Origin of the sequence: Kitasatospora albolonga (assembly GCF_039535905.1) — a bacterium.
Lineage (GTDB): Bacteria > Actinomycetota > Actinomycetes > Streptomycetales > Streptomycetaceae > Kitasatospora > Kitasatospora albolonga.
Genome location: NZ_BAAAYB010000086.1, coordinates 1 through 87,879, shown reverse-complemented (window position 1 = coordinate 87,879; position 87,879 = coordinate 1). Strand labels below are relative to the sequence as shown.

The 87,879-nt window shown below is 73.6% G+C and carries 64 protein-coding genes and 5 pseudogenes; 38 read left to right on the top strand and 31 right to left on the bottom strand.

Annotated features, from left to right (window positions below; genetic code table 11):
- The 5 genes and pseudogenes from ABD946_RS21435 to ABD946_RS21415 form a co-directional block, all read left to right on the top strand.
- Positions 1-584: pseudogene (locus ABD946_RS21435) on the top strand (dTDP-glucose 4,6-dehydratase); the annotation flags it as partial.
- A gap of 492 nt (positions 585-1,076) precedes the next feature.
- Positions 1,077-1,386: pseudogene (rpsJ, locus tag ABD946_RS21430) on the top strand (30S ribosomal protein S10).
- Positions 1,387-1,400: 14 nt separating this feature from the next.
- Positions 1,401-1,536: pseudogene (rplC, locus tag ABD946_RS21425) on the top strand (50S ribosomal protein L3); the annotation flags it as partial.
- A 2-nt stretch (positions 1,537-1,538) separates the two neighbouring features.
- Positions 1,539-2,196: pseudogene (locus ABD946_RS21420) on the top strand (endonuclease/exonuclease/phosphatase family protein); the annotation flags it as partial.
- Positions 2,197-2,264: 68 nt separating this feature from the next.
- Positions 2,265-3,272, top strand: a complete 1,008-nt coding sequence (locus ABD946_RS21415) for an endonuclease/exonuclease/phosphatase family protein (RefSeq protein WP_345285944.1) — start codon at positions 2,265-2,267, stop codon at positions 3,270-3,272.
- Positions 3,273-3,371: 99 nt separating this feature from the next.
- On the opposite strand, the gene ABD946_RS21410 is transcribed toward ABD946_RS21415, so the two are convergent.
- Both ABD946_RS21410 and ABD946_RS21405 read right to left on the bottom strand, forming a co-directional pair.
- The gene (locus ABD946_RS21410; protein ID WP_345285942.1) at positions 3,372-5,534 is read right to left on the bottom strand and encodes a TerD family protein; all 2,163 of its coding nucleotides are present in this window, start codon (positions 5,532-5,534) and stop codon (positions 3,372-3,374) included.
- Positions 5,535-5,596: 62 nt separating this feature from the next.
- Positions 5,597-7,339 (bottom strand): NAD+ synthase, encoded by a 1,743-nt coding sequence (locus ABD946_RS21405; protein WP_345285940.1) that lies wholly within the window; start codon positions 7,337-7,339, stop codon positions 5,597-5,599.
- A gap of 87 nt (positions 7,340-7,426) precedes the next feature.
- Here ABD946_RS21405 and ABD946_RS21400 point away from each other — a divergent pair, with 87 nt between their 5' ends.
- Both ABD946_RS21400 and glnA read left to right on the top strand, forming a co-directional pair.
- Positions 7,427-7,609 carry a hypothetical protein gene (locus ABD946_RS21400; protein ID WP_345285938.1) on the top strand — a complete coding sequence of 61 codons (183 nt, stop codon included), beginning with the start codon at positions 7,427-7,429 and terminating at the stop codon, positions 7,607-7,609.
- Between the two features lie 139 nt (positions 7,610-7,748).
- The gene (gene glnA, locus ABD946_RS21395) at positions 7,749-9,110 is read left to right on the top strand and encodes a type I glutamate--ammonia ligase (RefSeq protein ID WP_345285936.1); all 1,362 of its coding nucleotides are present in this window, start codon (positions 7,749-7,751) and stop codon (positions 9,108-9,110) included.
- Between the two features lie 85 nt (positions 9,111-9,195).
- On the opposite strand, the gene ABD946_RS21390 is transcribed toward glnA, so the two are convergent.
- The 7 genes from ABD946_RS21390 to ABD946_RS21360 form a co-directional block, all read right to left on the bottom strand.
- The gene (locus ABD946_RS21390; protein WP_345285934.1) at positions 9,196-9,663 is read right to left on the bottom strand and encodes a hypothetical protein; all 468 of its coding nucleotides are present in this window, start codon (positions 9,661-9,663) and stop codon (positions 9,196-9,198) included.
- Between the two features lie 27 nt (positions 9,664-9,690).
- The gene (locus ABD946_RS21385) at positions 9,691-9,951 is read right to left on the bottom strand and encodes a hypothetical protein (protein WP_345285933.1); all 261 of its coding nucleotides are present in this window, start codon (positions 9,949-9,951) and stop codon (positions 9,691-9,693) included.
- Positions 9,952-9,978: 27 nt separating this feature from the next.
- Entirely contained in the window at positions 9,979-10,446 is a 468-nt protein-coding gene (locus ABD946_RS21380) for a hypothetical protein (RefSeq protein ID WP_345285931.1), read from the bottom strand.
- 158 nt (positions 10,447-10,604) lie between these two features.
- Positions 10,605-11,444: a hypothetical protein gene (locus ABD946_RS21375; RefSeq protein ID WP_345285929.1), complete on the bottom strand. Its 840-nt coding sequence runs from the start codon at positions 11,442-11,444 to the stop codon at positions 10,605-10,607.
- Entirely contained in the window at positions 11,441-12,382 is a 942-nt protein-coding gene (locus tag ABD946_RS21370; protein ID WP_345285927.1) for an ABC transporter ATP-binding protein, read from the bottom strand. Before ABD946_RS21370 ends, ABD946_RS21375 begins: the two co-directional genes overlap by 4 nt.
- 214 nt (positions 12,383-12,596) lie before the next feature.
- Entirely contained in the window at positions 12,597-14,030 is a 1,434-nt protein-coding gene (locus ABD946_RS21365; RefSeq protein WP_345285925.1) for a hypothetical protein, read from the bottom strand.
- A gap of 113 nt (positions 14,031-14,143) precedes the next feature.
- On the bottom strand, positions 14,144-14,911 hold the full coding sequence (locus ABD946_RS21360) for a hypothetical protein (protein ID WP_345285923.1): 768 nt from the start codon (positions 14,909-14,911) through the stop codon (positions 14,144-14,146).
- A gap of 240 nt (positions 14,912-15,151) precedes the next feature.
- Here ABD946_RS21360 and ABD946_RS21355 point away from each other — a divergent pair, with 240 nt between their 5' ends.
- Complete coding sequence (locus tag ABD946_RS21355) at positions 15,152-16,378, top strand: hypothetical protein (RefSeq protein WP_345285921.1); 1,227 nt, start codon at positions 15,152-15,154, stop codon at positions 16,376-16,378.
- A gap of 4 nt (positions 16,379-16,382) precedes the next feature.
- On the opposite strand, the gene ABD946_RS21350 is transcribed toward ABD946_RS21355, so the two are convergent.
- Positions 16,383-17,513, bottom strand: coding sequence for an acyltransferase family protein (locus ABD946_RS21350; protein ID WP_345285919.1), 1,131 nt, complete (start codon positions 17,511-17,513; stop codon positions 16,383-16,385).
- 146 nt (positions 17,514-17,659) lie between these two features.
- Between ABD946_RS21350 and ABD946_RS21345 the strand changes: the two genes are divergently transcribed.
- Positions 17,660-20,674, top strand: a complete 3,015-nt coding sequence (locus ABD946_RS21345) for a bifunctional [glutamine synthetase] adenylyltransferase/[glutamine synthetase]-adenylyl-L-tyrosine phosphorylase (protein ID WP_345285917.1) — start codon at positions 17,660-17,662, stop codon at positions 20,672-20,674.
- A gap of 33 nt (positions 20,675-20,707) precedes the next feature.
- On the opposite strand, the gene ABD946_RS21340 is transcribed toward ABD946_RS21345, so the two are convergent.
- Positions 20,708-21,661, bottom strand: a complete 954-nt coding sequence (locus tag ABD946_RS21340) for a phosphatase PAP2 family protein (RefSeq protein ID WP_345285915.1) — start codon at positions 21,659-21,661, stop codon at positions 20,708-20,710.
- Positions 21,662-21,954: 293 nt separating this feature from the next.
- Between ABD946_RS21340 and pulA the strand changes: the two genes are divergently transcribed.
- The 4 genes from pulA (at position 21,955) to ABD946_RS21320 (ending at position 32,289) form a co-directional block, all read left to right on the top strand.
- Complete coding sequence (gene pulA, locus ABD946_RS21335) at positions 21,955-27,486, top strand: pullulanase-type alpha-1,6-glucosidase (RefSeq protein WP_380150181.1); 5,532 nt, start codon at positions 21,955-21,957, stop codon at positions 27,484-27,486.
- A 609-nt stretch (positions 27,487-28,095) separates the two neighbouring features.
- Positions 28,096-30,423 carry a M4 family metallopeptidase gene (locus tag ABD946_RS21330; RefSeq protein ID WP_345285912.1) on the top strand — a complete coding sequence of 776 codons (2,328 nt, stop codon included), beginning with the start codon at positions 28,096-28,098 and terminating at the stop codon, positions 30,421-30,423.
- A 208-nt stretch (positions 30,424-30,631) separates the two neighbouring features.
- Positions 30,632-31,954 carry an ammonium transporter gene (locus ABD946_RS21325; RefSeq protein WP_345285910.1) on the top strand — a complete coding sequence of 441 codons (1,323 nt, stop codon included), beginning with the start codon at positions 30,632-30,634 and terminating at the stop codon, positions 31,952-31,954.
- Complete coding sequence (locus ABD946_RS21320; protein ID WP_345285908.1) at positions 31,951-32,289, top strand: P-II family nitrogen regulator; 339 nt, start codon at positions 31,951-31,953, stop codon at positions 32,287-32,289. The genes ABD946_RS21325 and ABD946_RS21320 overlap by 4 nt, the downstream gene beginning before the upstream one ends.
- Before the next feature lie 7 nt (positions 32,290-32,296).
- On the opposite strand, the gene ABD946_RS21315 is transcribed toward ABD946_RS21320, so the two are convergent.
- Entirely contained in the window at positions 32,297-33,130 is an 834-nt protein-coding gene (locus ABD946_RS21315) for a hypothetical protein (RefSeq protein WP_345285906.1), read from the bottom strand.
- 11 nt (positions 33,131-33,141) lie between these two features.
- The gene (locus tag ABD946_RS21310) at positions 33,142-33,639 is read right to left on the bottom strand and encodes a SigE family RNA polymerase sigma factor (RefSeq protein WP_345285904.1); all 498 of its coding nucleotides are present in this window, start codon (positions 33,637-33,639) and stop codon (positions 33,142-33,144) included.
- Between the two features lie 241 nt (positions 33,640-33,880).
- On the opposite strand from ABD946_RS21310, the gene ABD946_RS21305 reads away from it, so the two are divergent.
- Positions 33,881-35,641, top strand: a complete 1,761-nt coding sequence (locus ABD946_RS21305) for a carbohydrate-binding module family 20 domain-containing protein (RefSeq protein ID WP_380150182.1) — start codon at positions 33,881-33,883, stop codon at positions 35,639-35,641.
- A 77-nt stretch (positions 35,642-35,718) separates the two neighbouring features.
- Here ABD946_RS21305 and ABD946_RS21300 read toward each other — a convergent pair whose 3' ends face one another.
- Positions 35,719-36,462 carry an SDR family oxidoreductase gene (locus tag ABD946_RS21300; RefSeq protein ID WP_345285902.1) on the bottom strand — a complete coding sequence of 248 codons (744 nt, stop codon included), beginning with the start codon at positions 36,460-36,462 and terminating at the stop codon, positions 35,719-35,721.
- A 208-nt stretch (positions 36,463-36,670) separates the two neighbouring features.
- Between ABD946_RS21300 and ABD946_RS21295 the strand changes: the two genes are divergently transcribed.
- The 4 genes from ABD946_RS21295 to ABD946_RS21280 all read left to right on the top strand — a co-directional run bounded on the left by ABD946_RS21295 (position 36,671) and on the right by ABD946_RS21280 (position 41,273).
- Positions 36,671-37,963, top strand: a complete 1,293-nt coding sequence (locus ABD946_RS21295) for an ROK family transcriptional regulator (RefSeq protein WP_345285900.1) — start codon at positions 36,671-36,673, stop codon at positions 37,961-37,963.
- Between the two features lie 380 nt (positions 37,964-38,343).
- Entirely contained in the window at positions 38,344-39,369 is a 1,026-nt protein-coding gene (locus ABD946_RS21290) for an alpha/beta hydrolase (RefSeq protein ID WP_345285898.1), read from the top strand.
- A gap of 173 nt (positions 39,370-39,542) precedes the next feature.
- Positions 39,543-40,271, top strand: coding sequence for a hemerythrin domain-containing protein (locus ABD946_RS21285; RefSeq protein ID WP_345285896.1), 729 nt, complete (start codon positions 39,543-39,545; stop codon positions 40,269-40,271).
- A 45-nt stretch (positions 40,272-40,316) separates the two neighbouring features.
- The gene (locus ABD946_RS21280; protein ID WP_345285894.1) at positions 40,317-41,273 is read left to right on the top strand and encodes a DUF1152 domain-containing protein; all 957 of its coding nucleotides are present in this window, start codon (positions 40,317-40,319) and stop codon (positions 41,271-41,273) included.
- A 10-nt stretch (positions 41,274-41,283) separates the two neighbouring features.
- Here the strand turns inward: ABD946_RS21280 and ABD946_RS21275 are convergent, their stop codons facing one another.
- Complete coding sequence (locus ABD946_RS21275) at positions 41,284-41,988, bottom strand: SDR family oxidoreductase (RefSeq protein WP_345285892.1); 705 nt, start codon at positions 41,986-41,988, stop codon at positions 41,284-41,286.
- Between the two features lie 69 nt (positions 41,989-42,057).
- Here ABD946_RS21275 and ABD946_RS21270 point away from each other — a divergent pair, with 69 nt between their 5' ends.
- Complete coding sequence (locus tag ABD946_RS21270; protein ID WP_345285890.1) at positions 42,058-42,870, top strand: LysR family transcriptional regulator; 813 nt, start codon at positions 42,058-42,060, stop codon at positions 42,868-42,870.
- On the opposite strand, the gene ABD946_RS21265 is transcribed toward ABD946_RS21270, so the two are convergent.
- Complete coding sequence (locus tag ABD946_RS21265; protein WP_345285888.1) at positions 42,861-43,415, bottom strand: DUF1697 domain-containing protein; 555 nt, start codon at positions 43,413-43,415, stop codon at positions 42,861-42,863. The two genes, ABD946_RS21270 and ABD946_RS21265, sit on opposite strands and share 10 nt — an antisense overlap.
- Before the next feature lie 53 nt (positions 43,416-43,468).
- Here ABD946_RS21265 and ABD946_RS21260 point away from each other — a divergent pair, with 53 nt between their 5' ends.
- A complete protein-coding gene (locus tag ABD946_RS21260) occupies positions 43,469-43,939 on the top strand; it encodes a pyridoxamine 5'-phosphate oxidase family protein (protein WP_345285886.1) in 471 nt (156 codons plus the stop codon).
- 150 nt (positions 43,940-44,089) lie between these two features.
- Here the strand turns inward: ABD946_RS21260 and ABD946_RS21255 are convergent, their stop codons facing one another.
- A complete protein-coding gene (locus ABD946_RS21255; RefSeq protein ID WP_345285884.1) occupies positions 44,090-44,449 on the bottom strand; it encodes an arsenate reductase family protein in 360 nt (119 codons plus the stop codon).
- Between the two features lie 97 nt (positions 44,450-44,546).
- Between ABD946_RS21255 and ABD946_RS21250 the strand changes: the two genes are divergently transcribed.
- From ABD946_RS21250 to ABD946_RS21230, 5 genes are all read left to right on the top strand, one after another.
- Positions 44,547-45,764, top strand: coding sequence for a cytochrome P450 (locus ABD946_RS21250; RefSeq protein WP_345285882.1), 1,218 nt, complete (start codon positions 44,547-44,549; stop codon positions 45,762-45,764).
- A 79-nt stretch (positions 45,765-45,843) separates the two neighbouring features.
- Positions 45,844-46,752 carry a MurR/RpiR family transcriptional regulator gene (locus ABD946_RS21245; protein WP_380150183.1) on the top strand — a complete coding sequence of 303 codons (909 nt, stop codon included), beginning with the start codon at positions 45,844-45,846 and terminating at the stop codon, positions 46,750-46,752.
- Positions 46,752-47,714 (top strand): N-acetylmuramic acid 6-phosphate etherase, encoded by a 963-nt coding sequence (gene murQ, locus ABD946_RS21240; protein ID WP_345285880.1) that lies wholly within the window; start codon positions 46,752-46,754, stop codon positions 47,712-47,714. The genes ABD946_RS21245 and murQ overlap by 1 nt, the downstream gene beginning before the upstream one ends.
- A 44-nt stretch (positions 47,715-47,758) precedes the next feature.
- On the top strand, positions 47,759-49,267 hold the full coding sequence (locus tag ABD946_RS21235) for a PTS transporter subunit EIIC (RefSeq protein WP_345285878.1): 1,509 nt from the start codon (positions 47,759-47,761) through the stop codon (positions 49,265-49,267).
- A gap of 295 nt (positions 49,268-49,562) precedes the next feature.
- A complete protein-coding gene (locus tag ABD946_RS21230; protein WP_345285876.1) occupies positions 49,563-49,760 on the top strand; it encodes a DUF6011 domain-containing protein in 198 nt (65 codons plus the stop codon).
- Positions 49,761-49,775: 15 nt separating this feature from the next.
- On the opposite strand, the gene ABD946_RS21225 is transcribed toward ABD946_RS21230, so the two are convergent.
- Positions 49,776-50,426 (bottom strand): HAD family hydrolase, encoded by a 651-nt coding sequence (locus ABD946_RS21225; RefSeq protein WP_345285874.1) that lies wholly within the window; start codon positions 50,424-50,426, stop codon positions 49,776-49,778.
- 110 nt (positions 50,427-50,536) lie between these two features.
- On the opposite strand from ABD946_RS21225, the gene ABD946_RS21220 reads away from it, so the two are divergent.
- On the top strand, positions 50,537-50,812 hold the full coding sequence (locus tag ABD946_RS21220; protein ID WP_345285872.1) for a hypothetical protein: 276 nt from the start codon (positions 50,537-50,539) through the stop codon (positions 50,810-50,812).
- Between the two features lie 191 nt (positions 50,813-51,003).
- Here the strand turns inward: ABD946_RS21220 and ABD946_RS21215 are convergent, their stop codons facing one another.
- Positions 51,004-52,182: a low temperature requirement protein A gene (locus ABD946_RS21215; RefSeq protein ID WP_345285870.1), complete on the bottom strand. Its 1,179-nt coding sequence runs from the start codon at positions 52,180-52,182 to the stop codon at positions 51,004-51,006.
- A gap of 158 nt (positions 52,183-52,340) precedes the next feature.
- Here ABD946_RS21215 and ABD946_RS21210 point away from each other — a divergent pair, with 158 nt between their 5' ends.
- The 9 genes from ABD946_RS21210 (at position 52,341) to ABD946_RS21170 (ending at position 60,831) form a co-directional block, all read left to right on the top strand.
- Positions 52,341-52,847 carry a pyridoxamine 5'-phosphate oxidase family protein gene (locus tag ABD946_RS21210; protein ID WP_425558672.1) on the top strand — a complete coding sequence of 169 codons (507 nt, stop codon included), beginning with the start codon at positions 52,341-52,343 and terminating at the stop codon, positions 52,845-52,847.
- 271 nt (positions 52,848-53,118) lie between these two features.
- Complete coding sequence (locus ABD946_RS21205; RefSeq protein WP_345285866.1) at positions 53,119-53,913, top strand: hypothetical protein; 795 nt, start codon at positions 53,119-53,121, stop codon at positions 53,911-53,913.
- Between the two features lie 203 nt (positions 53,914-54,116).
- Positions 54,117-54,770: a sigma-70 family RNA polymerase sigma factor gene (locus ABD946_RS21200; RefSeq protein WP_380150184.1), complete on the top strand. Its 654-nt coding sequence runs from the start codon at positions 54,117-54,119 to the stop codon at positions 54,768-54,770.
- 133 nt (positions 54,771-54,903) lie between these two features.
- A complete protein-coding gene (locus ABD946_RS21195) occupies positions 54,904-55,134 on the top strand; it encodes a heavy-metal-associated domain-containing protein (protein WP_345285864.1) in 231 nt (76 codons plus the stop codon).
- A 105-nt stretch (positions 55,135-55,239) separates the two neighbouring features.
- Complete coding sequence (locus ABD946_RS21190) at positions 55,240-55,500, top strand: hypothetical protein (RefSeq protein ID WP_345285862.1); 261 nt, start codon at positions 55,240-55,242, stop codon at positions 55,498-55,500.
- Between the two features lie 89 nt (positions 55,501-55,589).
- Positions 55,590-57,854, top strand: a complete 2,265-nt coding sequence (locus ABD946_RS21185) for a heavy metal translocating P-type ATPase (protein ID WP_345285946.1) — start codon at positions 55,590-55,592, stop codon at positions 57,852-57,854.
- Positions 57,855-57,907: 53 nt separating this feature from the next.
- Positions 57,908-58,981, top strand: coding sequence for an ABC transporter substrate-binding protein (locus ABD946_RS21180; protein ID WP_345285860.1), 1,074 nt, complete (start codon positions 57,908-57,910; stop codon positions 58,979-58,981).
- On the top strand, positions 58,982-60,046 hold the full coding sequence (locus ABD946_RS21175; RefSeq protein WP_345285858.1) for a FecCD family ABC transporter permease: 1,065 nt from the start codon (positions 58,982-58,984) through the stop codon (positions 60,044-60,046).
- Complete coding sequence (locus ABD946_RS21170; RefSeq protein WP_345285856.1) at positions 60,043-60,831, top strand: ABC transporter ATP-binding protein; 789 nt, start codon at positions 60,043-60,045, stop codon at positions 60,829-60,831. Before ABD946_RS21175 ends, ABD946_RS21170 begins: the two co-directional genes overlap by 4 nt.
- Before the next feature lie 68 nt (positions 60,832-60,899).
- Here the strand turns inward: ABD946_RS21170 and ABD946_RS21165 are convergent, their stop codons facing one another.
- From ABD946_RS21165 to ABD946_RS21130, 8 genes are all read right to left on the bottom strand, one after another.
- Entirely contained in the window at positions 60,900-61,700 is an 801-nt protein-coding gene (locus tag ABD946_RS21165) for an L-tyrosine/L-tryptophan isonitrile synthase family protein (RefSeq protein WP_345285854.1), read from the bottom strand.
- Between the two features lie 137 nt (positions 61,701-61,837).
- Entirely contained in the window at positions 61,838-63,055 is a 1,218-nt protein-coding gene (locus tag ABD946_RS21160) for a cytochrome P450 family protein (RefSeq protein WP_345285852.1), read from the bottom strand.
- Between the two features lie 153 nt (positions 63,056-63,208).
- The gene (locus ABD946_RS21155; RefSeq protein WP_345285850.1) at positions 63,209-73,597 is read right to left on the bottom strand and encodes a WXG100-like domain-containing protein; all 10,389 of its coding nucleotides are present in this window, start codon (positions 73,595-73,597) and stop codon (positions 63,209-63,211) included.
- Between the two features lie 6 nt (positions 73,598-73,603).
- Positions 73,604-74,512 carry a hypothetical protein gene (locus tag ABD946_RS21150; protein WP_345285848.1) on the bottom strand — a complete coding sequence of 303 codons (909 nt, stop codon included), beginning with the start codon at positions 74,510-74,512 and terminating at the stop codon, positions 73,604-73,606.
- Between the two features lie 8 nt (positions 74,513-74,520).
- Complete coding sequence (locus tag ABD946_RS21145; protein ID WP_345285846.1) at positions 74,521-76,845, bottom strand: WXG100-like domain-containing protein; 2,325 nt, start codon at positions 76,843-76,845, stop codon at positions 74,521-74,523.
- 38 nt (positions 76,846-76,883) lie between these two features.
- Positions 76,884-77,429 (bottom strand): WXG100 family type VII secretion target, encoded by a 546-nt coding sequence (locus ABD946_RS21140; RefSeq protein ID WP_345285844.1) that lies wholly within the window; start codon positions 77,427-77,429, stop codon positions 76,884-76,886.
- Between the two features lie 90 nt (positions 77,430-77,519).
- Positions 77,520-79,679: a hypothetical protein gene (locus tag ABD946_RS21135; RefSeq protein ID WP_345285842.1), complete on the bottom strand. Its 2,160-nt coding sequence runs from the start codon at positions 79,677-79,679 to the stop codon at positions 77,520-77,522.
- 165 nt (positions 79,680-79,844) lie between these two features.
- On the bottom strand, positions 79,845-80,450 hold the full coding sequence (locus ABD946_RS21130; RefSeq protein WP_345285840.1) for a GNAT family N-acetyltransferase: 606 nt from the start codon (positions 80,448-80,450) through the stop codon (positions 79,845-79,847).
- Between the two features lie 332 nt (positions 80,451-80,782).
- Between ABD946_RS21130 and ABD946_RS21125 the strand changes: the two genes are divergently transcribed.
- Positions 80,783-81,601, top strand: a complete 819-nt coding sequence (locus tag ABD946_RS21125) for an isocitrate lyase/PEP mutase family protein (protein ID WP_345285838.1) — start codon at positions 80,783-80,785, stop codon at positions 81,599-81,601.
- Positions 81,602-81,691: 90 nt separating this feature from the next.
- On the opposite strand, the gene ABD946_RS21120 is transcribed toward ABD946_RS21125, so the two are convergent.
- The 3 genes from ABD946_RS21120 to ABD946_RS21110 form a co-directional block, all read right to left on the bottom strand.
- Positions 81,692-82,003, bottom strand: coding sequence for a hypothetical protein (locus ABD946_RS21120; protein WP_345285837.1), 312 nt, complete (start codon positions 82,001-82,003; stop codon positions 81,692-81,694).
- Between the two features lie 35 nt (positions 82,004-82,038).
- A complete protein-coding gene (locus tag ABD946_RS21115) occupies positions 82,039-82,353 on the bottom strand; it encodes a hypothetical protein (RefSeq protein ID WP_345285835.1) in 315 nt (104 codons plus the stop codon).
- Positions 82,354-82,516: 163 nt separating this feature from the next.
- A complete protein-coding gene (locus ABD946_RS21110) occupies positions 82,517-83,158 on the bottom strand; it encodes a TetR/AcrR family transcriptional regulator (RefSeq protein WP_345285833.1) in 642 nt (213 codons plus the stop codon).
- Between the two features lie 131 nt (positions 83,159-83,289).
- On the opposite strand from ABD946_RS21110, the gene ABD946_RS21105 reads away from it, so the two are divergent.
- Together ABD946_RS21105 and ABD946_RS21100 are read left to right on the top strand one after the other, a co-directional pair.
- Positions 83,290-84,039 (top strand): VOC family protein, encoded by a 750-nt coding sequence (locus ABD946_RS21105; RefSeq protein WP_345285832.1) that lies wholly within the window; start codon positions 83,290-83,292, stop codon positions 84,037-84,039.
- 60 nt (positions 84,040-84,099) lie between these two features.
- Positions 84,100-84,991: pseudogene (locus tag ABD946_RS21100) on the top strand (GNAT family N-acetyltransferase).
- Positions 84,992-84,998: 7 nt separating this feature from the next.
- Here ABD946_RS21100 and ABD946_RS21095 read toward each other — a convergent pair.
- Positions 84,999-86,267 (bottom strand): TolB-like translocation protein, encoded by a 1,269-nt coding sequence (locus ABD946_RS21095; protein ID WP_345284823.1) that lies wholly within the window; start codon positions 86,265-86,267, stop codon positions 84,999-85,001.
- Positions 86,268-87,879 lie beyond the last annotated feature (1,612 nt).

Genomic DNA, 87,879 nt, shown 5'->3' with positions numbered 1-87,879 from the left:
CGGCCGCTCGCAGCTCCGAACGTCCCGCGTCAGGGCCAGCCGGTCCAAGGCCGCCCGCGACCTGCTCGCCCTCTCCTACCACCGCACCCACGGCCTGGACGTGGTGGTCACCCGCTCCTCCAACACCTACGGGCCGTACCAGTTCCCGGAGAAGCTGATCCCGCTCTCGCCACCGAGCTGCTGGACGGCCGGACCGTCCCGCTCTACGGCGACGGCGGTCACGTCCGGGACTGGCTGCACGTGGACGACCACTGCCCGGGGGCATCGAACTGGCGCTGGCCCGCGGCCGGGCCGGCCGGGTCTACCACCTGGGCGGGGGAACCGAGTTGACCAACCGTGAGCTCACCGGCCTGCTGCTGGCCGCACCGGCCGCGGTTGGGAGGCGGTCCGCCGCGCCCCCGACCGCAAGGGCCACGACCGGCGGTACCTCGCTGGACGGCGCCCGGGCCCGCGCCGAGCTCGGCTACCAGCCGCGGGTGGAGTTCCGGGCCGGCCTGGCCGACACCGTCCGCTGGTACCGCGAGCACCGCGACTGGTGGCAGCCGCTGCGGGTCGGAGACCGAACTGTCGTACAGCGGGCCTGAGTTGGAGCCCGCGGGGGGCGCGTGGTGCGGATCACGCGCTGCTCCGATTGGCATCCGACCTGCCGATTGTGGCAGGATGTCCTAGTTGGCTCGGTTGAGTTGCCCGATGCTGCGCGCCTCCCGCCGGGAGGACTGGAAGCGAGTCCCAGGTACTCGTCGTTCCCGTGATGGCCGTTCATATTCCACGTGCTGTATGTGGGCGTAGTGGTGTGTAGTCGACACCGCGGCACGCTGCGGGGCGGACGTACGGGAATCTTCCGGGAAGCGTGGGCAGGGCCTCGACCCGGCGCCTGGCGGGTGCAAGACCTCGCCGACCCCGATGTACCGAGACCGAGAAGGCGTGACCTTCCCGGTTTCTTGCAAGCGAGAGGGCGACACGCCCGAGCGCGGGGGTCGGAGAAGGTAACCACCCGGGGGCGCCCACCGGACCAAGCCACCCGGCCGAATCCGGCTGCAGAAGCAACAGACGACACAAAGGACTACTGAGTAGCCATGGCGGGACAGAAGATCCGCATCCGGCTCAAGGCCTACGACCACGAGGTGATTGACTCCTCGGCGAAGAAGATCGTCGAGACCGTCATTCGCACTGGTGCGCAGGTCGCGGGCCCGGTGCCGCTGCCCACTGAGAAGAACGTTTACTGCGTCATCCGCTCGCCCGCACAAGTACAAGGACTCGCGCGAGCACTTCGAGATGCGCACTCACAAGCGTCTGATCGACATCCTCGACCCGACCCCGAAGACCGTTGACTCGCTGATGCGCCTCGACCTTCCGGCCGGCGTCGACATCGAGATCAAGCTCTGAGAGGCGCGACGAAGATGGCAAAGCAGATTAAGGGCATCCTGGGCGAGAAGCTCGGCATGACCCAGGTCTGGGACGAGAACAACCGGATCGTTCCGGTGACCGTCGTCAAGGCCGGGCCCCAATGTCGTGACCCAGGTCCACACCGCTGACGGGGCGACTTCACCGTGCTCACGCCACAACGTGGCCGCCGCCAACACCGACCCGGCCGGCACGGTGAAGCTGCTCAACGACTCGGGCGCCCAGATCGTCGCCCTGGAGGAGCTGGCCGCCGACGGCGTCCGCACCTACAGCAAGGGCCTGGCCGCGGCGTACCCGTACCACGTGGTGGAGGGCACCGTCGGACTCTGGTCCAAGTACCCGATCTCCGACACCCGGGTGGTGGACATCAAGATCGGCTGGACCAGGGCCTTCCGCTCCACCGTGACGACCCCTCAGGGCCCGCTCGCCGTCTACGTCGCCCACCTGCCCTCGGTCCGGCTGAAGTTCGACAGCGGCTTCACCGCCGGGCGGCGGGACGTCAGCGCACAGGCGCTCGGTGACGCGATCGAGGCCGAGCCGGTGAAGAAGGTGCTGCTGCTCGGCGACCTCAACGGCACCATGAACGACCGCTCGCTCGCCCCCGTCACCTCCCAGATGCGCTCCGCCCAGGGCGCGGCCGGGGACGGCTTCGGCTTCAGCTGGCCCTCCGGCTTCCCGATGGCGCGGATCGACCAGATCCTCAGCAAGGGCGGCCTCACCCCGACCGACTCCTGGGTGCTCCCGGCCGACGGCAGCGACCACCGGGCGATCGCGGCCGAGTACCGGTACTGAGGAACCCTTCCGCACCGCGGCGGCGTCTGATCCCTCATAACGCTGACATAACGTCACAAGGGGGATGAATGACTCAGGTGGACACCCGCGCACCCGTGCGGGCCAGGAAGGCCCCGCAGCCGTCGTCCCCGCCCGCGCGGCGGAAGAACCGCTGGCGGCGGGGGCGGATCCTGGCCGGGCTGGCGGTGCTGACGGCGCTGGTGACGGCCGGGCACTCGCTGTTGCCCGACGGCGGCAACCTCGGCGGCTTCGTCGAGACCTTCCTGCCGTGGAGCGGCCTGCTGGTGCTCGCGCTGCTGCTCGGCGCGCTGCTGCGCCGCTCGGCCACCGCGCTGGTGGCGACGGCGCTGCCCGGGGCGGTCTGGCTGGCGATGTACGGCGGGGCGCTGGCGGACGGCAGCAGCGGGAAGGGCGACCTGACGGTGGTGAGCCACAACGTGGCGGCCGCCAACGTGGACTACGCCGGCACGCTGAAGGTCCTGAAGGACTCGGGCGCCGACCTGATCGCCCTCCAGGAGATGGAGTCGGCCGCCCTCGGCGAGTACCGGCGGGGCCTGGCCTCCGCCTACCCCTACTACCTGGGCGGCTCGACCACCGACGGCCTGTGGTCCAAGTACCCGATCGTGCCGGGCGGGTTCGTCGAGAAGGACGGCATCCAGCACATCGGCACGGCGGCCCGTGCGGTGGTGGAGACGCCCAAGGGGCGGGTGGCGGTCTACTACGGCCACCTGGACTCCGTCCGGGTCACCCCGCGCAGCGGCTTCGGTGCCGACCCGCGGAACGAGAGCGTCAAGGCGCTGAGCGCCGCCCTGCGGAGCGAGCCGGAGGAGAGGGTGCTGCTGATGGGCGACCTGAACGGGAGTCTGACGGACCGTGCGTTCGACCCGCTCACCGAGCAGCTGACGTCGGCTCAGGAGACGGCCGGCCAGGGCTTCGGCTTCACCTTCCCGGCGGCCTTCCCGATGGTCCGGATCGACCACGTGCTCAGCGGGGGGAAGCTGACCGCCACCGACTCCTGGCTGCTGCCGAGGAGCGGCAGCGACCACCGGGCGGTGGCCGCCTCGTTCAAGCTGTGAGGGCCGTTCCGGTGGCGGCGAGGAGAGCGGACGGACTAGTTCATTGGAAGATGAGAAGGAAGCCCGTCCATGGCCTCGCCGCCGCGGCCACGCTAGCAGTCAGGCGGGGATCAGATCACGCAGGTTTTCCGGCGTGACGACGGTGGAGTCCGGGTGCAGGCCCTCGGGCCGCTCCAGCCCGACGAAGGTGACCGGCCCGTCCGGGACGGTGGCGCCGTCCCAGAGGGTGGTGGTCACCGCGTCCATCAGTCCGGTGAGGTGGCGCACCGTCAGGTACCGCCGCTCCACCGCGCCGCGCACCAGGGTGGCCACCGAGACCCGGTTGCCCTCGACCTGGTTGGCGTGCGGGCGGCCCTTGAGGTGCAGGTGCAGCCACTTCGCCCACCAGGTGCCGTCCGGATCGCGCAGGAAGACCAGCGGCAGGGCGACCCGGCCGGGGCCGCGCAGCTCGGACTTCATCCGGACGGTGCGCGCCTCGAAGGGCCGGCCCTGCTGCTCGGCCTCGCGCAGCATGTAGCCGAAGAACGACTCCTTGACCTGCTCGAAGCCCTCGCCGTCGTAGATGTTCACCTGCGGCACGATGTACGTGCCGCGCACCGCGCCGAGGCGGAGGTTGATGAACTCCGAGGCGCCGTCCCTGGCGTCCGTGACGTCGCCCGAGTGCTCGCCCTCCAGGCTCGTCAGCTCGGTGTACGAGAGCCAGCCCAGGGTGCCGTACTTCTCGTCCAGCAGCAGCGCCGACAGGTCGAAGTCGGTGCTGGTCCGGGCCTGGTGCCAGTACACGAAGAAGCGCAGCAACTCGCCCTCGACCCTGGAGACCGACCCCCGGGGCAGCACGCCGACCCCGCTGGAGGTCGCCTTGCCACCGAGCGGCACCGCGACGTCCAGCACGGCCGGGTCGAGCAGCAGGTGAGCGGGGTGCGGGAGCCGTCGGCGGGTCTCCCGGTCCAGCAGCGCCGCGAGCCGGTCCCCGGCCGTCTCCGGCAGCCCGGGGCGGTGGTCGTCGGCGACCCAGGCGCGGCCCAGGCGGTTGGTGAACACCCGCTTGGCCCGGTCGGGCCGGGTCCGGTTCAGCAGGTGCTCCCGGAGCGAGAGCAGGACCCGGCCGGAGACCTGCGGTGCGGCCCGCTCGGCGGCGGCCAGCACGGCCTCGCGCTCCTCCTCGTCGGGGCAGGCGGTCAGCAGGTGGTCCAGCGCCCGGAAGAGCCGGCCGGGTGCGGCCGTGGCCAGCAGGCGGGCCGCCCCGCCGGCGTCGCCGTCGGCGAGCAGCGCCTCGGTCCGGCCGTTCAGGGTCGGGGCCCGCTCCTCGCCGCGCGCGACCGCGAACACCCGGGCGGCGTGCGGCCACCGGGGGTACTCGTGCGGGTGGAGCCGCTCACCCAGGCGCTTGAACTGCTCACGGTGCGGGTGCACGTCCGCCAGCTTGGCGGGCTCGGCCGCCACCACCGCGTCCAGCCCGGCCAGCAGGGCGCGGCGCACCGGGCGGCGCAGCCCGCGCAGCCGGGTGGGTTCGGTGAGGGTCGGGTCTCCGTCGGAGAGCACGCAGGCCAGCCGGAGCACGTCGGTGACGGTGTCCAGCTCCAGGGCCGAACCCGCGTGCAGGCGGGCCCGGTTGACCACTGCCCGGTTCTCCCGGACCGGGATGGCGTCGGGCTGGGGCCCGTCGGTGCAGAGCGGGGCGAGCACGGCGAGGTCGCGCAGCCCGTCCGGGCCGAGCGGGGTGGTGCTGCCGGCCAGGGCCAGGTAGAGCGCCGTCCGTTCGTCGCGGAGCGGCCCGCCGAGGTGCAGGACGGTCACCCGGTCGGTGGCCCCCGCGATCAACTCGGCGTGCTTGGCGAGGAGTTCCTCGTAGCGGTGCCGGTACCTGCCGTAGTCCGGGAGGTCCAGCAGGTTGACCGACCCGACGCCGAGCCGCTGGAGCAGACGCCCGCCGTCCTCCTCCAGGGCCCGGGACAGGCAGAACGCCCAGAACTCCGCCGTGTCCGGCACGTTCGCCGGGAAGTCGACGAAGTAGCTGTTGTGCCGGACGTGGTCGCCGACCAGGCCGCGGACGGTGGCCAGGGTGCGGGCCCCGGTGCCGGCCACCGCCTCCGCGTCCAGCTGCGCCAGGTGCCCGAACAGCTCGGCCGACAGCTTGAAGCCGACCGAGAGCAGCGCCGCGTCCAACTGCCCCGTGACGGTGGCCCCTTGGCCCAGCGGGCCGGTGGGGACGGGGATGCGGTGGGTGTTCCGGAGGACCAGGGCTTCGAGCTGCTCGGACATCCGTGCATGCTCGCAGAGCCCCGGCCGCCCCCGCACCCCGGTTTCGCCCGTCGCTCCCGCTCTCAGCCCTGGCGCCAGCGGTTGGTGACGGGCAGCCGGCGGTCGCGGCCGAAGCCCTTGGGGGAGACCTTCGGGCCCGGCGGGTACTGGCGCCGCTTGTACTCGGCGGTGTCGACCAGCCGGACGATCCGGTCCACCACGGCCGGGTCGTACCCCCGCGCGACGATCGCGTCCCGCCCCTGGTCGCCCTCCACGTAGAGGTCGAGCACGGCGTCCAGCAGCTCGTAGTCGGGGAGCGAGTCGGTGTCCACCTGGTCCGGCCGCAGCTCGGCGGAGGGCGGCTTGGCGATGGTGTTCTCCGGGATCGGCGGCTGCTCGCCGCGTTCGAGCGCCGCCGCGTTGCGCCACTGGGCGAGGCGGAAGACCAGGGTCTTGTAGACGTCCTTGATCGGCCCGTACGCGCCGACCGAGTCGCCGTAGAGGGTCGAGTAGCCGACCGCCAGCTCGCTCTTGTTGCCCGGCGCGAGGACGAGGTGGCCCTCCTGGTTGGAGACCGCCATCAGCAGGGTGCCGCGCAGGCGGGACTGGAGGTTCTCCTCCGCCAGCCCGGTCAGCTCGGTGGCGGCGGTGTAGGCGTCGAACATCGGGGCGATCGAGATCGTGCGCAGGTGCAGCCCGGTGCGGCGGGCCAGCTCGGCGGCGTCGTCGCGGGAGTGCTGCGAGGAGTACCGGCTCGGCATCGAGACGCCGTGCACGTTCTCCCCGCCGAGCGCGTCGGTGGCGATCGCCGCCACCAGTGCGGAGTCGATCCCGCCGGAGACCCCGATCAGCACCGAGCGGAAGCCGTTCTTGCGGACGTACGCCCGGGTGCCCTCGACCAGCGCCTGGTACACCTCGGCCTCGTCGCCGAGCCGGGGTGCGGGCGTCTGACGCCCCGTCGGTTTCCGGTCCTCGGGGGTGCCGCCGAGGTCGGTGCGGGCCAGGCGCAGGCCGTCGTTCAGCAGCAGACCGTCGGTGGCGTCGGTGGCCGCCGGGAGCTCCAGGTCGGCGAGCAGCAGGTGCTCCTCGAACTGCGGTGCGCGGGACAGGACTTCGCCCTGCGCGTCGACGACGAGGGAGTCCCCGTCGAAGACCAGCTCGTCCTGGGCGCCGACCATGTTCACGTACGCCAGCGTGCAGCCGGCCTCCCGCGCGCGCTTGCGGACCAGGGCGAGGCGGGTGTCGTCCTTCTCCCGCTCGTACGGCGACCCGTTCAGGACGAGCAGCAGCCCCGCCCCGGCCTCCCGCGCCGCCTGGACGCGGCCGCCGTCCTGCCAGATGTCCTCGCAGATGGCGAGGGCCACGTCCACCCCGTGCAGGCGCAGGACCGGCAGCTGGTCGCCGGGGACGAAGTAGCGGTGCTCGTCGAAGACCCCGTAGTTGGGGAGGTGGTGCTTGGCGAAGCGGCCCTTCACCTCGCCGCGGTGCAGCACCGCCGCACAGTTCTGCGGCGACCCGGCGGGGCGCCCGCGCCACGCCTCGGTGGACCGCCCCAGGTATCCGACCACCACGGGCAGCTCCCCGAGCCCTTCCTCGGCCAGCGTCCCGGCCAGCCGGGCGAGCGCCTCCCGCGAAGCGTTGACGAACGACCCGCGCAACGCCAGGTCCTCCACCGGATACCCCGTCACCACCATCTCCGGGAACGCCACCAGCTGAGCCCCGCCCTCGGCGGCCCGCCTGGCCCAGCGCACCACCTCCTCGCAGTTGCGCTCGATGTCACCGACCCAGGGGTCGGTCTGGCAGAGGGCGATACGCAGATTCGGCATGACCCCACCTTATCGTCTAACTGACGCTATGTCTGCTGTGGTCCTCGCCACGGTGCAGGATGGGTGGGTCGGGCGGAGGAGGCTGGGATGGTTTCGCAGGAGCACCACGATCCGGAGAGCGGTCCACTCATGGGGGACGAGGTGTCCTTCGCCGAGTACCTGCTGCGAACGGGACCCGTGCTCGACGACGCCTTCGCAGACGAGATGGACAGGATCGTCGCCGAGCGCGGCCTCCCGCGGCCGGTGGACCTCGGGGAATCGCCGGAGTGACGGCGCGCCCCGGATCCGACGCATCCCGGGCTGGACTCCGGACGAAGATCCGACATGATGGGGGCATTCGTTGCCGGGCCGCTACGGGCGGACGACCGGGCGTAACACGGACGTAAAGAGCAGAGGTGAGACTGTCCCCATGGGCAAGCAGCAGGAGTTCGTGCTTCGTACGCTCGAAGAGCGTGACATCCGTTTCGTCCGGCTGTGGTTCACCGACGTGCTCGGGTTCCTCAAGTCGGTCGCCGTGGCGCCGGCCGAGCTGGAGCAGGCCTTCGAGGAGGGGATCGGCTTCGACGGCTCGGCGATCGAGGGCTTCGCCCGGGTCTACGAGTCCGACATGATCGCCAAGCCGGACCCGACCACGTTCCAGATCCTGCCGTGGCGCTCGGAGACTCCCGGCACCGCCCGGATGTTCTGCGACATCATGATGCCGGACGGCTCGCCCTCGTACGCCGACCCGCGGTACGTGCTGAAGCGCACCCTGGAGAAGGCCTCCAGCCTCGGCTTCACCTTCTACACCCACCCCGAGATCGAGTTCTTCCTCCTCAAGGACCTCCCCGGCGACGGCACCCCGCCGATCCCCGCCGACCAGTCCGGCTACTTCGACCACACCCCGCGCGGTGTCGGCCACGACTTCCGCCGACAGGCCATCACCATGCTGGAGTCGATGGGCATCTCGGTGGAGTTCTCCCACCACGAGGGCGCCCCCGGCCAGCAGGAGATCGACCTCCGGTACGCGGACGCGCTCTCCACGGCCGACAACATCATGACCTTCCGCCTGGTCATGAAGGAGGTCGCGCTGGAGCAGGGCGTGCACGCCAGCTTCATGCCGAAGCCGTTCTCGCAGCACCCCGGCTCCGGGATGCACACGCACGTCTCCCTCTTCGAGGGCGACCGGAACGCCTTCCACGAGTCCGGCGCGGAGTACCAACTCTCCAAGGTGGGGCGCTCGTTCATCGCGGGCCTGCTGAAGCACGCGGCGGAGACCGCCGCCGTCACCAACCAGTGGGTCAACTCCTACAAGCGCATCTGGGGCGGTTCGCAGCGCACGGCCGGTGCGGGCGGCGAGGCGCCGTCGTACATCTGCTGGGGCCACAACAACCGCTCCGCGCTGATCCGGGTGCCGATGTACAAGCCCGGCAAGCAGGGCTCGACGCGGATCGAGGTCCGCTCGCTGGACACCGGGTGCAACCCGTACCTGGCGTACGCGGTGACCCTGGCCGCCGGCCTCAAGGGCATCGAGGAGGGCTACGAGCTTCCTCCGGGCGCCGACGACGACGTCTGGGCGCTGACGGACGCGGAGCGGCGGGCGCTCGGGATCCAGCCGATGCCGCAGAACCTCGGCGAGGCCATCGACCTGATGCAGCGCAGCGAGCTCGTGGCGGAGACGCTGGGCGAGCACGTCTTCGACTTCTTCCTGCGCAACAAGCGCCAGGAGTGGGAGGAGTACCGCTCCGAGGTCACCCCCTTCGAGCTCCGCAAGAACCTCCAGGTGCTCTGACCTCGCGTCAGGCCTGAGCTTCGGCCCGTTCCCCGGCGGCGAAACGCCGCAGGGGAACGGGCCGAAGTGCTGTGAGCCGTGGGGGTCAGCTGTTGTTGATCAGGTCGATGAGTTGCTTGATGCCCTCGCCGCCGAGGGCGGCGATGGCGATGCGGACGGGGTGGTACCAGGGGAGGCCGTCGAGCCACTGCTTGAAGGCGGGGTAGCCCTTGGCGGCGGCGGACTTGGCGCCGGACCAGAGCTTGCCGCCGGCCTTCTTGAGGGCGGCCAGGGCGGCCTTGGCGGCGGAGGAGGCGGCGCCGCGCTGGAGCTCCGGGGTGGCGTTGCCGTCGGCGACGGCCCGGAGCAGGGTGCGGTCGGTGGCGTCGAGGTGCGGGCGCAGCTCGGGGGAGGCCAGGACGGCCCGGGCCTGAGGTGCCGTCAGGGTGACGGGGGCGGTGGAGGCGGCCGACGTGCGGGTGTGGTCGGCGGCGTTGGCGGCCGGGGCGGCGACGCCGATGGCGACGGCGGCCAGGGCCGTGGCGGCCGCGATCCGTAGGTGACGGGTCTTCATGCGGGGTTTCTCGTTCCCTCGGGTCGGTCAGGTCTGGGTGAGCCAGAACAGGGAGCCGAGCAGGACGTACAGGACGGGCACGACCACCCCGCCGACGCCCGGGGGGCGCCTGCGGAGGGCGAACCAGCCGTGTGCGAGCGCGGTCGCGGCCGCGCCGACGGCGTAGAGGATCCACCCCGGGGCGTTGTCGTCCGGCAGCAGGTGGAAGGTGATCCAGCCGGCGAGCACCGGGAGGACTGCGGCTCCCCAGACGGTGTCGGCGTGCTTCTGCGAAGGCGTCTTGTCCATGCTCAACTCCTGTTCCTCAGAAGGGGATCAGCCGATCTGCTTGGCGAGCCAGTCGATGACCTCCAGCTGGACCGCGCCCGGCAGGGCCTTGAGGGTCCACTTCAGCGGGTTGAGGTTGGAGAGGCTGTCGACCCACTTGCGGTAGGCGTCGGCGCCGTTCTTGGCGGCGCGGATGCCGGCCTTGAACAGCGAGCCCGACTTCTTGAGCAGCGCCTTGATGGCCTCGGCCTTCGGGCTGCCGTACTGGACCTGCTGGTTCTGGAGGTTCCGCAGCTCGGTGAGCTCGGCCGCGGTGAGGCCGGCCTCACCGTTGGTGGCAGCGGCCGGGCTCTGCTGGATCAGGGTGATCAGGCGGGCGGTGTCGGCCTGCTGGAGGGCGACGGCGGTGGCCGGGGCGCGGTGGGCCTCGGCGGCGTTGGCGGCCGGGGCGGCGACGCCGAGGGCGACGGCCGCGAGGGCAGAGGCGGCGGCCAGACGGATGTGCTTGCGGTTCACGTAAACTCCGTAGGTGCGTCAAGCGGGGAGGGCGTGCGGGATCGCGGGCGAGGCGTGGAAACTTGGCCCGCCCCCGCTGCCCTCTTCCCCCTGTTTCTTTTTCTCGGTCCCCCGGAATCCGGCCGCTCGGCCGTTTCCGGGAAGTCTTCGGGGGACGGTCAGGCGTCCCGTCGCCGGTAGGCGAAGGCGCCGGCCAGTGCCGTCGCGGCGGTGAATGCGAGGAACACCGACAGTCCGGCGGCCGGGGAGAGTTCGCTGCCCAACAGGGCCCGGGTGAAGCCGTCCTGGGGCGCCTCGTCGGAGGTGCCGGCCATCGCGGCGCGGGCGGCGGCGAACGGGAGCCACCCGCCCAGCCCGTCCGCGTCGAGCAGCCGCCCCAGCAGCGCGCCGACCAGCCGTTCGCCGAGCAGCGGCCAGCCCACCAGGAGCAGGACGGTGGCCGCACGGTTGCGGACGATCGCGGCGGTCGAGGCCGCCAGCACGGGCCAGCAGGCCATCACCAGCAGGTAGCGGAGCACGGCCGGGACGCAGGCCGCCCAGTCCGGCTGGGCGGTGCCGCGCAGGGCGAGGGTGGTCGCGGCGGCCGCCGCCGCGAGCAGGGCGAGTGCCGCCGCGGTCGCCGCGCAGACGGCGGCGCCGACCAGGAGCTTGGCCGCGAACGCGGTGCCGCGCGAGGCGGCCACCAGCCAGGTGGTCCGGGCCGCGCCCCGGGCGAGGTCGGAGCCGACCGGGCCGGTGCCGAAGGCGATCAACAGCAGTGCGAGCAGAGGAAGTTGCATGGCGACGGGCTGCCACTGGAGTGCGTCGGCGGCGAGGGCGGGGGTGGGGGCGTCGGTGAAGCCCAGGTCCACGCCGTTGCCGATGCCGAGCACCAGGGCGACGGCGAGCACCACCCAGGTGGAGCGCAGCCCCGCCAGGTGGCGGTACTCGTAGGCGGTGGCACGGCGGAGCGCCGCCCCCCTCGAGACGGCCGGGGGCGGGGTGATCGTGGTGCTCATCGGATCCGGAACTCCTCGTCGGCCACGGAGAGGTAGAAGTCTTCGAGGGTGGGGCGGCGCTCGTCGAGCCAGGAGAGGGCGATGCCGTGACGGGCCGCCAGCTCGCCGACCTGGAAGCGGTCCAGGCCCTCGACGCCCAGCCGGGTGCCGGTCGGGTCCGCGCCGTCCTGCGGGCGCACCCGGGCGCCGGCCTCGGTGGCCAGTTCGGCGAGGCGGGCGGCCCGCGGGCTCTCGACGGTGACGAACCCCGAGGCGCGCGCGGTGAGTTCGCCGACGGCTCCGGTGGCCACCACCCGGCCGTGGGCGAGCACCACGACCCGGTCGGCCGTCTGCTCCATCTCGCCCAGCAGGTGACTGGAGATCAGGACCGCCTTCCCCGAGCGGGCGAGGTCGCGCACGAAGCCGCGCAGCCAGGTCAGGGAGTGCGGGTCCAGGCCGTTGGCCGGCTCGTCCAGGACCAGCACGGCCGGGTCGCCGAGCAGGGCCTGGGCGATGCCGACCCGTTGCGCCATGCCGAGCGAGAGCGCCTTGAGGCGCAGGCCCGCGGCCTCCGACAGACCGACCAGGGACAGGACTTCGTCCACCCGCGGGGTCGCGACGCCGATCCCGGCGGCGACCGCGCGCAGGTGGGTGCGCACGGTGTGGGAGGGGTGCCCGGCGACGCCGCCGAGGACGGCGCCGACGATCCGGGCGGGGGCGCGGTGGGCCCCGAGGGGCTTGCCGAAGTAGAGGGTGCGGCCCGGACCGGTGGCCAGGCCGAGCATCAGGCGGATGGCCGTGGTCTTGCCCGAGCCGTTGGCGCCGAGGAAGCCGGTGACCGTCCCGGCCGGGAGGTCCAGTGACACGTCGTCGAGGACGGTCCGGCGGCCGAAGCGCTTCCCCAGCCCCTGGGCGGAGACCAGGATCTCCGGTCCGTCGCTCCGATCGTGCGCTTGCACGTCCCCATACCCCCTCATTGCCCGGACTTTACCCATCGGATCGGGAAGAGTCCGGGATTCATGCCGATATCCCCGCCCCCCGACGTCGAAATCCTGTCAGCCGTAAATGCCCGGACGCATAATCCCTGAGGACGAGAAGACGGGTCGTTTGCCCCCCACCCGGCGTGGATCCCCCGGTCGGATGACGGGTGAGGGGACGTCAGCCTGCCGGGGGTCAGCCGAAGATCCGCTCGTAGAGGGAGTGCAGCCCCGTGCCGATGCCGAGAAGGACCACCAGCGCGAGGAAGAAGGCGAGCGGGAAGAGGGTGAGCTGGGCGACGGCGGGCCAGGCGGGGAGGGTGCCGTCGGTGGGGGAGAGGAGGTGGTAGGCGGTCCAGCCGATCGGCCAGAGGGCCAGGACGGCGAGGGCCAGGCGGCTGTCGACGTCCAGGGAGGCGTGCGCCGGGTCGGGTCGGACGGGGCGGGGCCGCGGGGCCGGGGCGTCGACGGGGGTCGGCAGTGGTGGCCGGACCGTTCCCCAGTACGAGCCGTGGCGGTCCGGGACGATCAGTGCGGTGTGGAAGGCGCGGGGTGACCCGGTGCCGGAGCGGAGCTCGGGCCACAGGCCCAGCCAGGCGAGGCCCTGTGGTGGGCGGTCGCCGAGGTAGAGCAGGTGCCCGGTGCTGCCGGCCAGGTCGAGGTGCAGGCACTCCTCGGTGGTGGTGGGAGCGCCGTCGACGTTGCGGTCGATCTCCTCCTCGGGCAGGTCGCGGGTGACGGTCTTCCCGGTGACCCGGATGCGGTGCCACTGCGGGCCGGTCGCGTAGAACTCCTCGATCCGCTCCACGGCCCGGCTCCCGCCGAGCCCGGTCCAGGACGCGCCCGAGATCACGGTGCCGAGCAGCACGATCCCGATCCAGACCCGGACGGCCGTCCGCTCGATCGGCGCGGGTTCGGTGGCCTCGTCGAGTGCCGGGGCGGCCAGGGGCGCCTGGCCCGGGGCGGTGAGCAGGCGGACCCGGTGGTCGACCTCGACGCCGGCCAGCGACCTGGACTGCGCCGTGCCGAACGGTTCCCCGGGGGTGCTGGCGACCGGCGCGAACCGGTAGTCCTGGTCGGAGCGGTAGGCGGGCAGGCGGTCGCCGTTCTCCTCCGGCGGGAGGAGCACGTACTCGCCCCACTGCGCCCCCGCCGCCACCAACTCGGCCTGACGGGCCGAGACTTCGGGGTGCGCGCCGCTGAACGGCACGAACAGGGCGGGTACCAGCGCCACCAGCGGCAGTGCCACGGCGAAGTACCAGGGAGCCCGTCGTCGTTCGACGGCGTTCGCCGCGGTCTGGACGGCCACCAGGTCGGCGGCGGTCGGCGGCGCCGTGGCCTCGGCCACCTCGGGGAACACGTCGCTCCTGGGCGCCAGACTGCCCGCGACCAGCCAGAGCAGGCCGCACAGCACGCCCAGGCCGAGCAGGGTGAGCGGGAGCGTCCGGACGCCGGGGCGCCACGGCTCCAGCAGGATCGCCACCAGGTAGGCGAGGAAGGCGAGGTGGGTGACGGCTCCGGTGGCACGGGTCCAGACGGTGGGGCTGCGGAGTCCGGTGCGCTCCTGGTGCTCGGGCGGCGGCTCGGTGGTGGCCGCGTCCCTGGGCGTGCCGCTCTGGTCAGCCGTCATGACCCGTGCTCCCCCGTGCCGGTCGTCGGTCCGTCCGGGCGAGGATACGGACCGGGGGTGGAGGTGGCCAGGCGGTGGAGGTGAACGGATGGTCAAGAACGGTGTGCGGCAGGTCAGTTGTCGTGGCCGAGGAGGCGGCGGACGAGGCCGTGGACGGCGGTGCCGAGGGTGAGGAGGCCGGTCAGGACGATGGCGCCGACGGACGGGACGAGGAGGAGTTGGCCGAGCCGGGTCAGCACGGGCAGCGGGCCGTCGCCGGGGAAGAGCAGCTGGTAGGCGCTCCAGGCGGTGGGCCAGGCGGCCAGGTAGGCGGTGGCCAGCAGGCGGAGTTCGCGGTTGACCGGGGCGAGTCGGGTTCGTGACCGGTGAACTGGGCTTCCCACGAGGGTGATTGCGGCGGCGAGGAGGGCGAGGCCGAGGCAGACCCGGGCGGCGGTGGGGCCGAACGGGGCGAAGAGGGAGAGGGCCGCGCCGACCGAGAGTCCGGCGACCACCGCGTGGCGCGCGGCGCGCGGCCAGGGCGAGCGGGGGGAGGGGACGGGGGAGGGGGCGGCCGGGGCGAACCAGCTTGCGGCCACCCAGGAGGCGGTGGCTGCGGCGCCGGCGGCGAGGAGGGCGAGCGGGAGCGGGCGGACCGAGGGCTGCCAGGGCGTCAGGGCGGCCGAGAGCAGGTGGCCGAGGGTGGCCAGGGCGGCGAGCGCACCGGTGGCCCTGGTCCAGACGGTCGGGAGCCGGTGCGCGGGGGCGGGGTCGCGGGTGGGCTCGACGGCGGGGACGGGCGGCGGGGGCGGAGGCGCGTCCGCCGGGGTGGTGGCGGGTGGTGCGTCCGCCGCGGGGCCGCCCGGGACGGCGTCCCGGGGTGTGTCCTGATGGCCCGTCACGGTCACCGCACCCCCGTCCTGATCAGTCCGTTCGGGTGAGGGTACGGGCTGCTGGGGCGGCGCGGATAGCCCGGCCGGGTGAGGAGTTGACGGGTGGTCAGTGCGAGGTTGCGGTCGTCCCCCCTGATGGCGGTACGTGACGGGAATGTTGCGGAGAGTTGTGTTCCGATGGGTGGCGTCAACCCCAGAACGTCGGCGGGGGTGCGCCTCGCGCCCGGCCGCCTGAACCGAGAGGTACCCATGCCCTCCACCGTCAGCCGTGCCACCGGGAAGCGCCGCACCGCGCGCCGACTCGCCATCGCCAGCGCGGCCCTGGTCGCCGTCGCCGGCCAGATGATGACCCTGCCGTCCGCCGACGCGCGCGGCTCCGGCGACGGGCGCCGCTCCCCCGGGCACGGTGACACGATCGAGCAGAACGTCCTGCCGATGAAGACCCGCTTCGACGGCCTGTTCCACGGTTCGATCACCCGGATCAGCAACTCGCTGATGACCTGCGACGAGACCAAGCCGCCGGTCGACCCGAACCAGCCGCCCTGCGAGCAGGCCCGGACGGGCGAGGGCTCGCGTCCGATCAACAACAACTACCACATGAAGTACATCAACATCGATCCCGGTTCGATCGGTCCGGAGGGCGACGAGATCTACTCCGCCAGCTCCGCCGACCTGAACCTGATCGAGGGCTCCAAGGTCAAGTACGCCCGCCTGTACTGGGGCGGCACCCGGGGCATCGACGACGTGGTGCTGCCGCAGAGCCAGATCGACGAGGTCTACCTCAAGCTCCCGGGCGACGCGCAGTACACCAACATCGAGAACCAGCAGCCGAGCATCGGCTACATCACCACCGAGGCCGAGAGCAGCTACCAGGCCTCGGCCGACATCACCGACATGGTGAAGAAGCACGGCAACGGCACCTACACCGTGGCCAACATGGACTCCGTGGTGAAGCCGCACAGCTGGGGCGGCTGGACGATCGTGGTGGCCTACGAGAACGACTGCAAGCCGCTGCGCCACATCCACCTCTGGGACGGCTTCGTCCCCGAGCTGCCGAACAGCCCGGAGATCAGCCTCAAGCTCGACGGCCTGGTCACCCCGGCGACCGGCCCGATCCAGGCCAAGCTCGGCTACGTGGTCTACGACGGTGACCTCAAGTGGACCGGCGACACCTTCTACGCCAAGTCCACCAACGGCCCGAAGACCGAGTTCACCGACCAGAACCACTTCTCCAAGGACGCGTTCAACTCCACCATCGAGGAGCTGACGCCGGCCGACCAGTTCGTCCGGGTGCCGTACAACCGGAACAACTTCGGCTACGACTCCAACCGGTGGGACATCTCGAAGATCCTGCGCAACGGCGACACGGACATCACCGCCACCGTCGACACCGACGAGGACGGCTACAACCTGGGCGTCTTCTACGCCTACGTGAACATGGACGAGTCGCAGGAGGGCCTGGCCCCGAAGGACTGACCCGTCAGACCGCGCTCCGCTGCCGCGCCTTCGCCGAATCCCGGCGGGGGCGCGGCAGTCGCACGACCGGGCCCGCGCGCAGGGCCCGCTCCAACGGCCGTTCCACGTACCGGAAGAGGGCCGCGGCCAGCGCCAGCGAGCCGCCCGCCAGCAGCAGCCAGACGCCGAGCAGCACCGCGGTCCCGTCCGGGCGGCCGTACGCCGCGAGCCAGCAGCGGAAGCCGATCTCGTGCACCAGGTACCAGGCGAAGGACCACTCGCCGAGCCGGACCAGCGGCCGCTGCCCGAAGGCCCGCCGGCCGTTCAGGTCGGCCTGCGCGGCGGCCGCGATCAGCGCGGCGAAGAGCGGCGCGGCGAGCAACTGCGAGGCGCACCACGGTCCGTACCAGCGCTGGTCCGGCACGGCCAGGTGCCAGGGGACCAGCGCGGCGTGGAAGGCGAGCACCGCCAGCCCGGCCGGGAGCAGCGGCACCCGGGGTGCGGTGCCCCGGCGGAGTGCCAGGCCGAGCACCACCCCGAGCAGGAACTGCGGCGTCCGGGTGAGCGGCAGGTAGTCCAGCAGCCAACTGCGCAGCGCCGTATCGTCCACCGCCGCACCGGCGAACCAGAGCAGCGGGCCGCTCAGCAGACACGCCACCGCCACCGCCCGCAGCCGGCGCCCCGTCAGCAGCGCGAGCAGGAACGGGAGGAGCAGGTAGAACCAGGCCTCGTCCCCGAGCGACCAGCTCGCCGGGTTCCCGCCCTTGGCCGTGGCCGGCAGCCAGGCGTGCAGCAGCGGCAGCGACCAGAGCGCGGCACCCACCGGCACGGCGGCGCCGATCGCCGCGTAGGCGGCCAGCGAGAGCGCGGTGCTGAGCGCGTGCAGCGGCCAGATCCGGGCCAGCCGGCGGCGCAGGAAGACGTGCACCGGCACCCGGGCCCCGTCGTACGTCCAGGCCAGCACCGCACCGGAGAGCACGAAGAAGAAGGTCACCCCGCTGCGCCCGTACCAGACCAGCGGACTGATCAGCGGAAGCTCGCCCAGCTGGCGGGAGAGGTGGTAGAGCACCACCAGCAGGGCGGCCCAGAACCGCAGGCCGGTGAGGGAGGGGAGACGGGAGGGCGGACGGGAAGGCGGACGGGAGGGCGGACGCACACCGGGCCCAACGCCACCGGCGGCACGGAGGTTGCTCCCGGAGGCGGGCGGGCCTGACGCCGCGCCAGCTGACGCACCGTCGTCCGGGTCACCGGGGCCGGGAGCCCGTACGCTCGTCCCAGGTGCGAACAGGGAGGCGGGCCGCAGTGGCGGAGCGGAGCAGTCGGCTGGAAGTACGGCTGGTGCGGCGTGGGTTCTCCGATCCGGACGCGGCCGTCCGGCTGCTGGCGGGGCCGGGGCTGGGTGGTCCGGGCCTGGACGGGCTGGCCGAGGACCCGGTGCTGCTGGACGCGCTCGGCGGGACCGCCGACCCGGACCTGGCGCTGCTCGGCCTGGCCCGGCTGCTGGAGGCGCTCGACGGGCCCGAGCGGCAGACCCTGCGGGACACCCTGACCAGCTCCAAGCCGTTGCGCGACCGGCTGCTCTCGGTGCTCGGCGCCTCCGCCGCGCTCGGCGACCACCTGGCCCGGCACCCGCGCGACTGGCACGCCCTGGTCACCTTCGAACTGCGCGACGTGCACCCGGCGAGGGAGGACTTCCAGCACGTGCTGCGCCAGCGGGTGCGCGCCGCCGACGCCCCGCCCGCCGACGCGCTGCGCGCCGCCTACCGCCGCTGCCTGCTGGCCATCGCCGCCCGCGACCTGAGCGGCACCGCCGACCTGCCGCAGACCGGAGCCGAGCTGGCCGACCTGGCCGGGGCCACCCTGCAGACGGCACTGGAGATCGCCGAGGAGGAGGACCCGGAGGCGGCCGGGCAGTGCCGGCTCGCGGTGATCGGGATGGGCAAGTGCGGCGGCCGGGAGCTCAACTACGTCTCGGACGTGGACGTGATCTTCGTGGCCGAGGCCCGCGACGGGGTCGAGGAGCACCGGGCCCTGCAGTCCGCCACCCGGCTGGCCGCCCGGCTGATGCGGCTGTGCTCCGACACCACCGGCGAGGGCACCATCTGGCCGGTGGACGCCAACCTCCGTCCCGAGGGGCGCAACGGTCCGCTGGTGCGCACCCTGGCCAGCCACCTGGCGTACTACCAGCGCTGGGCCAAGACCTGGGAGTTCCAGGCCCTGCTGAAGGCCCGTCCGGTGGCCGGGGACACCGAGCTCGGCGCCGCCTACGCCGAGGCCACCGCCCCGCTGGTCTGGCAGGCCGCCGAGCGGGAGAACTTCGTCGCCGACGTCCAGCAGATGCGCCGCCGGGTGGTGGATGCCATCCCCGCCACCGAACTGGACCGGCAGCTCAAGCTCGGCCCCGGCGGCCTGCGCGACGTCGAGTTCGCCGTCCAGCTGCTCCAGCTGGTGCACGGCCGCACCGACCCCGGGGTGCACAGCCCCAACACCCTCCAGGCCCTGGATCAGCTGAGCGCCGGCGGCTACGTCGGCCGGGCCGACGCCGCGTCGCTGGACGCCGCGTACCGCTTCCTGCGCGCCATGGAGCACCGCATCCAGCTGCACCGGCTGCGCCGCACCCACCTGATGCCCACCGACCCGGCCGACCTGCGGCGCCTGGCCCGTTCGCTGGCCCCGCAGATCAACGACGACACCAACGCGGACGCGGTCGCCGCGCTCCAACGGGAGTGGCGGCGGCACGCGGTGGAGGTCCGGCGGCTGCACGAGAAGCTGTTCTACCGCCCGCTGCTGGACGCCGTCGCCGAGCTGCCCGCCGGGGCGACCGGCCTCTCGCCGACCGCCGCCAAGGCCCGGCTGGAGGCGCTCGGCTACGCCGACCCGGCCGCCGCGCTGCGCCACCTGACCGCACTGGCCTCCGGGGTCAGCCGCAAGGCGGCGATCCAGCGCACCCTGCTGCCGGTGCTGCTCGGCTGGTTCGCCGACTCGGCCGACCCGGACGCCGGGCTGCTGAACTTCCGTCAGGTCTCCGACGCGCTCGGCCGCACCCCCTGGTACCTGCGGCTGCTGCGGGACGAGAGCGCCGCCGCCGAGCAGCTGGCCCGGGTGCTCTCGGCCGGGCGGCTCGCCCCGGACCTGCTGCTGCGGGCCCCCGAGGCGGTCGCCATGCTGGGCGACCCGAACGGGCTGGCGCCGCGCGGGCGCCCCGCCCTGGAGGCGGAGGTGCTGGCCGCCGTCGGCCGGGCCGGCAGCGCCGCGGCGGGCGTCGCGGCGGCCCGGTCGGTCCGGCGGCGGGAGCTGTTCCGGACGGCGGCGGCCGATGTGCTCGGCCGCTTCGGGGACGATCCCGGCGAGGCGGTCGACGCGGCCGGGGAGGCGCTCACCGCGCTCAACGCGGCCACCCTCCAGGGCGCCCTGCGGGCCTGCACCGCCGAGTGGGAGGCGGCCAACGGCGAGCTGCCGACCAGGCTGGCGGTGATCGCGATGGGCCGCTTCGGCGGCCGCGAGATGGGCTACGGCTCCGACGCCGACGTGCTCTTCGTCCACGAGCCCCGGCTCGGCGCGCTGGAGCACGACGCGGCGAAGGCCGCCCAGACCGTCGTCCACCAGCTGCGCACCCTGCTCGGCGCCCCCTCCACCGAGCCGCCGCTGCTGGTCGACGCCGATCTGCGCCCGGAGGGCCGGCAGGGCCCGCTGGTGCGCACGCTGGCCTCGTACGAGGCGTACTACCGGCGCTGGTCGCACGTCTGGGAGGCCCAGGCGCTGCTGCGGGCCGAGCCGGTGGCGGGCGACGCGGAGCTGGGCGAGCGGTTCCGGGCGCTGATCGACCCGCTGCGCTACCCGGGCGGCGGCGTGCCGGAGAAGGATCTGCTGGAGATCCGCCGGATCAAGGCCCGGATCGAGGCCGAGCGGCTGCCGCGCGGGGCCGACCCGACCACCCACACCAAGATCGGCCGGGGCGGCCTGGCGGACGTCGAGTGGACGGTGCAGCTGCTCCAGCTGCTCCACGGCCACCGCGTCCCCGCCCTGCGCACCACCCGGACCAGGGCCGCCCTGGCGGCGGCCGAGGCGGCCGGGCTGCTGGCCGCCGAGGACGCGGCGGTGCTGGACGCCGCCTGGGTGCTGGCCTCCCGGGTGCGCGGCGCGGTGATGCTGGTCCGCGGCCGCCCGGGCGACAGCTTCCCCGCCGACGCCCGCGAACTCGCCGGGGTGGCACGCTACCTCGGCTACGGCAGCGGCCACACCGGCGAGCTGGTCGACGACTACCGCCGCACCACGCGAAGGGCCCGCTCCGTCGTCGAGCGCCTGTTCTACGGCTGATCGACGGGGGCGGGCCCTCGGGGTGGTGCTGGGTCAGGCGGCGGCCTTCTCGGTCCAGTCGGCGGGGACGGTGACCGGGGTGTCGTCCTCGGGTTCGCCCGGGATGCGGGGGAGCTGGTAGGCCCAGACGTGGTAGACCACGCGGGCGGCGGCGAAGCCGGCCGCCAGGCAGAGGATGCCGCCGACGGCGTCCATCCAGAAGTGGTTGGCGGTGGAGACGATCACCAGCAGGGTGACCGCCGGGTAGAGCAGGCCGAGCAGCCGGACCCAGAGCGGGCGGGCCAGGAAGAAGATCGTCAGCCCGCACCAGAGCGACCAGCCGATGTGCATCGAGGGCATCGCCGCGTACTGGTTGGAGACGTTCGCCGCCGCGCCGGAGGCCATCGAGCCCCAGGTGTCGTGCACCTTGACGGTGTCGATGAAGTCACCGCCGGTCATCAGGCGGGGCGGGGCGAGCGGGAAGAAGTAGAAGCCGATCAGGGCCAGCCCGGTGGTCAGGAAGAGCACCGTGCGGGTCGCCGCGTAGCGGCCCGGGTGGGAGCGGTAGAGCCAGACCAGCACGCCGATGGTCACGATGAAGTGCAGCGTGGCGTAGTAGTAGTTCATCCCGACGATCAGCCAGGTGACCGAGTCGACCGCGTGGTTGACCGTGCGTTCGACCGCGATGCCGAGGCTCTGCTCCAGGTCCCAGATCCACGAGGCGTGCTTCTGCGCGGTCGCCTCCTGCTCGGGCACCGCGTTGCGGACCAGCGAGTAGATCCAGTAACTGATGCCGATCAGGGCGAGCTCGAACCAGAGCCGGGGCCGGGCGGGGGAGCGGCGCTGCCCCCGGATGCGGCTGCGCAGCGCGGCGCCGGTGGACTGGGCGGCCAGGGTGGCTCCGTCCGGCTGGTGGCTCGTACGGGCCTCGCCAGGGACGGAACCTGCCCGGGCCGCGGCCGGTGCGCTCGTGGCGTCGGCGGTGCGGATCTCGGTCGGTTCCCCCATGGACGAGAAGTCTGCCAGACGTGCTGTGGCTGCCTGCTCATCCTGCGGTAGTGGATTCTTCACCGCCCGTCCCCCTTCGGGGGTAGGGGGTCGGGTACCGGAGGCTGACATGGAGTCCATTGTGGCCCCTTCGGGTACGGCCGGTCGACGTGGCCCCCCGGGCTGCGGCCCGCCGAGGCAACGGTTCGGTCAAGACTGCTCCTGCAACGATTTCTGCATCTTGCTGAAACATTTTGCAATCGCTAGCGTCCAGCCACCCACTCGACGACGAGCCGCCTCAAGGGAGCCCAGCTGTGGCCGAAGTCCAGCCCCGCCGCCCACGGAGCACGACCCCCTACAAGCGACCCGGCCGGACGGCCGTGCTGATCGCCGCCTCGCTGCTGGCCACCGGGCTGGGGGCCGCCCCGCTCGCGGTGGCCGCTCCGGCGCCGGCCGCGCCGCCCTCGGACCGGGCGATGGCCGAGCGCGCCGACCGGCACGACCTGACGCGGGAGCAGTTCTACTTCGTCCTGCCCGACCGCTTCGCCAACGGCGACCGCGGCAACGACACCGGCGGCATCCCCGGCGACCGGATGGCCAACGGCCTGGACCCGGCGGACAAGGGCTTCTACCACGGCGGTGACCTCAAGGGCCTGATCGAGAAGCTGGACTACGTCCAGGACCTGGGCACCACCGCGATCTGGATGGCCCCGCTGTTCGAGAACCGACCGGTGCAGGGCACCGGGGCGGACGCCTCGGCCGGCTACCACGGCTACTGGATCACCGACTTCACCAAGGTCGACCCCCACTTCGGGACCAACGACCAGCTCAAGGAGCTGATCGCCAAGGCGCACGCCCGGGGCATCAAGGTCTTCTTCGACGTCATCACCAACCACACCGCCGACGTGGTCGACTTCAAGGAGCAGAAGTACGACTACCGCTCGGCCGGCGCCTACCCGACCCTGGACGCCGACGGCCGCCCGGTGGACGAGACCGCGATCGCCGACGCGGCCGCCCAGTGGCCGAGGACCACCGCCGACTCCTTCCCCTACAGCCCGGTCTTCCGCACCGAGGCCGACAAGCGGGCCAAGACCCCGAACTGGCTGAACGACCCCGCGCTCTACCACAACCGGGGCAACTCGACCTTCGTCGGCGAGTCCGCCACCGAGGGCGACTTCTCCGGCCTGGACGACCTGGACACCCAGAACCCCCGGGTGGTCAAGGGCATGCAGGACATCTACAAGACCTGGGTGAAGGAGACCGGGGTCGACGGCTTCCGGATCGACACCGTCAAGCACGTCAACACGGCCTTCTGGTCCCAGTGGGCCCCCGAACTCAAGGGCTACGCGGCCAAGCTGGGCAACGACGACTTCTTCATGTTCGGCGAGGTCTACTCCGGCGACCCGGCGGTGACCGCCCCGTACGTCACCAAGGGCAAGCTGCAGGCCACCCTGGACTTCGGCTTCCAGGAGAGCGCCCGCCGGTACGTCTCGCAGGGCGGCTCGGCCCGGGTGCTCTCCGAGCTGTACGCGCAGGACTACCGCTACACCACCGCCGACACCAACGCCTACGGCCTGCCGACCTTCCTCGGCAACCACGACATGGGCCGCTTCGGCAGCTTCCTGCAGGCCGACAACCAGGGCGCGAGCCCCGAACTGCTGCTCCGCAAGGACCGGTTGGCCAACGAGCTGATGTTCCTGACCCGGGGTCAGCCGGTGGTCTACTACGGCGACGAGCAGGGCTTCACCGGCGCGGGCGGGGACAAGGACGCCCGGCACGACATGTTCGCCTCGAAGACCGCCTCCTACAACGCGGACGAGGTGATCGGCGGCAGCAAGGGCCCGGCCGACCGGTACGGCACCGGCGGTGCGCTCTACCGGGGCATCGCCGACCTGGCCCGACTGCGCAGGCAGCACCCGGCCTTGGCGGACGGCGCGCAGATAGAGCGGTACGCCGCGGACGGGGCCGGGGTGTACGCCTTCTCCCGGATCGACGCCAAGGAGCAGGTCGAGTACCTGGTCGCGGTCAACAACGCGGCCGAGCCGAAGACCGTCACGCTGGACACCTTCTCGGCCGGCACCGACTTCGAGCAGCTCTACCCGGCGGCGGGGCAGAAGCTCACCAGCGGGGCCGACCGCAAGGTGACGGTCACCGTCCCGGCGTACTCCTCGGTGGTGCACAAGGCCGCCAAGAAGCTGGCGAAGAGCACCGCCGCGCCCCAACTCACGCTGCGCGCACCGGAGAACGGCTCGACCGGCACGGTGACCGTCGGCGCCGAGGTGCCGGGCGGCGGGTTCAACCGGGTGTCGTTCGCCGCGCAGATCGGCAACGGGCCCTGGCAGCAGCTGGGTTCGGCGGACAACGGGACGTACAAGGCCACCCAGGACCTGACCGGGGTGGCCCCCGGCACGGTGGTCCGGTACAAGGCCGTGGTCCGCGACGGCAGCGGCAACCTGCGCTCCGCGACCGCGAGCTTCACCACCGGCACCCCCGCCCCGAAGCCGGTGCCGAGCGCCACCTCGCGCCCGTACGCGGTCGTGCACTACCAGCGGAAGAACGCCGACTACGACGGCTGGAACATGTACGCCTGGGGCGACCTGGCGGACGGCGAGTCGACCCAGTGGCCGGCCGGGCACGCCTTCAGCGGGCGGGACGGCTACGGGGCCTTCGCCTACGTGAAGTTGAAGAGCGGCGCGGCCGACGTCGGCTTCGTGGTGGAGAACAACGGCACCAAGGACACCGACGGCGACCGGCACGTCGACCTCGGCACCACCGGTGAGGTCTGGGTCAAGGAGGGCGATCCGAAGGTCTACACGAGCAACCCGGACCCGGCCGTGCCCGTCCCGGCGAACACCGCCGTCATCCACTACCAGCGGGCCGACGGGAACTACGACGGCTGGGGCCTGCACGACTGGACCGGCGCGGCCAGCCCCACCGACTGGGGCAACCCGCTGATGCCCGCCCGCAAGGACTCCTACGGCGCCGTCTTCGAGGTGCCGCTGGCCCCCGGGGCGACCAGCCTGAGCTACATCCTGCACCGGGGCAACGACAAGGACCTGCCCAACGACCAGTCGCTGGACTTCGCCACCAGCGGCCGCGAGGTCTGGCTGATCGGCGGTCAGGAGGGCCACCTGCTGCCGCAGTCGGCCGGGGCCTCCTCGCAGCTGGACCTCTCCTCCGCGCGGGCCCAGTGGATCGACGCGAAGACGGTCGTGGTGCCCGCTAACTACGGCGCGGGCGACGCCGCGCTGAACGGCGGCACCAGCGCCCAGCTGATCTACGACCCGGCCGGCGGGATCACCGTCGACAAGGGGGTGCTCAGCAAGCCCGGGCAGTGGATCCGGCTCACCCCCGGCTCCCTGACGGCGGACCAGAAGAAGAAGTACCCGCACCTGGCCGGGTACCGCGCCTTCACCGTGGACGCCCGGGACGCCCGCCGCACCACCGAGGCGCTCCGCGGCCAGCTGCTCTTCACCGAGCACCTGCCGAACGGCGCCGCGCTGGCCGCCACCGGCGTGCAGATCCCCGGCGTGCTGGACGACCTGTACGCGGCCGGGGCCGCGAAGGCCCAACTCGGCCCGGTGTACCGGGAGGCCGGCGGCTGGGGCTGGTGGCGCGAGCGCCGGGTGACGCTGTCGCTCTGGGCGCCGACCGCCACCGAGGTCTCCGTCCAGCTCTTCGACGGGCCGAGCGGCGGCACCCCGAGGACGGTGCCGCTGCGCCGGGACGAGGCCACCGGCGTCTGGTCGCTGACCAGGGACGCCGGGGAGCTGGACGGCAGGTACTACCTGTACCAGGTGAAGGTCTGGGCGCCGAGCGTCGGCAAGGTGGTGACCAACCTGGTCACCGACCCGTACTCGGTGGCCCTCTCCACCGACTCCACCCGCTCCCTGGTGGCCGATCTGACGGCCCGTGACACCAAGCCGCGCGGCTGGGACCAGCACCGCGCCCCGCAGGCCGTGCCGCCGCAGAAGCAGCAGATCCAGGAGCTGCACGTACGGGACTTCTCGGCCACCGACAGCACCGTGCCGGCCGCCGAGCGCGGCACCTACAAGGCCTTCACCGAGTCGAAGTCGGCCGGGATGAAGCACCTGAAGGAGCTGGCCGCGGCGGGCGTCACCACCGTCCACCTGCTGCCCACCTTCGACATCGCCACCATCCGGGAGAACCGGGCCCAGCAGCAGCTGCCCGCCTGCGACCTGGCCGCGCTGCCGGCCGACGGCGAGCAGCAGCAGGAGTGCGTGGCGGCCGTCCAGGCGGGCGACGCCTACAACTGGGGCTACGACCCGCTGCACTACACGGTGCCGGAGGGCTCCTACGCCACCGACCCGAACGGCCTGGCGCGCACCGTGCAGTTCCGCGAGATGGTGCAGGCGATGCACGAGGCCGGGCTGCGGGTGGTGCTGGACGTGGTCTACAACCACACCGCCGCCTCCGGGCAGGCCGAGCACTCGGTGCTCGACAAGGTGGTGCCCGGCTACTACCAGCGGCTGAGCGACACGGGGAAGGTCACCACCGACTCCTGCTGCGCGGACACCGCGCCCGAGCACGCCATGATGAACAAGCTGGTGGTCGACTCGGTGGTGACCTGGGCCCGCGAGTACCGGGTGGACGGCTTCCGCTTCGACCTGATGGGCCTGGACCCCAAGCAGACCATGCTGGACGTCCGCTCCGCGCTGGACCGGCTGACGCTCCGCCAGGACGGGGTGGCGGGCAAGGACCTCTTCCTCTACGGCGAGGGCTGGAACTTCGGCGTGGTCGCCAACGACGCCCGCTTCGTCCAGGCCACCCAGCTGAACATGGCCGGAACCGGCATCGCCACCTTCAACGACCGGATCCGGGACGCCGCCCGCGGCGGCAACTTCATGCTCGACTCCGCGCCGCAGCAGGGCTTCGCCTCCGGGCTCTTCACCGACCCGAACGGCTCGGCGGCCAACGGCACCCCCGAGGAGCAGCGGGCCCGACTGCTGCGGCAGATGGACCAGGTGAAGGTCGGACTGACCGGGAACCTGGCGGGGTACTCCTTCACCGACAGCAGCGGACGGACCGTCACCGGTGCGGGCGTGGACTACAACGGCGCCCCGACCGGCTACGCGGCCGACCCAGGGGAGGCGCTGGAGTACCTCGACGCGCACGACAACGCGGACCTGTTCGACGCGCTGGCCTACAAGCTGCCCGTCACCACCGCGCCCGCCGACCGGGCCCGGATGCAGGCGCTCGGCCTCTCGCTCACCGCGCTGAGCCAGGGCCCGGGCTTCCTGCAGGCCGGCAGCGAGCGGCTGCGCTCCAAGTCGCTGGACGCCAACTCCTACGACTCCGGTGACTGGTTCAACGCGATCGAGTGGGACTGCGCCAAGGGCAACGGCTTCGGCCGGGGCCTGCCGATGGCGGCCGACAACAAGGCGATGTGGCCGGCGGCCAAGCAGCTGCTGGCCGACCCGAAGCTGCGGGTGGGCTGCAACGAGATCTCCTCGGCGGACGAGCAGTACCGGCAGTTCGTCCGGATCAAGCAGTCCTCGCCGCTGTTCGCCCTCGCCACCACGGCCGAGGTGCAGCGCCGCCTCTCCTTCCCGCTCTCCGGTACGGCCGGCGAGCAGCCGGGCGTGATCACCATGCACCTGGACGGCACCGGCCTGCCCGGCGCGGAGCGCGGCATCACCGTGGTGTTCAACGCGACCCCGGCCGAACAGCGCCAGACCGTGCCCGGGGCGGCGGGCAGCGCGCAGCGCCTGCACCGGGTGCAGGCGGACGGGGCCGATCCGGTGGTGAAGGGCGCCCGCTTCGAGCCGGCCACCGGGACCTTCACGGTGCCGGCCCGGACGGTGGCGGTCTTCGTCCAGGGCTGACGCCCTCACAGGGGTCCGTCCGTTCACAGGGACCCGTCCGTTCACAGCGGACGGGCCCGTTCACAGGCACGACATGTGGCTGATACGAGTCATCGTCAAGTCGCATGGCCGGAAATCGCCGTCCGGCGTCCCGGGGTGGTGACACCCGGGCGCCGGGCGGCGCTGTTTCGGGGTCCACGGAGGGCCGGCGCCGCCGACCGACCGACCGTCCGGACGGGTGGCGATCCTGCCGCTGTTCAGTGCGGATCTGCCGGATGCGAAGCGGTTCCGGAAGGCGACAAGCGTTTTCGCCAGCCCCTTGCGCACCACGGGAGTTGGCACCGGTGCGAGGCTCGTGTGCCTGGGTCGGATATCGGCCAATCCGTGACGTGCATCTGTCATTCACGGCGGGTTTGCTGCCACGATTCCCCCTGCCGCGGACGAGATGGCCCCAAGTCCCCAACCGACGCGGCGTTCCAGCGCAGGCAAGGCGCTACCAAGCACCACTCCTTTCAACGCACCGACCCGGGCGTCGCACAGGCAGCCCGGGGCCCCCGCTGTGCCGCAACCCCGCGGCCAGGTTCTCTCCACCGTCCGTGCACCCCGCGGGCGGTCGGAAAAGGAGTCCGCATGTCCCGCTACACCCACGCCCGGGTGACGATGGCCGCGCTCGCCGCGACCACCGCCCTGGTGGTGACCGCCCTGCCCACGATGGCGCAGGCGTCCCCGCAGGCCCCCTCCCAGGTCAACTCGATCGCGGCCGGCAAGGCCAGCCTCCTCGCCTCCGCCGACCAGCAGGGCGCCGGCCTGGTCCAGTCCCTCGGCCTCGGCGGCCAGGAGAAGCTGGTCGCCAAGGACGTCGTGGTCGACGCCGACGGCTCCCGCCACCTGCGCTACGAGCGCACCTTCGCGGGCCTCCCGGTGCTCGGTGGCGACCTGGTCGTCCACCAGACCGCCGGTGGCCTCACCAAGGGCGTGGACAAGGCGAGTTCGGAGGCGCTGACCGGCTTCAGCACCACCCCGAAGCTGGCCGCCCCGGCCGCCCAGTCCTCGGCGCTCGCCGCCGAGCAGGGCTCCAGCCTGGACACCGCTCCCCGCCTGGTCGTCTGGGCCGCCTCGGGCGCCCCGCGGCTGGCCTACGAGACCGTGGTCTCGGGCGTCGAGTCGGACGGCACCCCGTCCCGGATGCACGTGGTGACGGACGCCCAGACCGGCGCCCTGATCCAGAAGTACGAGGGCATCAAGAAGGGCACCGGCCAGGGCGTCTTCGTCGGCAACGTCACCATCGGCACCTCGCTGTCGGGTTCGACGTACCAGATGAAGGACACCGCGCGCGGTGGCCAGTACACCACCAACCTGAACAACGGGACCTCGGGGAACGGCACCCTGTTCACCAAGGCCACCGACGCCTGGGGCAACGGCCTCGCCTCCAACAAGGAGTCGGCCGCCGTCGACGCGCACTACGGCGCGGGCGCGACCTGGGACTACTACAAGAACACCTTCAACCGCAGCGGCATCCGCAACGACGGCGTCGGCGCCTTCAGCCGGGTCCACTACGGCAGCAACTACGTCAACGCCTTCTGGGACGACGGCTGCTTCTGCATGACCTACGGCGACGGCTCGGGCAACAACGCCCCGCTGACCGCGCTGGACGTGGCCGGCCACGAGATGACCCACGGCGTCACCTCCAACACCGCCAACCTCACCTACTCGGGCGAGTCCGGCGGTCTGAACGAGGCCACCTCGGACATCTTCGGCACCATGGTCGAGTGGTACGCCAACCTGCCCGCCGACCCGCCGGACTACCTGATCGGCGAGGAGATCAACATCAACGGGGACGGCACGCCGCTCCGTTACATGGACAAGCCCTCCAAGGACGGCTCCTCCAAGGACTCGTGGTACTCGGGCATCGGCAACGTGGACGTGCACTACTCGTCCGGCCCGGCCAACCACTTCTTCTACCTGCTGTCCGAGGGCAGCGGCGCGAAGGTCGTCAACAACGTCAGCTACAACAGCCCGACGGTGAACAACATCACCGTCGCCGGCATCGGCCGGGACAAGGCCGCGGCGATCTGGTACCGCGCGCTGACCGTCTACATGACCTCCAGCACCAACTACGCCCAGGCCCGCACCGCCACCGAGAACGCGGCCAAGGACCTGTACGGCGCCGGCTCGACCGAGCTCTACCAGGTCGGCATGGCGTGGGCCGGCGTCGCGGTCGGCCAGCCGCCGACCAACCCGGGCACCGTCACCGTGACCAGCCCCGGCAACCAGACCACCAAGGTCAACACCGCGGTGAACCTGCAGATCAACGCCAGCGGCGGCACCGCCCCGCTGACCTTCTCGGCCACCGGCCTGCCGGCCGGCCTGTCGATCTCCACCTCCGGGAAGATCACCGGCACCCCGACCACCGAGGGCACCTCGAACGTGACGGTCACCGCCACGGACGCCGCCAACAAGTCGGGCACGGCCAGCTTCACCTGGACCGTGAACAACGTCACCAGCACCTGCACCCCGGCGCAGCTGCTCGGAAACGCGGGCTTCGAGTCCGGCAACACCACCTGGACCACGACCTCGGGCGTGATCGACAGCGGCACCAGCAAGCCCGCCCGCACCGGCTCCTACAAGGCCTGGCTGAACGGCTACGGCTCCTCGCACACCGACAGCGCCTCGCAGACCGTCTCCATCCCGGCCGGCTGCAAGGCCACCCTCGGCTTCTACCTGCGCATCGACACCGCCGAGACCGGCACCACCCAGTACGACAAGCTCACCGTCTCGGTGAACGGCACCGCGCTGAAGACCTACTCCAACGTGGACGCCGTCTCCTCCTACCAGCTGCGCACCTTCGACCTCTCGGCCTACGCCGGCCAGAGCGTCACCCTGAAGTTCAACGGTGTCGAGGACGCGTCGCTCGCGACCAGCTTCCTGATCGACGACACCTCCATCGCCACCAGCTGACGCACCCTCAGCGGTAGTTGAGCCCCGGCCCGGCGGATCCCATCCGTCGGGCCGGGGTACTTCCGTGAGCATCCGGAAACGGCCCGGCAACACGAAACGCCCCCGAAACACGCACGTCCGCATCCGGAAATCCGGCCCGTCCAGACTCGGCTCCCATCCGGCGCGCAACCCCACCCCGGCGCGTCGAGGGACCCCGGGAAGGCCGCAGATGCTGCTCGCAGAGACCCCCGCCGGGCCGGACACCGGCGACACCGCCTGGCTGCTGGCCAGCACCGCGCTGGTGCTGCTGATGACGCCGGGCCTGGCGCTGTTCTACGGCGGCATGGTCCGCACCAAGAGCGCGCTCAACATGATCATGATGAGCCTGGTCTCGATCGCCACCGTCACGGTGGTCTGGCTGGTGGCCGGCTACTCGCTGGCCTTCGGCCCGGACCTCGGCGGGCTCGGCCTGATCGGCGGGCTCGACCACCTGGGGATGGCCGGGATCACCCCCGCCTCGCTCACCGGCAAGGTCCCCACCCTGCTGTTCGCCACCTTCCAGCTGACCTTCGCGATCGTCACCGCCGCGCTGATCTCCGGCGCGGTCGCGGACCGTGCCAAGTTCGGTGCCTGGGTGCTGTTCACGGTGGTCTGGACGCTGCTGGTCTACGTGCCGGTCGCGCACTGGGTGTTCGCCCCCGGCGGCTGGCTGCTCAGCAGGCTGGGCGTGCTGGACTTCGCCGGCGGCCTGGTGGTCGAGGTCAACTGCGGGGCCAGCGGCCTGGCCCTGGCCCTGGTGCTCGGCCCCCGGCTGGGATTCCGGAAGGAGGCCATGCGCCCGCACAACCTGCCGATGGTGGTGCTCGGCGCGGGCCTGCTCTGGTTCGGCTGGTTCGGCTTCAACGCGGGCTCGGCGCTCGGCGCCAACGGCACCGCCGCCGCCGTGCTGCTCAACACCCAGGCGGCCGGCTGCACCGGCCTGCTCGGCTGGCTGCTGGTGGAGAAGAAGAAGGACGGCCACGCCACCACCCTCGGTGCCGCCTCCGGGGCGGTGGCCGGACTGGTCGCCATCACCCCCTCCTGCGGGTCGGTGGACCTGCTCGGCGCGCTGGTGATCGGCGCGGTGGCCGGTGTGGTCTGCTGCTACGCCGTCAGCTGGAAGTTCCGCTTCGGCTACGACGACTCGCTGGACGTGGTGGGCGTGCACCTGGTGGCCGGGGTGATCGGCACCGTGCTGATCGGCGTCTTCGCCTCCGCGGTGATGACCGGCGGCCCGGCGGGCCTGCTGCACGGCGGCTTCGGGCAGCTCGGCAAGCAGCTGCTGGCCGTGCTGGTGGTCGGCGGCTACGCCTTCGCGGTGACGTACGGGATCGGCAAGGCGATCGACCGCGCCATCGGCTTCCGGGCCAGCGCCGAGCACGAACTCACCGGCCTGGACCTCGCCGTGCACGCCGAGACCGCGTACGATCACGGCGTCCTGGGCCACGGCAGCGCGACCGCCGCGACCCGGCCGGCCGCCACCCCCTCCGTCCTGAAGGCCCCTCAGTCATGAAGCTGATCACCGCCGTCGTCAAGCCCTTCAAGCTGGACGAGGTGAAGACCGCCCTGCAGTCGCACGGCGTGCACGGACTGACCGTCACCGAGGCCAGCGGCTACGGCCGCCAGCACGGTCACACCGAGGTCTACCGCGGCGCCGAGTACCGGATCGACCTGGTGCCCAAGGTGCGGATCGAGGTCGTGGTGGAGGACGAGGAGGCCGACCTGGTGGTGGACGCCATCGTCTCCGCCGCCCGCACCGGCAAGATCGGCGACGGCAAGGTCTGGGTCGTCCCGGTGGACGGCATCGTCCGCGTCCGGACCGGCGAGCGCGGCCCGGACGCGGTCTGAGGGTCCGTCAGCGGCGGCCGCTCGCTTCGGTGAGCCGCCGGGGCACCAGCTCCTGCCACTCCTGCGCGCCGGTCCAGGCCCAGAGCAGCTCGGTGGAGAACGGCACCGTGGACCGCGAGCCGACCGGGATGCCGTCGGAGCCCATGACGGCATTGCCGGTCACGATGGTGACGGCCATCCCGTCCAGCCGTTCGCGGCGGACCGTGAGCAGCCGGAGGCCGTCGCGGTAGTCGGCGTCCTCCACCAACTTCCGCTCCCCGGTGGGGAGCACCAGGCTGGTGCAGTCGGAGCCCCGGGCGCAGTCGAAGCGTTCGGCGGACGGCCGGGAGAGCGCGACCCGGACGTCGGCCCGGCCGCGGGTGTCCTGGTAGCGGACGCTGATCTCGTAGTAGCCGTCCACCGGGCGCCAGTTGGCCTTGGCCGGCCCGGTGCCCGGGGCGGACTCCGGCAGCAGGACGGCCGTCCCGGTGCTCGGCAGCATCCGGGACAGCACGGTGAACATCGCCTCCCGGGTGAGCGGCACGGTCGACTCGGGGTCGGCTGCGGTCGGTGTCGGTGTCGGCGACGCCGGCGCCGTCGGCTCCGTCAGGGGGCTGGCGGCCACGGTGGCCCGGGCCCCGCCCTCGTCGGGCCGCCAGAGGTTCGGGGTCGCCACCGTGACCAAGGTGGCCACGGCGAGCGCCGTGCCGGCGATCCGCAGCCGGCGGCGGCGCCGGAGCCGGATCCCGAGGCGTCGGCCCTCGGCCACCATGGTGGCGACCGGGGCGTCGATGAGGTGGACCGCGTCGAAGAGTTCGTCGAGTCCGGGGTCGTGCGGCATGTCGTCCGTGCTCCTGGTCATGAAGTGCTCCGTCACAGACTCAGCAGGAGTTCGCGGTCCGCCCCGAGGATGCCCCGGAGCTTGGCCAGCGAGCGGGTGGTGAGGGTCTTGACGGCGCCGGGCGAGCACCCGAGCAGCTCGGACACCGACTCCACGCTGTGGTCCTCCAGGTACCGGAGCACCACCACCGCCCGGTTGCGGGGCGGCAGTTGGGCCAGCGCGGCGACCAGGGTGACCCGCAGGTCGGACTCCTCGTTCCCGAGCGTCAGCTGCTCCGGCAGCTCGGCCGAGACCACCTCGGTGGAGCGCCGCAGGCGGCGCTGCGAGAGGTACATCCGCAGCAGCACCTTGCGTGCGTACGCGTCCAGCCCGGGCTCGTCGCGGCCGCGCCGCAGCCGCCCCCAGACGGTGAACATCTTGGCCAGGGTGATCTGCACCAGGTCCTGCGCCTGGTGCCAGTCCCCGCACATCAGGTACGCGATCTGGAACAGGCGCCTGCTCCTGGTACTCGCGAACTCCTCGAACTCCATGCCCCCGCCCGACCGTGGTTCCCGCTGACGTCATGGAACCTGACGCTTCGGAAGGGACAGAGGTATCACACGATTCGGTCAGGTGACCGATCCGTGTCCTCCGGGAGTCTTGACGCTCCTGGGCGGCGGCCATAAGTTCAGCGCGTTGCAAGTTTCCAGCAAGTTTCAACGAGCTTGCGCAAGAGGCTTCCCAGGCCTCCGAATCCCCCCAGGCTGCCCCACCCAGCCCCCTGGAGACACCGTGGTCACCACCTCCCCCCGCCGCGCCGTCGGCGCCCTCGGCGCGTCCGCCGCCCTGGTGCTCTCGCTCGGCACCGGACTCTCGCTCGCCCCCACCGCCCAGGCCACCCCGCCGGGCACCAAGGACGTCACCGCCACCCTCTTCGAGTGGCGCTTCGACTCCGTCGCCAAGGCCTGCACCGACACGCTCGGCCCCAAGGGCTACGGCTACGTCGAGGTCTCGCCGCCCCAGGAGCACATCCAGGGCGCGCAGTGGTGGACCTCCTACCAGCCCGTCAGCTACAAGATCGCCGGACGGCTGGGCGACCGCGCCCAGTTCCAGTCCATGGTGAACACCTGTCACGCCGCAGGCGTCAAGGTGATCGCCGACTCCGTGGTCAACCACATGTCGGCCGGCTCCGGCACCGGCACCGGCGGCACCAACTACACCAAGTACAACTACCCCGGTTTCTACCAGGACTGGGACTTCCACTCCTGCCGCACCGCGATCGGCAACAACTACGCCGACCGCTCCAACGTGCAGAACTGCGAGCTGGTCAACCTCTCCGACCTCAACACCGGCTCCGCGTACGTCCAGCAGACCATCGCCACCTACCTCAGCGACCTGCTCTCGCTCGGCGTGGACGGATTCCGGATCGACGCCGCCAAGCACATCGCCGCCGCCGACCTGGCCGGCATCAAGGCGAAGATGAGCAACCCGAACGCCTACTGGGTGAGCGAGGTCATCTACGGCGCGGGCGAGGCCGTGCAGCCCGGCGAGTACACCGGCGTCGGCGACGTGGACGAGTTCCGCTCCGCGACCTGGCTGAAGAGCGCCTTCAACGGCGGCCGGATCTCCGACCTCTCCGGCTGGGGCAACGGCCTGCTGGCGAGCTCCCAGGCCCGCACCTTCGTCGACAACTGGGACACCGAGCGCAACGGCTCCACCCTCAACTACACCTACGGCTCCGCCTACACCCTGGCCAACGTCTTCCTGCTGGCCCACCCGTACGGCTCGCCGAACGTCTACTCCGGGTACGCCTTCACCGACCACGACGCCGGCCCGCCGAACGGCGGCACCGTCAACTCCTGCTACACCGACGGCTGGAACTGCACCCACGCCTGGCGGCAGGTGGCCAACATGGTCGGGTTCCGCAACGCGGTCGCGGGCACCGGCATCGTCAACTGGTGGTCCAACGGCAACAACGCCATCGGCTTCGGCCGCGGCGACAAGGGCTACGTCGCGATCAACCGCGAGGGCGGCGCGCTGACCCAGACCTTCCAGACCTCGCTCCCGGCCGGCACCTACTGCGACGTCCAGCACGGCGACTTCGCGTCCGGCAGCTGCTCCGGGACCAGCTACGCGGTCGGCTCCGACGGGAAGTTCACCGCCACCGTCGGCGCGGGCGACGCCGTCGCCCTGCACGTCGGCGCCCGGACCTCCGCCACCGCCACCCCGACCCCGACCCCCACGCCTTCGCCCACGGCCGCCACCGCCGCCGCCTTCGCGGTGAACGCCACCACCGTCTACGGCCAGAACATCTACGTCGTCGGCAACACCACCGCCCTCGGCGGCTGGGACACCTCCAAGGCCCTGCTGCTCTCCTCCGCCGCCTACCCGGTCTGGAAGCTCAACGTCCCGATGGCAGCGGGTACCTCCTTCGAGTACAAGTACGTCCGCAAGGAGTCCAACGGCGCCGTCACCTGGGAGTCCGGCGCCAACCGCACCGCCACCGTCCCCACCAACGGCACCGTCACCCTGAACGACACCTGGCGCCCCTGACACCCTCCCCCGTACGGCCGGCCGCCCCACCCCCAGCGCACGGGGGAGGGGCGGCCGGTCCCGTTCCGGACGGTCCGTCAGCCGCGGCCGATGTAGGGCATGGTGGTGGCCATCACGGTGGCGAACTGGACGTTGGCCTCCAGGGGGAGGGCGGCCATGTGGCGGACGGTGCGGGCGACGTCGGCGACGGACATGGTGGGTTCGGGGGCGGTGCGGCCGTCCGCCTGGCGGACGCCGGTGGACATGGCGGCCGTCATGTCGGTGGCGGCGTTGCCGATGTCGATCTGGCCGCAGGCGATGCGGTGGGGGCGGCCCTCCAGGGAGAGGGACTTGGTGAGGCCGGTGACGGCGTGCTTCGTGGCGGTGTAGGCGACGGAGTACGGACGGGGGACGTGGGCGGAGATGGAGCCGTTGTTGATGATGCGTCCGCCCTGCGGGGTCTGGAGCTTCATCCGGCGGAAGGCGGCCTGGGCGCAGAGGAAGGCGCCGGTGAGGTTGAGGTCGACCACCGCGCGCCAGTCGGCGACCGCGAGGTCCTCGACGGGGGTGGGGGTGCCGAAGCTGCCGGCGTTGTTGAAGAGCAGGTCGACCCGGCCGTACGCGGAGACGGCGGCGTCGAACAGCGCGTCCACCGCGGCCGGGTCGGTGACGTCGGTGGGCACGGCCAGCGCGGGGGAGGCGGCCTCGGCGGCGACGGCGTCGAGCGCGTCGGCCCGTCGTCCGGCGAGGACCAGCCGCCAGCCGTGGGCGGCGAGTTCGAGGGCCACCGCGCGGCCGACCCCGCTGCCCGCTCCGGTGACGACGGCGACCTGATGGTCCATGGCTGGGCTCCCGGGATCGGTGGGGTCGGTGAGTCGGTGAGGGGACTCGATGATCGCGTACGGAGGGCGGGCGGGTCACTGGTCGGAGCGTCCAGCGGCGCGCCGCAGGAGGGGGGCGGGGCTTGGCGGGACGTACGGGGAGGTGACGCGCGCCACAGGGGCCGCGGGGGGTGATCGCTAGAGTGTCCGGGAGGAGGCAGGGAGAACAGTGGAGAAGCAGGACGGCCGGCCCATGCCCGCGGGCCTGGTGACGTCGGGGCAGCGCGCCGAGTTGATGCGGCAGGGCAACGCCTCCTCGGTGCTGCGCGCGGTGCTGGCGTACGGGCCGGTCTCGCGGGCCGAGATCGCCCGGCACACCGGGATCTCCGCACCGAGCGTGACCAAGCTGACCGCCGCCCTGATCGAGGCGCAGCTGCTCACCGAGCTGGCCCCGGTGGAGCCGACCCAGGGCCGCCCCCGGGTGCCGCTGGCGCTGGACGGCGACCACGTGGTGGCGCTCGGCCTGCACATCGGACTGCTGCGCACCACCTTCGGCCTGGTCGGCCCGGACGGCAGCGTGGTGGCCGAGCGCGAACTCCCGCACCACGAACTGCCGGACCTCTCCCCGGAGCGGATCGTCGAGCAGGCGGTCGCGGGCGTGGCGGCCTTCCTGAGGGACCGTCTCGGCGGCCGCCGCCTGGTCGGCACCGGCGTGACGGTCGGCGGTTGGGTGGACGGCGCGCGCGGCCTGGTGGTGGAGCACGGCCCGCTGGACTGGCACGGCGTCAGACTGCTGGAGCTGCTGGAGGGCCGGCTGCCCGGCCCGGTGGTGCTGGAGCAGACGGTGCGTGCGATCGCCCGGGCCGAGCTCTGGTTCGGCGCCGGCCGGGAGACCGACGACTTCGTGCTGGTGATGATCGGCAACGTGCTGGGCGCCGCGATCGTGGTGGACCGCACGGTGCACCGCGGTCCGGGCGCCGCGGCCGGGGCGATCGAGCACCTGCCCGCCACCGACGACCCGGACGCCCCGCGCTGCCCGGTCTGCGGGGCGAGCTGCCTGGTCGTCACCGCCTCGGACACCGCCCTGGTGGCCCGGGCCCGGGAGCTCGGGGTGCTGCCGAAGCGGCGACGGGCGGACGGCCCGGACGGCGGCGATTCGCTGGCCCTGGAGCGGCTGATCGCGCTGGCCCGCCCGGCCGGTTCGGGCAGCGGCGACGAGCGGGCGCAGGAGCTGCTGCGCACCCGGGCCCGCCGGGTGGGCCGCGCGGTGGCCGGGATCGTGGACCTGCTCAACCCGAGCAAGGTGGTGCTGGCGGGCGGCATCCTGGTGGCCGACGAGTACCTGGACGAGCTGCGCACCGAGGTCGGCCGCCGCAGCCACCGGGGCCTGGCGGTGGCCGACGACATCCTGCCGGCGGTGTTCGGCTCGCGGACGCTGGTGCGCTCCTCGGCGGTGCCGGTGCTGGAGCGGGTGATCACCGAGCCGTTCACCGCGCTCGGCCTGCTGCGCTCACAGCTCTGACCCGCCCCCGGGAGGGTGTGACCTTGCTCCCGCTTCCGCCGTGACCCCGGTCACGTCAACGCCGCCGACGGCGGGCCGGGTCGACGCCGCCACCGGGGCCGGGCCGTTCGAATGCGGTCGCATCCCCGCCGACCAGCGGGGGTGACCCCCGTCGAACGGCGGGAAGGCGGAGGTCGGGAGGGGAAGATCGCAACCGGCCCGCGCCGGGCCCGCGTCGTAGGATCACGGACGGCACACCTGCCCCGCCGGGAGCGGGTCGCCGACCAGGGTCGGCGTTCCGGGCACCTCCGCGGTGGCCGCAGGAGACGCCCGGCCCGGGCCCCGCACCGGGGACCTCGTCCGGAGACGCCCGGGCGATCGACCGCTCGGAGAAGAAGACCTTGTTCCTGAAGCCCGCCCGTTCCGTCCTGGCATCCGTCGGCGTCCTCGGACTGGCCCTCGGTCTGGCCGCCTGCGGCAGCACCCCGGCGCCGTCCGCCCAGGACGGCAAGGCCGGGGGCAAGGGGGGTTCCTCGGGCAGTCCGAGCGCGGGTCAGAGCAGCACCCCGCCGCCGAAGCCGAGCAAGGTGCTGATGCCGACCGGTCCGGCGGCCGACCTGAAGAAGGTCCGGGACACCTCGGCCGGGCCGATCATGCTGACCACGCTGACCGGCGCCAAGTCCGGTGTCAGCGGCAAGGTCTGGGTCTGGCTGCCGCCGGAGTACCAGGACCCCAAGTTCGCCAAGACCGGCTTCCCGGTGCTCACCCTGTACGCCGGCGGACAGAGCGCGGGCTACAACACCTGGACGGACAACCAGCTGCCGATCCAGGAGATCGGCGCGCAGCTCTCCAAGGAGGGCAAGGCGCACCCGTTCATCCTGGTGATGCCGGTGCAGAACCTCGACTCCAACGAGTCCAAGGCGCTGGAGTGCAGCGACATCCCGGGCCAGCCCAAGATGGGCACCTGGATGGCCCAGGACGTCCCGGACTTCGTGCGGGCCAACTTCCGCACCGTCAAGGGCCGGGACGGCTGGGGCCTGATGGGCGCCTCCACCGGCGCGTTCTGCAGCGCCAAGCTGGCGCTCCAGCACCCCGACGTGTTCAAGGCCGCCGTCCCGATCGACGGCTACTTCAACCCGGACTCCCCGCTCTGGAAGGGCCACGACACCGAGCGGCTGGCGAACAGCCCGGACCAGCTGGTCGCGGCCGGCAAGGCCGACGTGCGGCTGCTCGCCACGGCGGGCGGCGCCAACGCCTACGAGGTCAAGCTGGTGAAGAACTGGGTCGCCAAGGCGGCGGCGCCCGCCACCGTCGAGTACTACGAGCAGCCCGGGGGCAAGCACCTGACCTCGGACTTCAAGAAGATGATCCCGGTGACCCTGGAGTGGCTCTCCAAGAACCTCGCCGGGCCGCAGGGCGACGACTGAGCGCGGCGGGCGGGCCCGGGGGGCGGCTGAGTCCCCGTCAGGTCGCTGACCTGCACGTCAATCAGACATTGATTCGACTCTGATGAGCTGTCATCACCCTGGAGACCATGCCGGGGCGCCGTCGAGTGCGGCGCCCGACCGGCCCGGTCTCAGCCAGTCGTGAAGAGAGTGCCATGCCCAGCCACCTGCTGCCCGTCGAATCCCCGAAGGTCCCCGCCCAGGCGGGCGGGCCGCGTGAGACGCAGCCCGCCGTCGAGGCGATCCCGTTCGCCGGGCTGCGCCTGGTGCACGCCGCTCTCCGCCGCGACCTGGCCCGGATCCCCAACGCCCTGCGGCTGCTGCAGCCCGACGACACCGCCACCGCCGAGGCGATCCAGCGGCACTGGGACTTCCTGACCGCCATGCTCACCTGCCACCACGAGCAGCAGGACACCCGGCTGTGGCCGCTGCTGCGCCGCTTCGCGCCCGAACTGCGGCTGCTGCTCAACTGGTTGGAGTCCGACCACCACAACCTCGACCACTCCTTCACCCGGGTCACCACCCTGGTGCGGATCGCCACCCGGGACCCCGCCAGCAGCTGGTCGGTGGCCTACGCGGTGGAGGAGCTGGCCGCCCGGCTGGAGACCCACCTGCGGATCGAGGAGCGGCAGCTGCTGCCCCGGATGGACGGGATCTTCCCGGCCGGCTCCCGGATGGGCACCCTGCCGGAGCTGCTCGACCTGATCCGCGCCGCCGACGGCCCCGGCAGCTCGGACGCGCTGGCCTGGCTGCTGGAGGGCGTGGAGCCCGAGCAGGTGGACCGGCTGCTCGCCGACTGCGACGACACCACCGCCCGGCACTGGCCGCACTGGCGCGACACCTACGCCCGCTGCACCGACGAGCTGTGGGGCCCGCGCCCGTAGGGGCTCTCTCCTCGGTCCTGCGGCGCGGTGGCTTACGATGCGCGGATGTCGTTCGAGCCGTTGCTGATGAGCCGTCTGAAGGATGCCCGGCGGGTGCTGGTGGCCGGGGCCGGGGGTGGCTTCGACGTCTACGCCGGGCTGCCGCTCGCGCTGGAGCTGCGCGAGGCCGGGCACGAGGTGCACCTGGCGAGCCTCTCGTTCAGCCACCTCTACGGCCTGCCCGGCGAGGTCTGGCTGGAGCCCGAACTGGCCCGGATCACCCCGGACACCGCCTCGGCGGAACGGTACTTCCCCGAGCGCACGCTGGCCCGCTGGCTGCGGCTGCACGGACTCCCGGACACCGTCTGGGCCTTCGGCTCCGTCGGGGTCAAGCCGCTGCGCGCCGCGTACCGGGCCCTGGTGCGGCACCTGGAGATCGACGCGATCGTGCTGGTGGACGGGGGCACCGACATCCTGATGTGCGGCGACGAGGCCGGCCTCGGCACCCCCGAGGAGGACATGGCCAGCCTCGCCGCGGTGGCCGGGATGCCCGAGGTGGCGACCCGGCTGGTGGCCTGCCTGGGCTTCGGCGTCGACGCCTACCACGGCGTCAACCACTCCCTGGTGCTGGAGAACCTGGCCGCCCTGGACCGCGACGGCGGCTACCTCGGCGCCTTCTCCCTCACCCGGCAGAGCCGCTCCGGGCAGCTCTACCTGGACGCCGTCGAGCACGCCAGGGCCGCCTTCCCCGAGCACCCCAGCATCGTCCAGGGCTCGGTCGCGGCCGCCCTGCGCGGCGAGTTCGGCGACGTCCGCTTCACCGACCGCACCAACGGGACCGCGCTCTTCGTGAACCCGCTGATGTCGATGTACTTCACCGTCACGGTGGAGGCCCTGGCCGCCCGCAACCGCTACCTCGACCGGATCGAACGCACCGTGCTGATGCGTCAGATCAGCACCGTGATCGAGGAGTTCCGCGACGAGCTGCCCGCCCAGCGGCCGCCCCGGCAGTTCCCGCACTGAGGCCCGCGGCTCACCAGGGGACGGTCTCGCCGAGGTGGTCCAGGAAGCGCAGCCCCCGCGCGCCGCGGTGGCGTTCGACCGTCTCCACCACGCCCGGCACGCTCTCCTCCACGCTCAGCTCGGCCCCCGGCCCGCCCAGCTCCGTCCGCACCCAGCCCGGGTCCATCAGCAGGAAGGTCCTCGGGTCGTCGGCGTGCCGGGCGGCGTGACAGCGCATCAGCTGGTTGAGCGCGGACTTGCTGGCCCGGTAGAGGTCCTGACCGCCCCTGGTGTTGCGCGAGACGCTGCCCTGGTCGGAGGACATCACGCCGACGGTCCCGGTGGGCCGCACCAGCGGGCCGAGGACGTCCACGACCCGCATCGGGCTCAGTGCGTTGACCACCATGACCTCGGTGAACATCTCCGTCGGCACCTCGCCGATCGGCAGGTCGCCGCGGGCGACGGCGGCGTTGACGAAGAGCAGGTCCAGGGAGCGGCCGGCCGCGGTCAGGCGGTCGCGCAGGGCGGCGAGTTGCCCCTGGTCGGTCATCTCCAGCTCCTCGACGGTGAGCCGCCCGCCGGCCGTCCCGGCGAGCTCGTGCAGGCCGGTGCGGTGCTCGCCGCGCACCGTGCCGATCACCTCCCAGCCGCGGCGGAGGTACTCGGCGGCGATCCCGAGGCCGATGGTGCGGGAGGCGCCGACGATCAGTGCGGTCTGCTGTCCTGTGTCGTTCATGGCCCCAGTCTCCGAACGGCCGGGGCGGTGCGTCCAATACCCTTTGGAGCCCGTTGATACCGTGCGGGTATGGATCTCGACCTGCGCAAGCTCCGGTACTTCCGTGCGGTCGTGGAGCACGGGGGGTTCGGCCGGGCGGCACGGGAGCTGCACATCGCCCAGCCCGTGCTCAGCCGTCAGATCCGCGCACTGGAGCAGGAGTTGGGACAGCGGCTGTTCGACCGGACCACCCGGAGCGTGGAACCGACCGCGGCCGGGCGGCAGTTGTACGAGGAGGCCCGGCGGATCGGCGCCACGGTGGACCGGGCCCTGCGCCGGGTCGCGGAGGCCGCCCGGGGGGAGCACCGGCTGGTGGTCGGCTTCTCGGCCGGCCTGCGGGTCTCGGAGGCGATCCGGGAGTTCACGGCGCGACACCCGGAGGTGGCGGTCGACGTCCTGCCGCTGCCCTGGGCCGAACGCGACGCCCCGCTGCGCGACGGCCGCGCCCAGGTCGGCCACCTGCGCCGTCCGTTCGACGACACCGGTCTGCGGACCGTCCCGATCGGCGTGGAGACCAAGGTCGCCTGCCTCCCCGCCGCGCACCGGCTGGCGGGCCGCCGGTCCCTCACCCTGGCCGACCTGGACGGTGAACCGGTGCTGGACGCGAAGGCCCGGCGGACCGCCTCGCTGGAGGAGAAGTTCGAACTCATCGCCTCGGGCCAGGGCGTCGCCCTGATCCCGGTCAGCGTCGCCGCCTCCTACGTCCGCCCCGAGCTGGTCGTCCTGCCGGTCACCGACCACCCGCCGGTCGAGACCTGCCTGGCCGCACCGGTGGACGACCGTTCCGAGCTGGTGGCGGGCTTCCTGGAGATCGCCACCGCCGTCCTGCGCCGTCAGGCCTGATCCTTCCGGGCGGCCGCCAGGATCTTGACCGTGGTGTGGAAGAAGCGGGAAGTGCCCTGGCCTGCGTAGGACTTGGGGAAGGACTTGGCCGGATCTCCGGAAAGCCGCCCGTTCTTCAGGTGGAAGACGGTGAAGGCGGCACCCGGGGTGGCGGAGAGGATCTCCCAGCCGCCCTTGGGGTCCCGGACCGGGAACTCCAGGTCCTCCGGGAGCGGCTCGGAGAGGAAGACCACGCACAGCCGGACGTCCGGCGTCACCTCCACGGCGGCGAAGGGATCGGCCTCGACGACGGCCGCCACCTCGTCCACGGTGCGCAGCATCACCGGGACGGCGAAGCCCAGTTCGTCCTCCAGGTGCCGCTCGATCCGGCGGGTGAGGGCGGCGCGGTCGGTCCTCCCGGTGGTGAAGAAGACGTTCCCGCTCTGGATGTAGGTGCGGACGTCGGCCAGGCCCAGCTCGGCGAAGAGCGCGCGCAGCCGCTCCATCTTCACCGTCCGGCCGCCGACGTTGACCGCCCGGAGGAAGGCGACGTAGCTCTCTGTCATGCGGGCAGTGTCGCAGGCCGGAGCGTCCGCCGGGCGTTGGGACACTGTCGACCATGACGACCTGGCAGGATTTCGAGCAGGAGGCGCCCGACCTGGCGCCGGCGGTCCGGGCCCGCTTCGAGGCCAACCGGCACCACGTGCTGGCGACCCTCCGCAAGGACGGGGCGCCCCGGGTGAGCGGGACCGAAGTGCGGTTCGGCGGAGCCGATCTGACGATCGGTTCGATGTACGGCGCGGTGAAGGCCCTCGACCTCCAGCGGGACGGGCGCTTCGCCCTGCACAGCCACCCCGGCGACTCCAGCATGGCCGGCGGCGACGCCAAGGTCTCCGGCACCGCCCACGAGATCACCGACGAGGCCGAGCTCACCGCCTACCTCGCCGACCTCCCCGAGGCCGCCCCCGGCCCCTTCCACGCCTTCCGCCTCCACCCCACCTCCGTCGTCCTCACCGAGGTCGACGGCGACGAACTCCGCATCCGCATCTGGCAACCCGGTGCACCGGTACGGGAGATCCGCCGACGCTAGTGGTTACCCCAGGGGCGCGAGGAACTGCGCGAATCGGAAGGCGGCTCACCGGCAACTGAACCGCCGTCAGCCAGTTGCACGTGCTGCCTTTCCACGGCGCGCCCACGCGGCGGAGCCGCACATCAGCAGAGCCTCGCGCCCCCGGAGGCATCACCTCGGTACGACGGAGGCCAGGGCTTCGGGGGAGCGGGCGACCACCGCGTGGCCGTCGTCCGCGGTGATGATCGGCCGCTGGATCAGGATCGGGTGCTCCGCCATCGCCGCGATCCAGGCGGACCGGTCCGCCGGGGTGCGGCCCCACTGCTTCATGCCGAGCTCCTTGGCCACCGCCTCGTCGGTCCGGGTGATGTCCCACGGCTCCAGCGACAGCCGCTCCAGCACCTGCTCCAACTCGGCCGCGCTCGGCGGGTCCTCCAGGTACCGGCGGACGGTGTACTCCGCCCCGGCGGCGTCCAGCTCACTGATGGCGACGCGGCACTTGGTGCAGCGCGGGTTGATCCAGATCTCCATCCCCCCAACATACCGAGCGGCCCGCCGCGCCCCGGGAACTCGCCGACGCGGCCGCCGGTTGAGCCGTACAGACGGTCGAACCGGGGGAGGGACGTCCATGGACGGCGAACAGATCATCGGCGAACTGATGGGCCTGGAGGGGCGGGCCGATCCGTACCCGCTCTACCGGATGGCCCACGGCCTCGGGCCGGCCGCCGCCGCGGGCGAGAACGCGGTGCTGGTCTGCGGCCACCGCGAGGTCAACCAGGTGCTGCGCTCCACGGCCTTCCACGTGCCGGACGCGGTGCTGCGCGAGCGCTGGGAGGAGGGCTTCCTCGACCACAGCTCCAAGACCCTGTTCAGCCGCTCGATCCTGGAGACCAACGCCCCGCACCACAGCCGGATGCGCTCCCTGATCGCCTCGGTCTTCACGGCCCGCCGGGTGGCCGCCCTGGAGCCGGCCGTCCGGGCCGCGGTGACGGGGCTGCTGGACGAGCTGGCCGAGGCGGGGGCGGGCGGGGACCCGGTCGACTTCATGGACGCCTTCGCCTTCCGGCTGCCGGTGGGGGTGATCTGCGAGCTGCTGGGCGTGCCGGAGGAGGACCGCTACCGCTTCCGGCCGCTGGCCTCCGACCTGACGGCGGCACTGGAGCTGCTGGTCTCCGAGGAGGAGCTGACCGCCGCCGACCAGGCTGCGGACGAACTGTCCGGCTACTTCACCGAGTTGGCCGACCGTCGGGCCAAGGAGCCGACCGACGACCTGGTCAGCGCGCTGGTCCAGGTGGCCGCCGAGGACCCGGGCCGGATATCCGGGCGGGAGCTGCTGGCCAATCTGGTGCTGCTCCTGGTGGCCGGGTTCGAGACCACCACCAACCTGCTGGGCAACGGCCTTGCCCTGCTCTTCGACCACCCCGCCGAGCGCGAGGCGCTGCGCACCGGCGCCCTCGCCCCGGCCTCCTTCGTGGACGAGGTGCTGCGCTTCGACTCGCCCGTGCAGCTCACCTCGCGGATCTCGCTCAGCGACGAGCTGACCGCCGGCGGCGTGCCCACCCCGTACGGGACGGCCCTCTTCCTGCTGATCGGTGCGGCCAACCGGGACCCGTCCCGCTACGCCGAGCCGGACCGCTTCGACCCGTACCGCACCGACAGCCAGCCGCTCAGCTTCGGCGCCGGCGCCCACTTCTGCCTCGGCGCCCAACTCGCCCGCCAGGAGGCCGCGCTGGCGATGCCCGAGCTGCTGCGCCGCTTCCCCCGGCTGGCCCCGGCCGGGCCGCGCACCCGCACCGACCGCCTGGTCCTGCGCGGCTACCGCACCCAGCCGGTCACCCTCGGCTGAGGCCCCGGGTCCAAGGTCCCGGGCGGGTTGGTGACCTTCGGACGGTGTGGGCGGGCGGGGATGAAAATATCCTTCAGATGTGAGCGCATCGGAGAAGGAAACTTTCCCCCGCCCGCTGGCGGCCCGGATCAGTGAGCGGCAGGCGGAGATGACCCCGGCCATGGGCCGGGTCGCCGCGGCCGTGGCGGCGGACCCGGCCGGGTGCGCCCGCCTCAGCGTCACCGAGCTGGCCGGGCGCACCGGAACCAGCGAGGCCACCGTGGTCCGCACCGCGCGCCTGCTCGGCTACCCCGGCTACCGCGACCTGCGGCTGGCGCTGGCCGAGGACGCGGCCCGGCGCCCGGCCGGCGGGCCGGCGGTGACCGGGGACATCACGGTGGACGACCCGCCCGCCGAGGTGATCGCCAAGCTGGCCCGCGACGGGCGCCGTACGCTGGCCGACACCGTGGAACTCCTCGATCCGGCGCGGCTGGAGCGGGCCGTGACGGCCGTGGCCGCCGCCCGCCGCACCGAGGTCTACGGCATCGGCGCCTCCGGTCTGGTGGCGCAGGACCTGATGCAGAAGCTCCAGCGGATCGGCCTGATCGCCCAGGCCCACCTGGACCCGCACCTCGCGCTCACCACCGCCGTGCAGCTGCGCCCGGGGGACGTGGCCATCGCCGTCTCCGACTCCGGCTCCACCCAGGACGTCGTGGAGCCGCTGCGCCGCGCCGCCGGGAACGGCGCCTTCACCATCGCGCTCACCGCCCGCCCCGACTCGCCGGTGGCCCTGGCCGCCGATCTGGTGCTGGCCACCAGCAGCGGCTACGAGACCTCGCTGCGGCCCGCCGCGATGGCCTCCCGGCTCAGCCAGCTCTTCGTCGTGGACTGCCTCTGCATCGGGGTCGTCCAGCGCACCTACGCCACCGCGGCCCCCGCCCTGGCCGCCACCTACCAGGCCCTGGCGCCCCGCCACGGCCACGCCTCCCCGAAGAAAGGCCGCCCCTGATGACCAGTCAGCCCGCCACCGCCGCCGGGACCGCCGCGACCCCTGCCCCGTACGCCGAACTCCGCGCCCAGCTGGAGACCTTGGCCACCGAGGCGTTCCGCCCCGAACTGGCCGAGATCGACCGGCTCTCCACCCTGGAGATCGTCACCCTGATGAACGGCGAGGACCGCACCGTCGCGGAGGCGGTGGCCCGCCGGCTTCCGGAGATCGCCGCGGCGATCGACGCCACCGCCGGACGGATGGCCCGGGGCGGCCGGCTGGTCTACGCGGGAGCCGGGACGGCCGGGCGGATGGGTGTCCTGGACGCCAGCGAGTGCCCGCCCACCTTCAACACCGGTCCCGGCCAGGTGGTCGGCCTGATCGCCGGCGGCCGCCAGGCCATGGTCACCGCCGTCGAGGGCGCAGAGGACAGCGTGGAGCTCGCCGAAGCCGACCTGGCCGCCCTGGAGTTGACCCCCGACGACGTGGTGGTCGGCATCTCGGCCTCCGGCCGCACCCCCTACGCGGTGGGCGCCGTCGCGTACGCCCGCCGCCTGGGCGCGCTCACCATCGGGCTCTCCTGCAACGCCGACTCCGCGCTCGGAGCGGCCGCCGAACACCCCGTCGAGGTGGAGGTCGGCCCCGAATTCCTCAGTGGCTCCACCCGGTTGAAGTCCGGTACGGCCCAGAAGCTGGTGCTCAACCTGCTCTCCACCGTGACCATGATCCGGCTCGGCAAGACCTACGGGAACCTGATGGTGGACGTGCGGGCCTCCAACGAGAAGCTCCGCGCCCGCTGCCGCCGGATCGTCGCCCAGGCCACCGGCGCCGACGACGCCACCGTCGAGGCCGCCCTGACCGCCACCGACGGCGAGGTCAAGAACGCCATCCTGGTGGTCCTCGCCGACGTCGACGGCCCCACCGCCGCCCGCCTCCTCGACGAACACCACGGCCACCTGCGCGCAGCGCTGCTCGCGGTCTGACCCCGACCCACCTCAACACCCCCTTTCAGCAAGGTAGAAGCACCATGACGGACGACAAGAACCGCGCCACCGCCGCCGCGATACTTCCGCTGGTCGGAGGCCCCGGCAACATCACCTCCATCGCCCACTGCATGACCCGACTGCGCCTGGGGCTGCGTGACCGCTCCCTGGTCCAGGAGGCCGAACTCAAGGCGCTCCCGGCCGTGATGGGCACCGTCGAGGACGACACCTACCAGATCGTGCTCGGCCCGGGCACCGTCGCCAAGGTCACCCCCGAGCTGCAGAAGCTCGTGGACGCCGCTCCCAAGGCGCAGAGCGCCGAGCAGCTCGCCGACCGGGGCGCCGAGATCAAGGCGGCGCAGAAGGCGAAGAACGCCACCCCGGTGAAGCTGATGCTCCGCCGGATCGCCAACATCTTCGTGCCGCTGATCCCCGCCCTGATCGGCTGCGGCATCGTGGCCGGCCTCAACGGCCTGTTGGCCAACCTCGGTTGGGCCCCGGCCCTGGTGCCGGCCCTGGGTGCGATCGCCTCCGGCTTCATGTCGCTGATCGCCGTCTTCGTCGGCTACAACACCGCCAAGGAGTTCGGCGGCACACCGATCCTCGGCGGCGCGGTCGCCTCCGTCATCGTCTTCGCCGGCGTCGCCAAGGTCACCGTCTTCGGTGAGACGCTCTCGCCCGGCCAGGGCGGGGTGCTCGGGGCGCTGGGCGCCGCCCTGCTCGCCGTGTACATCGAGAAGTGGTGCCGCCGCTGGGTGCCCGAGGCACTGGACGTCCTGGTCACCCCGACCCTGACCGTGCTGCTCACCGGCCTGGTCACGCTCTACGGCCTGATGTTCCTGGCCGGTGAGGTCTCCACCGCCATCGGGTCGTTCGCCACCTGGCTGCTGGCCAGCGGCGGCGCCTTCGCCGGACTGGTCCTCGGCGGGCTCTTCCTCCCGCTGGTGATGCTCGGCCTGCACCAGGCGCTGATCCCGATCCACACCACCCTGATCGAGCAGCAGGGCTACACCGTGCTGCTCCCCATCCTGGCGATGGCCGGGGCGGGCCAGGTCGGCTGCGCGGTGGCGGTCTACCACCGCCTGCGCCGCAACCGCTCGATCCGCGCCACCATCAAGTCCGCCCTCCCGGCCGGCTTCCTGGGCGTCGGCGAGCCGCTGATCTACGGGGTCTCCCTCCCGCTCGGCCGCCCCTTCGTCACCGCCTGTGTCGGCGGCGCGGCCGGCGGCGCCTTCGTCGGACTCTTCAACCAGCTGGGCACCACGGTCGGTTCGACCGCCATCGGCCCCTCCGGCTGGGCGCTCTTCCCGCTCCTCCAGGGCGAGGGCAGCCTGGCCACCACCGTCGCCGTCTACGCCGGCGGGCTGCTCACCGGCTACCTGGTCGGCTTCCTCGCCACCTACTTCTTCGGCTTCACCGCGCAGATGCTCACCGAGCTCAACGCCGACCCCGAGGACACGGACGGCGAGCCGGAGTCGGTGCCGGACGCGGCGCCGGGCGCGGTGCCCGCAGCGGCCGGGGCCGGTCCCGAACGCACGCCCGTCGGGGTCTGACCGGCCCGAACCACCGTCCACCGCCCGGGAGTTGTGATCACCGGGCGGCGGACGGCCGCCGTCCGCGGATCATTCGCGGGCCGCCGCAGCGGCGGCCAGGAGGCCGCCGAGGCCGAGGGCGACCAGGAGGGCGATGAGGATCTTCCACGTCTTCGTCATGCCCTTCCCAACGGCCCGCCGGGCGCAGCGGAAACGTCTTGTCACCCGGGCAGCCGGTGGGCAGCCGGTGGGCGGTGGTCCGGGGAGGCGGCCCCCGGCGGTGGTCCGGGGACGGACGGTCCGTCAGACTGGCCCGATGCAGTCCGAGGAGTCCGCCCTGATCCCCGCGCCGGCCGGCGCCGCCGCCGAGCCGCCGGTGCTCCGCTGCCGCCGCTGCGGCCGTCCGCTGCACGACCCGGAGTCCCGCATCCTGCGCCTGGGCCCGGGCTGCCGGGGGCCGGAGGAGGGCACCAGGGTGGTACCGGGGGAGCAGGACTCGCTGCCGGGGCTCTGAGGCGGGCGTCCGCGGTCAGAGCGAGGCGACCAGGGCCGGGAGGTCCCGCATGTCGGTGAAGACCGTGGTGCCCGGGCCCTCCAGCCAGGCTGCCGGGGTCAGGCCGCCCGCGTAGCCGAGCGAGCGCATCCCCGCCGCCCGGGCCGCCTGCACGCCGTAGCGGCTGTCCTCGACCACCACGCAGGCGGCGGGGTCGACGCCGGAGCGCCGGGCCGCGTGCAGGAAGAGGTCGGGGGCGGGCTTGCCGTGGGCGACCTCGGTGGCGCTGAAGATCCGGCCCTCGAAGTACGGGTACAGGCCGGTGCGGCCGAGGGTGTGCCGCATCTTGGCGTGCTCCCCGCTGGAGGCCACGCAGCTCGGCAGGGTGAGCCCGGCGAGCGCCTCGGCGATCCCGTCCACCGGGAGCAGTCCGGTGTCGACCGCCGCCGCGTGCCGTTCGGCGAACAGCTTCCTCCACAGCGGCCCGGCCTCCGGCCCCAGCCGCTCGGCCCACTGCTCGGCGATCGAGGCGGAGGAGCGCCCGATGAAGCGCTCCACCACCTCCTGCTCGGTGAGCGGCCAGCCGAGTTCGGCCCCGAGCTCGACGTTCACCCGGACGGCGATCCGCTCGCTGTCCACCAGGACGCCGTCGCAGTCGAAGACCACCAGTTCGATCGCTCTGTTCATCCGCGCAGGATAGGAGGGCTGCGGCGGACGGCCTGACGGCGGGTCAGAGAATGCCGGATCGGAGACCGGTTCGTGTACGGTTCGCGTCTGCCCCCGCTACCCCCGCACACGTGAACGATGGACCAGCCGTGAACCCGTACGACCAGCCCGCCGCGCCCCGCAGCACCACCGACCGACTGCTGCGCGCGGGTGCCCTGGTGTTCCTGCCGCCGGTCGCCGCGATCTGGCTCTGGGACTCCCGCTGCCTGCACGTGGCGGCCAAGGTGGTGCTCACCGTCTGGTGCGTGCTGGCCTCGCTGTTCTGGATCGACGTGATCATCGGCCCCAACGACAAGAAGCCCGCCGCGAGTGCGGAGGCGTTCGTCACGGCGGGGGCGCGCCCCTAGGGGCTGTCTCCTTGATGGGGCCGGGTCCGCGCCGCCGGGGCACGCGCCCTCCTTGCCCGGCGACGGGCAGGAGGGGCCCTTCGCCGGCTTCTCGTCGGTCGCCGATGCTCCGCATGGACTCCCTCCTCGGCGCCGCCGAGGCACGCACCCCGACGACGCGGCCTGATCCGACCCCATCAAGGAGACAGCCCCTAGCCGCGCCGGTGGGTCCGGACGTGGCGCCGGGAGAGCTTGGCCAGCAGGAAGACCAGGCCGGCCGCGCAGGCCACCGCCGCCCAGCCCGGCAGCAGGATCGAGGCCGGCAGGAGCAGGCAGCCGGTGAGGCCCAGGCAGGGCAGGTACCAGCCGAGGACGCGGCGGATGCCGTCGCCGTAGCGCATCGAGATGGCGGCGTTGGCGGTGTAGAAGGCGAGCACCCCGCCGCAGAGCGCCCAGCGGGAGCCGGGCGGCAGCGCGTGGTCGGGCTCGGCGACGGCGGTGCCCAGGGCGGCGGCGATCACGGTGATGCCGGAGACCAGGACGAACGGCAGGTACATCACGGTGTCCCGCATGGCCCGGGTGGCGTGGCCGCTCTGAGCCCGGGTCAGGCCCTGCGCGGCGTTCTCGGTGCCCCAGGTGAAGAAGATCATGGCCAGCTCGGCGACCACCACGAAGGCGAGCAGCGCGGTGACCCCGGCCGCGAGCACGAAGTGCTCCTCCAGGGCCACCACCACCGTGAAGACGCTCTCGCCGAGCACGATCACCACGAACAGGCCGATCCGCTCGACCAGCAGCTCCACCGAGAGCCGGTCGTAGGGCCCGGTGCCGAGGCCGGTGCGGACCGCCAGCAGCACCACCTCCAGCACGATCGCCACGCCCCAGAGCACGAACCGCGCGGTGGAGGGCAGTGCGGCCGAGACCGCCCAGAGCGCGGCGGGCACCAGGCAGTAGAGCACCGGCCGCCAGAGCGGCAGCGGGTTGTCGGTGGCCCGGGCGTGGCCCCACCAGATCAGGAAGAGCACCAGCCGCACCCAGGCGGCGCCCAGGGCGTAGGCCCAGGCCCGTTCGTGCAGGCCCTCGGGGGAGGCCGCCGCCATCAGCCCGAGGGCGGGCATCGCGGCCAGCAGCATGGCCTGGATGCGCGGGCTGCCGGAGCCGAAGAGGTTGACGGTGACGGTCAGGTTGGCCCAGGCCCACCAGGCCGGGAAGAACAGCACCAGGAACTCCGCGAAGTCCCCCGGCCCCGGGTCCCCGTGCAGTCCGTGGGCCAGCACGCTGACCGTCACCACGAAGACCAGGTCGAAGAACAGCTCGAACCAGCCGGCCCGGGGCTCCTCGCCCTCCGCCGCCGTGTCCGCTCCCGGGGGCTGCGCCTGCGCCGCGTCGCTCACCCGACCACTGTGCGGCGGCCTCCGGCGGTGGCGGGGCGGGCGCGCCGGGGGCGGGGCCGGCGGTTGCCTCGGGCGGCTGAAGCCGACGGAGGGTCAGGTGTCGTGGTGGAATCCGGAATTCGGCGGCGCGGACGGGCCTCCGGCGGGAGGCTGTGACCATGACCACTGATACCACCGATACCACTGTGACCGCTGATGCTGCCGATGCCGCTGCTCCGACGGGTCCCCGTACGGGTGCGCAGCGCCGCAGCGACACCGAGCGCCGGCTGACCGCCGACGTGGACCTCTGGCTGGCCAGCGCCTCCCCGGACGGCGTCCCGTACCTGGTGCCGCTCTCCTTCGACTGGGACGGAACGGCCCTGCTGGTGGCCACCCCGGCCGGGAGCCCGACCGGGCGGAACCTCGCCGCCTCCGGAACCACCCGGCTGGCGCTCGGCCCGACCAGGGACGTCACGATGATCGAGGGTGCGGTCGAGCACCTGGAGATGGACGCCCTGCCAGTGCCGGAGCGGGAACGCTTCGCCGCCCGCACCGGGTTCGACCCGGCCGCCTCGGCCACCCGGTACCGCTGGTTCCGGATCACCCCGCGCCGCATCCAGGCCTGGCGGGAGGCGGACGAGCTCTCGGGTCGCGAACTGATGCGCGACGGCGAGTGGCTGGTCTGACCACCTCTCGGGCGCCGTCCCGTGGCGCTTCTCACACCGGGGTCGGGGGCGGTCCGCCGGCCTGTCGACCGAGGGGCGTTCCCGCAGGTCGGGCGGACCGTGCCGGGCGGACGCACAGCTGATGCCCACTCAGGAGTCGGACGGCGGGGGCCGCCGGTTCCCGAACGGCCGGGGTGACGCCCGTCACGTGCTCCGAACGGGCTGACGGAGCGTCGGTACCCCCGGGGCGAGGGCTCCGGACGGGGGTGAAGGGTGCGACGATGAGTCGGCCATGGAGTCGGGACGAGTCGTACGAGCGGGGCGGGCTGCGGTGTTCGCCGCCGCCTGCGTGCTGCTCGGCGCGGCCGGCCACGTGCTGATGTCCGGGGACACCGTCCCCGGGTGGGTGCTCGCCGCCGCCTTCGGGGCGGTCGGGGTGCTCGGCTGGCTGACGGCCCGTCGGGAACGCGGGCCGCTGCTGGTCACCGGACTCACGGTCGGCGTGCAGGCCGCGCTGCACCTGCTCTTCTCGCTCGGCCAGGCCACCGACCGGGGGGCGGTGGCCGCCGGGGCCGACGGGACGGCCGTGCAGTGGGCGCGGCTGCTGCTCTGCAACGGCCACCCGCTCTCGCCCGGCGAGGCCGTCCGGCTGGTCGAGGACGCCGGGCTGGACCTGGACGCGCTCGGCCCGCCGGTCGACGGACTCGCCGCCCTGGTGGTCCCGGCCGCGACGGCGGGCACCCACGCCCACGCCGCCGGTCACCTCGCGGGTGGCCACCTGCACGCCGCGGCCGCCCCGGCCGCCCACCAGATGACCGGCGGGGGCTTCGGCATGCTCGCCGCCCACCTGGTGGCCGCCCTGCTGCTCGGCCTCTGGCTGGCGGCGGGGGAACACGCGGTGTTCCGCCTCGGCCGGACCGTCGCGGCCTGGCTGTTCGCGCCCGTGCTGCTCCTGCTCCGGGCCTTCGCCCCGGCGACCCCGCCCCGTCCGCGCCGCCGCCCGGCCCCGGCACCGCGCCTGCGGCTGCTGCTGCTCGTCCACGCGATCACCTCTCGGGGCCCGCCGCCCGGGACCGCCGTCCTCTGACGGCCCGTCACCCCGGGGCCGCACCCGGCCGACGCCGCGCCCGTACGGGCCGTGGCGCCGCTGCCGCGTGCCCGTGCGCCGCGCCCGTCGGTGCGCCTCCGCATCCGTGGACGTGCGCATCCGCGCATCCGTGCACCCGTGTGCCCCCGGGCCGGTCCTGCGGCCGTCCGTGCCGCTTCCGACTCCGAGAAAGACCCACGGCGTTGAACCCTGTCCTGCCCACCTCCGCCTCGTCACCGACCGCCCCGTCACCGACCTTTCCGCGCGCGGCCGCCCGCCGCACCGGCCCCGACGACGCCACCGTCACCGGCTGGGCGCTGGCCGCCCGGGAGGGCGATCCGGCCGCCGTCGAACGGTTCGTCCGGGCCACCCGGATGGACGTCTGGCGGTACGTCGCCCACCTGAGCGGCGAACCCCAGGCTGCCGACGACCTCACCCAGGAGACCTTCCTCCGGGCACTGCGCAGCCTGCCCCGCTTCGAGGGCCGCTCCTCGGCGCGGACCTGGCTGCTCTCGATCGCCCGCCGGGCGGTGGTCGACCGCTTCCGGTTCGCCGCCGCCCGCCCCCGGCTGCTGGACACCGACGACTGGCAGGGCGCCGTCGAGCGGGCCCAGTACTGCGACCTGCCCGGCTTCGAGGAGGGCGTGGCGCTCTCCGAACTGCTGGCCGCGCTCCCCGCCGAGCGGCGGGAGGCCTTCGTGCTCACCGCCGTGCGCGGCCTCCCGTACGAGGAGGCGGCCCGGCTGACCGGCTGTCCGATCGGCACCGTCCGCTCGCGGGTGAACCGGGCCCGCGCCGCGCTGGTCCGCCAGCTCGCGGAGGCGGCCCGCGCGGACCTCGTCGGCTGCGCGGCCTGAGCGGTTCCCGGAACCACACGATGGGGGCACCGGGCGGCGTGTCCCGGTGCCCCCGCCCCCGTGCGTGCGTTGTCGTTGACGACCACCGGACCGGTCCACCGACCGGGTCCCGAACCCTCTGGAGGCCACCGCCATGTCCACCACCGCTGCCGCCGTCACCACCGTCCTCGCCGTCGGGGGCATGAGCTGCGGCCACTGCGAACGGACCGTCAGCGCCGCGCTCGCCGCCCTCCCCGGCGTCAGCGACGTCACCGCGGAGGCCAAGGCCGAGCGGGTCACCGTCGCCTCGGCGGCCGAACTCGACGAGGCGGCCGTCCGGGCGGCCGTCGAGACGGCGGGCTTCGAGTACAGCGGCCGGGTCTGACGCCTCGTCGGCCCGCCCGTCCGGCCCGCCTGTCCGATCCGCCGCCCCGGTGAACGGGCCCGACGGCGCGGGAACTCGGCCGGGCCCGGCCCCGACTGCTCCGGTGTGAACGCCAACGCCAACCCCACAGCGGTCGGGCCGGGTCTCCGGCCACGGTCCGCCCTCCTGGGCTTCGCCCTGCTCCTCGCCCTGGTCTTCACCGGGGCCCTCGCCGCCGGCCACGCGGCGGGCCCGCTCACCCCGGGGCCGCGCCCCGCCGGCGGCGGCCCGGGGCCGACGGACGGCGGGATGGACGGGATGCCCGGCATGGACGGAATGGACCACACCGCGGGCATGCCCGGCAGCGGGGCGGGGGCGGGCAGGTGAGCGCCGTTCCCCCGAGCGGCCTCTCGTCCGGTGCTCCGTCAGCCCGGGCCGCCGGGCCCGAGACGGTGACCGACCTGCTCGTGGGCGGGATGACCTGCGGGGCCTGTGTCGGCCGGGTGGAGAAGCGCCTGGCCCGGCTGCCGGGCGTGACCGCCGCCGTCAACCTCGCCACCGGCCGGGCCCGCGTCGTCCATCCCGAAGGCCTGCCCCCGGCCGAGCTGGTCGCGGCGGTGGAGGCCGGCGGGTACACCGCCTCCCTGGTGGACCCGGCCGGCGAGCGCCGTCGTGCCGAGGAGCCCTCGGCCGCCTCGCCCGAGGCCCGGGCCGAACGGATCCGACTGACCGTCACGGCGGTCCTCGCGCTGCCCGTCCTGCTGCTGTCGATGGTGCCCTCCTGGCAGTTCCCGGCCTGGCAGTGGCTCTGCTTCGCGCTCGCGCTGCCGGTGGTCACCTGGGGTTCGGCCGGGTTCCACCGGAGGGCCTGGCAGGGGCTGCGGCACGCCACCGCCACCATGGACACCCTGGTGAGCCTGGGCGTGACCGCCTCCTTCGCCTGGTCCGTGTACGCGCTCGGGTGGGGCGGGGCGGGCGATCCCGCGATGCGGATGCCGTTCTCGCTGACCGCCGGGGCCGGCGGCGGCGCCGCCCACGTCTACCTCGAAGCCGCCGTCGGCGTCCCGCTGTTCGTGCTGGCCGGCCGGCTGCTGGAGGGGAGTGCCCGGCGGCGCGGAGGTGCCGCGCTGCGGGCCCTGGCGGCGCTGGGCGCCCGGGAGGTCAGCCTGCGCGGACCGGACGGCGGCGAGCGTACCGTGGCGGCCGAACTGCTGCTCCCGGGGCAGGAGTTCACGGTCCGTCCGGGCGAAAGGGTGGCCACCGACGGGGTGGTGGTCGAGGGCGGATCCGCGCTCGACCTGAGCGTCCTGACGGGCGAGAGCGTTCCGGTCGAGGTGGGCCCCGGCGACCAGGCGCCCGGGGCGGCGCTGAACGTCGGCGGGCTTCTGGTGGTGCGGGCCACCGCCGTCGGGGCGGACACCCAACTGGCCCGGATCGCCGCCCTGGTGGCCGAGGCGCAGACCGGCAAGGCGAAGGCCCAGCGTCTGGCGGACGCGGTGGCCGAGGTGTTCGTGCCCGTGGTGCTGGCCCTCGCCGTCGCCGTGCTCGGCTTCTGGCTCGGCGCCGGGGCCGAGCCGCAGGCGGCGGTCACCGCCGCCGTCTCGGTGCTGGTGGTGGCCTGCCCGTGCGCCCTCGGCCTGGCCGTCCCGACGGCACTGCTGGCCGCCACCGGGCGCGGGGCCGAACTGGGCGTCCTGGTGCGCGGACCCGAGGCGCTGGAGAGCCTGCGCCGGGTGGACACCGTGGTGCTGGACAAGACCGGCACCCTGACCACCGGCCGGATGACCCTGGGCGGCGTGGCGGTGGCGCCGGGCGTGGACCCGGAGCGGGTGCTGCGGCTGGCGGGGGCGCTCGGGCGCGGGTCCGAACACCCGGTGGCCCGCGCCGTCGCGGAGGCGACCCGGCGGGGCGGTGGCGAACTCCCGCCGGTGGAGGGCTTTCTGGCCACCGCCGGGCTCGGCGTACGGGGCACGGTGGAGGGGCGCGAGGTCCGGATGGGCAGGCCGGACCGGGAGGTCGAGGACCCCGCCCTGGCGGCCGCCCTGGCCGCGGCCGACGCCGAGGGCCGCACCTCCGTGCTGGTCGAGCTGGACGGCCGCCCGGCGGCGGTGCTCGCGGTCGGCGACGCGCTGCGGGCGGGCAGTTGGCGGGCGGTGCACCGGCTGCGCGGGCTGGGGCTGGACGTGGTCCTGCTGACCGGCGACCGGCCGGGACCGGCCCGCGCGGTTGCCGAGGAGCTGGGCATCCGCACGGTGCACGCCGCCGCCACCCCGGCCGGGAAGGCCGAGGTGATCGGGCGACTCCGCTCCGCCGGGAGGACGGTGGCGATGGTCGGCGACGGCGTCAACGACGCGGCCGCGCTCGCCACCGCCGACCTCGGCATCGCGCTGGCCTCCGGCACGGACGCGGCGATCGGAGCGGCCGGGCTGACCCTGGTCCGGGGCGACGTGGAGACCCTGGTGACCGCCGTCCGGCTGGCCCGGCGGACCCGCAGCGCGATCCGGGCCAACCTCCTCTGGGCCTTCGGCTACAACGCGGTGCTGCTGCCGCTCGCCGCCCTGGGCCTGCTCAACCCGATGCTCGCCGCCCTCGCGATGTCGGCCAGCTCGGTGCTGGTGGTCGCCAACAGCCTGCGCCTGCGCACCTGGAGGCCCGGCCGGGGCGGTGGCGGTGGCGGGCGGTCAGGCCGGGGCGACGGCGCGCGGTCCGGGAACTCGGGGCGGGCGCGGGCCGACCACTGATCCGGACCGTGCAGACCGGCCCGGTCCGTGACCCCGCGTCAGGAGAACCATCCATGCGTACCCGTGTCCTGCCCGGCGTGGCCGCCGCCGCGGCCCTGCTCATATCCGGGTGCTCGTCCGGAGGCGGCGCCCCCTCCCCGGCGCCGTCCACGGGGACCCCGGCCGCCACGGCGGGCTTCCCGGTCCCGGTCGCGGACTGCGCGGGCCGCGAGACGGTCATCGACGGCCCGCCCGCCCGGATCGTCACCAGCAACGCCGCCGCCCTGGAGATGCTGCTCGAACTCGGCGCGGGGGAGCGGGTGGTGGGCACCGGCTACCCGCCCGGCCAGGGCTACCTGCCCGGTGCGCTGGCCGAGCGGGGGGCGCGGGTGCCGGTCCTCGGGCAGCAGGGCATCGCCAAGGAGAAGCTGCTCGGCTCGGGCGCCGACCTGTACGTGGACACCTTCGGGCCGATGGCGATGGGCGGCGGGACGGGCGCGGCGCCGAGCGAGCAGGAGTTCGCCGCCGCCGGCATCAAGCACGTGTTCCTGCTCTCCACCGCCTGCGCGGCCCAGGGCAAGGCGCCTCGGACCGACCTGGCCGAGGTCCAGCGCGACGTGGAGCGCCTCGGTGCCGTCACCGGCACCGCCGACCGGGCCCGTCGGCTGACCGCCGCCATGGCCGAGAAGACCGGCCGGGTCACCGCCGCGCTCGCCGCCCTGCCGGCCGACCGGCGCCCCTCCTACTTCTTCTTCGACGTCGACGCCGGGACCAAGCAGCCGATGGCGGTCTGCAACCGCCAGGTGGCCAACGCGGTGATCACCCTGGCCGGTGCCCGCAACGTCTTCGCCGACTGCGACGCCTCGTTCCGCCCGGTCGGCTGGGAGGAGGTGGTCGCGCGCAACCCCGACTGGATCCAACTGGGCATCCGCAACAAGGGCGGTGAGGAGGAGAACCGCCACGCCTACGAGGAGGCCGAGCAGTTCCTGCGCACCTTCCCCGCCACCCAGGGCCTGGCCGCCGTCCGCGAGGGCCGCTTCCTGCGGATCGGTTCCGAGGTCACCACCATCGCCGGTGTCCGCAACGCCGACACCGTCCAGCAGATCGCCCGCACGCTCCACCCCGACCTGGTCAAGGTCGGTCCGTAGATGGTGACTTCGGCCCCGGCCGTCACCCGGGAGGGGTTCCGCCCGCGCCCCTCCGCAGTGGCCGCGGCGCTGGTCCTCGCCCTGGCGGTGGTGCTCACCCTGGCCATCGGGCTCGGCAGCGTGGACGTCCCGCCCGGCGAGGTCTGGTCGGTGACCGCGCGGCGGCTCACCGGCCGGGCGCCGGTCCCCGGCTCCCGCGACCTGATCGTCTGGCAACTGCGGTTCCCGCGCGCCCTGTTGGCGGCGACGGTCGGGGCGGGACTCGGGTTGGTCGGCGCCGCCGTCCAGGCGCTGGTCCGCAACCCGCTGGCCGACCCCTACCTGCTGGGGATCTCCTCCGGGGCCTCGCTCGGCGCGGTCGGCGCCATCGTCCTGGGCCTCGGGGCGGGAGGGGCGCTCGGCACCTACGGCGTCTCCGCCGCCGCCTTCGCGGGTGCGCTCGGGGCCTTCCTGCTGGTCTGGCTGGCGGCGCGCCGCGGCGGCGGCTTCGCCCCGCTGCGGCTGGTGCTCTGCGGCATCGCCGTCGGCCAGTTCCTCGCCGGGCTCTGCAGCTACCTGGTGCTCCAGGCGGGCGACGAGCAGCAGACCCGGGGCGTGCTGTTCTGGCTGATGGGCAGCCTGAGCGGTGCGAGCTGGGGGCAACTCCCGCTGCCGGTGGTGGCGGTGGCCCTGGGTGCGGTCGTGCTCCAGGGCCGGGCCCGCGCCCTCAACGCGCTCACCCTCGGCGACGAGACCGCCGCCGGGCTGGGCGTGGACGCCGACCGGGTGCGCCGCGAACTCTTCGTCACGGCCAGCCTGCTGACCGGAGTGCTGGTGGCGAGCGCCGGGGCGATCGGCTTCGTCGGGCTGCTGGTGCCGCACCTCTGCCGACTGCTGGTCGGCGGTGAGCACCGCCGCCTGCTGCCGCTCTCCGCCCTCACCGGGGCCGTCCTGCTGACCGCCGTGGACACCCTGGCGCGGACCGCACTGGACGCGCAGGAGCTGCCGATCGGCGTGGTGACGGCGCTGCTCGGCGCACCCGTCCTGCTCTACCTGCTGGACCGACAGGCGGAGGCCGCCCGATGAGACTCGCCGTCGAGGACCTGCACCTCACCCTGGCCGGGCGCTCCGTCCTGGCCGGCGTCCACCTGATCGCCGAGTCGGGCCGGGTCACCGGGCTGGTCGGCCCCAACGGCAGCGGCAAGTCGACGCTGCTGCGGGTCGTCTACCGCCACCTCGCCCCGAGGGCCGGACGGGTCCTGCTGGACGGCCGCGACCTGGCCGCCGTGAGCCGCTCGGAGTCCGCCCGTCATCTGGCCGCGCTGCCCCAGGAGCGCGGCGAGGGCTTCGAGCTGTCGGTGCGGCAGATCGTCGCGACCGGACGCATCCCGTACCAGCGGTCCTTCGCCGCCGACAGCGCCGAGGACCGGGCGGTGGTCGCGCGTTCGCTAGAGCAGGTCGGCATGGCCGAGAAGGCCGGGCGGCGGTTCGCGGAGCTCTCCGGCGGCGAGCGCCAACGGGTGCTGCTGGCCCGGGCCCTGGCCCAGCAGCCGGACGTCCTGGTGCTCGACGAGCCGACCAACCACCTGGACATCCGCCACCAGGTCGAACTCCTCGCCCTGCTGCGCGCCCAGCGCACCACCGCCCTGGTCGCCCTGCACGACCTCAACGCCGCCGCCTCGGTCTGCGACCACCTCCACGTCCTCGCGGACGGGGCGGTGGTGGCCTCCGGGCCGCCGCGCTCGGTGCTCACCCCGGCCCTGCTGGCCGAGGTCTTCGGCGTCCGGGCCGCCGTCACCGAACACCCCCTCACCGGCGATCCCCTGATCGCCTTCGACCACCGCCGACCGGCGGTGCCCGCCCGCCCCTGACGGGGACGGGACGCACCGAGGGCCCGGTACCTGCTGGCGTCAGGTATCGGGCCCCCGGTGTTCCCCGGCTACGCGGCGCTGTAGTGGCTGGGGCGGCCGTCCCGCAGGACCAGCCGGCCGCGCCGCTCCGCCTCCGCCCGGCGCACCAACTCCCAGCGCCCGTCGGCGCGGTACAGCGGCGTGGCGTGCCAGGGGGTGGCCCAGCCGTCCGCGGCCGTCAGCAGGTGGATGCCGAACTTGGCCGAGCCGGGCGGCTGCGGATGGATCGACAGCCGGACGGCCCGGGGGTGCTGCTCGGCTATCAGCTCGCCCCAGGCCCGGCTGCGCTGGATCACCCCGTAGGCGCGGCGGCGGCACTCGCGCTGCAGGGCGGAGCGGGTGCCGGTGAAGCGGCCGGCCGCGTCCTCCACCAGGAAGCGGGTGATCCCCCGGTAGAGGGCCAAGGCCTGCTCGTCCTCGCGGAGTTCGTCGCGGAGGCGGGCGACGGTCGGGGCGTGGCGCTCGTGCACCAGGGCCCGTTTCTGGTCGTGGGTGCGCTCGCCGTACACGTCCCGCAGGTCGAAGAGGGTGAGACGGTGCAGGCCGTCCTGACGGATCATCGCGGCCAACTCGTCCGCGTAGGAGTCCACATGGGCGTCCGGCACGCCGATCAGGTCGCCGAAGACGTGTCCGTCGGAGCAGACCACCAGCCGGGCGCCGGGCGGGTGCACCGTCGAGACGCGCTCGCAGAGCCCGTGCAGGAAGGCCAGTGCGCGGCGCTCGCCCTCGTCCGGCAGGTGGCCGAGCACCTTCTCGGGGCTGGGTGACTTGCAGGGGAAGCCGGGGAGGGTGAAGGTGATCTCCTCCCCGGCGGCCACGAATCCCTCCAACTGGCTTATCTGCTCCGGGAAGTCCTCCGTGGTGAGCGGGCGCCCCCGCTGAGTGGACCGGCAGTGGGGGAGCAGCAGGGCAAGAACGTCGGCGGCGCGTGACAAGAGGGTTCTCCGGTAGGTGCGGTGGTGCTGGATCAGGAGCGACGGTCGTACGCCACGGGCAGGCGGTCCACGCCCCGGGCCAGTACGGCGGGTGTCCAGGCGAGCGCGTCGAGCTCGCCGGCCGGCCGCAGCCCCTGGAGGCGGCCGGCCAAGGTGCCGAGGGCGATCTGGAGTTCGGCCCGGGCGAGGGCGGCTCCGGGGCAGAAGTGGATGCCGTGGCCGAAGGCCAGGTGCGGGTTGGGCGTCCGGTCCAGGTCGAGCCGGTCGGGGTCGGGGAAGCGCTCCGGGTCGCGGTTGGCGGCGGCGAGCGAGACGATCACCGAGTCCCCGGCGGGGACGCGGGTGCCGTGCAGCTCGTCGTCGACGGCCAGGAAGCGCCAGGTGGTCAGCTCGAACGCACTGTCGTAGCGCAGCAGTTCCTCCACCGCCCGGGGCAGCAGGTCCGGCTCGGCCCGCAACCGGGCCAGTTGGCGGGGGTGGCGGAGCAGGGCCACCAGTGCCGTGCTGATCTGGTTGGTGACGGGCTCCTGGCCGGCCACCAGGAGCTGGAACACCATCGAGTCCAGCTCGGCCGGGGTCAGTTCGCCCGCGTCGCATGCCGCCACCAGTCGCGTCAGCAGCCCGCTCTCCTCCTGCCGTCGGCAGCGCTCCACCACCTCGGCGATGTACCCCTCCAGCTCGCGCAGGCGGCGCTCGTAGGCCGGCCGGCGCGGGTCCTGCAGGCCGACCGGCTGCACCACCTTCCCCCAGTCCCGGTCGAAGCGCTCCGCCAACTCGCGCGGCAGCCCGATCACTTCGGCCAGCACCCGGAACGGGAACAGCGCCGCGAACCCGGCCACCAGGTCCGCCCCGCCGTGCTCCGGCAGCGCGTCCACCAGCCGGTCCGCGATCCGCTGGAACCTCGGCCGCAGGGCCTCAACCCTGCGGGGCGCGAAGGCCTCCCCCAGCAGCCCGCGCATCGCGGTGTGCCGGGGCGGGTCCTGGTGGAGCAGGTGCACCTGGAGGCGGGAGTGCTGCGGCTCCGGCATGATCGACGCGAGCTTCCGCCAACCCTCGTTCCCCAGGCGGTGGTTCTTCCCCAACCGCCCGTCCCCGAGCGTCTCCACTGCGGCCCGGTACCCCGTCACCAGCCAGGCCGCCACCCCCGACGGGAACCGCACCGGATGCACCGGGCCGGCCGCGCGCAGCTCCCGGTACAGCGGGTACGGATCCCGCTTGAACCTCTCCCCGTACAGCGGCACCCGCTGCACCGGACACCCCGACGACGACCCCGCTGGACGTTCTCCACCCGACACGGCGCACAGGCCCTTCCCACCGACGACGGACGACCGGCGGGCCGCCCGCCAGAGCAGTCGGCCGCCGGCCGCCCGGAGTTCCCGGGCCTGGCACGTGTGTTCGGTGGGTCAGGCGCGGGGGTGGTCCGTGGTCTCGGTGATGAGGTGCTGGTGCCAGGGGGTGGGGGTGTGGGGCGTGGGGAGGAAGGTGGTGAGGAGCTGGTCGAGCTTGCCCTGGCGCCAGTCGCGGTCCTTGGCGGGGGTGGCGGCGTTGAGGGCGTTGAGGCGTTCCGCCGCGAGGGTGCCGGCGGTCTGGCGGGCGGCGGGGACGGCCTGCGCGACCTGGTTGAGGGTGGCGAAGGTGAGCGTGCCGGGGGCCGGGGTGCCGAGCGGGACGGCCGCCGGGTTGGTGCCGGAGAACGGGACGCGGGGGTCCAGGTGGCCCTGCTCGCGGAGGTTGATGAGGTCCACGAGCAGGGTGCTGCGCAGGCGTTGGAGCTCCTGGGCGACCTCGGCCCGCTTGGGGCCCCAGTTCTGGTTGAGGATGCCGGCCACGTCGGTGTCGAAGCGCTTGAGTTCGGCCTCGGCCATGCCGGTGTAGATCCGGGCCAGGTGCACCGCCTCCTGGGAGGGGGTCGGCGGGGTGAGGTCGAGGGGGCGCTGACGGACGGCGGTGACGGTGGAGGCGGCCTCGTTCGTCGGGTCGACGCTGGTCTCCTGGCTGACGACCTGCCAGCCGTCGGTGGGGCTCTTCCAGAGGAAGTTGGTGACCTCGTAGAAGGCGGACTGGGTGCCGCTCTCGTACTCCTCCGAGCCGAACCAGTCGGTGGGCTGCTGGGTGCGGCGGAAGTCCAGCGCGCTGGAGTTGTTGGTGGTGCTGGACTGGTAGTGCCAGGCCGTGAAGACGTCCGGGGTGGCCCCCGGGGTGACGGCGAGGGCGCAGCCGTTCATCACGGCGGTGAAGACGAACTCCGAGCCGGGGACGGTGGGATCGGGGTCGAGGGGCACGGGGGTCGAGCCCACGGTGTGGAGCTGTCCGCCGGGGGCGCCGGCCAGGTAGGGGATGTACGAGGCGGTCAGGTACCGCTGGTCGGCCGGCGGGTTGGCGAAGCGCTCGGCGAAGCGGGAGACGAACGGGTCGTCCGGGTGGGCCTCGACGTACTTCTCGACGGCCGGGGTGAGGATCAGCGCGTTGTTGCGGCGCGGGTCCGGGACCAGGGTGAACCAGTTGTCGGGCTGGGTGTTGGCCCAGGCCATGAACTGGCGCGCCTCCTGCTGGTCGAGTCCCGGTCGCCTGAGCTCCATCCCGAGTGCACCGTCGTAGGACAGGATGTGGTCCCGGAGGAAGTCGGCCGGGGAGTCCGTGAGTTGACGGTTCGCCTCGACCGGGTCGGGAAGGGTGAGTGGCTGCGGCGCGGCCACCGGGGGCGCGGTCTGGGGGGTCGTGTCCGAGGTGGAGTTGCCGAAGAGCGAGCTCAGGAACGGTGCGCCGAAGTCGGCCCGGAAGTTCCGGTCGGGGGTGAGACCGGGCAGGGTGGACTCGTCCGGTCCGGCGGCCGAGGCCCAGACCTTCCAGCCGGCGGTGCGCGGGTCCGGGAGCGAGCCGGGGGTGGCCTCCCAGGACTGCCGTGTGCTCGGGTCCACCCAACGGAGCGTCCCGTCCGCGCCGTTGACGAGCGCCACGGTGTGGCCGACCTCGCCCTCGCGGCCGACCAGCACGGTGGCGAAGGAGCCCGGACCGCCCCGGCCGACGTGGTCGATCAGGGAGTCCACGGCGGGTTGCCCCTCGCCGAACAGGTGCGGCAGGTCGTGGCGGCGGTTGAGCACCTGGGCGGCGTGCTGCTCCACCGCGCCGGTGTGGGTCTGTCCGGACGGGCGGGGGCGTCCGTAGTGGGTGTCGCGGTACGCCTCGACGGCTTCGAGGCAGCTCTGGAGGTCGTCGCCGAGCCGGAAGTCCGGCCCGGGGGAGACGGGCTGCCCGTGCGGGGTGATCAGGCCGAGGAGTTCGGGGGTCGGCTGCGGGAAGCGCCGGCCGTCGGTGAACTCGCGCAGCGCGGCGTGCTGTTCGGAGTCGGCCGGGCGGTAGCCGCGGTCGTGCAGGACGGCGTCGGTGTTCTCGTACGCGGGCGTGCGACGCCGCTTGGCCGGGGGCTCGCCACGGTCCTGGGCGGGCGGCACGGAACGGCGGTCGGAGGCGGGCGGCGGAGGCGAGACGTGGCCGGCCACCGGCGGACGGTTCGTCGAACCGAAGCCGGAGGACGGGCCGTCGGCCTCGGACACGACCTCGGACGCCGGGGCGCGGACCGGGCCGAGCTGGAACGGGGCGGCGGGCGGCGGAGGGGAGGTCTGGTGGCCCTGGGTCGCGGTTGCGGCCTCGGTCTCGCTGTCGCTGTCGTCGTTGAGGGTGAAGTCGTCGTCGAAGATGCTCGGACCGGCCTCGGCGTCGCTGTCGTCGTTGAGGGTGAAGTCCTCATCGAAGATGCTGGGACCCTCGGCGGACGGGTGCAGTTGGAACGGCCGCTCCGGGCTCGGGGGTTGCGGAGTGGCGGCGCGCGGCGGTTCGGGGGTGGACGGGGTCGACTCCTGGCGGGGGGTCGGCACCGGGGTGGGCTCCACGACGGGGGCGGTCTCGGGTTCGACCGACGGGGGCGGGGAGCTGCGGAGGGTCTCGGTGGGCTGGTCGTTCAGGTGGACCAGGGCCACCAGCAGCTGGTTCTGCTGCCAGTCGTTCGCGCGGCCGGTGAGCTCGGAGGTGTACTGCTGGTACGGCGAGCCCTGCTGGGCGAAGCCGTTGAGTACGTCGGCGATCACCTGGGCCTGATCGCGGTCAGGGGCGGTGGACTCGGCCTGCAGGTCGGCCGCGTCCTTGAGCTCCTGGACGAAGCCGTTCTCCCGCTCGCGGATCGCGGCGGAGACCTCGGCTAGCCGCTGCCTGGCCTCCGGGACGGTGCCGAGCGGGATCTGGGAGAGGTCGTCCCCCCGCATCATCCGGCGCTCCTCGGCCGCCCGGCCCTCCGGGGAGAGGGCGCGGTCGAGCACAGCCCGCTGATCGGGGGTCATGCCGGCCCCGAGCAGTTCGGCGAGCCGCTCGTGGTCGTCGCCGAGCCCCTCGGCGAAGGCCTCCAACTGGTCGCTCTTGAGCTCGAACGGGCGCCCCGAAGTGTCGTCGGCGGGAAGGGTGTTGAGCCAGCCGTCGGCGATCTCCCGGTTGTAGACCGCCTTGCGCAGGCTGTCGTAGGCCGGGGCGAACTCGACCGCCGCGGTCCAGTCGTTGCCGGAGGCCATCGCGTCGGTGACCTTCTGGAGCTGCTCGCGGACGGCGACCGCCGCGTGCGACCGCTCCAGGGCGTCGGCGCTCTTGGTGCCGCTCTCGGCCAGCTCGCGCAGCGCGCGCTGCTCGGCCGGGTCGGTCAGGCCGTCCGCGCGGTCCGCCAACAGGTCTGCGGCAGCGCGGAGTTCGCGGACGGCCGTGTCGACCTCGGCCTTGGAGGCGTCGGGCTTCAGGGCGGCGTCCCAGGAGTCGTCGAGCCGCTCCTTGGCGTCGCCGGGCAGGTGGTCGCCGGCCCGGGAGCCGAGGTCCTGGGCGGCGGTGGAGGAGACCGCCTCGGGGTAGGGGGTCGTGCCGGTGACGGGGGAGAAGTAGGGGCGGCCGGTGAGCTGGCTGGTGCCGGTGGTGTTGGCGCCCTCCTGGACGGCTGGCAGGCTGCCGAGCTGGAAGACCTTCTCGAAGGAGTCCTGGCTGAGCTGGCCGGAGCGGAGCACCAGCACGTCGTCCGGGCCGAGGGTGTCCAGCAGTCGGTTCATGCCGTCGGCGTCGAGGGTCGCGAGGTCGGCGCGCTTGAGCCAGGGGGCCTCGTACCGCGGGGCGTACGGGACGTCGTGGTTGCCGACCTGGAGCAGGACGGCCGGCTTGCCGAGCCCGGCCTGGTGGATGCCCGCCGCGAGGTTGTCGGGGGCTGCCGCCTGGCGGTCCGGGGTGAGCCGGGCCAGGCCGTAGAGCGGCATCAGGTCCAGGGAGCCGGAGTTGACCCTGCCTGCCATCGACTGCAGGGCGGGGCTGTCGGGGAAGGAGTGCGGGTCGGGGGCCGGGACGTGCTGCTGGAACAGCGCGTTCTTCTTGTCGACCGTGGCCTCCAGCGGCAGTACGCCGAAGCTGCCGTCCTCGGTGCGGGAGAAGACCGCACGGGTGGACATGCCCCAGGCGTACGGCGCCAGCACCACGGCCTTGTCGGCGCCGGTGTAGTCGAGCAGCGCCTTGGAGTTGTCCCCGTCCGCGCCGATCTCGTCGCTGGCCGCGACCAGGGTGAGCCCGCCCTGCCCGACCGGGGCCGGCTGGTTCTCGCCGTGCGGGTCGAACTCGTCCGGCGCGTAGTGGACCTGGCCGCCGCCGAGGAGTCCGGCGTCGAGCATCCGGTCGAGGCGGGAGCGGACGTTGGTCGGGGCGACCAGGTCGATCTGCCCGTCGTAGCCGAGTTCGCGGAGCGACCGGATCATGTTGACCGCCGCCGCCTGGTGGCCGGAGCCGGGGCCGGAGGCGACCACGACGGTGACCGGGGACTGCTCGGCCAGCGTCCGCGCGACCTGCTGGCGGGCCTCGACCTCCAGATCGGTGGGCGGCACGCCGCCGCGCCGGTGGGTGATGATCTCCTTCAACTGGTCAGCGCTGCCCGGGTCCTGGGTGCCGAGCCGCCAGAGGGTGTGCTCGGGCACTTCGCGGCCGAGATCCTTGAGCAGCTCCGGGCCGTGCTCGGCGCCGAGCAGGTCGCGGACGGCGTCCAGGTCGCCCGCGCGGACGTCCCGGATCTGCTGGGCGAGGGCGTCGGGGTCGGCGACGCCGTGGCGCGAGGCCAACTCGGCCGCCCGGTCGGCCGGATCGGCCAGGGTGCGGCCGGTGGAGGGCCAGCTGTGCTGCGGCGGCTCGCCCTCGGTGCGGGGAGTGGCGGCGCGCGGGGGCGGCGACGGGAGGTCGGTGTCCTGGTCGGCGGGCACGCCGCGTTCGGCCGGCTCGTGATGCCCGGCGTCGGTCGTCTGCGGCGGGAGGTCGCCGCCCTCGACCTGGGCGGTGAACTCGCGCAGGCCCTGGTACATGTCGTTGTCGGCGTCCGTGGCGCGCACCGGGTTCGCGGGGGCGTCGTGGACGGCGGACGGGTCCGGGCCGTACAACCGCTCCAGCAGGGGGAGGAGTTCGGGCTCGTTGGCCCGCACCCAGTCCGCGCCGTTGTTGCGCGGCTGGCCGGTGTACGGGTCGGTGCCGTGGTTGGTGCCGAGGTAGGCGTTGCTGACCTGGGCGAAGTACTCGTACTCGTCGCGGGCGGCGTAGTTCTCCGCCTCGCTGCCGTCGGTGCCGCGGCGCGGGCCGTCGGACCACGGGGAGGGGCCGTCCTCACCGAACAGACGGGGGATCGCCTCGTTGTCCAGCTTGCTGTCGAAGGTGTCGCGGATCAGCTGCCGGTCCGCGTCGGTGATGCCGAACTTGTGGATGGTGTGGGCGAGTTCGTGGGTGGTGGTGGAGTAGCCGTCGGCGTAGTGCTGGTCCGGGCCGACGGAGGTGCGCTCGCCGAGCAGGTTCTCCTCGGTGACGGCGGCCCACTTGCCGCCGGCGCCGCGGACGTCGTCCCAGCCGCGGCCGCCGCCCGCCTCGCTGTCGGCCGTCCGGCCGCCGAGGTCGGCGAACGGGGCCAGGTCGGTCATCGCGGTGTCCTTGGGCACCACGACGATCCGGCTGCCCTCGACGAGGAGCCGGGCAGCCGTGTCCGGATCCTGGAGCATCCGGGTGAGCTGCGCGGTCGCCTCGGCACGTGCGGAGGCGGGCCGGTCGGCGCCGCCGTCCACGTCCACCATCAGCTGCGCGGCGGTCCTCGCGAAGTCGCCGGGCGGCAGGGAGTCGCGCAGCGCCGAGACGAAGGCCGGGTCCTGGGCGAGGCCACGCCGGTCCGAGGCGGGGAGTGCGGCGATCGCCGCCTCGCGGTCCCGGGGCGGGAGTTGGGGCAGGTCGCGGGTCAGGCCGGCGACGTCGGCGGGGCGGGTGACGGCGTAGTCGTCCCGCGGCGGGGCGGAGCGCGAGCCCTCCGGGGCGGGGGAGTCGAGCCCGCGGGAGGTGGCGGCGGGCGGCGGGGAGGCGTCCCGCATGCTGTCGTCGGACTTCTGGCTGTCGGCCTTCACGGGTGCGGGCTCCGGGTCCGGCGTGGTCCGCATCCGGTCCTCCGAACCCTGGCTCTCGGAGCGGTCGTTGTCCGGCGCGTCGGTGTCGGTGGTGGTGCCGTCGGTCCGGCTGGTGCCGGACGGGCCGGCCGTGGGCTGGGCGGGATCGGGCGTCGGCGGCGGGTTGAAGTGTTCGCCGAGGAGGCGACGACCGTCCACGAATGAGGTGTGGTCGCTGCTCTTGTAGCCGTACTGGGTCGGGTTGTAGCTGGAGTCCTCGTAGTGCTCGGCCAGGGCCTTGAGCACGTTCCGGGCCTCGGTCGGGGTCAGCTTCTTGGGACGGCCGAGGAGGTCGCCGAGCTGCTTCTCGATGTCGGCGCGCTTCTTCTCCTTGGAACCCTCGACGGGGTCGGGGACCTTGTCCGCGAAGTCGTCCAACTTCTGCGCGAACTGCTGCTGTTCGGCCTTCCGGCTCTCGACCAGGGCCTGGACGAAGGCCTGCTGATCGGGCGTGCCACCGTGGGCCAACTGACCGGTTTCCAGAGACGGGTAGAGCACCTCGGCCACGTACGGGCGGGTCTGCCAGAGTCCGCTCTGCTTGTCGTTGATGTGGCCCTTGGACTTGTCGGCGGTGATGTCCAGCCAGCCGAGCTCCTGCTTGACGCCACCCTCGGTCTTGACGATCACCAGGTCGGGGCGGGTCGAGCCGTGCGTCACCTGGGTCTCGATGGTGTAGCCGGCGTCCAGCTTGACGTCGTCCTTGATCATCTGAGTGACCATCGACTCGACCGCGTAGCCGAACTGCCGGGGCAGCAGCTTCTCGATCCGCTGGCGGTCCTCGGTCGAGGTCGCGGGGTCCGCCCACTTGGTGTAGCTGTCGGTCCAACGCTCGGTGTGGCCGTCGAGGTTGGGCACCGAATCAGGGTTGGCCAGGGCCACTGCGGCGGCCTTCTCCACCTGGGCGTCGATGGCCTCGGCGAGCTTGACCACCACGGCGCGGTCCGCCTGGTTGAGCGTGCTGCCGTCGATGGTGACGGCGAGCACGCCGAAGCTCGGCGCGTCGCCGTCGAAGACCGAGGGGTCGGCGCGCGGGGTGACCGAGTCGCCGTCGGTGTCCGAGGTGGCGGCCCAGACGTGCTTGTCGCCGCCCGCCCAGTCGCCGGGCAGGGAGCCCGGCCGGGCCTCGCGGACCTCGCCGGTGCTCGGGTCGGCCCAGCGCAGCGTGCCGTCGGGGCCGTGCACCAGCGCCACCACGTGGCCGGTGGTGCCGGGGCCGTCGGAGAAGAGGACGGTGGAGAAGCTGCCGGGCCCGGCCTTGCGGACCTGGTCGATCACCGTGTCCACGCCGTGCTGCCCGGTGCCGAGCGGCACGGGGGTGCCGTGACGCTTGGTCAGCGTCCAGGCGGAGTTGTTCTCCGGGACGGAGGCGTGCGGCAGGCCGGAGGGGCGCGGGTTGCCGTAGTGGGTGTCGCGCAGCGCCTCGACCGCCTCCAGGCAGCTGAAGAGGTCGCCGCCGTCCATGGTGGCGGTGTGCGGGTTGACGTGGTCGAGGAGCTCGGGCGTCAGGTCCGGGTGCGGGCTGGAGCCGTGCTGGTTCAGGTGATCCGTGAGGGCCTGGTACTGCTCCCGAGTGGCCGGCTCGTAGCCGCGGTCGCGGAGCGGGCCGGCGGTGTTCTCGTAGGCGGGCGTGCGCTGCCGCTTCGGCCCCTCGGGACGGCCCTGGGGGAGGGTGTCGTCCTCGCGGCCGCGCTTGGTGCCGCGCGGCTCGGGGGCGGGAGCCGGCGTCGTGTCGGTGGCGGGGCGGGGGGTGAACCGGGGCCCGTCGGTGGGGCGTTGGTCCTGCGGACGGTCGGTGCGGGGTGCGGTGTCCCGGCCCGGGCCGGACGGTCGGCCCACCGGGCCGAGGCCGCCACGGTTGGGTGTGGGCGTCGGCGTCGGCGTAGGCGTGGGCGTGCCGGCGGCCGGGGGCGGCGGGGAGACGTGGGACGCCGGCGGGACCTGGGCGGGGGGCTGCTGCTGCGGGGCGGCCGGGTCGGTGGACGGCGGCAGGAAGGTGTCCGAACGGTCCGCGGTGGGCGTCGCCGACGGGCGCGGGGCGGTGATCGGGCCGCCCGCGATGCGGGTGCCCTCGGGCAGGGTGGTGTGCGGATTCGTACCGTCCGGGGTGGCGTCGCCGCGCGGGGGAGCCACGGGCGCGGGGGACGCGACCGGCTCAGGGCGGGGCTGGGCGTGCGGCTGCGGCTGGGCCTCCGGCTGGACCTGGGGCTGCTGCTGGCGCGGCGTCGGGTCCGGAGTCTCGGCGGCGTGCGGCTGGGCCTCCGGCCGGGGCTGGTGGTCCTGCTGCGGGCGGGACGTCGGCTCCGGGGCCGTGGTGTGCGGCTGCGGGTCGGCCTGGGCCTGGGGCTGCTGCTGACGCGGCGTCGGGTCGGATTCCGGGCGCGGCTGCGCCTGCGGCACGGTGTTCGGCTCGGAGTCGGCCCGGACGGGGGTGGGGCGGGCCTCGGCCTCGGGGCGGGAAGGCGGGGCCTCGTGCGTAGCGGGCTGCTGACGGACCGGGTCGGAAGGGTCGGCCTGCTGGTGCGGGACGGTCGGCTCGGGCCGGACGGCGGCCGGGGTCTCGATCGGGGTCTCGGTCGGCCGGGGCCGGCTGACCGGGGTCTCCTGGGTGTGCTCGGCGGGCGGGGCCTGGTGCGGGACGGAGTTCTCCGGACGGGCCGCCGGAGGCGTGTCCTGCTGCGGGCGGACGGTTTCGGCGACCGGCGTGTGGTCGACCGGCGGGCGGAAGGTCGGCTCCGGGCGGGCGGAGGTGGCCTCGGGCTCGGGACGGACCGTCGGTGCGGGCGCTTCGGCCTGCCGCGGGGTCGGCGAGGCGTCGCCCTGCGGCGTGCGGTCGAGCGTGGCGGCGTGCTGCGGGGCGGAATCGGCGGCCCGGGGGGTCGGCTCGGCCTGACGGGGCGTCGGGTCCGGGTGGGCCGTGGCCGCCGGGGTGTCGGCGCGGGCCGGGGTCGGCGTCGGGGCCGGTGCATCGGTGTGTGCGGTGGCGGACTGCGGTCGCGGGGCGCCGCTGCTGTCGGGGGTGGGGCTGTGGTTGGACGTACCGGAGGGCGTACCGCCGGAGGGGGCGGAGTCACCACCGCGCGAGGCGGCGCCCGCACCACCGGAGTGGGAGCCGGCCGAGGCCGAACCACCGCTGCTGGTGGGTGTGTTGGTGTCGTGGGAGCCGGAGCCGCCTCGGTCCGAGCCGAACGGCGAGAGGGTGCGGCCGCCGCCGGTGGACGAGCCCGCGGTGCCGCCGGTGTCCGTGGTGGCGCCACTCGGGCCGCGGTACGCCTCGGCGCCGCCGGTCGAGCCGGTCCCGTCCGCGCTGCCGTGCGTGCCGGCCGAACCGGACGAGGAGGAACCGCCGCCGGGCCGTCCGCCGAAGGTCGGCGGGGCGTCGGCGCCGGGCAGGGTGCCGCCGGTCGGGACGTTCGGGATGTCGCCGCCGCCGAACTTGCCCTTCAGTGCCGAAGCCCCGTGCTGGAGACCGACGTTGGAGCCGCCGCTCAGGCCGGAGCCGAGCAGGCTGCCGCCGTCCACCGTGCCGGTGGTGGCGAGCTGGGCCGCGACGTCCCCGCCGACGCCGGAGACCGCGCCGCTGGCCATCTTGCCGCCGACGCTGTTCGCGGCGTTGCCGAACCCGGCCTTGCCGGCGCCCGCGCCGATGCCCTTGCCGATCATGCCACCGGCGGCACCGCCGACCGCGCCACCGATGGCGCTCTGGCCGAGCTCCTTGGTGTCCAGGCCCTTGCGGTTGCCCTCGGCGATCTGGATGGTCTGCGCGAGCAGGTTGATGGCGACTTCCTGGGCGGCCTCCTTGGCCGCGAACTCCAGGGCCTCCTTGAGCAGCTTCTTGAGGATCTGCTGGACCACGACGCGGCTGACCGCGACCGCCGCCGGGATGGTGGCCAGCGAGGCCCCGGCGGTGAAGGGGGCGGAGGCCTCGGCGGTCGCGATCTCGAAGGCCAGGATGCCCAGTTGGGCGACGATCTGGATCTTGGCTGACTCGGTCGAGTTGGCCATGTTGTCCAGCATCTCGGCCATGCCCTCGCAGGACTTGACCATGCTGGGGAAGAACCCGGGATCCTCCTCCGTGCCCTTGCCCACCGAGAACTTGGCCCAGTGCGTGGACAGCCCCTCGGCCGCCTTGCCCTGTTGGCCGTCGAGCGCCCGCTTGATGGTCGAGTCCACCGACGTGCCGACGTCCGCCAGGGTCTTCCCGGCTTCGCGCCAACGGTCGGCCATCTCGCGCATCAAGTCCTCCTCGCCTTCCGGCCAGCGGGTGCCGGCCAGCAGGAGAAGGACCCACTGAAGGGGTTCGGGCAGCTCAACCGCCATGTTCTATCAGGGCCTTCCGGTGTGGTGGGGACGTCCCTTGGCGATGTCCCGCATGGCGAGGTCGGGGTGGAACAGGGCGGTCTCGGGCAGCTCGGCCTCCATCGAGGTGAGGCCGGTCTTCAGGCCCTCCTCGGCGTTGTCGTAGCTCTCGGCCATCACCTTGAGGCCGTCCGCGATGTACTTGAGCGCGGCGGGCAGGTTGCCGAGACCCTCCAACACCTTGCCGCTGTAGGTGAGGTAGCCCTTCTCGCCGTTGGCGAACTTCTCGCCCGAGTCGTCGTTGCCCCACGGGGCGCGGGCGCTCATCCCCGACATGTAGGCGGTCAACCCTCGCGTCAGCTCGGTGAGTTGGTCCGACGCCGAGAGCACCGGGCCCGCCGCCGCGCGGTACTTCTCGGGGTCGACGTTGAAGCCCTGCCCGGCATCGGGCCCGCCGGACGGAGCGGCGGACTGCGCCACCCGCTTGACCTGCTCCGCAGGCTGGGCGGCGACCCGGGCCCGCAGGGGCTCGGCCGCCTCCCCGGAGACCCGGCTCAGCGGCTCCGCCGCCTGCATCGGCTCCACGGCGGTCCGGGCCCGGAGAGGCTCGGCCGCCTGCATGGGCTCCAGCGGCGCCAGTCGGTCCGTGGCGTGCGTCGGCTCCAGCGGCGTCAAGCGGTCCGTGGCCCGCAGGGGCTCGGTGACCCGGGTGGGTTCGGCCATCTGCATCGGCTCCAACCGGGCGGTGCTCTGCACCGGTTCGGCCATCTGCATGGGTTCCAACCGGGCGGTGGCCTGCACGGGTTCGGCCATCTGCATCGGCTGGAGCCGCGCCTGGAGGGGCTCGGCGGGCTGGACGGCATCCGCCGCGACCCGGGCGGCCACCGGTTCGGTGGCCGCCACCGCCTCGGTGCGCCTCAGTTCCTGTTCTTCCATATCGCTCCTCAGCGTCCCTGGCCGGTGGCCGCGCCGGACGCGCCGGCCGGGGCGGCGGGTGCCTCACCGCTGCCCTCGGGGAAGCCCCCCGAGGTGGCGAGCCGGGCGAGTGCCGCCCGCATGAACGGCGTCGGCACCTGGAAGCCGCCCTCCTCGCGGAGCGGTGGCGGACCGTCAGCCGGAGCGGCGGGCGCCGCTGCTGCCGCCGGTTCGAGGGTGGGCGCGTCCTCGTCGGTGCGACCGCGCCGCTCGGCCACCGACCGGGCACGCTCCAGGTACGCGTCGTCGGAAGAACCCGTGGTGCCGGCTGCGGGCGTGGCCGTGGTCTCGCCGCCCGAGGCCGAGCCGGAGCCCGAACCGCCCGACTCCGACGTCGCGTTGAGCGTGGCCGCAGCCTCCGGCCCCAGCACGGCGGCGCTCAGCTGGCTCATGAAGTCGCCACCCGCCGCCGGTGCCTCCTGCCCGACACCCGCCACGGCGGTGTGCACGGGCTCGGGAGCCGGGGCCATGCCCGACTCCTCGACCCAGCGCTGCCGCATCCGCTGCCAGTGCCGGTCCTGCGGGTCGTGGTGGACGGCCTGGCCGAGGATCCCGGCATCGCGCAGCGCCACCGGCTCCTCCTCGTCCTCCTCCACGCCGAAGCGGGTCGGTCGGACGAATCGCGAGCCGGACTTGCCCGCGCCGGAACCACCGTGCCCGGCCCCCATCCCGGGCATGCCGGGCATGCCGCCACCGGCCATGCCTCGCGCGGACGTTCCGGCCGCGCCGGCCGCGCCGGACGCACCGACGCCGCCCGCACCGAGGCCGGTGCCGGAGGTGCCGCCGACGCCGCGGCCGCCGACGCCGCCCGCCGTCGTGGGCGTGCCGAGCGGGTGCGCGCCGCTGCCGCCGAGGCCGCCCGCGGACCGTCCGCCGCCGGGGTTGAAGGCACCGAGTGCTGACCCGCCGCCACCCGCGCCGCCGACCCGGGCGCCGCCGCCGAGGCCGCTGCCGCCCAGGGAGCCGCCACCACCGATCCGGGAACCGGTTCCGCCGGAGCCGCCGATCGAGCCGGGCGTGCGCCCACCGGGTGAGAAGGTCGAGGGAGTTGAACGGCTCGGCAGCGTGCCGCCGGGCAGACCGGCCGGGCGGCCGGTCAGCGGGCTGAGCGGCGTGCCGCCGGTGCCGCCGCGGCTGCCGAGCGGGAGGCCGCCGATGCCACCGATGCTGCCGGGCTCGGACCCGCCCGGGGTGAACGGGCGCAGCGCCGTCATCGGCCGCAGCTGTCCCGTGGTCGTGCCCTCGGTGTTCGGCGGCTGGTGCCCCGCCAGGGTGAGGCCGCCGGGGGTGCCGGCCGACGGCAGCTTGAACGAGGGCTTCCCGTCCGGGCCGAGCGAGGAGCCTCCGGTCCCGCCGCTGCCGAAGCTGCCCGGGGAACCGCTGCCGAGGGAGCGCGACAGGGCGGGACTGGCGCTGCTGAACGGGGTCGGCGCCTGTGCCGTCGGCATCTTGAACGGCTGCAGGGCGGGTGCGCCGCCGGTGCCACCGCCGGGCGCACCGCCCGGCATCCCGGTGCCGCCGCCCGGGAGGCCGCCCGGGCCGCCGAGGCCGCCGGGGCCCACGCCGCCCGGGTTGAAGCCCTGGATGTCCACCGGCGCGGGGGCGCCGACGCCGCCGGGCATGGTGAGCCCGGTCTGCATCACGTTGGGCGTGTTGACCGTCGAGACCCCGTCGAGGCCGGTCCGCGGCGGTGCTCCGGTGCCGCCTCCGCCTCCGCCGCCCCCGCTGCCGCCGGTGAGCGAGGCGACCTCGGCGGCCGCCGTCATCGCCTGGAAGTGGCCCGAGCCCTGACGGAGCATCGAGTCCACGTTGTTGCCGACCTGGCCGACGTACGTGTTGTAGGTGGCCACGGCCTCCTTGATGCCCTCGGACTTGGCGATGTCGTCGTTCTTGCCGGCCGGGTTGTCCTCGATGTACTCCTTCGTGTACTGGAGCTCGCGGATCATCTCGTTCTTCGTCTGCGTGACCGCCTCGATGGCGCCGCGCAGCGACTGGGCGATGGCGTTCGCCGCCGTGACCGTGGTGGTGACGTGCGAGGCGTCGCCCTCGCAGAACTTGCGGAGGTAGCCCGCGAAGCTCTCGGCGGCCTCGCCCTCCATGGCCTCCATGGCCAGCTTGGCGTTGGCCACGATGGCGCCGACCCGGGTCTCGGCGAAGGTGTTCCACTTCTCCCAGGCGAGGGCCAGGTCGCCGATCAGGTCTTCGTTGGCGTCGGGGAAGACGATGGCCTTCCCGTCTTCGTTGCTCTGGATGACCTTGAGCACTTCTGCCAGGTCGGGGGGCAGCTGGATCACGGTGTCCGTCCTTCTGCGAGGGTCGACACGGGCAGGGGTCAGGCGAGCTTCGGTCCGCTACCACCGGAGGGGTGCGGCGGCGGGGGCTCCGGGTCGTCCCACTCGTTGTAGTCGAGCGTCGGCGCGTCGGCCGAGTTGAAGGTGGAGTTGGCGGTGACCGGTCCGCCGGTCTCGCCCGCGACGACCACCGTGACCGGCTTGCTCCGGGGGTCCGGCTTGACCGGGGCGACGGTCGCGTCCGCGCCCTCGATGGCCCGCAGCGAGGTCGCGTTCGACTCGTCCACGCTGCGGTAGTTGGCGACCACGGTGCGCAGGTTGGCCGCGACCTGGGCGCTGTTGGCGAGGAACTTCTGGATGCCGTCCAGCACCTGCTTCTGGTGGTCCGACAGACCGCCGACCGAACCCGTGCTGCCGGTCAGCGACTTGGCGAGCCGGTCGCTGCCGTAGACCGTCGGCTTGATCTGCTCCACCGCCGCCTTCAGCTGCGCCGTGGGCGCCTCCAGATCGTCCAGCATGGTCTGGATCATCTTCGCCGCCGCTTCGACCTGTTCCAGGTCGACCCGGAATTTCTTCCCCTCCGCCATTTCCACCCCTCGCTCGTTGCCCCACCGGTGGTCGGCGGCCCAGTCCGCCGACCATCAACTATCTGCCGCGCCAAATGACCTGACGCGACGTCAGAGCGTGACGGCCCCGCCCGGGCCGACCACGTACAGGCCCGTCTCGGTGAACGAGATGGCCAGCGGCGCGCGGTCCAGCGGCGCCTCGTTCAGCAGCGTGCCGCTGCCCAGGTGCCACAGGCGCACGGTGTCCCGCTCGTCCCCGGCCGCGACCAGGGCCTCGCCGTCCATCTCCTGGCAGACCAGCGTGCGCACCCGGGCCGCACCCCCGGACAGCTCGGTGACGGCCTGCCCGCTCTCGGCGTCGAAGGCCCGGACGGCGCCGTCGGCCGTGCCGGCCAGCACCACCGGACGTCCGGCGTGGGTGGCGAAGGCCAGCGCCGCCACCGGGGCGGTCAGGCCGTCCACGACCGGGCCCGGCGCGCCGCTGACGGCGTCCCAGATCCGGACGGTGCGGTCGCCGCCGGCGGTGGCGAGCAGCGGGCGGGGCAGCTGCGGGCCGAGCGCCAGCGCGGTGACGCCCTGCTGATGGGCCGCCAGCCGCAGCAGCGGTGCGCCGTCCAGCGCGCCGCGCACCCGCACCACGCCGTCCGCGCCGCCGGAGACCAGGGTGGTCTCGCCGAGCACCAGGCTGGTCACCGGGCCGGTGTGCGGGGTGGGCACCGAGACCGGGGCGCCGTCGGGGAGGCGGTGGCAGCGCACCGCGCCGGTGACGGTGCCGCAGACCAGCAGGCCGTCGGTCGCCGCGACGGAGCTCACCGCTCCGCCGTCCTCGGCGAGTTGGAGCCGTTCGAGGCCTCCCTCCCAGAGCCGGAGGGTGCCGTCGCCGTACCCGGCGGCCAGCACCTGGGTGCCGTCCGGGAGCACGGCGGTGGCCAGGGCGTTCAGCGGGCGGGGGCCGGTGGCGGGGCCGGCCGGCTCCCAGGTCGCCAGCGCCGTTCCGTCGGCCGGGTCGAAGAGCCGGATCCGACCGCGCTCGTCACCGACGGCCAGCGCCGAGCCGGCGCCCTGCCGCACCACCGCGAGCGCGGTCAGCCAGGCGCCGCCGGTGGCCCAGCCGTTCAGGCCGGTGCCCTGGTAGACGTCCCAGGTGCGCACGGTGCCGTCCAGCGCGCAGGAGGCGAGCACGGGCTCGCCGGCCAGCTCGGTGAAGGCCAGGCCGGTGATGGTGGCCGAGTGGCCGGCCAGGACCGCCAGCGGCTCGCCGGTGGCCAGGTCCCAGAGCCGGATCTCCCGGTCCACGCCGCCGGAGGCCAGCACCGCCTGGTCGCCCAGCGAGAGCACCGCGAGGGAGGTGACCCGCTCGGTGTGGCCCACCAGCAGGTGCAGGCGGGCGCCCGCCGCCGCGTCCCAGACCCGGATGCTGTGGTCACCGCTGCCCGCGGCCGCCACCAGGTCGAGCCCGGCACAGTTCGCGTGGACCACGGCGGAGGCGCCGCGGCCGTTCACCGCGAGCAGCCCGAGGCCCCTGCCGTCCTCGGCCCGCCAGGCCCGGACTTCGCCCTCACGGCCGCCGGAGAACGCCAGCGGCACGCCCTCGACCACCGCGGCGGCCACCACCTGCGCGCCTTCGCCGCCCGAAGTCCCGTGCAGCAGGGCCCCGGTGGTGGCGTCCCAGACCTGGACGGCCCCGTCCTGCGCACCGACCGCGAAGAGGTCCCGCTCGGCGACCCGGCCCAGCGCCACGGCGGTCGGCAGCAGTCCGGCCTCCTCGTCCGAGTCGCCCAGGGAGGCTCCGCCGTCCGCGAGTTCGGCCAGGCCGAAGCCGCGCCCGGCGACCGCCAGCGCGAACGCGGGGCGGCCGGAGACGGTGCCGATGGCGGCCGTCGGGGCGGCCTCGGCCGGGTCGACGGCCGCCAACTGCACCAGGTTGCCCGGAAGTTGGGCCGGTGCCTCGGGGCGGATCAGCTGGCCGGCGAGCGCCTCCAGCAGCCGGGCGATGCCGGGGACGGGGGTGTCGGTGCCGTCGGCCCAGGCCAGTTCGCCGAGCGTCAGCCGCCGGGCCTCGGCGACCCCGCCGCCGGTTCCGGGGCCGGCGTTGCGCAGCGCGTTCAGCACCCGGGCGGGCACCGCCGGGTCCACCGTGGCGGTGCGCACCACCTCGGTGTCGCCGCTGCGGTGGCGCACCCGCAGCGCACCCACCTGATCAAGGGTCAGTTCGAGCCTGCCTCCCGGCAGTTGCTCCCCGCCGACCGAGAACTCCACCGGTCCCGACATCTTCCGAACCCCCAGCCCTGGTACATGGACAAACCAGCCGCGCGATGCGCGTAGATCAAGTACTCGTGGAACGAGTGTGTGTGGAGCGAGCGTGCGTGGAGCCAACGTGCGACGAACGGACCGCGCACTGACGGGTGAACGCACCCTGCACGGAGCGGTCGTCGCTCAGCAGAGGTCCTCGGGGACGAGGGTCGCGTAGACGGCGTCGCGCAGCTCCTGGGTGCGGGAACTGCGGAACAGCGCGGGGCGGAAGCCGGTCCGGCGGAAGCCGATGGAGGCCCCGACCACCTGCACCCCCATGTTCTCGGCGGCGGCGTAGGCGTCGATCCGCCGCAGCCCCAGCTCCTCGAAGCCGAAACGGCAGACCAGCCGCATCGCGGAGGCCGCGGTGCGCATCCGCCGGTGCTCGGGGAGCAGCCAGAACGAGATCTCGGCCGCGCCCTCCTCGGGTCTCAGGTCCACCAGCTCGGCGAGTCCGATCGCGGGCCCGCCCTCGGCCTCGGGCTCGCCCTCGGGCTCACCCTCTTCCGCGGGCCCGCCTTCGGCCGCCAGTGCCACCGCGAAGTACGCGGCCCGGTCGGCCTCCCAGAGCCGGGGCGCCACCTCGGTGATCCAGCGGACGGCCGACTCGCGGTCGGAGTGGCTGAGGATGCCCTGCATGAACTCGCGCACCAGCGGGTCGTGCGACCCGGCCAGCAGCGTGTCGGCGTCCCGCTCCTGAGGTCTGCGGATCAGCACCTGGCCGTCGCGCAGACCTGAGAGCGCTTTCACCGTGCTCAGCGAACAGGTGGCGCCTCGGTTCCTCCCCATGGCCCGTATCGAAGCACCTTGAAGCCGGTCAATCAACCCGGCTCGACCCGCCCCTACCTGTGGGTAAGGTCGACTCGACCCCCGGAAGAACGATTTGTCGACAGAGTCTGACCACTCGTCAGCACACGGAACGGCCCCCAGCCCGGGGGCGCACCGCGCCGACCAGGGCGGGAACGCCCCCGGACACCGGTGTGGAGGTTTCGCGGGGGTCGCCACCAGGGCCCGTTCGGCGGTGACGGTGGTCACGCCCGGACCGCGTCAAGGCGGGTGAAGGCGCGTGATGGAATGCCCGCATGCCGACACTCCTCGACAAGGCCCGGGTCTTCCGATCCCTGCACGTGCCCGGCCGCCCGCTCGTCCTGCCGAACGCCTGGGACGTCGCCTCCGCACTCCTGGTCGCACGCGCCGGAGCGCGGGCGATCGCCACCACCAGCGCGGGCGTCGCCTGGTCCCTGGGCGCCCCCGACGGCGGACGGCTGGAGCGCGGACCGGCGCTCGCCGCCATCGCCCGGATCGCCTCCGCCACCGACCTGCCGGTGACCGCCGACATCGAACGCGGCTACGCGGAGGAACCCGAAGGCGTCCACCGCACCGTCACCGGCGTGCTGGAGGCCGGCGCCGTCGGCATCAACCTGGAGGACACCCTCCGCCCCGTCGCCGAGCAGACCGAACGGATCGCCGCCGCGCGGGAGGCGGCCGACACCGCCGGGATCCCGCTCTACCTCAACGCCCGCATCGACACCCACCGCCTGCCGCCCGGCGCGGCCCGCCTCGACGAGACCGTCCGCCGTGCGCACGCCTACACCGCCGCCGGAGCCGACGGCGTCTTCGTCCTCAGCGCCCTGGACGCGGACGAACTCCGCGCCCTGGTGGGCGCGGTGGAGGTCCCCGTGAACGTGCTGACCGGCCCCGGCACGCTCACCGTCCCCGAGTACGCCGCCGCCGGTGCGGCCCGGGTCAGTGCCGGCTCCTCGATCGCCGAGGCGGCGTACTCCCTCGCCGAGCGCGCGGCCCGCGAGCTGCTGGGCGCGGGGACCTCGGCCGAGCTGGCCGGTCAGCTCGACTGGGCCGCCGTCAACGCGGTCCTGCTCGGCGAGCCGCCCGTCGGCTGAGCGGTTCGGCGGCTGCGGCCGGTCGGCTGAACCGCCTGCCGCCTGCCGCCTGCCGCCTGCCGCCTGCCGCCTGCCGCCTGCCGCCCGGCGTCAGTGCAGGCCGAGTGCGGCCCGCAACCTCCCCCGGGTGACGGCGGCGGCCTCACGGGTGACCGGGTCCTCGCTGTGCAGCGCGTCGTCCAGCAGCAGGTCGGCCGCCGCGACCACGGCGGCCGGCAGGGCCACCTCGCGCAGGCCGAGCAGCTGCGCCGCGGCTTGGTGACCGGTCGTCAGGCCGGCGTCGGCGCGCTCGGACGGCTCGCCCTGCCGGTGCGCGGAGTGCGCCGATGAGTGCGTCGCGGTGTGCGCAGAGGGGTGCGCCAACTCGCTCCGGGAGCGGCGAGGTTCGTTGATCAGAGGCATGTCCGGTCCGTCGGTCGTGGTGGGGGTGCGGTCGGTCAGGAGGCCTGCAGGTTCCGGACGGTCGGTGACGGTCCGCCGAGTGCGGGCCGTTCGGGCCGGGGCGCGATGCTCCGAAGCACCGGGCCGGACGGCAGCGGCGCCGAGGTCGTGCCCGTCCCCGCTCCGGTCCCGGTGCCTGCCCCTGATCCCGTGTGCGCGTCCCGGATCCACCGGGCGAGCACCCGGGCGAAGTCGGGGCCGATCACCGCCGCGAGTCTCAACTGCTCCAGGTCGCCGGTCCGCAGGGGGACCCCGGCCGCCGTCAACGCCGCGAGCAGGGGTTGGACCGCCGTCCAGGGGAGAGGGGCCACGGGCAGGGGGCCGGTATGCGCAGGCTCTGTCACGCCGGGTCCAACTACCACTCGCCGACGGGGTCACGGGTCCGGGGCGGCATTCCACCCAGTGACGTAGAGCGCACCCCGGAGGTGGTGGGCGTGTCGCGCGGGAGACCGTGCGCCCGTCCCTGAGACGGGTTCACCAGGGCGTGCCGGTCGGGTCGTTGGCGACGGCGGCGGACAGCAGGGCGTACAGGTGGTCGGCCTCGGGGAGGAGCGCGGCCTCGATCTCGTCGTCGCTGCGGCCGGCCAGGGTGAGCTTCTGGATGCGGCGGAACAGCAGCCGGTCGGAGGCCGCGATCAGCGCGGCGGTGGCCCGGGGGGCGATGGACGGCGTGTGCGGCGGCGCGGCTTCGGCCAGGGCGATGACCAGGGCCTCCTCGCGCAGGTCGTGCAGCTCGCGCAGCCGGGCGGTCAGGGTCGGGCTGTCGGCGACCATCCTGGCGAAGGTCGGGCCGGTGAAGCCGACCACCGGGTCGTGCGCCAGCAGGGCGGCCCGGAAGGTCCGGCCGAGGGCCGTCAGCGGCGCGTCCTGCGGTCCGCGCTCGGCGACGGCCCGGGCGAGGCCCTGGGTGAACTCGGCGTGGTGGTCGAGGGCCAGGTCCTCCTTGCGGGCGAAGTAGTTGGTGACCGTCTTCTTGGCCACCCGGGCGGCGGCGGCGATCTCGGCGATGGTGGTCTGCTCGAAGCCCTGCTCGACGAAGAGCCTGGTCGCACAGTCGGAGATCAGCTGCCTGGTCTCCTGCTTCTTGGACTCACGGAGCCCCGGTTCGGTCGTCACGGGAAAATCTTACCCCCGACGCAAAATTATGCTTGCCCTACTGGCTATGCCCGTCCTAAAGTTACGTCCGTCGCAAAGTTAGTCCGAGTAACCCCAACTGAGGAGCAGTTCTGAACGTCACCGCCACCACCGTGTCCCTCACCGTCGACGACGTGGACGCCTCCCGCGAATTCCTCTGCACCCACCTCGGGTACCGGGTCACCGTCGCTGCCGAAGGCTTCGTCTCGCTCGGCCGCGAGGACGCCGCCGCCGATGTCGTCCTGCTGCGCACCGGCACCGAGGTGCTCCCGCCCGAGCAGCGTCACCAGCGGGCCACCGGGCTGATCCTCGCGCTCACCGTCACCGACCTCGACGGGGAGGAGCGGCGGCTGCGCGAGGCCGGCGCCCCGATCACCCTCCCGCTGTGCGAGGAGCCCTGGGGCGAGCGGCTGTTCCAGCTCACCGACCCCAACGGCGTCGTCGTCCAACTGGTCGAGTGGGCCACCCCGGAAGGGGCCGAGCCGCCGACCGCCCGGGTCGTCGCCCCCGCCGCCGAGCACGTCACCGAGACGCCGAACGCCCGGATGACCGGCCTCGCCGCGCCCAGCCGCGGCAGCTCCGAACTCAGCACCTGGACCGTCGCCATGACGGCCGGTCAGACCGGCCCCGAGCACGCCGTCAGCCGGGAGCAGGTCTGGACGGTGACCGCCGGCGCGCTCGAGGTCAGCCACTCGGGCCGCACCGAGACCGTCCCGGCGGGCCACACCCTCGTCCTGCCGCCCGACCTGCCGCGCCGGGTGCACGCCCCACGGGACGCCGAGGCCCACGTCGCGATGCGCGCGGACGGCGTCGCCTCCGTGGCGGGCACCGAGGGCACCCGGGGCCTGCCGTGGGCGCAGTGACGTACCGTCAGTACCCTTCCTGAGCACGCCGTCCGCACGACCGCCAGCAACGGAGTCAGCTTGTCCCTCCGCATCACCGCCCTGACCGACGCCGAGCAGGCCCCCGGTGCCACCAGCCGCCGCCTGACCTGGCTGGCCTCCGACGCCGACGGCAACCCCGTCGGGTCGGCCGCCCTCCGCCTGTTCGACAAGCAGGGCCAGCGCCACCTCGCCGAACTCGACCTGCGGGTCCACCCCGCCGAGCGGCGCCGGCGGGTGGGCACCGAGCTGCTCGCCGCCGTCGTGGCGGCCGCCCGCGCCGACGGCCGACGCAGCGTCATCGCCCAGGCGGAGGAGGGCACCCCCCGGGCAGGCCTTCCTCGCCGCCCGCGGCTTCCGGGTCGCCCTGACCCTCACCTACGCCCGCCTCGCCCTGGCCGACGCCGATCTGCCGGCGCTCGAGGCGGCCGCCCGATCCCCGCACCCGGGCTACCGGTTGACCTCCTGGGAGGGCCGGGTCCCCGAGGACCTCGCCGACACCTACGTCGCCTCACGCACCGCGATGGACGACATGCCGATGGGTGCCGTCGACTACGGCACCGTCGTCTGGGACCTCGACCGCGTCCACGCCGCGGCCGCCGCCGTCGCCGCCCGCGGCGAGACCCTCCACACCGTCGCCGCCGTCTCCACCGCGGACGGCACCGTCGTCGGCTTCACCGAACTCGTCGTCCCCGCCGACGGCACCGGCGACGCCCAGCACTACGGCACCGCTGTCCTCCCCGCCCACCGCGGCCACGGCCTCGCCCGCTGGATGAAGTCCGCCGCGATCCTCGCCGCCCGCGACCACCACCCCCGCCTCGACGGCCTCCTCACCGACACCGCCGACAACAACCCCCACATGCGCCACGTCAACGACGCCCTCGGCTACCTCCCCACCCACGTCGCCCACGAGTACCAGCTCGACCTGGGCTGAGGACCGGTCACGCGCCCTCGGCCGTCATCTTGTTGACCGCGGCCCGGAGTCGGAGCCAGCTCGGATCCGTCGGGTCGGCCTCCTCCACCGTCGACAGGTCATCGTCCTCCCAGGTCCGGGTGCCGTCGGTCAGGACGAGGCCGGCCTCCGGGTCGCCCTCGGCGGGAACCTCGGAGGTGGCCGCCAGGAACGCGGCGACCGCGGCTCCGGCGAGCTCCTTGCTGTCCACGGTGGCCGCCGCCGTCGCGGCGTCGGTCAGCACGGAGAGCAGGAGCAGCCCACCACCATCGGTGGCGGTGAGGAGCTCGCCCGCCGGGGTCGCCGCGAGCGCGGTCAGCCGGGCCCCGGGCGGGCCGCCGTGCTCCGTCGTGGCGCCGCTCTCGACCTCCACCTCGAGCAGGGAACCGTCGGGAGTGGCGATCCAGAGCACGCCCGGGCGCTCGGCGAAGGCCAGGTTGTACCCCGCCCAGGACTCCATCTGCGCGAGCCACCCGGGCGGATACGGGAAGCCGGGGTCGGGGTCGCCCAGCGGCGCGGACAGCACGCGCCGGAGCGAGGGGAACGCGAAGACCTCCACGTAGTTGCCGTACGCGTTGCCGCGGATCGCGAAGTGGCGGCCGTCCGCGCTGAAGACCGGGGCCTCGTAGCCGTCGCAGTCCAGGATCAGCGCGTGCCGCAGCCACCTCATCGCGGACGGCGCGTCACCGTCGCCGCTCCCGGTGGAGGCGAACACGCAGAAGGTGGCCCCCTGGTCACTGGCCAGGGTGGCCACCAGCCCGCCGCCGGGATGCACCGTGACCCCGGTGTCCCACCTCGGCCCGCCGCCGACGGCCCCGGACCCGAGGTCGATCACGTCCGAGCTCTCCCAGTCCTCGGCCCCGTCCCGGTACGACGGCGAGGCCCACAGCGCCCGCCCGTCCGGACTGAACGCCAGACAGCGGTACGAGGAGCCCCCACCGATGACGGACACCCCGTCAGGAGTCCACTGCCACAGCTCTTCCCCCGTCGCCACGACCAGCAGCGCCCGCTCCGGATGCCACGCCGCCGCCGGCATCAACTCCATCCGGTCCCACCCGACGGCATCGCCGTAACCCTCGTCCCCGGCGCCCACGAACCCGAGCTCCCGCAGCTGCGCCCCCTCGTGGTCCCACACCCGCACCACCGGGCGTTCGGACTCCCACACGGCCACCAACGGCAGCCGCGGATGACACACCAACCGCTCCACCGAAGACCCGCCGCCGACCAACGCCCTTGCCACGACCTGGAGATCCGTCACGCCGACACGCTAACCAGCGTCACCGACAGCGGCACCCCGACGGCGATCGAGCCCTCGGGGCCCGGGCACCCACCTCCGCAGGTCCTGCGAACGCCCGTGCGGATGATCGTTGCCGACCTCCTGGAGGCGCTGGGAGACTGGCGCCATGGTGTCTGACGTTTCGTCACGGTCCCGAGCCTGTCGCGCGGCGCCCGAGGTGGGTCCTGCCGGAGCGGGTCGACGGGGATGGTGGACGGCTGCGGGAGGAGTTCAACCAGGCGGTGCGCCGGCCGAGGAGTTCGGCGGCTGCGGAGGTGGCGCGCCTCCTCGACCGGCTCGCAGCGGGCGAGCGGCGTCCCCTCGGGTCAGTGTGGATCCCGACACACACGCCCGCCTGGCCCGTCGCGCTGCTGCGGGCTCGTTCCCCGACTCCGACACTACGTGATCGCGTCCCAGTACGGCGAGGACGCCCACCGCCGGGGCTGGCTCCGGCTGGACCGAAGCCTGACGCCCGCCGAGCACGCCGCCGTCGTCGACCGGGCCGTGACCTGGACGGAGAGCGACCGCTCCTGCCGACGTCCTGGCCGAATTCGGCCCGCCCGTCCGTCACGTTCGGTCCGCCGGACCCGCACCGGCCCAAGACCTCAGCTACGCCACCGACGATCCGCGGCCCCCGTCGTCCTGCCTCCCCTCGCTCCGCGCGCGAGACGACCCGGACCCGGACGACCGGACGCCGCCCGACGCGGTTCCTCCTCGCGGTCCGGTCCCGCGACGAGTTCCTCGGCGGCTGGAACTCACACCGACCGGTGGACCGCTTCACCAAGGCCGAGCGAGCCTCGGAGTGAGCGCCGCAGCACGGCCGGCCACTGCCCACGACATGCAATTTCCGCAGGCCAGGAGAGTCCCTGACCTGTCGGAAACGTCAACGGGCCCGAACTGCGTCCAGCAGCCCGGAGGCGCCTCTACAGGTCGTAGTTCTGATCGAAAATGCCTCTGACCTGCTCAGATGATGGGCGCGTGGAAGATCATTTCACAACCAGTGCACACATCGGAGTCCTTGACGATGAGATCGTGGTGAGAGCGTCTAGCAGGAAACCGCGAGGATGCCGGAGTAGCTGGTCCTCGGACGACCATGTCTCATAGTAACAGGTGCAGGAGACTGTATACGTCGCTTCGACGAGTGACTGCTCGCCATCGATTTACCAGGGCAATCCGTACGGCTACTGGTAGAGGACGCCGGAGGAACGGGCGCTGGTCAACGTGGTGACGTGCCAGCAGGGCGTCGGGACCGCTGCCGTGATGGTGTGTGTTCATGAGTTCCACGATGAGCGAAGTGCAAATCCTGCGCGGGCTCGTGGGTGCAGAGCACGAGGAAGCGGAGGCGATGCACTGACACCAGTCGGGTCCTCCGTGGTAGCTGTCAGGTCGTGGACCCCTGGAAAACACTGTCGACTCCATGCCCTTCATGCTCATCGTGCTGACGATCTGATGGGATGGTCGAGAAGCCCATGGAGTTGCGGTAGTGGTTCGTCGAAGACGTACGCCTGGGTCTTTTTATCGAGGCCCACGGGCCGCACATGCCCGACCTGGATCTCTCGGATCATCGGACCGACCTGCAGATGATTCCGATGCT

What these genes read in the sequence shown, in the direction of transcription:
- ABD946_RS21325 (WP_345285910.1), top strand. Translation starts at nt 30,632, where the DNA reads ATGCTGCTCGCAGAGACCCCCGCCGGGCCGGACACCGGCGACACCGCC.
- ABD946_RS21120 (WP_345285837.1), bottom strand. Translation starts at nt 82,003, where the DNA reads ATGCCTCTGATCAACGAACCTCGCCGCTCCCGGAGCGAGTTGGCGCAC.
- ABD946_RS21400 (WP_345285938.1), top strand. Translation starts at nt 7,427, where the DNA reads ATGGTTTCGCAGGAGCACCACGATCCGGAGAGCGGTCCACTCATGGGG.
- ABD946_RS21410 (WP_345285942.1), bottom strand. Translation starts at nt 5,534, where the DNA reads ATGTCCGAGCAGCTCGAAGCCCTGGTCCTCCGGAACACCCACCGCATC.
- ABD946_RS21195 (WP_345285864.1), top strand. Translation starts at nt 54,904, where the DNA reads ATGTCCACCACCGCTGCCGCCGTCACCACCGTCCTCGCCGTCGGGGGC.
- ABD946_RS21275 (WP_345285892.1), bottom strand. Translation starts at nt 41,988, where the DNA reads ATGAACGACACAGGACAGCAGACCGCACTGATCGTCGGCGCCTCCCGC.
- murQ (WP_345285880.1), top strand. Translation starts at nt 46,752, where the DNA reads ATGACCAGTCAGCCCGCCACCGCCGCCGGGACCGCCGCGACCCCTGCC.
- ABD946_RS21185 (WP_345285946.1), top strand. Translation starts at nt 55,590, where the DNA reads ATGACCTGCGGGGCCTGTGTCGGCCGGGTGGAGAAGCGCCTGGCCCGG.
- ABD946_RS21150 (WP_345285848.1), bottom strand. Translation starts at nt 74,512, where the DNA reads ATGGAAGAACAGGAACTGAGGCGCACCGAGGCGGTGGCGGCCACCGAA.
- ABD946_RS21125 (WP_345285838.1), top strand. Translation starts at nt 80,783, where the DNA reads ATGCCGACACTCCTCGACAAGGCCCGGGTCTTCCGATCCCTGCACGTG.
- ABD946_RS21340 (WP_345285915.1), bottom strand. Translation starts at nt 21,661, where the DNA reads ATGGGGGAACCGACCGAGATCCGCACCGCCGACGCCACGAGCGCACCG.
- ABD946_RS21315 (WP_345285906.1), bottom strand. Translation starts at nt 33,130, where the DNA reads ATGACCAGGAGCACGGACGACATGCCGCACGACCCCGGACTCGACGAA.
- ABD946_RS21300 (WP_345285902.1), bottom strand. Translation starts at nt 36,462, where the DNA reads ATGGACCATCAGGTCGCCGTCGTCACCGGAGCGGGCAGCGGGGTCGGC.
- ABD946_RS21155 (WP_345285850.1), bottom strand. Translation starts at nt 73,597, where the DNA reads ATGGCGGTTGAGCTGCCCGAACCCCTTCAGTGGGTCCTTCTCCTGCTG.
- ABD946_RS21235 (WP_345285878.1), top strand. Translation starts at nt 47,759, where the DNA reads ATGACGGACGACAAGAACCGCGCCACCGCCGCCGCGATACTTCCGCTG.
- ABD946_RS21230 (WP_345285876.1), top strand. Translation starts at nt 49,563, where the DNA reads ATGCAGTCCGAGGAGTCCGCCCTGATCCCCGCGCCGGCCGGCGCCGCC.
- ABD946_RS21330 (WP_345285912.1), top strand. Translation starts at nt 28,096, where the DNA reads ATGTCCCGCTACACCCACGCCCGGGTGACGATGGCCGCGCTCGCCGCG.
- ABD946_RS21320 (WP_345285908.1), top strand. Translation starts at nt 31,951, where the DNA reads ATGAAGCTGATCACCGCCGTCGTCAAGCCCTTCAAGCTGGACGAGGTG.
- ABD946_RS21205 (WP_345285866.1), top strand. Translation starts at nt 53,119, where the DNA reads ATGGAGTCGGGACGAGTCGTACGAGCGGGGCGGGCTGCGGTGTTCGCC.
- ABD946_RS21175 (WP_345285858.1), top strand. Translation starts at nt 58,982, where the DNA reads ATGGTGACTTCGGCCCCGGCCGTCACCCGGGAGGGGTTCCGCCCGCGC.
- ABD946_RS21385 (WP_345285933.1), bottom strand. Translation starts at nt 9,951, where the DNA reads ATGGACAAGACGCCTTCGCAGAAGCACGCCGACACCGTCTGGGGAGCC.
- ABD946_RS21365 (WP_345285925.1), bottom strand. Translation starts at nt 14,030, where the DNA reads ATGACGGCTGACCAGAGCGGCACGCCCAGGGACGCGGCCACCACCGAG.
- ABD946_RS21140 (WP_345285844.1), bottom strand. Translation starts at nt 77,429, where the DNA reads ATGGCGGAGGGGAAGAAATTCCGGGTCGACCTGGAACAGGTCGAAGCG.
- glnA (WP_345285936.1), top strand. Translation starts at nt 7,749, where the DNA reads ATGGGCAAGCAGCAGGAGTTCGTGCTTCGTACGCTCGAAGAGCGTGAC.
- ABD946_RS21260 (WP_345285886.1), top strand. Translation starts at nt 43,469, where the DNA reads ATGACGACCTGGCAGGATTTCGAGCAGGAGGCGCCCGACCTGGCGCCG.
- ABD946_RS21210 (WP_425558672.1), top strand. Translation starts at nt 52,341, where the DNA reads ATGACCACTGATACCACCGATACCACTGTGACCGCTGATGCTGCCGAT.
- ABD946_RS21225 (WP_345285874.1), bottom strand. Translation starts at nt 50,426, where the DNA reads ATGAACAGAGCGATCGAACTGGTGGTCTTCGACTGCGACGGCGTCCTG.
- ABD946_RS21375 (WP_345285929.1), bottom strand. Translation starts at nt 11,444, where the DNA reads ATGAGCACCACGATCACCCCGCCCCCGGCCGTCTCGAGGGGGGCGGCG.
- ABD946_RS21280 (WP_345285894.1), top strand. Translation starts at nt 40,317, where the DNA reads ATGTCGTTCGAGCCGTTGCTGATGAGCCGTCTGAAGGATGCCCGGCGG.
- ABD946_RS21415 (WP_345285944.1), top strand. Translation starts at nt 2,265, where the DNA reads ATGACTCAGGTGGACACCCGCGCACCCGTGCGGGCCAGGAAGGCCCCG.
- ABD946_RS21135 (WP_345285842.1), bottom strand. Translation starts at nt 79,679, where the DNA reads ATGTCGGGACCGGTGGAGTTCTCGGTCGGCGGGGAGCAACTGCCGGGA.
- ABD946_RS21355 (WP_345285921.1), top strand. Translation starts at nt 15,152, where the DNA reads ATGCCCTCCACCGTCAGCCGTGCCACCGGGAAGCGCCGCACCGCGCGC.
- ABD946_RS21310 (WP_345285904.1), bottom strand. Translation starts at nt 33,639, where the DNA reads ATGGAGTTCGAGGAGTTCGCGAGTACCAGGAGCAGGCGCCTGTTCCAG.
- ABD946_RS21180 (WP_345285860.1), top strand. Translation starts at nt 57,908, where the DNA reads ATGCGTACCCGTGTCCTGCCCGGCGTGGCCGCCGCCGCGGCCCTGCTC.
- ABD946_RS21170 (WP_345285856.1), top strand. Translation starts at nt 60,043, where the DNA reads ATGAGACTCGCCGTCGAGGACCTGCACCTCACCCTGGCCGGGCGCTCC.
- ABD946_RS21285 (WP_345285896.1), top strand. Translation starts at nt 39,543, where the DNA reads ATGCCCAGCCACCTGCTGCCCGTCGAATCCCCGAAGGTCCCCGCCCAG.
- ABD946_RS21405 (WP_345285940.1), bottom strand. Translation starts at nt 7,339, where the DNA reads ATGCCGAATCTGCGTATCGCCCTCTGCCAGACCGACCCCTGGGTCGGT.
- ABD946_RS21390 (WP_345285934.1), bottom strand. Translation starts at nt 9,663, where the DNA reads ATGAAGACCCGTCACCTACGGATCGCGGCCGCCACGGCCCTGGCCGCC.
- ABD946_RS21270 (WP_345285890.1), top strand. Translation starts at nt 42,058, where the DNA reads ATGGATCTCGACCTGCGCAAGCTCCGGTACTTCCGTGCGGTCGTGGAG.
- ABD946_RS21265 (WP_345285888.1), bottom strand. Translation starts at nt 43,415, where the DNA reads ATGACAGAGAGCTACGTCGCCTTCCTCCGGGCGGTCAACGTCGGCGGC.
- ABD946_RS21255 (WP_345285884.1), bottom strand. Translation starts at nt 44,449, where the DNA reads ATGGAGATCTGGATCAACCCGCGCTGCACCAAGTGCCGCGTCGCCATC.
- ABD946_RS21250 (WP_345285882.1), top strand. Translation starts at nt 44,547, where the DNA reads ATGGACGGCGAACAGATCATCGGCGAACTGATGGGCCTGGAGGGGCGG.